At 70.4% G+C, this 101,070-nt stretch carries 90 protein-coding genes and 1 pseudogene; 46 read left to right on the top strand and 45 right to left on the bottom strand.

From position 1 onward, the window contains the following. Positions 1–40: 40 nt before the first annotated feature. Positions 41–907 (bottom strand): helix-turn-helix transcriptional regulator, encoded by an 867-nt coding sequence (locus ACFV6V_RS15995; protein WP_385564794.1) that lies wholly within the window; start codon positions 905–907, stop codon positions 41–43. Between the two features lie 128 nt (positions 908–1,035). Between ACFV6V_RS15995 and ACFV6V_RS15990 the strand changes: the two genes are divergently transcribed. Continuing rightward, complete coding sequence (locus ACFV6V_RS15990; protein ID WP_385564791.1) at positions 1,036–2,088, top strand: NAD(P)-dependent alcohol dehydrogenase; 1,053 nt, start codon at positions 1,036–1,038, stop codon at positions 2,086–2,088. Between the two features lie 93 nt (positions 2,089–2,181). Then, the gene (locus ACFV6V_RS15985; RefSeq protein WP_385564788.1) at positions 2,182–2,556 is read left to right on the top strand and encodes a DUF1330 domain-containing protein; all 375 of its coding nucleotides are present in this window, start codon (positions 2,182–2,184) and stop codon (positions 2,554–2,556) included. Between the two features lie 6 nt (positions 2,557–2,562). On the opposite strand, the gene ACFV6V_RS15980 is transcribed toward ACFV6V_RS15985, so the two are convergent. The 3 genes from ACFV6V_RS15980 to ACFV6V_RS15970 all read right to left on the bottom strand — a co-directional run bounded on the left by ACFV6V_RS15980 (position 2,563) and on the right by ACFV6V_RS15970 (position 5,392). Continuing rightward, positions 2,563–3,357 carry an MBL fold metallo-hydrolase gene (locus tag ACFV6V_RS15980; protein WP_385564785.1) on the bottom strand — a complete coding sequence of 265 codons (795 nt, stop codon included), beginning with the start codon at positions 3,355–3,357 and terminating at the stop codon, positions 2,563–2,565. Positions 3,358–3,498: 141 nt separating this feature from the next. Continuing rightward, the gene (gene msrA, locus ACFV6V_RS15975; RefSeq protein ID WP_385564782.1) at positions 3,499–4,176 is read right to left on the bottom strand and encodes a peptide-methionine (S)-S-oxide reductase MsrA; all 678 of its coding nucleotides are present in this window, start codon (positions 4,174–4,176) and stop codon (positions 3,499–3,501) included. A gap of 109 nt (positions 4,177–4,285) precedes the next feature. Then, positions 4,286–5,392 carry a hypothetical protein gene (locus ACFV6V_RS15970; RefSeq protein ID WP_385564779.1) on the bottom strand — a complete coding sequence of 369 codons (1,107 nt, stop codon included), beginning with the start codon at positions 5,390–5,392 and terminating at the stop codon, positions 4,286–4,288. 60 nt (positions 5,393–5,452) lie between these two features. Here ACFV6V_RS15970 and ACFV6V_RS15965 point away from each other — a divergent pair, with 60 nt between their 5' ends. Further along, positions 5,453–6,628, top strand: coding sequence for a cystathionine gamma-synthase (locus ACFV6V_RS15965; protein ID WP_385564776.1), 1,176 nt, complete (start codon positions 5,453–5,455; stop codon positions 6,626–6,628). Positions 6,629–6,735: 107 nt separating this feature from the next. Here ACFV6V_RS15965 and ACFV6V_RS15960 read toward each other — a convergent pair whose 3' ends face one another. The 4 genes from ACFV6V_RS15960 to ACFV6V_RS15945 all read right to left on the bottom strand — a co-directional run bounded on the left by ACFV6V_RS15960 (position 6,736) and on the right by ACFV6V_RS15945 (position 8,405). Then, positions 6,736–6,927, bottom strand: coding sequence for a DUF1059 domain-containing protein (locus tag ACFV6V_RS15960; RefSeq protein WP_361280358.1), 192 nt, complete (start codon positions 6,925–6,927; stop codon positions 6,736–6,738). A 47-nt stretch (positions 6,928–6,974) separates the two neighbouring features. Further along, entirely contained in the window at positions 6,975–7,286 is a 312-nt protein-coding gene (locus ACFV6V_RS15955) for a hypothetical protein (protein WP_385564773.1), read from the bottom strand. Beyond that, positions 7,283–7,828: a sigma factor-like helix-turn-helix DNA-binding protein gene (locus tag ACFV6V_RS15950; RefSeq protein ID WP_385564770.1), complete on the bottom strand. Its 546-nt coding sequence runs from the start codon at positions 7,826–7,828 to the stop codon at positions 7,283–7,285. Before ACFV6V_RS15950 ends, ACFV6V_RS15955 begins: the two co-directional genes overlap by 4 nt. A 64-nt stretch (positions 7,829–7,892) precedes the next feature. Next, positions 7,893–8,405: a MarR family winged helix-turn-helix transcriptional regulator gene (locus ACFV6V_RS15945; protein WP_385564767.1), complete on the bottom strand. Its 513-nt coding sequence runs from the start codon at positions 8,403–8,405 to the stop codon at positions 7,893–7,895. Between the two features lie 201 nt (positions 8,406–8,606). On the opposite strand from ACFV6V_RS15945, the gene ilvA reads away from it, so the two are divergent. From ilvA to ACFV6V_RS15930, 3 genes are all read left to right on the top strand, one after another. Next, positions 8,607–9,836 (top strand): threonine ammonia-lyase, encoded by a 1,230-nt coding sequence (gene ilvA / locus ACFV6V_RS15940; RefSeq protein ID WP_385564765.1) that lies wholly within the window; start codon positions 8,607–8,609, stop codon positions 9,834–9,836. A 138-nt stretch (positions 9,837–9,974) separates the two neighbouring features. Beyond that, the gene (locus ACFV6V_RS15935) at positions 9,975–10,991 is read left to right on the top strand and encodes an ATP-binding cassette domain-containing protein (protein WP_385564762.1); all 1,017 of its coding nucleotides are present in this window, start codon (positions 9,975–9,977) and stop codon (positions 10,989–10,991) included. Between the two features lie 76 nt (positions 10,992–11,067). Continuing rightward, on the top strand, positions 11,068–11,874 hold the full coding sequence (locus ACFV6V_RS15930) for an ABC transporter permease (protein ID WP_385564759.1): 807 nt from the start codon (positions 11,068–11,070) through the stop codon (positions 11,872–11,874). Positions 11,875–11,943: 69 nt separating this feature from the next. On the opposite strand, the gene greA is transcribed toward ACFV6V_RS15930, so the two are convergent. Both greA and ACFV6V_RS15920 read right to left on the bottom strand, forming a co-directional pair. Beyond that, entirely contained in the window at positions 11,944–12,441 is a 498-nt protein-coding gene (gene greA / locus ACFV6V_RS15925) for a transcription elongation factor GreA (RefSeq protein WP_385564756.1), read from the bottom strand. 168 nt (positions 12,442–12,609) lie between these two features. Next, positions 12,610–13,026 (bottom strand): DUF4307 domain-containing protein, encoded by a 417-nt coding sequence (locus tag ACFV6V_RS15920; RefSeq protein ID WP_385564753.1) that lies wholly within the window; start codon positions 13,024–13,026, stop codon positions 12,610–12,612. Between the two features lie 197 nt (positions 13,027–13,223). Here ACFV6V_RS15920 and mca point away from each other — a divergent pair, with 197 nt between their 5' ends. Together mca and ACFV6V_RS15910 are read left to right on the top strand one after the other, a co-directional pair. Then, positions 13,224–14,105, top strand: coding sequence for a mycothiol conjugate amidase Mca (gene mca, locus ACFV6V_RS15915; RefSeq protein ID WP_385564750.1), 882 nt, complete (start codon positions 13,224–13,226; stop codon positions 14,103–14,105). Then, positions 14,098–14,349, top strand: a complete 252-nt coding sequence (locus ACFV6V_RS15910; protein ID WP_385564747.1) for a hypothetical protein — start codon at positions 14,098–14,100, stop codon at positions 14,347–14,349. The genes mca and ACFV6V_RS15910 overlap by 8 nt, the downstream gene beginning before the upstream one ends. Before the next feature lie 306 nt (positions 14,350–14,655). Here the strand turns inward: ACFV6V_RS15910 and ACFV6V_RS15905 are convergent, their stop codons facing one another. After that, positions 14,656–17,955, bottom strand: coding sequence for a tetratricopeptide repeat protein (locus ACFV6V_RS15905; RefSeq protein WP_385564744.1), 3,300 nt, complete (start codon positions 17,953–17,955; stop codon positions 14,656–14,658). Positions 17,956–18,459: 504 nt separating this feature from the next. Here ACFV6V_RS15905 and lanKC point away from each other — a divergent pair. From lanKC to ACFV6V_RS15885, 4 genes are all read left to right on the top strand, one after another. Beyond that, a complete protein-coding gene (gene lanKC, locus ACFV6V_RS15900) occupies positions 18,460–21,102 on the top strand; it encodes a class III lanthionine synthetase LanKC (protein ID WP_385564741.1) in 2,643 nt (880 codons plus the stop codon). A gap of 90 nt (positions 21,103–21,192) precedes the next feature. Continuing rightward, positions 21,193–21,330: a SapB/AmfS family lanthipeptide gene (locus tag ACFV6V_RS15895; protein ID WP_385564739.1), complete on the top strand. Its 138-nt coding sequence runs from the start codon at positions 21,193–21,195 to the stop codon at positions 21,328–21,330. Between the two features lie 163 nt (positions 21,331–21,493). Then, the gene (locus tag ACFV6V_RS15890; protein WP_385564736.1) at positions 21,494–23,320 is read left to right on the top strand and encodes an ABC transporter ATP-binding protein; all 1,827 of its coding nucleotides are present in this window, start codon (positions 21,494–21,496) and stop codon (positions 23,318–23,320) included. After that, positions 23,317–25,197 carry an ATP-binding cassette domain-containing protein gene (locus tag ACFV6V_RS15885; RefSeq protein WP_385564733.1) on the top strand — a complete coding sequence of 627 codons (1,881 nt, stop codon included), beginning with the start codon at positions 23,317–23,319 and terminating at the stop codon, positions 25,195–25,197. Before ACFV6V_RS15890 ends, ACFV6V_RS15885 begins: the two co-directional genes overlap by 4 nt. 29 nt (positions 25,198–25,226) lie before the next feature. Here the strand turns inward: ACFV6V_RS15885 and ACFV6V_RS15880 are convergent, their stop codons facing one another. Together ACFV6V_RS15880 and ACFV6V_RS15875 are read right to left on the bottom strand one after the other, a co-directional pair. Then, on the bottom strand, positions 25,227–25,796 hold the full coding sequence (locus ACFV6V_RS15880; protein ID WP_385564803.1) for a response regulator transcription factor: 570 nt from the start codon (positions 25,794–25,796) through the stop codon (positions 25,227–25,229). Between the two features lie 659 nt (positions 25,797–26,455). After that, positions 26,456–27,022: a Uma2 family endonuclease gene (locus tag ACFV6V_RS15875; protein ID WP_385564730.1), complete on the bottom strand. Its 567-nt coding sequence runs from the start codon at positions 27,020–27,022 to the stop codon at positions 26,456–26,458. A gap of 180 nt (positions 27,023–27,202) precedes the next feature. Between ACFV6V_RS15875 and ACFV6V_RS15870 the strand changes: the two genes are divergently transcribed. Next, positions 27,203–29,236 (top strand): thioredoxin domain-containing protein, encoded by a 2,034-nt coding sequence (locus ACFV6V_RS15870; RefSeq protein WP_385564727.1) that lies wholly within the window; start codon positions 27,203–27,205, stop codon positions 29,234–29,236. Positions 29,237–29,260: 24 nt separating this feature from the next. Here ACFV6V_RS15870 and ACFV6V_RS15865 read toward each other — a convergent pair whose 3' ends face one another. Further along, the gene (locus tag ACFV6V_RS15865) at positions 29,261–29,899 is read right to left on the bottom strand and encodes a TetR/AcrR family transcriptional regulator (protein WP_385564724.1); all 639 of its coding nucleotides are present in this window, start codon (positions 29,897–29,899) and stop codon (positions 29,261–29,263) included. Between the two features lie 89 nt (positions 29,900–29,988). Then, positions 29,989–30,684 (bottom strand): hemolysin III family protein, encoded by a 696-nt coding sequence (locus tag ACFV6V_RS15860; protein WP_385564721.1) that lies wholly within the window; start codon positions 30,682–30,684, stop codon positions 29,989–29,991. A 218-nt stretch (positions 30,685–30,902) separates the two neighbouring features. Between ACFV6V_RS15860 and ACFV6V_RS15855 the strand changes: the two genes are divergently transcribed. Next, entirely contained in the window at positions 30,903–32,726 is a 1,824-nt protein-coding gene (locus ACFV6V_RS15855) for a phosphoenolpyruvate carboxykinase (GTP) (RefSeq protein WP_385564718.1), read from the top strand. An 82-nt stretch (positions 32,727–32,808) separates the two neighbouring features. Here the strand turns inward: ACFV6V_RS15855 and ACFV6V_RS15850 are convergent. The 4 genes and pseudogenes from ACFV6V_RS15850 to ACFV6V_RS15835 all read right to left on the bottom strand — a co-directional run. Then, positions 32,809–33,054, bottom strand: a pseudogene (locus ACFV6V_RS15850) (hypothetical protein); the annotation flags it as partial. Positions 33,055–33,154: 100 nt separating this feature from the next. Further along, positions 33,155–33,550, bottom strand: a complete 396-nt coding sequence (locus tag ACFV6V_RS15845) for a hypothetical protein (RefSeq protein ID WP_385564715.1) — start codon at positions 33,548–33,550, stop codon at positions 33,155–33,157. Positions 33,551–33,634: 84 nt separating this feature from the next. Further along, positions 33,635–34,846, bottom strand: a complete 1,212-nt coding sequence (locus ACFV6V_RS15840) for a pyridoxal phosphate-dependent aminotransferase (protein WP_385564713.1) — start codon at positions 34,844–34,846, stop codon at positions 33,635–33,637. A 148-nt stretch (positions 34,847–34,994) separates the two neighbouring features. Beyond that, positions 34,995–35,588: a TetR family transcriptional regulator gene (locus ACFV6V_RS15835; protein ID WP_385564710.1), complete on the bottom strand. Its 594-nt coding sequence runs from the start codon at positions 35,586–35,588 to the stop codon at positions 34,995–34,997. 99 nt (positions 35,589–35,687) lie between these two features. Between ACFV6V_RS15835 and ACFV6V_RS15830 the strand changes: the two genes are divergently transcribed. From ACFV6V_RS15830 to ACFV6V_RS15820, 3 genes are all read left to right on the top strand, one after another. Continuing rightward, positions 35,688–36,671 (top strand): aldo/keto reductase, encoded by a 984-nt coding sequence (locus tag ACFV6V_RS15830; protein ID WP_385564707.1) that lies wholly within the window; start codon positions 35,688–35,690, stop codon positions 36,669–36,671. Positions 36,672–36,775: 104 nt separating this feature from the next. Beyond that, positions 36,776–37,414 carry an alpha-ketoglutarate-dependent dioxygenase AlkB gene (locus tag ACFV6V_RS15825; protein ID WP_385564704.1) on the top strand — a complete coding sequence of 213 codons (639 nt, stop codon included), beginning with the start codon at positions 36,776–36,778 and terminating at the stop codon, positions 37,412–37,414. Between the two features lie 226 nt (positions 37,415–37,640). Further along, positions 37,641–38,720 carry a trypsin-like serine peptidase gene (locus ACFV6V_RS15820; RefSeq protein ID WP_385564702.1) on the top strand — a complete coding sequence of 360 codons (1,080 nt, stop codon included), beginning with the start codon at positions 37,641–37,643 and terminating at the stop codon, positions 38,718–38,720. A gap of 15 nt (positions 38,721–38,735) precedes the next feature. Here ACFV6V_RS15820 and ACFV6V_RS15815 read toward each other — a convergent pair whose 3' ends face one another. Together ACFV6V_RS15815 and ACFV6V_RS15810 are read right to left on the bottom strand one after the other, a co-directional pair. Beyond that, positions 38,736–40,097 (bottom strand): ATP-binding protein, encoded by a 1,362-nt coding sequence (locus ACFV6V_RS15815; RefSeq protein ID WP_385564699.1) that lies wholly within the window; start codon positions 40,095–40,097, stop codon positions 38,736–38,738. Then, positions 40,094–40,783, bottom strand: coding sequence for a response regulator transcription factor (locus ACFV6V_RS15810; RefSeq protein WP_385564697.1), 690 nt, complete (start codon positions 40,781–40,783; stop codon positions 40,094–40,096). The genes ACFV6V_RS15815 and ACFV6V_RS15810 overlap by 4 nt, the downstream gene beginning before the upstream one ends. 511 nt (positions 40,784–41,294) lie before the next feature. Here ACFV6V_RS15810 and ACFV6V_RS15805 point away from each other — a divergent pair. Continuing rightward, entirely contained in the window at positions 41,295–43,190 is a 1,896-nt protein-coding gene (locus ACFV6V_RS15805) for a LamG-like jellyroll fold domain-containing protein (protein ID WP_385564694.1), read from the top strand. A 57-nt stretch (positions 43,191–43,247) separates the two neighbouring features. Here the strand turns inward: ACFV6V_RS15805 and ACFV6V_RS15800 are convergent, their stop codons facing one another. The 5 genes from ACFV6V_RS15800 to ACFV6V_RS15780 form a co-directional block, all read right to left on the bottom strand. Continuing rightward, positions 43,248–44,621 carry a cytochrome P450 gene (locus ACFV6V_RS15800; RefSeq protein ID WP_385564691.1) on the bottom strand — a complete coding sequence of 458 codons (1,374 nt, stop codon included), beginning with the start codon at positions 44,619–44,621 and terminating at the stop codon, positions 43,248–43,250. 116 nt (positions 44,622–44,737) lie between these two features. Further along, complete coding sequence (locus ACFV6V_RS15795) at positions 44,738–45,424, bottom strand: response regulator (RefSeq protein WP_385564688.1); 687 nt, start codon at positions 45,422–45,424, stop codon at positions 44,738–44,740. After that, positions 45,421–46,746: a sensor histidine kinase gene (locus ACFV6V_RS15790; RefSeq protein ID WP_385564685.1), complete on the bottom strand. Its 1,326-nt coding sequence runs from the start codon at positions 46,744–46,746 to the stop codon at positions 45,421–45,423. Before ACFV6V_RS15790 ends, ACFV6V_RS15795 begins: the two co-directional genes overlap by 4 nt. 10 nt (positions 46,747–46,756) lie before the next feature. Further along, on the bottom strand, positions 46,757–47,929 hold the full coding sequence (locus tag ACFV6V_RS15785; protein WP_385564682.1) for an acyltransferase: 1,173 nt from the start codon (positions 47,927–47,929) through the stop codon (positions 46,757–46,759). Then, positions 47,922–48,929: an alpha/beta hydrolase gene (locus ACFV6V_RS15780; protein ID WP_385564679.1), complete on the bottom strand. Its 1,008-nt coding sequence runs from the start codon at positions 48,927–48,929 to the stop codon at positions 47,922–47,924. The genes ACFV6V_RS15785 and ACFV6V_RS15780 overlap by 8 nt, the downstream gene beginning before the upstream one ends. A gap of 236 nt (positions 48,930–49,165) precedes the next feature. Between ACFV6V_RS15780 and mptB the strand changes: the two genes are divergently transcribed. Further along, complete coding sequence (gene mptB, locus ACFV6V_RS15775; RefSeq protein ID WP_385564676.1) at positions 49,166–50,740, top strand: polyprenol phosphomannose-dependent alpha 1,6 mannosyltransferase MptB; 1,575 nt, start codon at positions 49,166–49,168, stop codon at positions 50,738–50,740. 127 nt (positions 50,741–50,867) lie between these two features. Here mptB and ACFV6V_RS15770 read toward each other — a convergent pair whose 3' ends face one another. Beyond that, a complete protein-coding gene (locus ACFV6V_RS15770) occupies positions 50,868–51,377 on the bottom strand; it encodes a DinB family protein (protein ID WP_385564673.1) in 510 nt (169 codons plus the stop codon). 177 nt (positions 51,378–51,554) lie between these two features. Here ACFV6V_RS15770 and ACFV6V_RS15765 point away from each other — a divergent pair, with 177 nt between their 5' ends. Further along, positions 51,555–52,409: a serine protease gene (locus ACFV6V_RS15765; protein WP_385564670.1), complete on the top strand. Its 855-nt coding sequence runs from the start codon at positions 51,555–51,557 to the stop codon at positions 52,407–52,409. Positions 52,410–52,491: 82 nt separating this feature from the next. Here ACFV6V_RS15765 and ACFV6V_RS15760 read toward each other — a convergent pair whose 3' ends face one another. Then, positions 52,492–53,760 (bottom strand): amino acid deaminase, encoded by a 1,269-nt coding sequence (locus ACFV6V_RS15760; RefSeq protein ID WP_385564667.1) that lies wholly within the window; start codon positions 53,758–53,760, stop codon positions 52,492–52,494. Between the two features lie 142 nt (positions 53,761–53,902). Continuing rightward, positions 53,903–55,270, bottom strand: coding sequence for a M14 family zinc carboxypeptidase (locus tag ACFV6V_RS15755; protein WP_385564664.1), 1,368 nt, complete (start codon positions 55,268–55,270; stop codon positions 53,903–53,905). A 342-nt stretch (positions 55,271–55,612) separates the two neighbouring features. Between ACFV6V_RS15755 and ACFV6V_RS15750 the strand changes: the two genes are divergently transcribed. The 15 genes from ACFV6V_RS15750 (at position 55,613) to ACFV6V_RS15680 (ending at position 68,251) form a co-directional block, all read left to right on the top strand. Then, entirely contained in the window at positions 55,613–56,086 is a 474-nt protein-coding gene (locus ACFV6V_RS15750) for a hypothetical protein (protein ID WP_385564661.1), read from the top strand. A 390-nt stretch (positions 56,087–56,476) separates the two neighbouring features. Further along, entirely contained in the window at positions 56,477–57,310 is an 834-nt protein-coding gene (locus ACFV6V_RS15745) for a hypothetical protein (protein WP_385564659.1), read from the top strand. A 117-nt stretch (positions 57,311–57,427) separates the two neighbouring features. Beyond that, positions 57,428–58,156, top strand: a complete 729-nt coding sequence (gene cpaB / locus ACFV6V_RS15740; protein WP_385564656.1) for a Flp pilus assembly protein CpaB — start codon at positions 57,428–57,430, stop codon at positions 58,154–58,156. Between the two features lie 7 nt (positions 58,157–58,163). After that, on the top strand, positions 58,164–59,429 hold the full coding sequence (locus tag ACFV6V_RS15735) for a CpaE family protein (protein WP_385564653.1): 1,266 nt from the start codon (positions 58,164–58,166) through the stop codon (positions 59,427–59,429). 3 nt (positions 59,430–59,432) lie between these two features. After that, positions 59,433–59,858, top strand: coding sequence for a TadE/TadG family type IV pilus assembly protein (locus ACFV6V_RS15730; protein WP_385564650.1), 426 nt, complete (start codon positions 59,433–59,435; stop codon positions 59,856–59,858). 5 nt (positions 59,859–59,863) lie between these two features. Then, positions 59,864–60,241 carry a TadE/TadG family type IV pilus assembly protein gene (locus ACFV6V_RS15725; RefSeq protein WP_385564647.1) on the top strand — a complete coding sequence of 126 codons (378 nt, stop codon included), beginning with the start codon at positions 59,864–59,866 and terminating at the stop codon, positions 60,239–60,241. A gap of 43 nt (positions 60,242–60,284) precedes the next feature. Then, positions 60,285–61,622 (top strand): CpaF family protein, encoded by a 1,338-nt coding sequence (locus ACFV6V_RS15720; protein ID WP_385564644.1) that lies wholly within the window; start codon positions 60,285–60,287, stop codon positions 61,620–61,622. Positions 61,623–61,633: 11 nt separating this feature from the next. Next, entirely contained in the window at positions 61,634–62,575 is a 942-nt protein-coding gene (locus ACFV6V_RS15715; protein WP_385564641.1) for a type II secretion system F family protein, read from the top strand. An 18-nt stretch (positions 62,576–62,593) separates the two neighbouring features. Next, positions 62,594–63,481 (top strand): DUF5936 domain-containing protein, encoded by an 888-nt coding sequence (locus tag ACFV6V_RS15710; protein WP_385564638.1) that lies wholly within the window; start codon positions 62,594–62,596, stop codon positions 63,479–63,481. 24 nt (positions 63,482–63,505) lie between these two features. Next, positions 63,506–64,837, top strand: a complete 1,332-nt coding sequence (locus ACFV6V_RS15705) for a sensor histidine kinase (protein WP_385564635.1) — start codon at positions 63,506–63,508, stop codon at positions 64,835–64,837. 62 nt (positions 64,838–64,899) lie between these two features. After that, a complete protein-coding gene (locus tag ACFV6V_RS15700) occupies positions 64,900–65,877 on the top strand; it encodes a response regulator (protein WP_385564632.1) in 978 nt (325 codons plus the stop codon). 244 nt (positions 65,878–66,121) lie between these two features. Further along, entirely contained in the window at positions 66,122–66,361 is a 240-nt protein-coding gene (locus ACFV6V_RS15695; protein WP_385564630.1) for a hypothetical protein, read from the top strand. After that, positions 66,358–66,960 carry a pilus assembly protein TadG-related protein gene (locus ACFV6V_RS15690; protein ID WP_385564800.1) on the top strand — a complete coding sequence of 201 codons (603 nt, stop codon included), beginning with the start codon at positions 66,358–66,360 and terminating at the stop codon, positions 66,958–66,960. The genes ACFV6V_RS15695 and ACFV6V_RS15690 overlap by 4 nt, the downstream gene beginning before the upstream one ends. A gap of 32 nt (positions 66,961–66,992) precedes the next feature. Then, positions 66,993–67,580: a hypothetical protein gene (locus tag ACFV6V_RS15685; protein WP_385564627.1), complete on the top strand. Its 588-nt coding sequence runs from the start codon at positions 66,993–66,995 to the stop codon at positions 67,578–67,580. A gap of 8 nt (positions 67,581–67,588) precedes the next feature. Beyond that, on the top strand, positions 67,589–68,251 hold the full coding sequence (locus ACFV6V_RS15680; protein WP_385564624.1) for an OmpA family protein: 663 nt from the start codon (positions 67,589–67,591) through the stop codon (positions 68,249–68,251). A 106-nt stretch (positions 68,252–68,357) separates the two neighbouring features. On the opposite strand, the gene ACFV6V_RS15675 is transcribed toward ACFV6V_RS15680, so the two are convergent. The 3 genes from ACFV6V_RS15675 to ACFV6V_RS15665 are packed head-to-tail and all read right to left on the bottom strand — an operon-like array spanning position 68,358 to position 71,472. Further along, on the bottom strand, positions 68,358–68,804 hold the full coding sequence (locus ACFV6V_RS15675; RefSeq protein WP_385564622.1) for a DUF3592 domain-containing protein: 447 nt from the start codon (positions 68,802–68,804) through the stop codon (positions 68,358–68,360). A 27-nt stretch (positions 68,805–68,831) separates the two neighbouring features. Then, positions 68,832–69,428: a hypothetical protein gene (locus tag ACFV6V_RS15670; protein WP_385564619.1), complete on the bottom strand. Its 597-nt coding sequence runs from the start codon at positions 69,426–69,428 to the stop codon at positions 68,832–68,834. Positions 69,429–69,441: 13 nt separating this feature from the next. Beyond that, on the bottom strand, positions 69,442–71,472 hold the full coding sequence (locus tag ACFV6V_RS15665; protein WP_385564617.1) for a hypothetical protein: 2,031 nt from the start codon (positions 71,470–71,472) through the stop codon (positions 69,442–69,444). Between the two features lie 358 nt (positions 71,473–71,830). Here ACFV6V_RS15665 and ACFV6V_RS15660 point away from each other — a divergent pair, with 358 nt between their 5' ends. Beyond that, entirely contained in the window at positions 71,831–72,973 is a 1,143-nt protein-coding gene (locus tag ACFV6V_RS15660; RefSeq protein WP_385564615.1) for a mannosyltransferase family protein, read from the top strand. A 74-nt stretch (positions 72,974–73,047) separates the two neighbouring features. Here the strand turns inward: ACFV6V_RS15660 and ACFV6V_RS15655 are convergent, their stop codons facing one another. Then, complete coding sequence (locus ACFV6V_RS15655) at positions 73,048–73,401, bottom strand: DUF192 domain-containing protein (protein WP_385564612.1); 354 nt, start codon at positions 73,399–73,401, stop codon at positions 73,048–73,050. A gap of 102 nt (positions 73,402–73,503) precedes the next feature. Between ACFV6V_RS15655 and ACFV6V_RS15650 the strand changes: the two genes are divergently transcribed. Both ACFV6V_RS15650 and ACFV6V_RS15645 read left to right on the top strand, forming a co-directional pair. Next, the gene (locus ACFV6V_RS15650) at positions 73,504–74,328 is read left to right on the top strand and encodes a prepilin peptidase (RefSeq protein ID WP_385564609.1); all 825 of its coding nucleotides are present in this window, start codon (positions 73,504–73,506) and stop codon (positions 74,326–74,328) included. A gap of 112 nt (positions 74,329–74,440) precedes the next feature. Further along, a complete protein-coding gene (locus ACFV6V_RS15645) occupies positions 74,441–75,979 on the top strand; it encodes a DUF2079 domain-containing protein (RefSeq protein ID WP_385564607.1) in 1,539 nt (512 codons plus the stop codon). Between the two features lie 322 nt (positions 75,980–76,301). Here the strand turns inward: ACFV6V_RS15645 and mgrA are convergent, their stop codons facing one another. Continuing rightward, complete coding sequence (gene mgrA / locus ACFV6V_RS15640) at positions 76,302–77,372, bottom strand: L-glyceraldehyde 3-phosphate reductase (RefSeq protein ID WP_385564604.1); 1,071 nt, start codon at positions 77,370–77,372, stop codon at positions 76,302–76,304. A gap of 175 nt (positions 77,373–77,547) precedes the next feature. Between mgrA and ACFV6V_RS15635 the strand changes: the two genes are divergently transcribed. The 4 genes from ACFV6V_RS15635 to ACFV6V_RS15620 all read left to right on the top strand — a co-directional run bounded on the left by ACFV6V_RS15635 (position 77,548) and on the right by ACFV6V_RS15620 (position 82,828). Continuing rightward, the gene (locus tag ACFV6V_RS15635; RefSeq protein WP_385564797.1) at positions 77,548–78,309 is read left to right on the top strand and encodes an isoprenyl transferase; all 762 of its coding nucleotides are present in this window, start codon (positions 77,548–77,550) and stop codon (positions 78,307–78,309) included. A 542-nt stretch (positions 78,310–78,851) separates the two neighbouring features. After that, a complete protein-coding gene (locus ACFV6V_RS15630) occupies positions 78,852–80,174 on the top strand; it encodes a PhoH family protein (RefSeq protein ID WP_385564602.1) in 1,323 nt (440 codons plus the stop codon). A 463-nt stretch (positions 80,175–80,637) separates the two neighbouring features. Continuing rightward, a complete protein-coding gene (locus tag ACFV6V_RS15625; protein WP_385564599.1) occupies positions 80,638–81,327 on the top strand; it encodes a transglycosylase SLT domain-containing protein in 690 nt (229 codons plus the stop codon). A gap of 106 nt (positions 81,328–81,433) precedes the next feature. Continuing rightward, entirely contained in the window at positions 81,434–82,828 is a 1,395-nt protein-coding gene (locus ACFV6V_RS15620; RefSeq protein WP_385564596.1) for an AI-2E family transporter, read from the top strand. Between the two features lie 367 nt (positions 82,829–83,195). Here ACFV6V_RS15620 and ACFV6V_RS15615 read toward each other — a convergent pair whose 3' ends face one another. Both ACFV6V_RS15615 and ACFV6V_RS15610 read right to left on the bottom strand, forming a co-directional pair. Next, positions 83,196–83,729, bottom strand: coding sequence for an alkyl hydroperoxide reductase (locus tag ACFV6V_RS15615; protein ID WP_361280438.1), 534 nt, complete (start codon positions 83,727–83,729; stop codon positions 83,196–83,198). 2 nt (positions 83,730–83,731) lie between these two features. Beyond that, positions 83,732–84,286: a peroxiredoxin gene (locus tag ACFV6V_RS15610; RefSeq protein WP_385564593.1), complete on the bottom strand. Its 555-nt coding sequence runs from the start codon at positions 84,284–84,286 to the stop codon at positions 83,732–83,734. Positions 84,287–84,506: 220 nt separating this feature from the next. Here ACFV6V_RS15610 and ACFV6V_RS15605 point away from each other — a divergent pair, with 220 nt between their 5' ends. After that, a complete protein-coding gene (locus ACFV6V_RS15605) occupies positions 84,507–85,466 on the top strand; it encodes a LysR substrate-binding domain-containing protein (RefSeq protein WP_385564590.1) in 960 nt (319 codons plus the stop codon). Positions 85,467–85,494: 28 nt separating this feature from the next. Here ACFV6V_RS15605 and ACFV6V_RS15600 read toward each other — a convergent pair whose 3' ends face one another. The 5 genes from ACFV6V_RS15600 to ACFV6V_RS15580 all read right to left on the bottom strand — a co-directional run bounded on the left by ACFV6V_RS15600 (position 85,495) and on the right by ACFV6V_RS15580 (position 90,400). Continuing rightward, a complete protein-coding gene (locus ACFV6V_RS15600; RefSeq protein ID WP_385564587.1) occupies positions 85,495–87,825 on the bottom strand; it encodes an FtsX-like permease family protein in 2,331 nt (776 codons plus the stop codon). Continuing rightward, complete coding sequence (locus tag ACFV6V_RS15595; protein ID WP_385564584.1) at positions 87,822–88,508, bottom strand: ABC transporter ATP-binding protein; 687 nt, start codon at positions 88,506–88,508, stop codon at positions 87,822–87,824. Before ACFV6V_RS15595 ends, ACFV6V_RS15600 begins: the two co-directional genes overlap by 4 nt. After that, positions 88,505–89,029, bottom strand: coding sequence for a PadR family transcriptional regulator (locus ACFV6V_RS15590; RefSeq protein WP_385564581.1), 525 nt, complete (start codon positions 89,027–89,029; stop codon positions 88,505–88,507). The genes ACFV6V_RS15595 and ACFV6V_RS15590 overlap by 4 nt, the downstream gene beginning before the upstream one ends. 136 nt (positions 89,030–89,165) lie before the next feature. Beyond that, positions 89,166–89,519: a hypothetical protein gene (locus ACFV6V_RS15585; RefSeq protein WP_385564578.1), complete on the bottom strand. Its 354-nt coding sequence runs from the start codon at positions 89,517–89,519 to the stop codon at positions 89,166–89,168. Then, positions 89,465–90,400: an SPFH domain-containing protein gene (locus ACFV6V_RS15580; RefSeq protein WP_385564575.1), complete on the bottom strand. Its 936-nt coding sequence runs from the start codon at positions 90,398–90,400 to the stop codon at positions 89,465–89,467. Before ACFV6V_RS15580 ends, ACFV6V_RS15585 begins: the two co-directional genes overlap by 55 nt. Positions 90,401–90,638: 238 nt before the next feature. Between ACFV6V_RS15580 and ACFV6V_RS15575 the strand changes: the two genes are divergently transcribed. Continuing rightward, the gene (locus ACFV6V_RS15575; RefSeq protein ID WP_385564572.1) at positions 90,639–92,999 is read left to right on the top strand and encodes a transglycosylase domain-containing protein; all 2,361 of its coding nucleotides are present in this window, start codon (positions 90,639–90,641) and stop codon (positions 92,997–92,999) included. Positions 93,000–93,073: 74 nt separating this feature from the next. Here the strand turns inward: ACFV6V_RS15575 and ACFV6V_RS15570 are convergent, their stop codons facing one another. From ACFV6V_RS15570 to ACFV6V_RS15555, 4 genes are all read right to left on the bottom strand, one after another. Then, positions 93,074–95,116, bottom strand: coding sequence for a SpoIIE family protein phosphatase (locus ACFV6V_RS15570; RefSeq protein WP_385564569.1), 2,043 nt, complete (start codon positions 95,114–95,116; stop codon positions 93,074–93,076). Between the two features lie 414 nt (positions 95,117–95,530). After that, positions 95,531–96,196, bottom strand: coding sequence for a DUF402 domain-containing protein (locus ACFV6V_RS15565; protein ID WP_385564566.1), 666 nt, complete (start codon positions 96,194–96,196; stop codon positions 95,531–95,533). A gap of 59 nt (positions 96,197–96,255) precedes the next feature. Then, entirely contained in the window at positions 96,256–97,680 is a 1,425-nt protein-coding gene (locus ACFV6V_RS15560) for a class II fumarate hydratase (RefSeq protein ID WP_385564563.1), read from the bottom strand. A 118-nt stretch (positions 97,681–97,798) separates the two neighbouring features. After that, on the bottom strand, positions 97,799–99,481 hold the full coding sequence (locus ACFV6V_RS15555) for a fumarate hydratase (protein WP_385564561.1): 1,683 nt from the start codon (positions 99,479–99,481) through the stop codon (positions 97,799–97,801). A 194-nt stretch (positions 99,482–99,675) separates the two neighbouring features. Here ACFV6V_RS15555 and ACFV6V_RS15550 point away from each other — a divergent pair, with 194 nt between their 5' ends. Further along, on the top strand, positions 99,676–100,371 hold the full coding sequence (locus ACFV6V_RS15550; protein ID WP_385564558.1) for a DUF1707 domain-containing protein: 696 nt from the start codon (positions 99,676–99,678) through the stop codon (positions 100,369–100,371). Positions 100,372–100,642: 271 nt separating this feature from the next. Beyond that, positions 100,643–100,999, top strand: coding sequence for a WhiB family transcriptional regulator (locus tag ACFV6V_RS15545; protein ID WP_361280455.1), 357 nt, complete (start codon positions 100,643–100,645; stop codon positions 100,997–100,999). Positions 101,000–101,070 lie beyond the last annotated feature (71 nt).

Here is a 101,070-nt window from a genome sequence, read left to right as displayed (position 1 = left end):
GCCATCGGCCGTTCTGCGCCTGTGCCGTTCTGCGCCTGTGTCAGCGCGGCGCTGCTGACGGTGCCGGGATCTCGTCGACCCCCCACTGCGCCAGCAGGCCCAGCGACGCCGCCGAAGCCGACTCCGGCTCGGCGTGGTACGTCACCAGGTGCAGGTCCTCGTCGTCGGGCAGCCTCAAGGTCTCGTACGACAGGGTCAGTTCGCCCACAAGGCGGTGGTGCAGCCGTTTGGTGCCGTGCCCCTTCTCCTGCACGGTGTGTGCGGCCCACAGTGTGCGGAACTCATCGCTCTTGACCGACAGTTCCCCGATCAGCCCCGAAAGCTGCGGATCGTCCGGATAGCAGCCCGCGCACAGCCTCAGCACGCTCACCACCTCGACCGCCTTGCACTGCCAGTCGAGATACAGCTCCCGGGCCCCCGGGTCGAGGAACACCTGCCGGGCCATGTTCCGCTCCTGGGGCCGCATCGACGCGAAGTCGCCGAACAGGGCGCGCGCCATCGTGTTCCAGGCCAGGATGTCCATCCGGCGCCCCAGAAAGAACGCGGGCACCCCTTCCATCGCGTCGATCAGCTGCTGGAGCTGCGGCCGCACCTTCTGCGCCGCCCGTGCCGTGCGCTTCTTGTGCGGCTTCGGCTTGGCGAGATGGGTGAGGTGGTCGCGTTCCGTGTCGGACAGCCGCAGGGCGCGGGCGATCGAGTCGAGCACCTCGCCGGACACGTTCTGCCCATGCCCCTGCTCAAGGCGGGTGTAGTACGCCACGGACACCCCGGCGAGCTGCGCGAGCTCCTCCCGGCGCAGCCCGGGTACGCGACGGTGACGGCCCAAGGCCGGCAGTCCGACATCCTCCGGCTTCAGCCGGGCCCGCCGCGAGCGCAGGAATTCGCTGAGTTCGGCACGCTGGTCCATACCCTCAAGTAAACCGTCCGCCGCGTTCCCCCATGTGACTGAACCTGACCCTGCCAGTAGTAGGAACAGCGGGCGTACGCACAACAGAGGGCTGGGTAGCCTGCGGAAATGGGCGCAGGCTCGTAGCCATGAGCACACAAGCATCCACGGTTCCCGCATACGCCGCCCCCGCCGCCAAGGCCCCGCTGGAGCGCACCACCATTCCGCGCCGGGCGGTCGGCGACCACGATGTGCTGATCGACATCAAGTACACCGGCATCTGCCACTCCGACCTCCACCAGGTGAGCGACGGCTGGGGCGGGGCCATCTTCCCCATGGTCCCCGGCCATGAGATCGCCGGCATCGTCACCGAGGTGGGTCCCGAGGTGACCAAGTTCGCCGTGGGCGACCGCGTCGGCGTGGGCTGCCTGGTCGACTCCTGCCGCGAGTGCGACAACTGCAAGGCCGGTCTCGAGAACTACTGCACCGGCGGCATGGTCCTCACCTACAACGCTCTCGACAAGAACGGCGAGCCGACCTACGGCGGCTACTCCACGCACATCGTCGTGGACGAGGCCTTCACCGTCCGCATCCCCGACGGGCTGGAGCTGGACGTGGCCGCCCCCCTGCTGTGCGCCGGCATCACCACGTACTCCCCGCTGAAGTACTGGAACGTCGGCCCCGGCAAGAAGGTCGCGGTGGTGGGCCTCGGCGGCCTCGGCCACATGGGAGTCAAGATCGCGAACGCGCTGGGCGCCGAGGTGACGGTGCTGTCCCAGTCCCTGCGCAAGAAGGACGACGGGCTCCGCCTGGGAGCCAAGCACTACTACGCGACCAGCGACGAGGCCACCTTCGAGGCCCTGGCGGGCACCTTCGACGTCATCCTCAACACCGTCTCGGCGCCGCTGCCACTGGAGAAGTTCCTCGGCCTGCTGAAGACGGGCGGGACGTTCGCGAACGTGGGCGCCCCCGAGGAGCCCGTGTCGCTGAACGTCTTCCCGCTGCTCGGGCAGCGCAGGAACTTCGCCGGGTCCATGATCGGCGGGCTCCCGGAGACCCAGGAAATGCTGGACTTCTGCGCCGAGCACGGGCTGGGTGCGGAGATCGAGGTGATCCGGGCCGACCAGATCAACGAGGCGTACGAGCGAGTGCAGGCGAGCGACGTCCGCTACCGCTTCGTGATCGACACCGCCACGATCTGAGCACGATCCGGTAGGGCCCCGGGGCCGCCACGCGCGCGCCCGGTTACCTCCGGGGTAATCGACCGCGCGGGGCGGCCCGGGCACGATCGGGCCATGACCACAGTGAACGCGTACCACGCGTACGCCATCGCGAACCTGTGCCCCCCGGCCCGTCTCGACGACGAGGTCTTCACGTACATGGAGCGCATCCAGGCCACCCTCGACCCCTTCGGCGGCAGGTTCCTCGTGCACGGTGCTCCGCAGCGTGAGGTACGCGAGGGAGAGTGGCCCGCCGCGCTGGTCCTCATCGGCTTCCCGTCGATGGACGCCGCCCGCCGCTGGTACGACTCGCAGGCCTACCAGGAGCTCATCCCCCTGCGCACCCGGCACATCGCGGGCGACGCCATGCTGATCGAGGGGGTCCCGCCGGGCTACGACGCGGCAGACACGGCGGCCGTCCTGCGGGCGGCGCAGTCGGCCCGGCCGTAGCCGGAGTCAGTCGAACCGGGTGAGCAGGAACTCCATCGCGGCCTGATCCGGCGCGATCCACGGTGCCGCCCCCGCCACCCCGCACAGGGCATTGATCATGTGCCCTGTGACCCCGGGCGCGGGCGGCAGATGCGCGGAGAGGATCAGCTGGGGATTCCGGTCCCGTATCGGCTGGAAGGTGGCGGCGAACTTCACCGGGTCGACGAGCTGCACCCAGGGACTGTCCACGGTGGCCCAGAGCAACTGCGCGGCCTCCACGTCCTCGGGGTCGACCTCGCTCACATCGCTTGCTTCGGCGAGTTCCACGGTGGGCAGCGGCCCGGCGAAACAGTGCGAGCTGAAGCAGGCGTCAGAGCGGTCGTCGAAGAAACCGATGGTGGTCGGGTTGTGGTACAGCGGCGGCCGGAAGCTCGCCAGCGTACGATCACCGACATCCAGGGACTGCCCCGGGTTCAGCAGATACAGTCGGTCGACCGGGATCGGCCGCTCACAACCGAGCAGCCCCGCGGTCCCGAACGTACACACCACCCGCGCCCGCGGCGCCGCCGCCAGCAGCCTGAAGAGACCCCCGGTGTGGTCACGGTCGGGATTCGTCAGCCAGATCCACCGCACATCCGCCGGATCCATCACGCCCCCCAGGGCTTCCGGGAAGTCCCGGTTCGACAGCCCGAGCCCGGTGTCCACGACCACCGGCTCGGCCGCGAACAGCACATACGCGTTGACCGGCAGATAGCCGATCCCCGGCACCTCCAGGCTGTCACTCAGCAGGCTGATGTCCGGTCGCACCTTGTGAATGTGCATGCTTCCATCGTCTGCCCCTGCCCATGGGCACGCACCCGCGGCGTGGCCTGCAGCGCGTCGAGGCAGGCACGACACGAACCCATGGTTGAGCGCTGCTTCTCCCTCACTCGGACGAGTGAGGGAGAAGCGTGAGCCGCCCGACTACCTGTCCACGTTGTCCGATGCCTTCGCCACGCCGACCGGGCAGGAGACTCCCGTGCCGCCGATCCCGCAGTACCCCGCAGGGTTCTTGTCGAGGTACTGCTGGTGGTAGCCCTCGGCCGGGTAGAAGGTGCGCCCCTCGGCCGGGAGGAGCTCCGTGGTGATGGTGCCGTAGCCGGAACCCGTCAGGACCTTCTGGTAGGCCGCGCGGGAGGCCTCGGCGGTGGCGGCCTGGTCGGGGGAGTGGGTGTAGATCGCCGAGCGGTACTGGGTGCCCACGTCGTTGCCCTGGCGGAAGCCCTGCGTCGGGTCGTGAGACTCCCAGAAGACCCTCAGCAGCTGCTCGTACGAGACGACGGACGGGTCGAAGACCACGCGGACCGCCTCCGTGTGGCCGGTCATGCCCGAGCAGACCTCCTCGTACGTCGGGTTCTCGGTGTATCCGCCCTGGTAGCCGACCAGCGTCGTGTACACCCCCGGGGTCTGCCAGAACTTGCGCTCCGCGCCCCAGAAGCAGCCCAGACCAAAGTCCGCCGTCTGCAGTCCCTCCGGGTACGGGCCGAGGAGGGGGGTGCCGAGGACCGTGTGGCGGGCCGAGACGTCGAAGGTGGGGGTTTCGCGTCCACGGAGAGCCTGCTCAGGGGTGGGCAGCTCGGGGACGCGGCGGGACAGGAACATGCTGGGCTCCTCGGTGTGTGGGGTCCGTAGACGGGAACGCGATCGGCCCGCCGGGCATTCCTGCCGGGCGGGCCGAGTAGGCACCCCGAGCACCCCGAGTCACCGGAGCTCACTGGAGCAGCGTCGCCGGACTGCCGCCGTTCGCCTCGTACCCGGCCACCGCCAGTGCCCGGTACACCGCGTACACCGCCGCCGGGTCCTCCTCGTGCGTCCACGGCAGCGCCCCGACGTGGCCGTCCACGTGCACCAGCTGGTGCATCGCCTCGGCCCAGCGCTCCATCCGCACCAGGAACAGCACCAGCAGGTGCCTCACCTGCGGGAGCACGGGATCGCCGGCGGCCGCCGACTGCGTCGCGTGCAGCGCGCCCTCGACGGCTTTGGTGACCACGGCGCTCTGGTAGAAGCCGGAGACCAGATTGACCTCCGGAACGTGCTCGTACACCGCGAACAACGGCAGCGCGGCCAGGAGCGAGCCCTGCGGCGCGCGGGCCGCCGCCGTCGTCGCGAAGTGATCGGCCTCCTCACGGGAGCCGTGCCACTTCTCGCACCAGTAGTGCAGGGCCGCGAGATGCGCGCCCATGTGCGTGGGCGCGCGGTCGATGACCTTCGCCCACAGCTGGTCGAACTGCTCATGGGGGTAGCCGAGTCCACGGGCCACGGCCAGCTCGACGATGTACGGCACAGGGTCGCCGGGTGCCAGCAGGGCCGCCTGGCCGCAGACCGTGCGCGCCTCCTCGAGGATGATCCGGAAGTCGTCGCTGCCCACGCCACCGGAGGACCGCCACGCCTGCTGCACCAGGAACTCGGCGTGCACGGCCGCACCGCCCGCGTCCTTGGGCGACTCCGAGCGCCAGGCGCGCAACCAGGCGCCTCCGGTGCCCGGCTGCTGCTGGAGCTCCAGCGAGGCCGCGCCCGCGAACGCCTGCACGCGCTGCCAGCGCAGCTCGCCCTCCTTCGCGGTGCCCGCGAGGAGCTGTGCCGCGGCGCGCCAGTCCTGGGTGCGCTGGACGATGTCGAGTACGTCCAGGAGATCCTCGTCAGGTCCGGGCAGCCGCAGATCAAGCTGCTCCTGCCGCAGGAAGCCGTACGCTTCCGGGTCCGCCGCGTCCGGGGAGCCGGGGGCGACCTGACGGATGCCGCCCCGGCGGCGCAGCAGGAACGGACCTATGACCGCGAAGAGCATCAGCATCGCAATCAGGAACCAGAGAATCTCCATACCAGCCATTGTCCCGGACCGCGTGGGGAAGCCGGCGCACCGGGACTACCCTCGGGATTCATGAGTGACGATTTCAGCAGCGAGTCCGAGTCCGGCCACGAGCGCGGCTTCGAGACCCTCGCCATCCACGCGGGCAACACCGCCGACCCGCTGACCGGCGCGGTCGTGCCCCCCATTTACCAGGTGTCCACCTACAAGCAGGACGGGGTCGGCGGACTCCGTGGCGGCTACGAGTACAGCCGCAGCGCCAATCCGACCCGTACCGCGCTCGAGGAGAACCTCGCGGCGCTGGAAGGCGGCCGGCGCGGCCTGGCCTTCGCCTCCGGTCTCGCCGCCGAGGACTGCCTGCTGCGTACGCTGCTGGTGCCCGGTGACCATGTGGTCATCCCCAATGACGCCTATGGCGGCACCTTCCGGCTCTTCGCCAAGGTCGTCCAGCGTTGGGGTGTGGAGTTCTCCGTCGCCGACACCTCCGACCCGGCGGCGGTCCGTGCCGCCCTCACGGACCGGACGAAGCTCATCTGGGTGGAGACCCCGTCGAACCCGCTGCTCGGGATCACCGACATCGCGCACATCGCGGGTATCGCCCGGACGTCGGGCGCGAAGCTGGTCGTCGACAACACCTTCGCCAGCCCCTACCTGCAGCAGCCGCTCGCGCTCGGTGCGGATGTGGTCGTCCACTCGCTGACGAAGTACATGGGCGGGCATTCCGACGTCGTCGGTGGCGCGCTGGTCACCGCCGACGAGGCACTCGGTGAGGAACTGGCGTACCACCAGAACGCGATGGGAGCGGTGGCCGGGCCGTTCGACTCCTGGATCGTTCTGCGCGGAATCAAGACCCTGGCGGTCCGGATGGACCGGCACAGCGAGAACGCGGCCCGGATCGCCGAGATGCTGACCCAGCACGCCAAGGTCACGCGTGTGTACTACCCGGGGCTGGCCGAGCACCCCGGCCACGAGATCGCCGCGAAGCAGATGAAGGACTTCGGCGGCATGGTGTCCTTCCAGGTCGCGGGGGGCGAGGAGGCGGCCATCGAGGTCTGCAACCGCGCGAAGCTCTTCACGCTCGGTGAGTCCCTCGGCGGCGTGGAGTCGCTGATCGAGCACCCGGGCCGGATGACGCACGCGTCGGTGGCGGGCTCGCTGCTGGAGGTCCCGGCCGATCTGGTGCGGCTGTCGGTGGGCATCGAGGCGGTCGGCGATCTGCTGGCGGATCTGGAGCAGGCCCTGCGCTGACGGGCCGGCTGCGGCGCTCGCGGCTCTCCTGCGGATAGGCGCGGCGGTGGGGTGTCCTCAGGCATCCCACCGCCGCGCTGTGCGTATGGCGTGTGTGCAGGCGAAGGTCAGGCGCTGACCTTCTCGTCCTCCAGCATGCCGCGGATCTGCTCGCGCAGCTCCGGGGTGTTCTCGTGGCCGTGCACCGAGGTCGCGTGCTCGGTGGCGGCACGGAGGACTTCCTCCTCCTCGCCCGAGATGGTGAGCGTGCAGCTCGTCTCGCTGGGGAATCTGCGGCAGTCGGCGACTTTCCTGGTCATGACGACCTCCTGTGCTCGGGTGGTGCGCCGCTGCTTCCAGCGTAGAACTACCAGCCCTCGATCTCAGGGGTTGTCGCGGCGGGCGGTACGGTCCAGGGCTCGACCGCCGCGGCCCAGACGGCGAAGGCGACCGCCGCGAACAGCAGCAGCGTCCAGCCGGCTCGGCGCAGGGCGCGGCGGCGGCGCCGCAAGCGGGTGCCGCGGACGGCGGAGCGGGCCATGAGGTCTGCGGGGACCGGCGCGGGCGGAGTGTCCAGGATCCGCCGGACCTCCTCCTCCTTGCGCCCGTGATCGCCCGCCACCCCGTTGTATCCGCCGTACCCGTCGTACCCGTCGACGTGGTCGTACGAGGCAGTCATGAGGCACCCGCCGCCCGGATCGGCGGACGCGGCCGGGGACAGCACCACGGACGGGCCCCGCGTCGCCGGGTTCCGGGGTGCCGGAGCACGGACACCGCACGGGTGCAGATCGCGCGTACCCGCTCGACCGGGATCCCGAGCAGCGCCGCGGTCTGCTCCTCGGCGACGCTCTCATAGAGCCGCAGCACCACGATCAGCCGTTCCTGAGGGGTGAGCGGGGCGAGCGGGCCGACCGGGCCCCCGTGGTGGCGCCACGCCGTGCGGGCGAAGCGGGCGACGAGCCCGGCGCGGGTCCGGTCGTACGGATCCTCGCCGCGCAGCCGGCCCCAGTCCGCGTAGGTGCGGGCGAGCGCGGCGACGAGCAGCCGCTGCGCCTCGGGGTTGCGTGGTGGCTGCTCGCAGGTCAGCAGGGTCGCGACATGCAGCAACCGCCCGGCCGCACCCGCGACGAACGCGTCGAACTCCCGTACGCCGCTGCTGTCATCGGTGCTGCCGATGACATGGGCGAGGCTGGAATCCGGATGGTGCCGCCGCTGACGCATGTGCTCATATCAGATCAGCCGGAGCACCTGGTCAAGGGTTTGGACACCTTCAGAGGGCCACCTTTCAGGAAGTGGGCTGCGCCTCCGCATCGGCGGCCGGCAGCCCCGACTGGCGGGCCGAAAGGGCGGAGTTGAACCGGGTGAGCAGCGTACAGAACGACTCCCGCTCCTCCGCCGTCCAGCCATCCGTCACCTGTGCCATCAGCTCACGCCGGGACGAGCGGACCTCCTCCAGCCGTGACCGGCCGCGCGGTGAGAGCTGGAGCACGACCGCGCGACCGTCCTCGGGGTGCGAGGTGCGCTTGACCAGACCGGTGTCGACCAGCGGCGCGACCTGGCGGGTCACCGTAGACGAGTCGATGCCCATCCCCGCGGCGAGTGCCTTGACGCCCATCGGGCCTTCCTGGTCCAGCCGGTTGAGCAGCAGATACGCGGCACGGTCCATCGAATTGCGGGCCTGGCCCACACCGCCGAGCCGGGTCTGCTCGGCACGGCGTGCGAAGACGGCCACCTGGTGCTGGAGGGCATCGAGGAGACCGGGGTTCAGATCAGTCGTCATGTCCTGTGATGTGGGCATGGCTGCGGTGGCTCTCTCGTGCGGTGGTCGGTTGGTGGGGGACAGAGTACGCGGACGGGGGCGGGAGCGTACCGGCCGTGCGGAATCCCGTTGAATCGCACGGGAGTCCCAGTGGAACCCCGCCGGAACCCCGCCGGAGTCCTGTGGACAGGTGTGTGATCGGGCCGACCGGAAAGCCGCTGAACTGCGAGACTGGCAGTCATGAGCTTCCATGCGGCCGGCCCCCTCCACCCGCTCATCCTCGATGACGTCCGGGGGGCCCAGAAGATGCTCGCCGGTGTGGCCAAACTGACGCCCATGGAGGGCAGCCGTTATCTGTCCGACCTGGTCGGCGCCCCCGTCCACCTCAAATGCGAGAACCTCCAGCGGACTGGTTCGTTCAAGCTGCGCGGCGCCTATGTGCGGATCTCCGGCCTGCGCCCCGAGGAACGCGCCGCGGGTGTCGTGGCGGCATCGGCCGGGAACCACGCGCAGGGCGTCGCCCTCGCCTCCTCGCTGCTCGGTGTGCGCTCCACCGTCTTCATGCCGGTGGGCGCCCCGCTGCCGAAGGTCGCGGCGACGCGCGAGTACGGGGCCGAGGTACGGCTCTGCGGCCAGGTCGTGGACGAGAGCCTCGCCGCGGCGCAGGAGTACGCGCGGGACACGGGAGCGGTGTTCATCCACCCCTTCGACCATCCCGACATCATCGCCGGGCAGGGCACGGTGGGCCTGGAGATCCTCGAACAGTGCCCCGAGGTACGGACGATCATCGTCGGCATGGGTGGCGGCGGCCTGGCGGCGGGCATCGCGGTGGCGGTGAAGGCGCTGCGTCCCGACGTACGGATCATCGGCGTGCAGGCCGAGGGTGCGGCGGCGTATCCGCCCTCGCTCGAAGCCGGTCGGCCCGTGGCGATCGACGCGCCCGTCACCATGGCGGACGGCATCAAGGTGGGCCGGCCCGGGGACGTGCCGTACGCGATCGTCGAGGAACTGGTCGACGAGGTGCGCACGGTTTCCGAGGACGCGCTCTCCTCGGCCCTGCTGCTCTGCCTGGAACGGGCGAAACTGGTGGTCGAGCCGGCGGGCGCGAGCACCGTGGCGGCGCTGCTGAGCGAGCCGCGTTCCGTGCACGGCCCGGTGGTGGCGGTGCTGTCGGGCGGCAATGTCGACCCTCTGCTGATGCAGCGCATCCTGCGCCACGGCATGGCGGCGGCCGGCCGCTATCTGACCCTGCGGCTGCGGCTCTCCGACCGGCCGGGCGCGCTCGCGAGGCTGCTCGGCGAGCTGTCCGTGCTGGACGCGAACGTCCTGGACGTGGCCCATGTCCGTACCGACGCGCGCCTTGGCCTGACAGAGGTCGAGGTCGAACTCCAGCTGGAGACGAAGGGGCGGGAGCACTGCGCGGAGGTGGAGCGGGCACTGCGTGACGCGGGTTATCGCGTCATGGGCTGACGGAAGCAGAGCGAGACGGAAGCTGCGGGAAGCACAGCCTGGTGCTGTTGGGGCCGGAAAATGCCTGCGCGAACCGTCCGGCGGGCCTAGGCTTGCGCAAACCAGCGAGGGCCCCGATCTGCTACTGGGAGAACCCACATGCCAGGTGCCATCTATGCCGAAGGCCTGGTGAAGACCTTCGGCGACGTCAAGGCTCTGGACGGCGTCGATCTCGATGTCCCCGAGGGCACGGTCCTCGGACTGCTCGGACCGAACGGTGCCGGCAAGACCACCGCCGTGCGGGTGCTGACCACCCTCCTCCAGCCGGACAGCGGCAGAGCGGTCGTCGCCGGAATCGACGTCCTCAAGCACCCCAACGAAGTCCGCCGCTCGATCGGCCTCTCCGGCCAGTTCGCCGCGGTCGACGAGTATCTGACCGGCCGCGAGAACCTCCAGATGGTCGGCCGGCTCTACCAGATGAGTGCGGCCACCGCGCGCAAGAGGGCGGTCGAACTGCTCGAACGCTTCAGCCTCGCGGACGCCGCCGACCGCACCGCCAAGACCTACTCGGGCGGGATGCGACGCCGACTCGACCTCGCCGCCGCCCTGGTCGTGTCGCCGCCCGTGATGTTCATGGACGAGCCGACCACCGGCCTCGACCCGCGCAACCGGCAGGCGTTGTGGGAGGTCATCAAGGAGCTGGTCCACGGCGGCACGACGCTGCTGCTCACCACCCAGTACCTGGAGGAGGCCGACCACCTGGCCGACGACATCTGCGTCGTCGACCACGGCCGGGTGATCGCCCGCGGCACATCGGACCAGCTCAAGGCCCGTACCGGCGGCGAACGCGTCGAGGTCGTCGTCCACACCCGCGACGAGATCACCGCCGCCCGCGAGGTGCTGTCCGCCCTCGGCAAGGGCGACGTCACCGTCGAGGACCACACCCGCAAGCTGACCGTGCCGGTCACCGGGGGCGCCAAGCTGCTCGCCGAGGTCATCCGCGATCTGGACGCCCGGAGCGTCGAGATCGACGACATCGGCCTGCGCCGCCCGACGCTGGACGACGTCTTCCTCTCGCTCACCGGCCACCACGCCGAGCACGAGGACGACGACGGAAAGGGCGACTCCGTCACCCCGAGGAGGAACCGGAAGGCCACGAAGGAGGCCGTGAAGTGACCACCGCCGAGGGCATCACCGCGCCGGGCCCCACCGCACAGCGCCCGCGCGTGTGCGTCGGAAAGGCGCGTATCGCATGAGCTCCATGGCCGACTCCCTGGTGATCGCCCGCAGGAACCTGATCCGGATGACCCGGATTCCCGAGATGCTGCTTTTCGGTGTCATCCAGCCGGTGATGTTCGTGGTCCTGTTCACGTACGTCTTCGGTGGTTCGATGCAGATCGGCAACACCACCGACCCGACCGTCTACAAGAACTTCCTGATGGCCGGGATCTTCGCCCAGACCGTCACGTTCGCCACGGCCGGCGCGGGCGCGGGCATCGCCGACGACATGCACAAGGGCCTGATCGACCGGTTCCGCTCCCTCCCGATGGCCCGGGGCGCGGTCCTCACCGGCCGCACCCTCGCCGACCTGGTGCAGACGGCCATCACCTTGCTCGTTCTCGCGATCGTCGCGCTGATCGTGGGCTGGCGCCCCGGCTCCACGGAGCCGACCAACGCGGGGAAGGTCCTGGCCGGCTTCGGCTTGCTCCTCCTGCTCGGCTACGCCTTCACCTGGATCGGCGCGCTGATCGGTCTGTCCGTGCGCACACCGGAGGCGGCCACCTCGGGCGGACTGATCTGGCTGTTCCCCGTCACCTTCATCTCGAACGCGTTCGTGGACACCAGCCAGATGACGCCCTGGCTCCGGACGATCGCCGACTGGAACCCCTTCAGCGCCACCGTCCAGGCGTGCCGTGAACTGTTCGGCAATCCCGGGGTCTCGACGTCCGACGCCTGGCCCATGCAGCACTCGGTGTGGGCGTCGATCATCTATTCGGTCCTGATCGTGGCGGTGTTCCGGACGCTCGCCGTTCGCAAGTACCGGCGCGCAGCCAGTTGAGCGAAGCCTCCACTTGAGCGAAGGCTCCCCGCACTCGAGTGCGGGGAGCCTTCGCGGATGCGCTGTCGATCAGCTCTGGTACGGCTTGGCCTCGATGATCCTGACCATCGCGGTCCGGCCGTTGGGCAGCTCGTACTCGGCGTCCTCGCCGACCCTCTTGCCGTTGACACCCGCGCCGAGGGGCGACTGCGGGGAGTACGTCGAGATGTCGGTGGACGCGTACTCACGCGAGGCCAGCAGGAAGGTCTCGGTGTCGCTCTCGTCGCCGTCGAAGGCGACCGTCACGACCATGCCGGGGGCCACCGTGCCGTCGTCCGCCGGGGCCTCGCCGACCTTCGCCTTCTCGAGGAGCTGGGTCAGCTGGCGCACACGGAGCTCCTGCTTGCCCTGCTCCTCCTTGGCCGCGTGGTACCCGCCGTTCTCCCGCAGGTCGCCCTCTTCGCGAGCCGCCTCGATCTTCTTGGCGATCTCGACCCGCGCGGGACCAGACAGGTACTCCAGCTCGGCCTTGAGCTGGTTGTACGCCTCCTGGGTGAGCCAGGTGACGTTCTCGCTGGTCTGGGTCACAGGTGCTCCTCGTAGGTACTGGGATACAAAGCATCGCCCTACCCAGAAGCATGTGCCTTCAGGTACGGGCGAAACCACGAGCCTAACAATCAGCGGCGAAAAGAGGGAGGACCAAAAGGCATCAACAAAGCATCAATGCAGGTCAGCGAAGAGAGGGGCGGTGGAGCCTCAGCCTTTCGGCCCGTTGTCCGCAGTACAGCCCGTAAGCTCCGCGCTGGTCGCCCGTGCCGTCGTACGCAGGGTGACCACCTGGTCGATCCGCGTACCGGAGGCGTCGAAACGTACGTCCCTGCGGCCGACCTCGCTGCCGTCGCGGGCACGGGAGCGCAGGGTGCAGTAACCCTTGGCGTCCTTTTCCTTGCGGACTTCGAGATGGACCTCGACCCGGTCGTCGGCGGTCACGTCCCACTTGATCATCTCGCCACTGATCTGCTGGTCGCTGACGTAGTCGTAACCGAACCAGCCGACCATCGTGAGCAGGCCCACACCCAGCATGGCTCCCACGATCCTGAGCCCGCGGTCCGCGCGCTCGTCCACGGAGCGGCCGTAACGGCCACCGGGCACCTGTGGGCGCACCGTGGTCATGTTTCGTCCTCCGGGATCGGGATTCGGCGGGAGTCGGCACGGGTCATCGGGAATCTCGCGGAAGCCGGAATTTTTCCGCCCCTCGATTCCGTCACTATAGAAGCCCGTCATCCGCGTGCGACCGCCGCCCTGCGCCGAACGTCGTTGTGGGGGGCACGACAAATTCGAGGCAATACCGAGGATCCGAGGATCGAGTCTTGACTGAGCAGCTGCGACTGATGGCCGTCCACGCGCACCCCGACGACGAGTCGAGCAAGGGCGCGGCGACGATGGCCAAGTATGTGTCCGAGGGGGTGGACGTGCTGGTCGTCACCTGCACGGGGGGCGAGCGCGGCTCCATCCTCAACCCGAAGCTCCAGGGCGACAAGTACATCGAGGAGAACATCCACGAGGTGCGCCGCAAGGAGATGGACGAGGCCCGCGAGATCCTCGGCGTGAAGCAGGAGTGGCTCGGTTTCGTCGATTCCGGCCTCCCGGAGGGCGACCCGCTGCCCCCGCTGCCGGAGGGCTGCTTCGCGCTGGAGGACGTGGACAAGGCGGCCGGTGAGCTGGTGCGGAAGATCCGCGCCTTCCGCCCGCACGTCATCACCACGTACGACGAGAACGGCGGCTACCCGCACCCCGACCACATCATGACGCACAAGATCACGATGGTGGCCTTCGAGGGCGCGGCGGACACCGAGAAGTACCCGGAGTCCGAGTACGGCGAGGCCTGCCAGCCCCTGAAGCTCTACTACAACCAGGGCTTCAACCGCCCGCGCACGGTGGCCCTGCACGAGGCGCTGCTCGCGCGCGGTATCGACTCCCCGTACGGAGAGTGGCTGGAGCGCTGGAAGGAGTTCCAGCACGCCGAGCGGACGCTGACGACGTACATCCCGTGCGCCGACTTCTTCGAGACCCGCGACAGGGCGCTGATCGCACACGCGACGCAGATCGACCCCGAAGGCGGCTGGTTCCGCGTGCCCATGGCGATCCAGACGGAGATCTGGCCCACGGAGGAGTACGAGCTCGTGAAGTCCCTGGTGGGTACCTCCCTCCCCGAGAGCGACCTCTTCGCGGGCATCCGCGACAATGCCTGACATGAGCGCAAGCGCAAACCTCGCCCTGACGCACCTCGCCCCGCTCGCCGCGCAGGAGCTGGACAAGAACAAGGTGACCCCCGGGGTCCTCGGCTTCGTCGTCTTCGCGGCACTCGCGGTCGGCGTGTGGCTGCTGATGAAGTCGATGAACCGCCACATGGGCCGCGTGAACTTCGAGGAGGCACCGGAATCCGGCACGGCTCCGAAGAGCACGGCCGCCTCCGGGACCAGCTCCAAGGAGTAGCCCCGCCCGCCCGGGCCGCGGCGCCGACGGGCGGCCTTCCGGACCCGGCCCCGACAGAGGGGGGCCGGGTCGCCGGTGCGGCGGCCACCAGGGAGTCGGGCTGCTGTGCTGTGTCCGCTCGTGGGTACGTCACACCGGGGCTTCGGCCCCGGGGTGCCGCTGAAAGCCGCGGACCTCCACCACGGTCTTGAGATCAGCGGTGTTCGCGAGGATCCCGCTGCCCCCGCGCCCCCCGCGTGGAGGGGCCATGGACCGCCAGGTCGGCCCGCACCCCGCACGCGGCCCCCGCGCGGGCGCGGCGCGGGATCAGGCCGTCGGTACGCCCATCACCTCCCGCGCGTGCCGGTCCGGCACCATCCCCAGCGACCAGGCCTGCCAGCCGTCCTCCAGGCGGACCCCGCGCTCCAAAACCAGGGCGAAGGTCTCCATGAAGTCCTCCAGCTTCGGGTCGCGGCTCGGGTGAGGGGCGCCCAGGAGGGCGGACAAGTCCTCCTGGGCGACGACGGTGCCGACCTCGATCCCGCCCGCCGAGGCGTACGGGAGGAGCGTGCAGCGCAGGAAGCGGGCCCAGTCGCCGCCGCGGCGGTCGGCGTACGAGGCGAAGAGGGCGATCGCCTCGTCGCAGAGGGCGAGGGCCTGGGCCGGGCGGTCGTTGCCCGCGTCGATGACGGCGAGTTCGAGACAGGTCCAGGCCTCGCCGTGGGCCACTCCGACGCGGCGGAAGTCGGCGCGGGCGTCGACGAGGAGCTGGCGGGCGAAGCCGGAGTTGCGGAGGTTGCCGGTTCGCGCGGCGCGCTGGTCGCGGGTGGCGCGGCCGGAGTGGTGGCGGGCGCAGGCCAGTCCGTACACGTCCCGCATCCGCGAGAACATCGTGCGGGCCCGCTCCAGTTCCCGTACCGCCTGGTCGCGGTCGCCCTGCTCCTCCAGTGACTGGCCCAGGTAGTACAGCGTCCACGCCTCACCACGCGCGTCCTCGTTGTCGCGGTGCCGGGACAGGGCCTGCCGCAACTGCTCGACGGCGGGCGCCGGATCGCCGTCGACCAGCCGGGCGCGGGCGAGCTGCGTAAGCGCCCACGCCTCGCCGCGTTCGTCCTGCGTGCGGCCGTAGAGCCCGAGGGCCTCGCGCAGTTCCGACTCGGCCCGCGGCACATCGCCCATCCGCAGGCAGACCTGGCCCAGCTGGAAGTGGGTCCAGGCCTCGCCGTGCAGGGACTCACCGCCGCGATGCAGCGTCAGTGCGGTGGAGAGCAGGGTCAGCGCCTCCGCGAGATTCGCCCGGTCCCGCTCCACCGCGGCGAGCGCGTGCAGCGTCCAGGCGCGGTCGGCGGCCAGCGTCTCGGACGCCTGGAGTCCGAGCGCCTCGCGCAGCTTCGCCGCGGCCTCAGGGAGACTGCCCTGGTGGTGCAGGGTGATACCGAGTGAGCACAGGGCCCTGGCGGCGCCCGCGTCGTGCTGCGCCTCGCGGTAGAGGTCCACCACCGACGTCAGGGTCGTACGTGCCTTGTCCAGCTCGCCGAGCTGGCGCGCCGCGATACCCGTACGCCACTGGACCGAGCGGATCAGCAGCCCCTGGTCGACGGCCTGGGTCAGTTCGCTGATCTCGCCGAGGCGGTAGAGGTCGCCCCGCAGCAGGCAGTAGTCGCACAGGGCCCCGAGCAGATTCAGTACGGCCTGCTGGTCGATCCCCTCCGCGTGCCGCAGCGCCGCCGTGATGAAGCTGGACTCGTCGTCGAGCCAGCGCAGCGCCGCCTCCAGCGAGGAGAAGCCATGGCCGTTGAAATGGTCGGCGCGGGTCGAGGTCTTGCCGTCGACCAGCCGGATCACCGAGTCGGCCAGCTCCGCGTAGCCGATGATCAGACGCTCCTGCGCGGCGGTGCGCTCCGGCTGTTCCTCCTCGTCCAGCAGACGTGCGTGGGCGAAGGCCCGGACCGCGTCGTGCAGGCGGTAGCGCTCTCCGCGCACATGGTCCAGCAGCCCGGCTCCGGCGAGCGCCGACAGCAGCCGCTGGCCCTCCGGCTCGTCCGTGCCCAGCAGCGCCGCGGCCGCGGCGGCACCGAGCGAGGTGCGTCCCGCGAGCGACAGCCTGCGCAGCAGCCGGCGGGCCTGCTCGCTCTGGTCGGTGTAGCGCAGCCACAGCGCCCGCTCGACGGGGCCCACCGGGCCGTACGCGGACAGTGCGGCGGCCAGCTCCTGCAGGGTGCGCGTCCCGAGGGAGGACCCGGCGGTACGCAGCGCGAGCGGCAGCCCGCCGCACAACTCCCGCACGGAGTCGCCCGACTGGGCGTCGTAGGGTCCGTCCTTGCTCCCCTGCGACCTCACTTGCGGCCCCTCCTGAGGATTGTCCTGCGGCTTCTCGGCGGCCGACGCCAGCAGCTCCTCCGCGCCCGCCGCGTCCAGCGGCTCCACCGGCAACTGGTGCACCCACGCCACGACCTCGTCGCCGAGCTCGGCCGGCTCCAGGGGCCGACGGGAGGTGACCAGCACGAGCGAGTCCGAACGCTCCGGGATCAGGGTCCGGATCTGGGCGGGGTCGCTCGCGTCGTCCAGTACGACGGTCACCGGCAGGCCCGTCAGATGCTGGTGGTACAGCTCGCTCAGCCGCCGTGCCTGCTGTTCGGGCGAGGACGACCGCTCCCGGAACAGCAGCTGCTCGCGCGGGGCGCCCAGCCGGTTCAGCAGGTGCAGCAGCGCGTCCCGGGTGGGCAGGGGCTGCTCGCCGCCGGCCGGATCGCCGCGCAGGTCGACGACGCACGCGCCGCGGAACTGATCCCTCAGTTCGTGCGCGGCACGCACCGCGAGGGTAGTGCGCCCCGAGCCAGGTTCGCCGTGCAGCACCACGACCGTGGGCTTCGTCTCCGTCGAGGCCCGTGCGGCGTGCACCCACTGCGCGATCCGCGCCATCGCCTCGCGGCGGCCCGCGAACGGCCCGTCCGGAGCGGGCAGGTGTCCGAAGGACTGCTCCAGCACACTGCGCCTGCGGGCCGCCTGGCTGCGGTCGCCACCGCGCAGCACCGGGCCGCTCGCCTTCGTGGTGCCCGTGGTCCGCTTCCTCCCCGTCTCGGGTCCTCGCCGGGCCGTGGCCGCCGCCGACAGCATGCGCTGCTGGTCGAGGAACGGGCGGATGCCCCGTACCTCCAGCGCCGTCAGCCACGCCAGCCTCAGCTGCTCCGGACCGCCGGGCTGCCCCAGCGCCCCGGCCCTGCGGTGCGCGGCGGGCCAGTGCGAGGCGGTCACCTTGGCCACGGTCGTGGCGGCACCGGCGACGGCCACCACGGCTCCGGCCCCGATGGCCGTGCCCGTGGCTGTGCCGAGTGCCATGTCCGCGCCGATCGCCGCGAGTGCCGCAACGGCCGTGACCAGCGCGGGAGTCGACAGGTTCTGGCGCCGGAAGCCAGCCGCCAGGGGCTGCCGCTCCGCCTCGGCCTCATCGACGGCACGGGCGTACGCGGCGTACTCCTCCTGCGCCGCGGCCGCGATCGTCTCCAGCGCCGCCCGCCCACGTGCCAGCAGCGGGACGGCGTCGATACGTCCGCCCGAACGGCGCGCCTCCTCGTCGACCGCGCGTATCAACAGCCGCTCGGCTTCCGCTCGATGGCTGTCCCGCATATGGGTCCCCCTCCGAGAGATTCCGCTTGTGATGACAAGTGTCCTGCGTGACGGGCGTTGGCGCGAGGGAGTCCCTGCCTCCTATTCATCACCCGATAAGAGGACGTTTGTCCTGGTCTGTGTTGGGCACTTGATCCATATCGGAGAAACGCCGGACGAACGGAGGGCCGGAAAACCGGACGAGCGAGCAGACCGAGCAGGAAGGAGCCCCCTTATAGGCAGACCCTTCAGCCGCTGCGGATCACCGGAGACACCGGACAGAGCGAGCAGAACCGAGGAGGCCAATGACGTACTGACAACGGTGAATCTCGGGGAAGCGAGAGCGGGGAGAGAAGCGATCTCTCCCCGCTCCGCCGTTTCCGGGCCGCATCCGACTCATCCGTCCCTTCCGTGGCCGGCAGAAGCTACTCGTGCGTTCCTCACAGGTGCCTGATGACAGCTGTGACTGTCGACGCCCCTCGCCCCGTGACAGCTTTATGGGTGTCACCGGGCCGAAGGAGCGAGATGAACAAGGGGTACGCGGTCTACTGCGACGCTGACCGGCGTTTCTACGACGCCCCGCACCGGCTCACCGCGATCACTGCGACCGGCTCGGGCGCCGTGCGCAACCCGGCCGGCCAGGGGCTCGGCCAGCTGTACGAGGCGGCGCGACGCGAGGCGCCCGCGGGCTGGCAGCGGCACCAGTCGGGCGACTGGCTCGCCTTCCGCCCCCTGGACACCCAACTCCCCGCGCAGGGCTGGAAGATCCACGTCTCCGCCTGCCTCGACAACGCCGAGAAGGTGCTCGCCCAGGTCTGGGACTACTGCCTGCCCCGGGACATCGCCTTCAAGTTCATGCCGAGCCGCTACCTCCTGCACACCCGCAACGCCAAGTACGCCGACCGCGCCGGAAGCGGCAAGTTCATCACGGTGTACCCCGCGGACGACGCGCAGTGCCGCACCATCGCCGAAGACCTCGACGGGCTGCTCGCCGGGGAGCCGGGGCCGTACATCCTCAGCGATCTGCGCTGGGGGAGCGGGCCCGTGTACCTGCGGTACGGCAGCTTCACGGAGCGGCACTGCCGTGACGAGCAGGGCGAGTTACGCCCTGCCGTCGAGGACGCCGAAGGGCGGCTCGTACCGGATCGCAGGGAACCGGCCTTCCACCTGCCGTCCTGGGTGCCCCTCCCCGACTTCCTCCGGCCGCATCTCGCCGCCCGCTCCGCGACCACCATGACCGGCGTCCCGTACACCGTCGAACGGGCCCTGCACTTCTCCAACGGCGGGGGCGTCTACGTCGGCCGCGATGACCGCACCGGCCGAAGAGTCGTCCTCAAGGAAGCACGGCCCCATGCCGGGCTCGCCGCCGACGGGGCCGATGCCGTGACCCGGCTCGAGCGCGAGAGACACGCGCTGGAACAGCTCGCGGGGCTGGGCTGCACACCCGAGGTGCTGGACTGGTTCACCCTGGGCGACCACAGGTTCCTGGTGATGGAGTTCATCGAGGGGCGCCCGCTCAACAGCTTCTTCGCACGGCGGCATCCGCTCATCGAGCAGGACCCGTCCGACGAGGCCCTCGCCGACTACACCGCCTGGGCGCTGCGCATCCACGGGCTGGTGACGGAGGCGGTCGAGGCGGTGCACGCCCGTGGCGTGGCCTTCAACGACCTGCATCTGTTCAACATCATGGTCTCCGATGACGAATCGTCGGTGGTCCTGCTGGACTTCGAGGCGGCGGCCGGCATCGCGGAGGACCGCAGACAGGTCATCGCCAACCCCGGCTTCGTGGCGCCCGCCGACCGCCGTGGCGCCGATGTCGACCTCTACGCTCTCGCCTGTCTGCGGATCGCCCTGTTCCTGCCGCTGACCAGCCTGCTGGCGGTGGACCGCGGCAAGGCGGCCCATCTGGCCGACATCGTGGCGGAGCACTTCCCGGTGGACCGGCCCTTCCTCGACGCGGCGGTCGCGGAGATCACCCGAGGACGCCCGGCCCAGCCCCTGACCCCGGCTCCACACTCGTCCAGCCCACCGCGGACGACGGGCTATCTGCCCGTCGAGCCGGGGGACTGGCCCCGCAGCCGTGACTCGATGGCCGCCGCCATCCGCGCCTCCGCCACCTTCGGACGCGACGACCGCTGCTTCCCTGGGGACATCGCCCAGTTCGCCTCCCCCGTGGGCGGTGCCTGCTTCGCCCACGGTGCGGCGGGGGTGCTCCACGCCCTGGCGGAGACCGGCTGCGGCCGGTGGCCCGCGGCCGAGGAATGGCTGCTGCGGGCGATACGGAAACCCGGCCCGGGCACCCCGCTCGGCTTCTACGACGGACTCGCGGGCATAGCCTGGACCCTGGACCGGCTCGGGCACACCGCTGCGGCCCTGGAACTCGTGCACATCATCAGGGCCCAGGACTGGTCCGGTATGCCGCCCGACCTGCACAGCGGCCTCGCCGGAATCGGGCTCGCGCTCGACGCACTGGGAGCGTCCACGGGTGACAGCTCCCTGCTCGACGCCGCGCTGCACTGCGGCCGGCTCGTGGCGCAGAACGCGTCCACGGGCAAGCCCGCCCAGCGGGCCGGACTGCTGCACGGAGCGAGCGGCACGGCCCTGCTCCAGCTCAGGCTGTACGAACGCACCGGCGATCCCGCCCTGCTCGCCGTCGCCGCCGACGCGCTGAACCGCGACCTCGACCGCTGTGTGCGGGGTGCGGGCGGGGCGCTGCAAGTGGACGAGGGCTGGCGGACCATGCCGTACCTCGGCGCGGGCAGCGTGGGCATCGGCATGGTGCTGGACGACTGGCTCGGCCACGGCGACGACGAGCGCTTCACCCGGGCACGGGGTGAGATCGTGCAGGCCGCGCAGGCGAAGTTCTACGCCCAGCCCGGCCTGTTCCGCGGCGCCGCCGGAATGGTGCTCCATCTGAGCCGTACGGCCGCGACCGGTACCGGAGCCGATCCCGGTACTACACCCGCCGACCTCGCCCGGCAGATCGGCGTGCTGGCCTGGCACGCCGTCCCCTTCGAAGGCCATCTCGCCTTCCCCGGCGAGCAGATGATGCGGCTGTCCATGGACCTCGCCACCGGCACGGCCGGATGCCTGCTGGCACTCGGCGCGGCGCTGCACGGCGCACCGGTCCAGCTGCCCTTCCTGCCGCCACCCCCCACCGGCCGCTGACGCGGCCCCAGAGCTGGCTCCTGGGCGCGTGCGCGCAGGGGTCATGGCAACACCAACCGTCCCCGTATGACGAACGAAAGGCAGACAATCATGTCTCTTCTCGACCTTCAGACGATGGAGACCGCCAAGGACGAGCACGCGGAGGAGTTCGGGGGTCACGGCGGCGGCAGCCGCGCGAGCCTGCTGCTCTGCGGTGACAGCAGCCTGAGCGTCACCACCTGTAACTGATCACAGCCGATCGATCTCGGCTCTGGCCTCGACCGGGCCACGGCATCGTGCGGAGTCGGTTCCGCACGATGCCGGCCCCGGTCCTGGTCCACCGGTCCCGGGCGGTCTTCCGCCCGGGACCGGTCCCGTTGATACGACCCGGAGGACGAGGGACGCGCACGCCATGAGTCACCATCAGTCTCACGGGGAGGCCGCCGGGCAGACCTCCGGGGGCGCGCGGCGGCTGCTGTCCGGGGCCGCGCGTGCGTCGGGCGTACGGCTCGTGGCCATCGCCGCCGCAGGCATCGTCTCGGCAGCAACCGCGATCGCCCTCCCCGCCGTGCTGGGCCACACACTCGACCTGCTGCTCGACGGCGCGGTGACCACCGGGGCGGCCGGGACATGGATCGGCCTCTGCGCCGCGCTGATCGTCGCGGACATGCTGAGCGACAGCGCATCGGCCCTCCTCACCGGCACCGTCACAGCCCGCTCCGCCGCCTGGATACGCGGACGCGCGCTGCGGCACCTGCTGGCGGTGGGGCCCCGGGGAGCCGGCCGCTTCAGTCCCGGCGACCTGGTGACCCGGCTGACGGGCAACGTGACCGAGGCCGCCGTGGCCCCGGCCACCGTCGCCGCTGCCGTGCCCGCCCTCGCCCTTCCGCTCGGCGGCCTGGTGGCCCTGCTGCTGATCGACGTGTGGACGGCGGTCGCCTTCCTGGCGGGAGCACCGGTGCTGGTGCTGCTGCTGCGCGCCTTCACCCGCGACACGTCCGACGCGGTGACGCGGTACCAGCGGGTCCAGGGCGATATCGCTGCCCGGCTCGTGGAGGCGCTCGGCGGGGCGCGTACGGTCGCGGCGGCCGGTACACAGGAGTGGGAGCGTGCCCGGGTCCTGGCGCCGCTTCCCGAACTCGGGCTGCGCGGACGCCAGGTGTGGCGGGTGTACGGCACGGCCGTCGCCCGCGGCGCGGTCCTCGTGCCACTGCTGGAGACCGGGGTGCTCGCGGTCGGGGGACTGCGGCTCGCGGCCGGAGAGCTGACGGTGGGCGAGCTGCTGGCCGTCTTCCGCTACGCCTCGCTGGCCGCCGGGATCGGTGCGGTCGTAGGACAGCTGGCGGCGCTGATACGCAGCCGCGCGGCGGCCCGCCGCACCGCGGCGCTGCTGGCCGTACCCGCCATGACATACGGGACGCGGCAGCTCCCCGAACACGGGCCCGGACGACTGGAGTTCCGGCAGGTCACGGTGGTACGCGAGGGGCGGTCGGTACTGAGGGAGGTGGACCTGGTCGTGCCCGGCGGCGCCACGCTCGCCGTGGTCGGACGCTCGGGCGCGGGCAAGTCGGTCCTGGCCGAGCTGGCCGGACGCCTCGCCGACCCCGACGGCGGGACCGTACTGCTGGACGGCATCCCCCTGTCCGAGCTCGAACGGGGGGCGCTGCGACGCGAAGTGGGCTACGCCTTCGAACGCCCGGTGTTGTTCGGCGCGACGGTGCACGAGGCGCTGGCCTTCGGCCCGTACGAGCCGGACGAGCCCGCCGTGACCGCCGCGGCCCGTGCGGCGGGAGCCGACCCGTTCGTCCGCCGCCTCCCCACCGGCTACGCCACCCCGCTCAGCGACGCGCCCCTCTCCGGTGGCGAGGCCCAACGGCTCGGTCTGGCCAGGGCCTTTGCCCACGCGGGCCGTCTGCTGGTGCTCGACGACGCCACATCGAGCCTCGACAGCGTGACCGAGCGCCAGGTCGTCCGCGCCCTGCTGCACGACGTCCGCGCCGGAACCCGTGTGGTGATCGCCCACCGGGCGTCGTCGGCCGCCCGTGCCGACCTCGTGGCCTGGCTCGACGACGGCAGGATCAGGGGCGTCGGGCCGCATGCCGCGCTGTGGAGGCTGCCGGAGTACCGCGCGGTGTTCGCGGCGGAGGCCGATGACCACGGTGTCGGCGGTGAGGGCCGTGAGTGCGGGGACCGCGGCCGCAGTCACGACGGCGGGGCGCCTCAGGGGGCGGCGCGATGACCGGCCGGGGGAGTGCCGCGGCGGCCACGGACAAAGCGCCGGGCCAGGAGTCCGTCCACCCGGAAGCCGCCGGGGCGGCGCACGGTACCCAGCGGCCCGACGCCAGCCGCGGGCGGGGCGCGTTGCGGCGGGTGCTGGGGCGTGCGGTTCCGTTTCTGGCGACGCGCAGACGGGTGCTCGTGGGGCTGGCCTGCTGGTCGCTGCTGGAGTCGGGGCAGACCTTCCTTGGCGGATACGGCGTGGCCATGGCGCTGGACCGAGGTTTTCTCGACGGCCGGCCGGCGGTGGGGCTGGCTTGGCTTGCGGTGGCCGGCGTGGCGGTCGTCGCGGGCGGGGTGGCCACGGACCGGATGTTCCGGAGGCTCGCGGACCTCGTCGAGCCGCTGCGGGACGGACTGGTGCGCCGGGTCGTGACCGGTGCGGTACGGGGCTCCGTCTCCGGCGCCGCCGACCGTACGGCGGTGTCCCGGCTGACGCACCAGACGGAGGCGGCCAGAGACGGGTTCGCCGGACTCGTGCTGGTGCTGCGGTCCTTCGTGTTCACCTGCGCGGGGGCCCTGCTGGGGCTGATGGCACTGGCTCCCGCGCTGCTGCTGGTGGTGCTGCCGCCGCTGGCCGTCGGGCTGGCCCTGTTCGCCGCGGCGCTGGGCCCGATGGCCGCGCGGCAGCGGGAGTTCCTCCACGCGGACGAGCAACTCGCCGAGCGGTTCGGCGAGATCGTGCCGGGGCTGCGGGACGTGGTGGCATGCGGTGCGCAGGAGCGTACGGCCCTCGCCGCAACGGAGCTGATCGAGGCCCAGACGCGGGCCGCCCGTTCACTCGCCCGATGGGCCGCCGTACGCACGCTGGCGCTGGCGCTGTCCGCGCAGCTCCCGATCGTGCTGCTCCTCGCGGCGGCGCCCTGGTTGCTCCGGCAGGGCGTCACCGCGGGGGCGCTGCTCGGAGCGCTCACCTATCTGACGCAGGCTCTGCTGCCCGCCCTGCACACGCTGATGACGGGACTGGGGGCGGCCGGCGCCCGGCTGCTGGTGATCCTGGACCATCTCACGGGCGGCAGCGGCTCCGGGAGCCGTCCCGGGGAACGGGCCGCCGAGGAGGACGAGGACGCGGAACGGGTGCCGGTGCGCGCTCCGCGCATGGAGCTTCGGGCGGTGACGTTCGCGTACGGCCCGGGCGCCCGGCCCGTCGTGGACGGGCTCGATCTCGTCGTGGAGCCCGGCGAGCACCTCGCCGTGGTGGGGCCCAGCGGTATCGGCAAGTCCACGTTGTTCGCACTGATGGGCGGGCTGCTGGCGCCGGACAGCGGGGACATACGGCTCGACGGGGTGCCGGTGCGGCGGAGCCCCGGCCGGTACGCGTCCGCGTACACGCGTGCCCTGATACCGCAGGAGGCCTATGTGTTCACCGGCAGCCTGCGCGAGAACCTGCTGTACCTGTGCCCCGGAGGGGCGCCGTCCACCGCGGTGGAGTCCGCGGCGGCGGTGATCGGCCTCGAACCCCTGGTGCAGCGGCTCGGCGGTCTCGACGCACCTGTCGACCCGGCCGCCCTGTCCCAGGGAGAGCGGCAGCTTGTCGCGCTGACCCGCGCGTATCTCTCGCCCGCCCGGCTGGTGCTGCTGGACGAGGCGAGCTGCCACCTGGACCCGGCCGCCGAGGCCCGCGCCGAACACGCCTTCGCCACCCGCCCCGGCACCCTGATAGTGATCGCCCACCGACTCACATCGGCCCGCCGGGCCTCCCGTGTACTGGTCCTGGACGGCGTACACGCCACCTCCGGTTCGCACGAAGACCTGCTGGTGCGTTCGGAGCTGTACCGGGACCTGGTGGGCCACTGGGAGGCCGGGACCGAGGCTGAGACCGGGGCCGCGACCGGCTGAGACCGGGTTGGCGATCGACTGAGTGCTCGTCAGACCCAGCCCGCGTGCTGGGAGATGCGTATCGCGTCGACCCGGTTGCGGGCCCCCGTCTTGCGGGTGATCGCGGACATGTAGTTGCGGATGGTGCCCCGGGACAGATGCAGATTCCGCGCTATCTCGGCGACCGTGGAACCCTCGGCGGCCAGCCGTAGCACGCTCAGTTCGCGGGGTGTCAGCGGCATCTCCGCTGCCTGCAGGAAACCAAAGGCGAGGGATTCGTCGACGAAACGTTCCCCCGCGGCGACGCGCCGAATACCTTCGAGTAATCGCTGGGGGCCACCGTCCTTGCTGACGTACCCCAGTGCGCCGGCGTCGAAGGCGCGCCGGAGCAGGCCGGGCCGGGAACCCGTCGCGAGCACCAGCAGTGCTGTGCCCATTCCGGCGATGCGCCGGGCGAGTCCGGCCACCGCGCCGAGCATGGTCGAACCCGGGCAGTCGACGTCCACGACGCAGACATCAGGCCGCAGTGACTGTGCCTGTACCGCTGCGGAGCGCCAGGAGGAGGAGATGACCTCGAAGTCGACCTCCTTTCCCAGCAGGGCGGTCAGTGCCGACCGCATCAGGCTGGTGTCGTGCACGAGCAACACCCGTATCAACCTGTCGCCTCCTGTCGCGTGTGTGCGGTGCCCCTTCGCGCCGCACACATCCAGTCAGTCAGTCGTACAACCGGTGCCCCGTGATGCGGCGGCTAGTCGGTCCTTGGGAGGCACGGGAGCGCACGGTCCTCCATCTGTGCGCCGGGGCGTGCGCAGGCGCGCTCTTCCGCGCGCGAGAGGTGTACGCGCTCCCTTGTACCAAGGGCCCCGTTTTGCACCCAGGCCCCCGCTCGTCGGCTGCCCCTGTGGCGTACGGGCGGGGCGGGAGAGGAGGCGCAAGGACGGGGGCACGCCCAACCGACTCGCACAGGAGACGTGCCTGTACCCCCTCCGGCACGCGGACAGGCCCCGTTGACTGGTGACCCTGGGGGCCGTGCGCGTTCGAGAAGCCCGGCGGCGCGATGTGCCGGCCTTCCTGAGCGTGGGCCACAGCGCCTGGCACTGGTGCCAGTGCACTTGTTGAACCGTAAGCGCCGACCGGGTGGTGGGCGCCGCTGACGGCGAGAGGCTACCGCTCAGCCTGCCGACGGGGCGTCGTTGCCGCTCGCCCACCGCGTCTGCGTGACCGATCTCCCTCGGTCCGTGCTGGCCGCTGATGAGAGCGCCCACGCAGATGTTGGTCGTCAGATGGTTCCCGGGTCCACGGTGACGGAGAAGGGCGCGGCGGCCTTGATCATGCCGGTGAACATCTCGCCCTCCCTGTAAGCCCTGGTGGCGGGGTCGAGGACGTAGGTGTAGGTGATCGGGACGCCGGTGGCAGCCTGTTCGATGCGCCAGTAGAAAGGGATGCCGGCCTTGGCGTACTGGTCCACCTTCACGATCCTGTCGGTGGTCTCCGAGCCGGGCGAGACGACTTCGACGACCAGGAGCACGTGTTCGGGGCGGGTGGGCGTGAGATCGATGGTCTCCGCCCGGTAGACGGTGACATCCGGACGGCGGTTGGTCAGGGGAACGTCCTGCAGGCGGACGTCGAAGTCCGTGTCGGCGTTCCAGTCCGGGCCTGCGGCAGCGTCCAGGGCATTGGCCAGGAGCCGGGCCAACCGGTTGTGCCGCTTGGAGGCGCTCGGGCTCACGACGACCATCCCGTCCACGATCTCAATGCCGGCACACTGCTCTTCGGACCAGGAGTCGTACTGCTCCGCGCTGATCTGGGTATGCATCCATGCGGGCGCCACCATCTCGGCGGTCATGGTGTGCCTCCTTCGCGGAGCTTCCACAGTTCCGGTGCTGCTGGGCTCAGCCTACTGTCCTGTGGTCCCGAGGCCCCCGCCTTCGGGAAGGGACGATCTTGTGCAGCGCAGTTCGGCCGTGCGAGGCAGGGCCCGTGCGGGCCTCGCCGACGGGTTGGGGCGTTGTGAGAGGCTGGCCGTATGAACCGGCTGGCTGGTGTGACCTCGCCTTATCTGCTTCAGCACGCTGACAATCCGGTCGACTGGTGGCCTTGGGAACCGGGCGCGTTCGAGGAAGCCCGGCGGCGCGACGTGCCGGTCTTCCTGAGCGTGGGCTACAGCGCCTGCCACTGGTGCCACGTCATGGCACACGAGTCCTTCGAGGACGACGACACCGCTGCGTACCTGAACGAGCACTTCGTGCCCGTCAAGGTGGACCGTGAAGAGCGCCCCGACGTGGACGCCGTGTACATGGAGGCGGTGCAGGCGGCCACCGGGCAGGGCGGCTGGCCCATGTCCGTGTTCATGACGCCGGACGGGCAGCCCTTCTACTTCGGCACGTACTTCCCGCCCGAGGCCCGCCATGGGATGCCGTCTTTCCGGCAGGTGCTCGAAGGCGTGCACGCCGCGTGGACGGGGCGGCGCGACGAGGTCGGGGAGGTCGCGGAGAAGATCACCCGCGATCTGGCGGCACGGCGGCTGGACCTTGGGCCGGGCAGTGGGGCGCCGGGGGATGAGGAGGCCGCCGCCGCGTTGCTGAGTCTGACCAGGGACTATGACGCGGTGAACGGCGGATTCGGCGGGGCGCCGAAGTTCCCGCCGTCGATGGTGGTCGAGTTCCTGCTGCGGCACTACGCGCGCACCAGGGCCCAGGGAGCCCTGGAGATGGCCGCGGACACCTGCGAGGCGATGGCCAGGGGCGGGATCTACGACCAGCTCGGCGGCGGATTCGCACGCTACTCGGTGGACCAGCGCTGGGTGGTGCCGCACTTCGAGAAGATGCTTTACGACAATGCGCTGCTGTGCCGGGTCTACGCCCATCTGTGGCGGTTGACCGGGAGTGACCTGGCCCGCAGGATCGCCCTGGAGACCGCGGACTTCATGGTGCGGGAGCTGCGCACCACCGAGGGCGGCTTCGCCTCGGCCCTCGACGCCGACAGCGCCGTCGAGGCGGGAAGCGAACGGCACGTGGAAGGGGCGTACTACGTCTGGACGCCCGCCCAGCTCGTCGCCGCGCTGGGTGCGGAGGACGCGGAGTTCGCCGGGCGCTGCTTCGGGGTGACCGAGGAGGGGACCTTCGAGGAGGGCGCCTCCGTGCTCCAGTTGCCGCAGGACGGGCCGGCTGAGGATGCCGCGCGGGTCGCCTCCGTACGGGAGCGGCTGCTCGCCGCGCGGGAGCTGCGGCCACGGCCGGGGCGGGATGACAAGGTCGTCGCTGCCTGGAACGGGCTCGCGATCGCCGCGCTCGCCGAGGTGGGGGGTTACTTCGACCGGCCCGATCTGGTCGAGCGGGCGATGGAGGCCGCCGATCTGCTGGTACGGCTGCACCTGGACACCGGCGCGCGCCTGGTCCGCACCTCCAAGGACGGCCGGGCCGGTGTCAACGCCGGTGTGCTGGAGGACTACGCCGATGTCGCCGAGGGCTTCCTCGCGCTGACGTCCGTCACCGGCGAGGGGGTCTGGCTGGAGTTCGCCGGGCTGCTGCTCGACGGGGTGCTGGACCGGTTCACCGGACCCGACGGGGAGCTGTACGACACCGCCCATGATGCCGAGCAGCTCATCCGGCGTCCGCAGGACCCCACCGACAACGCCGCGCCCTCCGGCTGGAGCGCCGCCGCGGGCGCCCTGCTCTCCTATGCGGCGCACACCGGGTCCGAGGCTCATCGCGGCGCCGCGGAGCGGGCGTTGGGCGTGGTCAAGGCGCTGGGTCCGCGGGTGCCCCGCTTCATCGGCTGGGGGCTCGCCGTCGCCGAGGCGCTGCTGGACGGGCCGCGTGAGGTCGCGGTGGTCGGTCCGCAGGACGACCCCGCGACGCGTGCCCTGCACCGGGCTGCGCTGCTCGGCACCGCCCCGGGCGCCGTGGTCGCGGCCGGAGAGCCGGACAGCGGGGAGTTCCCGCTGCTCGCGGACCGGCCGCTGGTAGGCGGGGGGCCTGCCGCGTATGTGTGCCGGCACTTCGTCTGCGCCGCGCCGGTGACCGACGATGCGGCGCTGGAGCGGGAGCTGACCCCGTAAGACCCTGGAGACCGGACGGGAGGGTCAGAGGGGCAGTCCCTCCTTGAGCGTGTCGAGTGCGCGGTCCAGGAGCACGACCAGATCGTCTCGCTGGTCGTGCTCCGCCCAGTAGAGCGTGACCTCGCGCAGGGTGCTGAGCACCGCCGCGGTGCAGACGCGCAACTCCAGGTCGTCGGGCTGCCGCCCGGTTCGCTCGGCCAGCACGCGCGACAGAGGCAGGGCGGTCGCCGTCATGCTCTCGGTCAGCCTGGCCCGTACGGCCGGGACCTGCACCAGCAGCCTGGTGCGCAGGCGTAGTTCGCCGGGGTCGTTTCCCAGGGCGGCCCGGGCGGTGTGTGTGACGGCGGAGCGCAGTGACTCCAGCGGGGGTTCGTCCGCGGGCCGCGCCCGCAGCGCCGACTCCAGCGCGGAAGGCACCGAGGCTCCGGAGGCGTCGTCCGCGGCGAGGACGATGTCCTCCTTGGCCGGGAAGTAGCGGAACAGCGTGGACAAGGAGACCTCGGCCGCCGCCGCGATCTGCTCGGTGGTGGTCGCCTCGTAGCCCTGTTCGGCGATCAGCCGGTACGCGGCCCCGCGGATCGCGGCGCGGGTCTTGAGCTTCTTGCGCTCGCGCAGGCCCAGCACGGGCCGGTGGTCGTCGAGGGTGCGTGCGGTGGCCGCCATGGCTTCATTGTCCTTCCACCGGAGGCTGCCCGGGGCCCGCGACCGAGCCCCGGCCCCGGCCACAGCCCGGCCCCGGTACCGACTCCGGCTCACGAGTGCTGGTACGCCACCAGAGAGATGCCCACGTAGTGGACGACGAAGGCCGCCAGCGTGAACGAGTGGAAGACCTCGTGGAAGCCGAACCACCGCGGCGACGGGTTCGGTCGCTTGATCCCGTAGATCACCCCGCCCGCGCTGTAGAGCAGACCACCGATGATCACGAGCACCAGCACCGCGATGCCGCCCTTGCGCATGAAGTCGGGCAGGAAGAAGACCGCCGCCCAGCCCATCGCTATGTAACAGGGTGTGTACAGCCAGCGAGGGGCGCCCACCCAGAACACCCGGAAGGCGATTCCCGCCACCGCTGCCGCCCAGACCGCCCACAGGAGCACCCGCCCGGTGGAGTCCGGCAGGAGGAGCAGCGTCAGCGGGGTATACGTACCCGCGATGATCAGGAAGATGTTCGCGTGGTCCAGCCGGCGCAGCACGGCAGCGGCCCGTGGGCCCCAGTCGCCTCGGTGGTAGAGCGCGCTCACACCGAAGAGCAGACAGGCGGTGAGCGTATAGATACCGCAAGCGATCCGCCCGCGGGTCGAGTGCGCGAGCGTCGTGAGCACGATGCCCGCGATGACCGCGGCGGGAAACATCCCGGCGTGCAGCCATCCCCGCAGTCGTGGCTTCAGCGCCGGTAGGTGGTCGATCTCGGTCGCATCGGTCGTTTCGGACGCTGCGGCGGCTGCTGTCATGGCGGCATGCTACCTACGCCTCCGTAACCTGACGGAGGGGAGTGCGGCATCCGCGTGGGCAGGAGTGGCCATGCTCACGTGAGACGTCCTCTGGACAGATGCGCACACGGCACGGATGATCAGATGAGTGCGGTCGGCACCGGATGAGCGGCTACGAAGCATCCGGGTCGCAGCCCCCACGGGGCAACAAACTTCAGACCCCTCACTTAGGAGCAATCGTGGCGCGCGACATCGCGGCTCCCGGCACCGTCCCCACCAACCACCAGGAACTCATCGCATGGGTCGATGAGATAGCAGCCATCACGCAGCCGGACAGGGTGGTCTGGTGCGACGGGTCCGAGGCCGAGTACGACCGCCTGAGCGAGGAGCTCGTCGCCAAGGGCACCTTCCGCAAGCTGGACCCGATCAAGCGCCCGAACTCCTACTACGCCGCTTCCGACCCCTCCGACGTCGCCCGTGTCGAGGACCGCACCTTCATCTGCGCCGAGAAGGAGGAGGACGCGGGCCCCACGAACCACTGGAAGGCCCCCGCCGAGATGCGGGAGATCTTCACCGGTGACAAGGGGATCTTCCGCGGCTCGATGAAGGGCCGGACCATGTACGTGGTCCCCTTCTGCATGGGCCCGCTCGGCTCGCCGCTGTCCGCGCTCGGCGTCGAGATCACCGACTCCGCCTATGTCGCGGTCTCCATGCGCACCATGACCCGGATGGGGCAGGACGTCCTCGACCAGCTCGGCGAGGACGGCTTCTTCGTGAAGGCGGTCCACACCCTCGGCGCCCCGCTCGCCGAGGGCGAGGCCGACGTGCCGTGGCCGTGCAACAGCACCAAGTACATCTCGCACTTCCCGGAGTCCCGGGAGATCTGGTCGTACGGGTCCGGCTACGGCGGCAACGCGCTGCTCGGGAAGAAGTGCTACGCCCTGCGCATCGCCTCCGTCATGGCCCGTGACGAGGGCTGGCTCGCCGAGCACATGCTCGTCCTCAAGCTGACCCCGCCGCAGGGTGAGCCCAAGTACGTCGCCGCCGCCTTCCCGTCCGCCTGCGGCAAGACCAACCTCGCCATGCTGGAGCCCACCATCTCCGGCTGGACCGTGGAGACCATCGGCGACGACATCGCCTGGATGCGCTTCGGCGAGGACGGCCGGCTCTACGCGATCAACCCCGAGGCGGGCTTCTTCGGCGTCGCGCCCGGCACCGGTGAGCACACCAACGCCAACGCCATGAAGACCCTGTGGGGCAACGCGGTCTTCACCAACGTCGCGCTCACCGACGACAACGACATCTGGTGGGAGGGCATGACGGAGGACACTCCGGCCCACCTCACCGACTGGAAGGGCAACGACTGGACGCCCGCGTCGGACACCCCGGCCGCGCACCCGAACGCCCGCTTCACCGTCCCGGCCGCGCAGTGCCCGATCATCGCGCCCGAGTGGGAGGACCCGAAGGGCGTGCCGATCTCGGCGATCCTCTTCGGCGGCCGCCGCGCCTCGGCCGTCCCGCTGGTGACCGAGTCCTTCGACTGGCAGCACGGCGTGTTCCTCGGCGCCAACGTCGCCTCCGAGAAGACCGCCGCCGCCGAGGGCAAGGTCGGCGAGCTGCGCCGCGACCCGTTCGCGATGCTGCCCTTCTGCGGCTACAACATGGGCGACTACATGGCCCACTGGATCAAGGTCGGCCAGTCCGCCGACCAGGCCAAGCTGCCGAAGATCTACTACGTGAACTGGTTCCGCAAGAACGACGCGGGCAAGTTCGTCTGGCCCGGCTTCGGCGAGAACAGCCGGGTGCTGAAGTGGATCGTGGAGCGCCTCGAGGGCAAGGCCGAGGGCGTCGAGACCCCGATCGGCATCCTCCCGACGAAGGAGTCGCTGGACACCCAGGGCCTCGAAATGCCCGAGGAGGACCTGGACTTCCTGCTCAAGGTCGACGCCGACGTCTGGCGCGAGGAAGCCGCGCTGGTGCCCGAGCACCTCAACACCTTCGGTGACCACACCCCGAAGGAGCTGTGGGACGAGTACCGCGCACTGGTCACCCGGCTGGGCTGAACACCCACTCGGAGCTGAGGCCCGGGCCCGCACCGTACAACGGCGTACGGGGCGGGCCCCGGCCTTTCTCCGCGGCTTTCCCTCACGAGGAGTTCGACCGGTCGCGGTCCTCCAGATAACGGGTGTGCGTCTGCTGCCGACGAGCCTCCTGCTCCCGGAGCCCCGTGGTGAGCCGCTCCGCCTCCGCGTGCAGCAGCCCGAGCTGCCGCTCAAGATGCCGCTCGGGCGGTTCCCTGCCCGGGCCGAGACGGCCCCACCAGCGGGTGCGCACATAGGTGTCGACGGACTCGGGGATGTCCTGGCGGATCGCCCGGGACAGGGTGTGCACCGCCAACCGGAACCAGCCTTTCCTGATGGCTGGTTCACCGCTGGTCCCGCACTGGGTGGCACCCGGTCCGCGCGCCTCTGCGGCCCGCGGACCGGGGCCGTCAGGGGGCGCCGACGAGCTGCGCGTCGCGCAGGGCGGCGGTATGGGCGTCCATGCACTCGGCGGACAGGATCGCGACCACGGTGTCCGCGCGTGACGCGGCGACGACCAGGGCGCGACCGGCGAGCGCGAGGGCGCGCTCGTGCAGGGTCGCGGGCTCGGCGCCGGTCAGTCCCGCGTGCCGCACGGGCGGAGCGCCGCGCAGCCGGGCGACCTCGGTGGCGATGCGGTCCGCCTCGCTCGTGCGGCCGAGTTCGTCGGTGACGGCGAGGAGCGCGGCGAGGTGACCCGCGAGCTGGATGTCCAGCTCCTCCTCGCGGCTGCGGTGCGGGAAGTCGCTGGTGCCGGAGGCGTCGGCCACCGAATGGACGGACTTCGAGCGGATCGGTTCGTACATGGTGGATGGCCTCCCTCACGCTGCCAGGAGACCATCCTACCTTGGATCCAGTCTAAAGTTATGCCCGATCGGGGAAACGGCCCCTTATGGCTGGCTGTAGCCGTCCAGGAAAGTCCCGATCCGGGTCACCGCGTCCGCCAGGTCCGTGGCGTTCGGCAGGGTCACGATCCGGAAGTGGTCGGGCTCGTGCCAGTTGAACCCGGTCCCGTGCACGACCATGATCTTCTCGGCTCGCAGCAGGTCCAGGACCATCTGCCGGTCGTCCTTGACCTTGTAGACGCTCGGGTCGAGCCGCGGGAACAGATACAGCGCCCCCTTCGGCTTCACGCAGCTCACCCCGGGGATCTGGGTCAGCAGGTCGTACGCCACGTCCCGCTGTTCGAGCAGCCGGCCGCCGGGGAGCACCAGTTCCTCGATCGACTGCCGCCCCTGGAGTGCGGCGGCCACCGCGTGCTGCGCCGGCATGTTGGCGCACAGCCGCATGTTCGCGAGGATCGTCAGGCCCTCGATGTACGAGGTCGCGTGCGCCTTCGGGCCGCAGACCGCGAGCCAGCCGCTGCGGTAGCCCGCAACCCGGTAGTTCTTGGACATCCCGTTGAACGTCAGCACCATCAGGTCGGGTGCGATCGCGGCGGTCGGGGTGTGTGTGGCGCCGTCGTAGAGGATCTTGTCGTAGATCTCGTCGGAGCAGACCACGAGCTGGTGGCGCCGGGCGATCTCGGTGAGGCCGCGCAGCACCTCGTCGTCGTACACGGCGCCGGTGGGGTTGTTCGGGTTGATGATCACGATCGCCTTGGTGCGATCGGTGATCTTCCGCTCGATGTCCGCGAGGTCCGGCATCCAGTCCGACTGCTCGTCGCAGCGGTAGTGCACGGCCGTGCCACCGGCGAGTGAGACGGACGCGGTCCACAGCGGATAGTCCGGAGCCGGCACGAGCACCTCGTCGCCGTCGTCGAGCAGGGCCTGCATCGACATCTGGATCAGCTCGGACACGCCGTTGCCGAGGTAGATGTCCTCGACGGAGAGCGGGATGCCCTTGGTCTCGTAGTGGCTCATGATCGCGCGCCGCGCGCTGAGCAGGCCCTTGGCGTCACCGTAACCGTGGGCGCTGCCCACGTTCCGCAGGATGTCCTCGAGGATCGCGGGGGGGCACTCGAAACCGAAAGCCGCCGGGTTGCCGGTGTTCAGCTTGAGGATGCGGTGGCCGGCTGCCTCCAGCCGCATCGCCTCCTCGAGCACCGGGCCCCGGATCTCGTAACAGACGTTGGCGAGCTTGGTCGACTGGATCACCTGCATGACGCGAGCTTACGGGGGCCTTCCGCGGGGCGCTTGGTGTTTTGGGACACGTCGGGCAGCCGCCGGGAGTCCGGCGCAGCTCGCAGGGGGTACGGGGGTTCGCGGTGCCGCCCGTTCGGGTGGGGCCGGGAGGGGGAGGCGGACTGCCTCAGATACGGCTGCCGGGCCCGGCCGGTGCGACGATGCGGGCCACCGCGGCCACGACGGCGGCGCGGTAGCGCTCCCGGCGCCCGCCGTGCCATGCGGTGCCGTCCGCGTCGGTGGCGGGGCCTCCGGGGGCGGCGAACCAGGACTGGGCCAGGGAGAGCACGAGCGTGAGCATGTCGGCCGGATCGGTGCCCGCGTCGACGCGCCCCGCCTCCTGCTCGGCGGCCACGGCCGCGGTCTTGCCGCGGTAGGCCTCGGCCCCGGCGGCCGAGGTCCCGGGGCGCTCCAGCTGCTTCCAGGCCACGAGCCGCATCAGCGCCGGCCGGTCGGCGAGGTGGTCGAAGATCGCGCCGGCGTATCCCGGCAGGTCCGACGCGTCGAACGGCACCGACTCGGCGCCCTGCTCCATGGCCTGCTGGAGCACCAGGTCGAAGAGCTGCTCCTTGTTGCCGAAGTAGACGTAGATCAGGCGCTTGTTCGCCCCGGCCGTCTCGGCGATGCGGTCGACCCGGGCGCCCGCGATGCCGTACTCGGCGAACTCGGTGAGGGCCGCGTCGAGGAGGCGTGCCTTGGTTGCGCTGGAGTCCCGTGCCACGGAGGCAGCCTACCCGGTAACTATCCAGTTATTGACATGGCGGCGATCCGGCCGCATGATGGAACTAACGAGTTAGTTACTTAGTGGAGGAGAATCGTGATGGAGCAGCGTGCGCTGGGGTCCCAGGGCCTGGTCGTCGGAGCCGAAGGGCTCGGCTGCATGGGGATGAGCGCCTTCTACGGTGCGACCGACGACGCCGAGTCGCTGGCCACGATCGACCGCGCCCTGGAGCTCGGGATCACCATGCTGGACACCGCCGAGGGCTATGGCCCGTACCTCAACGAGGAGCTGGTCGGCAAAGCGGTCGCCGGCCGCCGTGAGCGCGTCGTGATCGCCACCAAGACCGGGGTCGAGTTCACCGACGACGGCACCCTGGTCGGGCTCAACGGCCGGCCCGAGTACATCCACCGGGCCGTGGACGGTTCACTGCGCCGGCTCGGCACGGACCACATCGACCTCTACTATCTGCACCGCGTCGACCCGACCGTGCCCATCGAGGAGAGCGTCGGGGCCATGGCGGAGCTCGTCGCGGCCGGCAAGGTCCGTTATCTGGGGATCAGCGAGGCGGCGGCCGCGACGATCCGGCGGGCTCATGCCGTACACCCGCTGACCGCCGTGCAGACCGAGTACTCGCTGTTCGAGCGGGGAATCGAGGGTGACGGCGTCAAGGCCGCGCTGGAGGAGCTCGGTATCGGCCTCGTCGCGTACTCGCCTCTCGGCCGGGGCTTTCTGTCCGGGGCCATCGGCTCGCCCGCCGACTTCGCCGACGACGACTTCCGCCGTACCGACCCGCGCTTCCAGGGTGAGAACTTCGCCCGCAACCTCGCCGTCGTCGACGAGGTCCGGCGGCTCGCCGCCGAGAAGTCCGCCACTTCGTCCCAGCTCGCACTGGCCTGGGTGCTCGGTCAGGGTGCGGTCCCGATCCCCGGGACCAAGCGCCGCCGCTACCTGGAGGAGAACGCCGCGGCCGTGGCCGTCGACCTCAGCGCCGACGACCTCGCGGCCATCGAGGCGGTGGCACCGCGGGGAGTCGCCTCCGGTGACCGCTATGCGCCCCATCTGATGCAGACCCTCAACGGCTGAGCCGCGAGGGGCGGGCGCTCCGCAGGTGAGTCGGGCGGGGGCGGTGGCGAGGGTGGCCGATTATCGAATAGCTCATATGTTCGGTTTCTCGGTATCCTGGAACCATGGCCGCGGTCCCTCTGCAAGGCTCGCTCTTCGACCAGACCGACGAGATCCGCCTCGGTCCGCTGAGGCGTGCGGACATCCGCCGCACCGTGCTCGGCGACGGAGCCTGGCTCGACACCCTGCCCGGCTGGCTCTCCGGAGCGGGCGCTTTGTTCGAGGCGCTGGCCGGGGGTGTCGCCTGGCGCGCCGAACGCTGGCGGATGTACGACCGCGAGGTCGACGTGCCCCGCCTCCTCGCGCACTACCCCGCGGGCGAGCCACTGCCGCACCCCGTCATCGCCGAGGCCAGGGACGCCCTGTCCGCGTACTACGCCGGTGAACTCGGCGAGCCCTTCGTGTCGGCGGGGCTCTGCTACTACCGCGACGGCCGCGACAGCGTCGCCTGGCACGGCGACACGAACGGACGCGGCTCCCGCCAGGACACCATGGTCGCCATTCTCTCCGTCGGTTTCCCGCGCGACCTCGCGCTGCGGTCCCGCAGTGGTCGTCATGCCCCGGTCCGCAGGGCGCTGGGGCACGGCGACCTGGTCGTCATGGGTGGTTCCTGTCAGCGCACATGGGAGCACGCCGTGCCGAAGACCGCGCGGGCGGTCGGGCCCCGGATCAGCATCCAGTTCCGGCCGCGCGGGGTGAGCTGAGCCCGACGGGCCGGTGCGTCCACCCGCCCGACGGGCCCGACTCTTAAGGGACTTTGAAGAACCGCTTAGGGCTCTTTTCTCAACGGTGTCACCGGGACTTCCGCTGCATATGGTCCCGGAGGAACGTCCGTCGAGGAGGAGCAGGAGCAGCGGTCATATGGGCACCGATCACGCGAAGCACGGTCGTCATTCGGCACCGTCGAGGAAGCCACGGCTGAAGATATCGGTGGCTGCGGGAGTCGCCATCGCGGTACTCGGCGGCGGCTCCGCACTCGCCTGTATCGACACGGGCCAGGGCTCGGGCAGACCCGTGGCGCAGGCGGGGCAGTCCGGACAGTCGAAGAAGTCGCGTACGCCGAGTGCGGAATCCGGCTCCGCCGCGCGTCCCGGGGGGAACGGAAACGCCAGGGGGAACGGGCACGGAAGACCGGCGAGCGCGACCCGGCCTGGAGAGGCGAATACGTCGAAGGCCTCCACGCCCAAGAGTTCCGAGCAGGGGACTGCCCCGGGCGCGAGCCGTAGCTCGCCCGGTCGTGCGAAGGCGGCGGCCCTCGTCACCAGCGGCGGCAACCGGGCCGTCCCCGATGTCACGGAGCAGGCGATCGGATATCTCGCCGTCGACTTCGACTACGCGGGCACCGACTTCCTTCCCCGCTACACCCAGTGCAGTGCCGCCGTGGTCTCGCGGAACGTCATCGCGACGGCCGCGCACTGCGTCGTCAAGCCGAATGAACGCGCCGGGAACCGGGAAGCGTTCTTCGCCCCCGCCCTGAATTCCAGCAAGCAGCCCAAGTTCAAGGACTACTACCGCTCCTCGCGTATTTTCGTCCACCCCGAGTACAACGCGGGCAGGAGCTCCTGGGAACGCACCGCGTACGACGTCGCCTTCGTGGTGCTGGAGCCGAAGAACGGACGCAGCATCGGCGATACGGTCGGCTGGGTCCCGAGCCGTTCGGAGAACTCCCTCACCGGTCGCCAGTTGAAGATCGCCGGTTATCCCTCGGAGGCCGTCGGCCGTTACCGCCTGGACCTGTGCCAGAAGCAGACGCGTGCGCTGCCCGCCAACCGCGGCAAGGACCCCGACAGCTCGGTGATCTGGGGTGTGAACACCTGCTCCAACCTGGGTGACGGCGCATCGGGCGGCCCCTGGTTCGCCGACCAGGGCGGCGGCAACTGGGTCATGGTCGGGGTGAACCACGGCACGTTCAAGCACAACGGACAGAACGCGGCGGCCGCGGCGACACTCGGCGACGACGCCTGGCGGACCTTCCAGACGGCCAAGCGCTTCGCCGGCGACAAGGGCTGAGCGAGGCCACCGGGCTCAACGGGCGAGCAGCCCCCGCGCGCGGCGGCGGACTGCTCGCCCCTGTGCGTCGCCCTTCGGCGTGACCAGTGGGAGCGACACCTGCACGCGGGCACCGCCCATCGGGGAGCGGGCGATGCCCAGCCGCCCCCCGGCGTCCCGGACGGCCCGGTCCGCGATGTTGAGCCCGAGCCCGGTGGACCCTCCTTCGCTGACGCCGCGCGCCAGCGCGCTGTGCGGATCGACGATGCCGGGCCCGGCATCGTCCACGGTGAACAGCACCGCCTGCGCGGAGCGCTCGACGCGGACGCAGAGCGCGGTGCCCTGGGCGGTGTGCCGGAAGACATTGCCGAGGAGGGTGTCCACGACCGTGGCCAGGTCCTCCTGCGCCATGCGCACGGCCGTGGCTTCGGAGGTCACTTCGCGTGTGCAGGAGCGGTGCTGCTGCTCGGCCAGTACGCCCCAGAAGTCCAGTCGACGCCCGACGAGTTCGGCTACCGAGCAGTACCCGGGTTCGTGGTCCTCGTCGGGCAGGGCCGACGAGGCGAGGGGCGTGCGGGCGGCGGAGATCATCGTGTCGACCTCCGACTCCAGCTCGGACACGGCCGCGGTGAGACGGCGCACGTCGGTCGTCCCGCCCAGACGTTCCGCTTCGAGGCGCAGGGCCGTGAGCGGTGTACGCAGCCGGTGTGACAGATCCGCGATCAGCTCACGCTCCACGGCGAGGAGTTGTGTGATCCGGTCGGCCATCCCGTTGAAGGCGGCCCCGACCTCCCGGAGTTCCGCGGGCCCATGAGGTTCGACCCGGGCCATCAGATCACCGGCGCCCAGCGCGTGCGCGGCCCGGGACAGTCCCCGGGCCGACCGGATGACACCGCCCCCGAGCCGGTCGGCGACCAGGACCGACCCGACGACAAGTCCGAGCGCCAGCACGGACATCACGGCCCAGGAGGTGGCCACCCCTTCGGTGAGCTCGTCCTCGTTCGCGTACGCCTCGATCACGGCGACCCCGCCCCCGGGCAGGACGACGGGGTGCAGGTAGACCCACCCGCCGGCGACGTCGAGGGACGAGGTCTTCCTGAGCCGGACTGCCCTCAGCAGCTCGGCACGGGGAGCACGCGGCGTACCGGCGAACTGCCCGTCGGGCAGCCGCACGGCAAGCCGCCGCCCCTGCGGATCGGTCTCCGCAAGCACCTGCCTCACCTTGCCGGGCTGTGTGGTGAACGCGAGCAGCGGAGCGAGCGCCGTGGCCTGCAGCTCGGCGGCGGAGGTCACACGCTCCCTGGCCTGGGAGCGGACGAGCAGACTCAGCGGTACGAGGAAGGAGAGTGTGATGACGAGCGTCACGCCGAGCGAGACCCCCGCGAGCGCGCGCCTCACCGCGGGGTCACCAGCTTGATGCCGATGCCCCGCACGGTGTGCAGATAACGCGGCGCGGCCGGGCTCTCGCCCAGCTTGCGGCGCAGCGCCGAGAGATGCACGTCCACGGTCTGCTCGTCCACGTACGGCCGACGCCACACATCGGTCAGGATGCGGCGCCGCGACACCACCTGGTCGGCCCTGCTGACCAGATACGCGAGCAGATCGAACTCCCTCCTGGTGAGCACGAGTTCATGCCCGGCAAGAAATGCCGTGCGCGCGAGAGGATCGATGAGGAGTTCCCCGATCCGCAGTGCCGCCGACACCACCGGTGCGTGGTCCGCCGGCGCCGACCGCCGCAGCACGGCAGCGAGCCGCGCCGCGAGTTGCCCGCCGGAGAACGGTTTGACGACGTAGTCGTCCGCCCCCGCGTTGAGCACCCTGATGATCTCCGCGTCGTCATCGCGCGCCGTGGCCACGAGTACCGGCACCCGCGAGATCCCGCGCAGCATCCGCAGCACGTCCATTCCGTCCAGATCGGGTAGCCCGAGGTCGAGCACGACGGCATCCGGCGGATCCTGCGCCGCCTCCCGCAACGCATCGAACCCGGCCGCGGCGGTGCGCACGGCATGCCCGTGCGCGGACAGCGCCTCGATGAGCGCGGTCCGTATGACGGGGTCGTCTTCGACGAGCAGGACGGAGGCCATGGGCGTGCACGTTAGCTCCTCGCTTTCAGGCTCGCTTCGGCAGCCTGCTCATTTCGCAAACTGGTCGACCGTGAATTGATCTTCGACGCGGTCGGCCGCGGTATGGGGAAAATCCGCTGCCGGTGAAGTGCGCCTTCCGAGTTGTCCCCCCCCCCGGTGGGAAAGCGCAGGGAGTTCGCACGTGCCCGGCGCGCGCATGGCGAGGTTCCCGCTCCATTTGCGGGGTGTCCCGGTAATTCAGCCACCTGCCGTGATCTCCACAGAAAAGCGGAGGGCTCTCATCCGGATTTTGTGTTGTCGGTGACTGCTGGACGTCTTCCGTGCATGCGGCTACATTCAGCCATCTAGTGGCTGGTTGACGTCATGCCACGGCCGACACGTAACAGCGATGGTCCGGCGAGTGGTGCCGTCGGGGGCCCTGCGTGCAGGCGCGGGGGACGGGACCCGGGGGGAGTCGATGGTTCGGCGCGCCCCTTGATCGCCGGGCTGACGAGTGACCAGGAGCGACCAGGTGGTTCAGCCCGGACAGTACGCCCGGCCCGCATCAGCGGCGGGGGCAGGGGAGGCGCGGACCACCGGCTCCGCGAGCGAGGATGCCGGCAACCACGACGACTACGCCGGCACTCCCGAAGGCACCGAGCATGTGCACCGCGTCGGCGACACCGCCCTCGTGCGGATCGTCCGCTGCCGCCCCGCTTCCGCCTCCGCAGCCGGTTCCGTCGACCGGGCCGCGGCCGAACTGCACGACCGTCACGGGGCCGCGCTGCTCCGGTTCGCGGCACTGTGCGCCGCCACCCCGCACGCCGCCGACGAACTCGCCGCCGAGGCGGGCCGCAAGGCGGTACGCGACGCCTCGGCGCTGTCCGAGCCCGCCTGGCGGCCCCATCTGCTCAGCACCGTGCTGTCCGTCGCCGGCACTTGGCTGCGCTCGGGCCGTGGCACCGACCTCGGACCCGATCTGCGGACCGCGCTGGAGGCCTCCGGAGAGGGCCAGGGCAGTGGGCCGTCGCTGATCCTGGAGGCCTTCACGAGCCTTCCGTCGCAGACCCAGACACTGCTGTGGCACGACACCGTGGAGGGCGAGGAGCTCCCGGAGATCCTGCGCTACATCGGCGCCACCGAGGCCGACCTCCCCCCAGGCAGCCCTGGCAACGCCCGCGATGCCTTCCGTGCCGCCTATGTGCGGGCCTACGAGGAGCAGGCGGCAGGCGACTGCCGTCACTTCAAGCGCATCGTCGTGGCGTCCGCACGGCTCGCCAACCACCCGGTGGACGGCCATCTGAAGTCCCATCTCGCACAGTGCCCGGGAGGGTGCAGCCGGGCCTACGACGACCTGCGGCGGATGCTGGGGCGCCACGACATCCTGCTCGCCGAGGGCATCCTGGCCTGGGGCGGTGCCCGCTACATCGCGGAACGCCCGGCCGGTGAGCGCCGGGTCGGCGCGAGCGGCCTCGCGAAACCCGGCCCTGACCGCAAGCAGCGCACACGCCGACTGGCGGCCGTGGGTGCGCTCGTCTGCCTCGCCGTCGCCGTACCGGCCACCATCGTCGCGTTCACCGAGGGCGGCCCCGCACACCCGACCGCCGTCAGCGGGACCCTCGTACCCGGAGCCGCCGGGACATCGCTGCTGCCGTCGGCACCGGGCTCGGCATCGGCCTCACCGTCGGCCTCTCCGTCTGCGTCCGCGTCGCCGTCGGCCACACCCAAGCCCCCGGCACGCCCCAGCGCCTCCCCGAGCCGCAAGCCCGCGACACCCGCGCCACCGGTGGTTCCCGGTGCCGCCGTCTCCTGGAGCTGGCGCGGGAAGACCGGCGCCACGACCACCGACGCCTCCGGCAACGGCAACACCGGCGTGCTGGTCAACGGCCCGACCCCCGACGGCAGTGGGGCGCTGCGCTTCGACGGGCAGAGCCAGTACGTCGAGTCGGTACGCCCCGCGGTGGACACCAACCAGAGCTTCACCGTCGCCGCCTGGGTGAACCTCGCCTCCAAGGGCGACTTCCACACGGCGCTCAGCCAGGACGGCGACCGGATCAGCGGCTTCTTCCTCCAGTACGACCCACGCGTCGACCGCTGGACCATGGCCGTCCGCGACGACGACTCCACCCGCGCCGACAAGGACCAGGCCGAGTCCGTGACGCGGCCTGCGGTCGGCACCTGGGCGCACCTCACCGGCGTCTACGACGACGGAAGGGACGAGATCCGCCTGTACGTCAACGGCGTACTGGAGGACACCGCGAAGCACTCCGGTGACTGGGGCGCCGACGGCAACTTCGTCGTCGGGCGCGCCAAGTGGAACGGCGGGGACGCCGACCGGTTCTCCGGACTCATCGGCGACGTACGCGCCTTCCCGCGCGCCCTCGGGGACTCGGAGGCCGCCACGCTGGCGACGACCCCGCCGAAGTGACGCCAAGGTCAGCCGTCAGCCGTCAGCCGTCAGCCGTCAGCCGTCAGCCGTCAGCCGTCAGCCGTCAGCGTCCAGCGGGCGCAGGCGGCAGCGGGCCGGTCCGGTCGCGCGCAGCGTGATCTCCGCAGTGACCGGGACCTCCGTGTCCAACGCCTCGAGCTCGTACTCCCGCAGGATCATCGACAGCGCGAGCACCGACTCCAGCATCGAGAAGTGCTGACCGATACAGGCCCGCGGTCCGCCTCCGAACGGGAACCAGGCGTACCGCGGCCTGTCCTTCTCGCGCCCCGGCGCGAAACGGTCGGGGTCGAAACGGTCCGGCTCCTCCCAGTAACGCGGATGCCGGTGCGTCACCCACGGCGCCACGATCACATCCGCCCCGGCCGGGATCTCGTATCCGCCGACCTCGATCGCGGCCACCGCCTGCCGCCCGATCACCGGCGCCGCCGGATAGAGCCGCATGGCCTCCTTCAGCACCTGCGTCAGATACGGGAGCGCGTCGACGTCGTACGCCTCGGGCGTCCGCCCCGCCAGCACGCCCACGGCCTCCGCCCGCGCCCTGGCCTGGAGTTCGGGGTGCCTGGCCAGCAGGTGCAGGGCGAACGCCAGCGAGGTGGCGGTCGTCTCGTGCCCCGCGAGCAGGAAGATCAGCACCTGGTCCCGGATCTCCGACGCGTCCAGGCTGCCGTCCTCGGCGCTCTGCGCCTGCGCGAGGAGAGTCAGCAGGTCGTCCCCCTTCGCCTCGTCCCCTTCGGCACGCCGCTGCTCGATGATCCGGTCGCACACCCCGTACAGCTCCCGTGTCGCCGTGGCGGCCTCGCGGTTGGCCGGGGTCGGCCAGGAGCGGGGCGGGTTGAGGGGCGAATAGCCGCGGCGCAGGGTGTAGTTGCCGATCACCGGGAAACAGCGCTCGATGACGTGCACCGCCTCCTCGACATCAGTGCCGAACAGGATGCGGGCCACCGCGCGCAACGCGAGACCGGTCATCTCGTCGACCACGTCGACGGTGCCGCCCGGGGAGTCCTTCCAGCGCGCGAGCAGCGCGGCGGTCTCGTCCGTGACGGCCCCGGCGTAGCCGTCGACCCGGCGACGTGTGAACAGCGGCTGGACGAGCCGGCGTTGCCGCATGTAGTCGTCGTCCTGGCTGGTCAGCAGGCCGTTGCCGAAGGACTCCCGGACCTCCTGGTAGAAGGCGTTGTCCTTGCGGAAGCCGGCCGCGTCGGTGGCCAGCACCTGCTGGGCGCCCTCGGCGGAGAACACCCCGTACAGCTCCATCCGCAGCCCGGGCGGGCCGGCGGTGAACCTGACGATGTCACCGTGTTCGTGACAGGCATTCAGGTAGGTGCCGAGGGAGTCCCTCTTGAGGTCGAGCAGCGAGCCCAGTAGGGGCGCCCCGGCAGGGCCGGGGATCCTCCCGTCCGCCGCCGTCATGCCGTGCTGCCGTCCAGGAGGGCGGTCCGGTCAGCCGACCTGGACCACATGAGACGCTGGCTCATGGTTTCTCCGCCACTTCTCCGATGCTGCTTCCGATGACGTCCGTTGGCGGATCATGCCATGCGTCCGGAAGGGCGCACGAGACCTGTCTCATAGGCGAAGACCGCGGCCTGTGTCCGGTCACGCAGCCCCAACTTGTAGAGAATCCGGCCCACATGGGTCTTCACGGTCTGCTCGGCGAGGACCAGTTGCCCGGCGATCTCCGCGTTCGACAGGCCCTGGGCTATCAGGGACAGGACCTCGGTCTCGCGTTCCGTCAGTGCTCCCACACGGTCCTTGTGCGGGACGCGCAACGACGTCCGGGTGACCCGGGAGTACTCGCCGATGAGTCGCTTGGTGAGGTTGGGGGAGAGCAGGGCTTCACCAGCCGCCACCACCCGCACGGCGTGGGCCAGTTCGTCCGCCGACGCGTCCTTGAGCAGGAATCCGGACGCACCTGCGCGCAGCGCCTCGTACACGTACTCGTCCAGATCGAAGGTGGTCAGGACGAGGACCCTGACGGTGGAGTCGGCGGGGGCGGTGATCCGCCGGGCCGCCTCGATACCGCCGAGCCCGGGCATACGGATGTCCATCAGCACGACATCCGGCATGAGTCCGGAGACCTGGGCGATGGCGTCGTGACCGTCGACGGCCTGGCCGACGACCTCGATGTCCGGTTCGGAGTTCAGGAGCACGGTGAAGCCCTGGCGGACCATCATCTGGTCGTCGGCGATCAGCACGCGGATGGGGGGCGTCGTCATACGGGGTCCTCGGCGGAGTCCTTTGCGTGAGCGCGAGCGGGGGCGGGGGCAGCTGAGGCGGTGGGCAGGATCGCGGTCACTTCCCAGCCGCCTTCGGGCGTACGCCCCGCGGCGAGCTCGCCGCCCAGCATGGCGGCGCGCTCGCGCATCCCCAGGAGTCCGTGACCGGCGCCGGGCGGGTGCGTGGGAGGCGTGCGGGGCGGGGTGTTGGTGATCCGCAGGGTCAGAGCGTCCGGTCGGTAGCCGAGCTCCACCCGGACCGCCGCGCCGGTGGCATGCCGCATCGCGTTGCTCAGGGCCTCCTGGACGATACGGAACGCCGACAGCTCGACACCGGGGGACAGAGGGCGCCGCTCGCCGGTGGTCCCCGTGGTGACCGTGAGCCCGGCGCCGCGCACATTGGCGACCAGCTCGTCCAGTCGGGCGAGGGTGGGCTGCGGGGCATGCCGCACGCCGTCCGCCGCCGCGTCCTCGGCGCGCAGCACCCCCAGGACGCGGCGGAGTTCGGTGAGCGCCTCCACTGCGTTCTCGCGGATGCCGGCGAGATTCTCCTTGAGCGCTTCCGGAGGGTCCTCGATCAGACGCGGGGCGACCTGTGCCTGGATGGAGATCACCGACATGTGGTGGGCGACCACGTCGTGCAGCTCGCGGGCGATGCGGTTGCGCTCCTCCAGCAGGGTGCGCCGGGCGCGTTCGCCGGCGGTGAGGACCTGCTGCTCGACGAGACGTTCCCGGGCGACCCTCCGTGTGCGCAGCGAGCTGCCGATGGCGACGGCGCCCGAGAAGCAGATCAGTCCCCACTCGGTGAGGACCCCGTTGTACTCGGGGGGTGGCGCGACGGCAGTGTGGTACTGCCCCAGCAGCAGCGTGACCCCCAGCGCCGTCACGGCGGCGACGGGGCGGACCCGCAACGAGAGAAGCAGCAGCACGAAGGAGTGCAGCGCGATGCCGCCCACGGTCCACGGCCAATGTGTGTCGGGCCCGGCGTTCCACCGGAGCTGCGCGACCAGGAAGAGCGCGAGCGTGGACAGCCACCAGGCGGGTGCCGGCCGGAACAGCGCCACCACGGGCGCCGCGGTCTGGGCTGCGGCGAGCAGGCTCACCATGGGCACCGGGCCCGAGCCGACGAGGTCGTTCATGTTGAGCATCAGCAGCAGCACGGCCAGCAGCACCATGTGGACGTGCGGCAGCCAGCCCAGCCACCCCGTGCGCGGCAGTGGGTGGCGGGCCACCGTCCACAGGTCCTCGCGCACGGCGCGCGCCGCCGCGCGCAGCGCCTTCAGCAACCGTCCGTCCCCGCTCGTCGCGTCCCCCTCGCTCACAAGTCGCATCCTAAGGACGGCCCTTCACGGCCGTGCGGAGGGTTCGCTGTTCGCGTACCACCCGGGGCCCGCCGCGGCTCGCCCGCTGCCGCTGCTCGTACGTGCGGAACGCCGCCCAGCACGCGAGCAGGGCCAGCACGAACACGGGCAGCCAGGCGAGACGGGCGAACACCCAGCCCGCCCCGTCCGGGACGGTGTGCAGCCCCGGCAGCGGGTCGCCGGTGAGCAGACCGCTCGCGGTGACCGCCATCATCGCGGTCTGGTGCCACAGGAACACGGTCATCGCCGAGAGGTTCACCAGCGCCACGGCGGCCCAGACGGCGGGGCGGCGCAGCACCCTGCGCAGCGGTTCGAGCAGCAGCAGGGCGGCGCCGCACTGGGCGAGGCCGAAGGTGACGGCAGCGAGGGTGGGCGGGTTGAGGTTGGACACCTCCGCGCCCGGGACCCCGACCATGGAGGCCGGATAGCCCGCCACCGCGACCAGTACGGCGGTGACGGCGGCCCCGCCGAGCAGCAGCGTCCAGCGGATCGCGGGGCGCGGCAGGCCGTCGCGGGTCCAGAGCGCGCCGAGGCAGTAGGGGACGGCCCAGCCCGCCGCCACGTTGACCCAGCCGACCCCGTTGTCCGACCGCAGGACACCGAACCGGAGCAGGTCCACATGCAGGACGACGGTGATCGGCCACAGCGGGTTGAGCCGTACCAGCAGGGGCGTGGCCGCCGTCAGTGCCGCGAAGACCAGCAGGAACCAGAGCGGGGACAGCACCAGCTTGAGGAGCGCGCGTACCGTCTCCACGCCGGCTCCGGACACCAGCAGCGCGCCCGCCACCACGGCCCACACCACCAGCACGGCCGCGACCGGCCGGAACAGCCGGGCCATCCGGGCGCCGAGCCACTTCCCGTAGCTCTCGCCGCGGGCGTGCGCCGACGCGTAGCCCGCCGCGCCCAGCTTCCCGCCCACCAGGAAGAACACCGCGAGAGTCTGGAACAGCCAGGAGACCGGGGTGAGCTGCGGCATGTACGACAGCGGACTCGTGGCGCGCAGCGTGCCGCTGTCGGCGACCAGCGCGGTCACCAGCCAGTGGCCGAGCACGACGCCGAGGATGGCGAAGGCGCGCAGGGCGTCGACGGCACGGTCGCGGTTCGGGGGAGTGGCGGCTTCGATCCGCCGGATCAGCTCATGCACGACCGGTCTCCTGGGAGCTGGAAGAGGTGTCGGAAGGGGCGCGTCCCGAGACGATCCGGGCGATGTTCGCCAACGCGGTGGAACCGGGCTTCAGATAGTCGCTGTGGCCGGCGTCCCCCGCCGTGAACACCCGGGCGCCGAACTCCTCGGACACCGGGTCGTTGCTTCCCAGTCCGAGGTCCGCGAACGGCAACGGCACACTGACGTGCGGGACGTACGCGATCCAGTCGCCGGATCCCCGACCCGCCCAGACGGTGGCCTTGGTGCGCAGGGACACGGCGGAGTCGACGCCCGCTCCGGGGCTGCCGTAGAGCACGATGTCGGACACGGATGCCATGGCGGCGGCACCCGTCCCGGAGGCGGCGACACCGCAGACCACCGAGCCGTAGGAATGGCAGAGCAGCGAGACCCGGGCCGTCGGCCTGAGGGTGCCGAGGCCCCTGACGAAGGAGCTGAGCTGAGGGGCGGCCTCCTCGGCGCGGCCGGGAGTCAGCACCTCCGGGCCCACGGTGCTCGGCGTCCGGTACCCGAGCCAGGCGACCACGGCCGCCCGCTCGCCCAGTTCCTCGCGCAAGGCCGCCGCGCCCGCCCGGAAACGTTCGTACGTGTCGAGGCTGGTGTCCGAGCCGGGTACGAGCACGGCGATCCGCTCGGCGGTCGCGAGGTCTCCGAAGACCTCGGCCGTACGACCGCCGTCCCGTCCGTCGAAGGTGAGGAACCGTCGCTCCGGGGTCGCCAGGGCGCGCAGCGCGGCGGCCCGGCGCCGGTCGCCGTGCTCGATGGCCATCCGTTCGGCGGCCCGGATGCCTTCGCGGTTCACGGCGTAACGCGCGGCGAGGGCTTCGGGGGTGGCCGTCCCGATCGGGGCGAGTGCGGGCGGAGCGGGCGCGGGGACGGCGGAGGGCCGGGCCGCTCCCGACAGCGGGAGCGCCACCGAGGCCATCACGAGCGCGGCGAGAAGGGTGCGACCGAACCGGCGCCTGCGCGGGCGAGTTGCCATGGTGGATTTGCTCCTCTTGTACCGGATGTGTGGCTGGGTCCGGGAGAGAAGCTATGGATCAAACGGCTTGGTTCGCGTCACACCAGGGAGCCCACCTGGGACGTAGCTCCCAGGTATGACAGGTGTGACGGCCTGGGGCGGGGGCGGTAGCCTCGTGCTTCGTGCCGACCGGCGGGCCGACCGGCGAGCCGGGTGGGAAGCCGGGGCGGGGAAGAGTGGGGAAGAGCTGACTGCCCATGTGGATGCGGACTGCGGCCGGTGCGCGCCGGCTGGGGGTGGCCGGGTCGCTCGCGATGGCCGTGGGCGGACTGGGCGCCGGGAGTCTGCCCGCGTTCGACCCCTGGGGGCTGTGGCAGCAACGGGGTTCCCTGACGCCCGTGGCTCTCGCCTCAGCCGTGCTCGCGTACGTCGGCCTCACGCTGCTGGTCGTGGCGTGGTGGGGGTACCGGGAACGGGTGTCCGAGGAGCAGGCGTACGAGGAGCCGCCGTCCGGGGAGCTGCCGTCCGGTGTGCACCGGGTGCGCGAGACCCTCGTGACCCTCGTCTGGTGGACCGCGCCACTGCTGCTCGCGCCCCCGCTCTACAGCGCCGATGTGTACAGCTACGTCGCCCAGGGCGCGATGGTGCTGGAAGGCCACGATGTGTACGCGCACGGGCCTTCGGTGCTGGGTCCCGACTCGCTCGGCGCCGACGCGGCGGCGAGCGTGGGCGGGAACTGGACCGATACGCCCGCGCCGTACGGACCGGTCTTCCTGCTGCTCGCGAAGGGCGTGGTCTGGATCACCGGTGGGACCGTGGTGCCCGCCGTGTTCGGGATGCGGCTGCTGGCTGTCGCCGCGCTCGCCCTGATGGTGTGGTCGGTGCGGCGGCTGGCCGTGGAGTGCGGTGCGGACGAGGGCCGGGCGTTGTGGCTGGCGGCGCTCAATCCGCTGCTGCTGATGCACATGGTCGGTGGCATGCACAACGACGGGCTGATGATCGCCCTGATGCTCGCCGGTGTCGTCTGCGCGCTGCGCGGGCGGTGGCTGCTGGGCAGCGCGGTCGTCGGCCTCGCGATGATGGTCAAGTCGCCGGCCGCCGTCGCGCTGCTCTTCATCGGGGTGATCGTCGTCAGAGGGGGGCGGGGGACGGCTGCCGCCCGCGTGACGACGGCTGTCATCGGTCCGGTGGCGGTCGCCGGTTCGGTCGCCGCGGGCGCGACCCTGCTCGCCGGCACCGGCTTCGGCTGGCTGCACACCCAGAGCGTCGCCGCGTCGGTGCACACGCCGCTCTCGCTGACCAGTGACATCGGCCTGGCGGTGGGACATCTGGCGCGACTCGCGGTCGGCACGGACCCGATGACGGTCAAGAGCGCGGCCCAGACCCTCGGCCTCGCCGCCGCCCTCGCCGTGATCGCCTGGCTGGTGGTCCGCTGCCTGCGCGGCCTGCTGCACCCCGTCCACGGCCTGGGCCTGTCCCTGCTGGCCCTGGTCGCGCTCTCGCCGATGGTGCAGCCCTGGTATCTGCTGTGGGGATCGGTGACGGTCGCCGCCGCCGTGAAGGCGTGGGGCGGTCGGCTCATCCGCGTGCTGCTGGTGCTCTCCACGGCCCTGGTGTACGAGACCCAGCCCTCCGGCCACACCCCCGCCTTCGGCTTCGTGCTGGGCGCCCTCGCGGCCGCGCTCGCGGTGGCCGTCCTGCGGGGCGGAACGGCAGCGCGGGCCCAGGGCGCCGCCGGGAAGCCCGTACTGCCCAGGCCCCGTTCCGAGCAGGGCAAGCCCACGGACTCCCAAGCCATGGCTTGGAGATCACCAAGCCAATTCAAGGATTGACTGGGGTGTCCGGCCTGCCCGAAGATCAACACAGGGCCCAAGGGCGGCAACCCGTCCCCCTGTCCCGCCGAGGTCCGGACCGGAGCGGGATCGGGGGCGGGTGCCGACCCGCCCGCCCGGGGACGCCTCAGGCGCCGACGGTCCCGTCGATCCCTTCCCGCAGGAAGTCCGCGTGGCCGTTGTGCCGTGCGTACTCGTGGATCAGGTGCAGCATCACGAGCCGCAGTGAGACCTCCTCGTCCCACCTGGCCTGGTACCCGGTGACATCGAGCGACTCCGCCTCGCGCTCGATGCGGCGTGCGTGCCCGACCTCCGCCTCCCATGCGGCGAACGCCTCCGAGCGCGTCGCGGTCGTCGCGTCGTAGGCCACCTGGTAGTCGCCCTCGTCCGACCAGACGAGCGGGATCTCCTCGGCCGCGATCACCCGGCGGAACCAGGAGCGTTCCACCTCCGCCATGTGCCGGACGAGTCCCAGCAGCGACAGGGTCGACGGCGGCATGGACTGCCGTCTCAGCTCCTCGTCGGAGAGCCCTTCGCACTTCATGGCGAGTGTCGCCCGGTGGAAGTCGAGGAACGCCCGCAGCATTTCGCGCTCGCCGCCGCGTACGGGTGGGCCGATACGTGTGTCTTGCGTCATGGGGGCACCGTAGGCCGGTAGTGCATGCCCTCTTCAACCGGTTTCCGCTGGACCGCAGTCGGTCGGCGCTTCACATGGCCGAAAACCCTCCCTTGTTGGAGCGATGGACCCCCTCGACAATGCGCATGACAAGTTCGGAGCAGCTCCGGACTGCATGTCGTCAGAGGGGACCCCCACATGAACAAGCCTCTCGTCGGCGCGCTCCTCGCCCTCACGCTCACCGGAGCAGGGGCCGCGCCCGCGATCGCGTCAACTCCCGCCGAGAACACCACCGCCACCCCATCCGCCAAGGCGGTGGCCGCGGTCAACTTCGCCGGGACCGTGTCGCTCAGCAACTGCTCCGGCTCGGTCGTCCGTATGCCCGGCTCGGCATCGTCCGACCCCGCCCTCGTGCTCTCCAACGGCCACTGCCTCGAGACCGGCTTCCCCGAGCCCGGCGAGGTCGTCGTCAACCAGGCATCCAGCCGTTCCTTCGGCCTCCTCAACTCCTCCGGGACGCGAGTCGGCACCCTGCGCGCGAGCAAGGTCGCGTACGCGACGATGACCGACACCGACATCTCGCTGTACCAGCTCACCAGCACCTACGCGCAGATCGAGAGCCGCTACGGCATCAAGGCCCTGGAACTGAACGCCGCACACCCGACGGCGGGCACCGCCATCAAGGTGGTCTCCGGCTACTGGAAGCGGATCTACAGCTGCAACATCGACGGCTTCGCGTACAACCTCAAGGAAGGCGACTGGACCTGGAAGGACTCCGTTCGCTACACCTCGTCCTGCAACACCATCGGCGGAACGTCCGGCTCGCCCGTCATCGACAACACCACCGGCAAGGTCGTCGCCGTCAACAACACCGGCAACGAGGACGGCGGACGCTGCACGGACAACAACCCGTGCGAAGTGGACGAGAACGGCAACGTGACGGTCCGCGAGGGCATCAACTACGCCCAGCAGACCTACATCGTCGTCCCGTGCGTCGGCACCGGGAACAAGATCGACCTCACCCGGCCGGGCTGCACACTGCCCAAGCCCTGAGCCCGTCCGCTTCGCTGGTTGGTACGTCCGTGCGCGAGGCGTACCAACCAGCGATCCGGAGAAGGCCTGGGCCCCGGGCCGGTCAGAAGAACGTACGGATGTAGTCCACGACCGTTCCGTCCGCCTCCACCAGCGGAATCAGCTGCCACTTGTCGAACGACGTACACGGGTGCGACAACCCCACGCCCACCCAGTCGCCGACCTCCAGATCCGCCCCCTCCTCCGTGCGCAGCCAGGTGTGCTGGTCGGACAGACCCGTGACGGTGATGCCGTCGGCGGGGCGCACCTCGCCGGTGCGGGCGTCGCGGACGACCTGGGCATCGGGGAGGTCCAGGTCGTGGGCCGCGTCGCGCTTGCCCGCGTTGGTGAACGCCTGCTGTGGGGCCGGGCGCGAGACCACCTGGGACCAGAGGCGGAACGCGGGCTCGAGGGCGCCCTCGTCAGGGACCCGGTTGAACGGGGTGATGCGCTCGTAGTGTCCCGAGTCGTGTGAGACGTACGCACCGGAGCGCAGCAGCTTCAGCACCGGGCGGGACAGCTCCGGGAGCTGCGCGAAGACCTCGGCGACCGTGTCGAACCAGGCGCTGCCGCCGGCGCTGACGATGATCTCCTCCGTGCCGCCGAAGCGGCCGTCCTTGTCGAGCCGGGCGGCGAGCGCGACCAGGCGGTCCAGCCAGTCGCGCACCCGCTCGGGGGTGGCGTCCGGGACCTCGCCCTCGTAGCCCGCGACGCCCACCAGACGCAGGGTGCGCGTGGCCGTGACGGCCTCGGCGATGGCCGCGCAGTCGGCTTCGGTGCGGGCACCCGTACGGGCGCCGTCACCGGCGGCCAGCTCGATCACGACGTCCAGGGGGCGACGACAGTCGCTGAGGGCCTGGTCCATCAGCTCGACTCCGCGCACCGAATCCACGTAGCAGACGAGCTGGAAGCCGGGGTCGCGGTCGATTTCGTCCGCGAACCAGCGCAGGGCGACCTCGTCGACCAGCTCGTTGGCGAGGAAGATCCGCTGGATGCCGAAAGCGCGGTAGACCCGGGCCTGGTGCGGGACCGCGGCCGTGATGCCCCAGGCTCCGCGCTCCAGCTGGCTCTCGAAGAGCTGCGGCGCCATGGAGGTCTTGCCGTGCGGGGCGAAGGCGAGTCCGTGACGCTCGGCGTAGGTCTCCAGGAGGGCCAGGTTGTGTTCCAGGGACTCCGCGGACAGCGCGAGCACGGGGGTGGTGAAGCCTCCGGTGAACAGATTGCGGCGCTGGGCGGCCAGCTCCCCGACGGACAGTCCTTGGGCATCCGGGGGAAGCGCCTTGAACCGGTGGTCGACACGCTCGTCCGCGAGCCGGGCGACGGGGTTGGTCATGAGGTGGGCCTCCTGGTGGTGCGGTTGCCGCCAGTATCCGCATCCACCCGGGGGTAGGGGCAAACGAGGTGCCCGGACAGCCGTCGCCTGCCGACGGCTGCCCGGACGCCAGGCCCGCTCATTCACACAGGCCGCACCGGCGTCAGCCCGTGCAGTACTGCTGCTCCTTGCCGATCGACCGGTACATGCAGTCCGCGTTCTCCAGGAGCTGGAGCACCGCGTCGCGGTTGCGGCTGGTCTCGCGCTCGATCACCTCGTCGGCCGGGTAGAAGCCCCCGCCGAAGATGCTGGTCGGGTACATCTCGAACGTGTACGAGAAGATCTTCTGGTTGCCCCACAGCCAGTCGTCGATCGAACCGTCCGTGATGTACAGGTCGCTCGCCTGCTCGGGCGTGTAGCCGTTGCTCGCGGCCATCTTCTGGCCGACGGTGGCGAAGGCGTCGCGGTCGTCCTGGGTCATGCCCGCGGCGGTGTTGGCCGTGGTGTAGCCGTAGGGCCAGAGCACCAGCTCGCTGTAGGTGTGGAAGTCGATGCCCGCCTTGATCTGCTGCTTCCCGCCGACGATACGGGAGCGGGTGAAGTCGGCGACGACCTTCACCTCGGGGGCGGACTCGGCGGACTTGCCGCGGTAGGTCTCCGAGCCGGTGGAGCCGGATGAACCGCCACAGCAGCCCCACTTGTAGTTCCAGTTGCGGTTCATGTCCGTACCGACGGAGGACGAACCCGAGTTCGGCTGCCGGTTCTTGCGCCAGCTCCGGTAGCGGCCGGTGGCGATGTCGTACTCGCCGCCGTCGGGGTTGAGGTCCGGCACGATCCAGATCTCGCGGCCGTTGACCGCGTTGGTGATCCTGGAGTCGGTCCCGTAGTCGTCGCCGAGCTCACGCAGCAGATAGAGCGCCATCTCGACGGTCAGGTGCTCGCGGGCGTGCTGGTGGTGGGTGAAGAGGACTTCGGGTTCGTTCTCGTCCGTGGCGACGTTGTCGCTGACCTTGATCGCGATGATGTCGCGGCCTTCGTAGGACTTACCGATCACCCGCTTGCTCATGATGGCCGGGTGCGCGGCGATGCGCTGGTCGATCTCCGCGCTCATCTCGGCGTAGTTGTGGTACTTCGCGTCGGCGGACGGGAAGTCGAACGCCTTGGCCGTCGCGCCCTCGGCGGTGCGCGCGGGCGGGGCGGGCAGGAGTGCGAGCTTGTGGCCGCTGGCGCGCAGCCGCCTCGCCTGGGCTGCGGTGGCGCTGACGACGAGGGAGTGCTCGTCGGCCTCGTCGATCGACACGCCGGTCGCGGCGATCGCGGTGCGTTCGGCGACGGTGGACGGGCCATGGATCTCGTACTGCCTGGTCTGCTCCTCCTGGAGGGCCACGGGTGTGACGTGGTCCCGGCCGGGGGAGGGGGCGGAAGCGGCGGTGGCGGTGAAGGGCGCGGCCACGGCGAGCGCGAGCAGGGTCGCGAAGGCGGCGGACCGTGTGGCTGACCTTCTGCCACTGCCGCGGATACGAAGTCGCATGCTGGCTCCTGGGTAGGGAGTGTGGGGGTTGCTCTGCGACGTGCGGGTGTGACGGGCACATGGTGAGGGTGTGGCATGCTCCGGTCAAGTGCCTTCGCCGGCCATTCGACTCATTCGGCCATTGGGTCATGAGCTCGACGACGAGTGGGAAAGGCGGAACCTCGACCATGACGGACACCCAGGCGGAAGGCGCGCGGACACCGGCGGCCCGGACCCGGACCCGCAAGGCGAGTTGGCAGCATATCGGCGCCGGCATCGCTGTCGCGGCGACCGGCGCGCCGGTGCTGTGGACGCGGCAGGGGCATGAACCACCCAGGCGGTAGGACCGTCATACTGGCGCTCATGATGTACGGCGGCGCCCACCACCCGGACCAGCAGCACCCCCGGGGCTTCGGCCCCCCGATCCCGCCGCAGCCGGGATACGGAGCGGGCTACGGGCCGGGCGCCCCGTACGGAGCGCCGCATCCCCCCGTCCCGCAGGCGCCCGTGCCGCATCCCCCCGTCCCGCAGGCGCCCGTGCCGGACGGCCCGGAGTTCATCGCGCACGACCGCCAGAACTCCGTCATCGTCGACATCAACGGCGTGGCGCTCGAGATCCAGGGCCAGACCATGGAGTTCCCCTGGTCCGCGATCGCCACGGTCCACTTCGCCCCCGCCCCGTTCGGCACCGTCCTGATGGTGGCCGTCTCACACGCGAGCGGGCTGCTCTACGAGTGCCGCATCACCGCCCGCCGCCAGCCGCAGCTCCAGCAGTGGCTGGCCGGGATCGGCCCCGTACTCCACTACTACCTGGCGAACCGGCCTCCCGCCTACTGACCCACCTCCCGGCCTGCTGACCCGCCCTCCGCCGTCCTCCGTCCGGGCGTCCTTGTCACGGCGTTACGCGGCATTTCATGCCGCCGCGTGTGCTGCCGGCCGCGGATGATGAGACGTAAAAGAGGAATCGTTAATTCGCGCGCGCATTACAGGAGTTAACTCGTGACGCCTTCGTCCGGCTTTGCCTGTGTGCAAGTCGTGCGTGTCCACCCCCGGAGATCAAAGGGTGTTCTCTGCGCCGTGTGACGTCGATAGAGTGCGGGGGCAGGAGCACGAACAGAGAGCCAGCGAGCACGGCAGTTGCCGGGAGTTCCGGCGGCTGGAGCCGAACGGGGAATGAGCGTGCCGACCGCAATAGCCGTAACCAGTGCTGACCTGGTGCTGCCGCCAATGGATCAGCACACGCCCACGGCGGCGCTGGTGCCGCCGCCCGACGTGCAGCCACTGGACGCCGCGCTCGCGGACACGCAGGTGCTTCTCGAACAGCACGGTCATCTCATCGTGCTCTACCCCGACTCCATTCCGGCCGCTCATGAGCGAAGACTGCACACCGTGCGTTCCGTACTGGAAAGCGATCGTGTCGCCCTGCTGAAACTGGAGCTGCCACCACTCGGGATCGCGGTCCTGGTGCGGCAGCTGAGACAGCTCTCCATCTGCGACTTCGGTGCCGGAGTCGTGGCCTCCGCCGCACGGCTGCTCTCGCACTACATCTACGCCGGGGCGGTGCTCAACTCGGTCGCCCGGCTCGACCGGGTACCGGTGAGCCTCAGGTCGCACGCCAAGTCCTGGGTGCCCGGAACCCAGTTCGGCGTGCTCGCCAACCCCGTCCCCCAAGTGATCAGGATCGGCGGTGAGGACAAGCTCCCGGGCCCCGAGTTCGGTACCGAGCTCCTGGTCGCGCAGGGACAACTGCAAAGTGACTGGGTCACCTCGACCCTGGCTCCCGAGTGGCGTGTCCTGAACGCCAAGCAGGCCGTTCTACCTGCTGATTCGGCACGTTGGTGGGGCACCGCAAGGATGATCGAATTTGCTGCGTTTCTTCCGGACATCTCCGTGGTCTACCAGCTCGTTGCGTCCGTCCGGCGGGAGAGGTGCTCCTGGTGCGGAATCGAACTCATCGGGGATCGCTGCGGATTCTGTTCCGCGCCTCTTCTGCGACCGGAGAACCAAGCGCACGGGCAGGGTGTCATGAACCACGGAACACCTTTGCCACACGGGTCGTAGCTGCCCGCGGCGGGTCGATCGGGCAGGCGACGGGACAGCCCCGGACCCGGCCCGAACCCGGTCCGCCAGCACCGTCTGCTCCGTCAGTCCACGTCTCCCATCGAGGTTGTCCCGCCCATGAATTCACGGCAACGCCGCGGTGTCATTCTTCTCCTCCTCTCGATCATCTGTGCTTTCGCCGCGTTCATCGGCGTGGTGTCGGTGATCAGCGATGTGAATTCGAAGGTCGGACCCGAGGTCACGGCGTATCGCGTCAAGTCGGACGTTCCTCCGTACACGGCGCTCCAGGCGGTTCAGTTCGAAAAGATCTCGATGCCGAAGCGCTGGCTCTCGCAGAACGCCGTGACCGACATATCGGTGATCGACGGCAAGATCGCCGTCACCCAGCTCAGGCAGGGCTCGCTGCTCCAGGACGACATGATCGTCAACCGGCCCGAACTGAGGCCCGGTGAGCAGGAGATCGCCATCATGATCGACGCCGCGACCGGTGTCGCCGGAAAGATCACTCCGGGCGACCTGGTCAACATCTACGCCACGTTCGGCGGCGAGGGCGGCCAGGGCGGGAACAAGGCGGAGTCCGCCGAATCCCGCCTCATCGTCCCCAACGCGAAGGTCATCGACGTCGGCAAGCTGACGGCCCTGGAACCCAGGGGTGACGACCGCGACCGCGCGGTCACCGAGGCGGTGCCCATCACTTTCGCCCTGAACACCGTGGACGCCCAGCGCGTTGCCTACGCCGAGTCGTTCGCCGTACACGTACGACTCGCGCTCCTCGCCAAGGGCAGCCCGACCACGCTCCGGCCGGGTGACGGCAAATACACCCTGGACGAGGACAGGGACAAGTGAGGACCGCATGAGTACCAGAATCCTCCCGGCCGTCTCGGACGCCGATGCCGCCCGGTCCATCACCACACTGCTCAGCCAGCTCCCTGAGGCGGATCCGGCAGCGCCGGTCGGCGATTCCACCTCGCTGCTTGACTCCCTCGCCCGGCTCGCGGCCGAGTCGGTCGAGGAGCTCCCCGAGGTCGTTCTGGTGCACGAGCGGATCGGCCCGGTACCGGCACTGGAGCTGATCCGGGAGGTGGCCCTGCGCTTTCCTTCGGTCGGGGTGGTCCTGGTCACCGCCGACGCGAGCCCCAGCCTCTACTCGGCGGCCATGGACTCGGGAGCACGGGGCCTGGCGGGGCTGCCGCTCTCGTACGAGGAACTCGCCCAGCGTGTGCAGGCCGCGGCGTCCTGGTCCGTGGGCGTCCGCCGCCACCTCGGCCAGGGCGGCGAGGCGTTCACCGGGCCCGGTGGAACGGTGGTCACGGTCACCGGCGCCAAAGGAGGCGTGGGCACCACACTCACCGCCGTGCAGCTCGCCCTGGCCGCCCGGGCTTCGGGTATGAACACGGCGCTGGCCGACATGGATCTGCAGGCGGGCGATGTGGCGTCTTATCTGGACGTCCAGTTCCGCCGCTCGATCGTCGACCTGGCGAGCATCCAGGACATCTCGCCCCGGGTGCTCCAGGACGTCGTCTTCAGCCATCAGACCGGCATCGGCCTGCTGCTGGCCCCCGGCGAGGGCGAACGGGGCGAAGAGGTCAGCGACCGTGCGGTGCGCCAGATCGTGAGCGCCCTGCGCAGCCGGTACGAGGTCGTGGTCATCGACTGCGGCACCCAGCTGAACGGTGCGAACGCGGCGGCCATCGAGATGGCCGACATCACCCTCCTGGTGACCACCCCGGACGTGGTGTCCGTGCGGGCGGCCAAGAGGATGACCAGGCTCTGGGACCGACTCCAGATCCGCAAGGCCGAGGAGACGGTCACGGTGGTCAACCGGTTCATCCGGAACACGGAGATCCAGCCGCCCCTCGTGGAGCGGATCACCGGAACGCGCGTGGCCCGCACGGTGATCCCGGCCAACTTCAAGGAGCTGCACGCCGCTGTCGACGCCGGCCGTATGCAGGACCTGGAGAGCAAGTCCACGGTGAAGCAGGCCCTGTGGGGCCTGGCCGGGGAGCTGGGAATCGTCAGGACACCCGAGGGCAGTGAGAAGGCGGGCAAGCTCCGGGGCGACCGGGGTTCCGTCGGGGGCAGGCGCCGGCGCGGCAGCCGGTTCGAGGGGGAGAGTTGACCGATGCGCGTGCTGAGTGCACCACGTGATGTCCACCTCGCCGGAGACGGCCGCGACAGCCGCCGGGGACGGGACCGCGGGCAGATCGCCGTCGAGTTCCTCGGCATGTTCCCGCTGATCGCGATCGTCTGCGTCCTGCTGTGGCAGTGCGCCCTGCTGGGCTACACCTACATCCTCGCGGGCAACGCGGCCGACGAGGCCGCCAGGGCAGGTGCGGTGGCCGAGTTCGCGGCCGACGCCAAGTGCCAGAGCGCGGCCAGGGAGGACCTGGGCTCCTGGCGGCAGGGCGCGACGGTGGCATGCGGCGGCGTCCGGTCCGACGGGCTCTACACGGCCAGCGTCAGGCTGAAGGTGCCGGTCCTCTTCCCCGGCACGGTGAGCTTCCCCCTCACCGCCGAGGGTGAAGCCGCCTTCGTCAAGGAGGGCTGACAGTCATGCGTTCATCCGACCACCGCCGGCGCGACCGTGGCAGCGTGGCCCTCGAGTTCGCCGGGTTCCTGCCGCTGCTGCTGCTGCTCGGGCTCGCCGCCGTGCAACTCGGCATCGCCGCGTACGCCGCCTCGCAGGCGGGCACCGCCGCCCGGGCCGGGGCGCGCGCCGAGACCGACGCCGACTTCCTGACACAGGGGTCATGGGCAGCGCGGCACGCCGTCAGCGGCTGGCTGCAGGACGGTCACGACGAGTTCTCCTACGCGCGGTCGTCCGGCGGTGGCGAGGTGACGGTCACCGTGTCGATCAGGATCCCCTCGCTGATGCCGGGGATCCAGGACTGGGGGCATGTCGAGCGCAGCTCCACCATGCCCAGCGACTGATCCCGGGAGCACCGGTGCAGAGAACGACCGAGGAGTTACGTACATGAGTCTGCGGGCACGCATCACCGCCCCCGAGGAGCGCGGAGGTGGCCGGGACGACGGCCATCTGGTGGCCACCTACCGGGCCAAGCTCCTCGAGGAGATCGACCTCGCGGAGATGTCGGCGCTGGCCGCGGCCGAGCGGCGGGCCCGGCTTGAGCGGGTGCTCGGTCACATCATCAGCCGGGAAGGCCCCGTCCTCTCCGCGGCCGAGCGGGCGCAGCTCATCCGGCGCGTCGTCGACGAGGCGCTCGGACTGGGTGTCCTGGAACCGCTGCTGGAGGACGCGTCGATCACCGAGATCATGGTGAACGGACCGGACCAGATCTTTGTCGAGCGGGGCGGCAGGGTCGAACTGCTCCCGTTGCGGTTCGCCTCCGGCGAGCAGCTCATGCAGACCATCGAACGCATCGTCTCCACCGTCAACCGCCGTGTGGACGAGGCGAACCCGATGGTCGACGCCCGACTGCCCTCGGGCGAGCGGGTGAATGTGATCATCCCCCCGCTGTCCCTTTCCGGGGCCACCCTCACGATCCGGCGCTTCCCCCGGGCCTTCAACCTGACGGAGATGGTGGGCTTCGGATCGCTGGACGAGTCGATGGTCTATCTGCTCGCGGCGCTGGTGCAGGCCAGGCTGAACATCATCGTCTCAGGAGCCACCGGCACGGGTAAGACGACTCTGCTCAACGCACTCTCCGGGCTGATTCCCGAGGGGGAGCGGGTCATCACCATCGAGGACTCCGCCGAGCTCCAGCTGCAACAACAGCATGTGATCCGGCTGGAGTCCCGCCCGGCGAACGTCGAGGGCAAGGGCCAGATCACCATCCGGGACCTGGTCCGCAACTCGCTGCGCATGCGCCCCGACCGCATCGTCGTGGGCGAGGTCCGCGGCGGCGAAACGCTTGACATGCTCCAGGCAATGTCCACCGGTCACGACGGTTCGCTGGCCACCGTCCACGCCAACAACGCCGAAGACGCGATCATGAGGCTTCAGACCCTGGCCTCCATGTCCGAGGTGAAGATCCCCTTCGAGGCGCTGAGCGACCAGATCAACAGCGCGGTCGACTGCGTCGTACAGCTGACACGCAACGCCGACGGCACCCGGAAGATCACCGAGATCGCCCTGCTCGACTCACGCGGCCGGGAACCCTTCCGGCTGGCCACCGTGGCCCGGTTCGACGCCGAGCCGCTGGCCGCCGACGGGCAGGTGCGCGGTGCCTTCCGCCACTTCCCGCTCCCACGACGCCTCGCCGAACGCCTCTACATGGCCGGCCAGCCCATCCCGCAGGCCTTCGGCGTCGCGACGCACGTGGACCAGCTCGCCCTCCGAGAGGCCAGGTAGGAAGACGCGACATGACGAATACCGCTCTGCTGACGATGGGGGCCACGCTGCTGTGCTGCGTGCTCGGAATCATCGGTGTGCACGCCTATGCGACGGGCCGTGCCCAGCGACAGGCACTGGTGGACCGGCTGTCCCAGACGGGCCAGTTGGAAGCCGTCACCGGGCGGCGCAACCGGTTCCGGGGCATCGACCGCAGGCTGCGGCGAACCGCCCTGGGCAGGAAGATCGAGCTCCGGCTCGCCGTCACCGGCCTGGACCTCACCCCCGGAGAGTTCCTCGTCTCCATGCTGACCCTCATCGTCGTGCTCTGGATCACCGCCCAGGCGGTGTTCTCCGCCTTCTTCGGGCCCATCGCCGGACTGCTGGGCATAGGAGTCGCGTTCGGCTTCCTGAACTGGCAGCGCAACAAGCGCATCGAGAGGTTCATCAACCAGCTGCCGGAACTCTCACGCATCCTCGCCAACGCCACCCAGGCCGGGCTCGCGCTGCGCACCGCCCTGTCGATGGCCGCGGAGGAACTCGAGGCACCGGCCGGTGAAGAGCTCGGACGGGTCGCCGACCGGCTCGCCGTCGGACAGTCCATCGACGAGGCACTCGACGAGCTGGCACGACGACTGCCCTCACGCGAACTCGTCGTGCTCGTCACGACCCTGGTCCTGTCCAACCGGGCCGGCGGCACCGTGGTCGGCTCCCTGCGCAACCTCACCGAGACGCTGGAGGAGCGCAAGGAGACACGGCGCGAAGTCCGCACCCAGCTGTCGCAGGTCAACCTGACCGCGTACGCGGTACCCGTCATGGGCCTCGGGGCACTACTGCTCCTGGACAGGGTGATGCCGGGCGCGATCGACCGGATGACGGCCTCGTTCCTCGGTCAGGCCGCGGTCGTCATCGCCCTCGTCCTGTACGGAGTGGGGGTCTTCGTGATCCGACGCCTCTCCAAGATCGACGTCTGACGGGAAGGAGCGGAAACCATGATCGGACTCCTCCTCGCCCTCGCGCTGGCGCTCGCGGTCGCGGGTGCCTTCCTGGGCCTTCGGATGTACCGGGCCGAGGCCAGGCTCCCCGGCGACCTCGCCATCGCCCTGGAAGTCGGCGCCACCCGCACCACGGCCGTCGGGTCCGCCGTCGACCGCCTCGGCATGCGCTACGCGCCCTCGGTGCTGCGCATGATGGGACCCGACAGGGTCAACAAGGTACGCCGGCGGATCGACCTCGCGGGCAACCCCGGTGGTCTGACCCTGGACCGGTACGCCGCACGCCGCGCCGTCTACGGATTCCTCGGACTGCTCGGCGCGCTCGTGATGCTGCTCCGCGGTCAGACCTTCCTGGCCCTCTTCATGATCGCCTTCGGGGCCTTCTGGGTCGAGGTCGGGATCTACGCGGCCATCCGCCAGCGCAAGGACGAGATCGAGCGCACACTCCCCGACTTCCTCGACGTCCTCGCCGTCGTCGTCAGCGCAGGACTCGGATTCCGGGAGGCCCTGGAGCGTGTCGCGGAGAAGTACGCGGGGCCCTGGGCCGACGAGCTGCGCATCACCCTGCGCCAGATGGACATGGGAGTGAGCCGCCGGCAGGCCTTCGAGGAGCTCCGCAGGCGCAATGACTCCGAGCAGGTGGCCCAGTTCGTCACCGCGCTCCAGCAGGGCGAGGAGCTCGGCGCCCCGATCGTCGACACCCTCATCCAGATCGCCAACGACATGCGCCGTACCGACGCGCAGAACGCCCGCCGCCGAGCGGCCAAGGCCGTTCCCAAGGCCACGCTGACCATCACATCGGTCATGGTCCCCGCCACCATGATCCTGCTCATCGCGGCGTTCGTGTACGGCGCCGACGCCGACTTCAGCTCCATCGGAGGCTGACATGACAGCCGAGGGGGAACAGCAGTGGCGCTGCACTTAGGGAGGATCGGCGCGGGCCTCGGAACGGGCCCACTCACCCGTGCCGCCGACGGCCCGGACCGCACACCGACCCTGGCGATCCAGATCAACGCGCTCCAGGCACTGTGCCGTCAGGTCTTCGGCTTCCGGCTGGCGATGATCGCCCTGGCCGCCCCGCTCGCACTCGGAGCGGCGAGGGCCGGACTCGCCACCTATCTCGTCGCATCCGCCGTGCTGGTCACCTTCATGGGCTCGTACGTCCTCTTCCGCGACTGGGAACGGTTCGGCCCCCTGCTGCTGCGCCACCCGGCACTGCTGGCCGTCGACGCCCTCTTCGGCTCCCTGCTGCTGATCACGGCAGGGCCCGACAGCACTCTGGGCTATGTCACCATCTGCACGCCCCTGCTGGCCGGGCTGGCCTACGGATGGCGCGGAGCGGGCGTGTTCGCCTGCCTCCAGGCGCTGATCCTCTTCGCCGTTCACGGTGCCGACTCCGGCGCACGTGCCACGATCCACACCTCCCTGCTCCTGCCCGGGCTCTGTGTCGTGGCCGGCGCGGCCGGTGTGACGCTGCGCAATCTGCTGCTGCGCTTCGGATCGGCCAGCCAGGCGCTGACCGAGGCGCGGGCACGCCTCGCCGTCAACGAGGCGGTGGGCGGCGAACGAGCCCGGCTCGCACGCGAGATGCACGACTCCGTGGCCAAGACCCTGCACGGTCTGGCACTCGCCGCCGACGGCCTGGCCACTTCGGCGGACCGGATGGATCCATCCACCGTCAGGCACCAGGCCGAGCTGGTGGCCCGCTCCGCGCGCCGGGCCGCGGCCGAGTCCCGCGAACTGCTCAGCGATCTGCGCCGGCAGGGCGACCTCCAAGGCACGGGCATGGACATCGCCGCCGAACTGACCTCCCGGGTCTCGGACTTCCAGCGGCGCACCGGCATCACCACCCGGCTCCGGCGCACCGGAAACGCACCACTGCCGCCCGTGCCGTACGCCGTCGCCCGGCAGATGCTCAACATCACCTCCGAGGCACTGGAGAACGCCCACAGGCACGCCCACGCCACACAGGTGACCGTGGAGACAGGGATCGTCGACCGGGCACTGCGTATCAGCGTCCGGGACGACGGCCACGGACTGCCGCCCGGCACCACACTGGAACAGCTCCGCAGAGCCGGGCACTTCGGTCTGGTGGGCATGGTCGAACGTGCCGCCGGGATCGGCGCCCGGATACGCATCGGCCGGGGCCGCACCACTTCAGGCACCGAGGTACGCCTCGAGCTGCCCGTCGCCGCGATCCTGCCCGCCGACCCCACGGCGCCCCCCGCTGTCGAGCGGTGAAACCGACCCACCGTCTCCCGAGAATTCCCACGACACCAGGTCCACTGAGAGGAGGCCCCAGGATGCCGGACGACGTCTCCCGGACTTCGGGGCAGCAGCTCGTCCCCCCATCAGCCCAGTCCTTCCCCGCCCATCCACAGATGCCCGCTGCCCGGACGCCTCTGCGGGTGGTCATAGCCGACGACAACCCCGTGGTGAGGGCGGGCCTGACGGTGCTGCTCGGGGGGCGCGACGACATCCAGGTCGTGGCCGAGGCGGTGGACGGCCAGCAGGCCCTGCACGCCGCGGAACGGCACCGGCCGGACGTGATCCTGCTCGACGTCCGCATGCCCGGTGTCGACGGCATCTCGGCCCTGCCGCATCTCGTGCGCGCGGCACCCGTGATGATGCTGACCTACAGCCGCGAGAGCGAGGTCGTGCGGGAGGCCCTGCGCCTGGGTGCCGGGGGCTACCTGGTGCACGGCGAGTTCACGGCCGATCAGCTCATCGCGGCCGTACGGGACGTGAAGGAAGGCCGCGCCCACTTCACCGCCACGGCAGCCAACGCCCTTCTCGCACAGCTGCGCGGCGGCGACGCCGAAGCGCCGGGGGAACACCCGCTGCCGGATGGTCTCGGGGCGGCGTACCACGGTGCTCCCCGGGGCGGGGACCAGGGTGCGCAGCTGCCGGGCGTACCCCGTCAGCACATGCCAAGTGTCTTGACTTCCACCAACTCGGGTGAAAGTGCTTCGCATCTGCAATCGAATGTGGCACAGTCTCTGCCGCGGCAGGTGACCGCGCGGGACATCCGGCCCCCGGATCCCCAACCAGCTTGCGTCCAGGCGGAGTTCGGTCTGAGTTCACGGGAGGTGGAGGTGATGGACCTGATCGCGTCGGGTATGAGTAATCAGCAGATCGCCGCCGCATGCTTCATCAGTGAGAAGACCGTCAAGAACCACATCAACCGCATCTTCGCGAAGCTTCAGGCCGTGAGCAGGAGCGAGGCCATCGCGGTGTGGCTGGGAACGTCACACACCGGTACCGGATCAGGAAGGGGGTGACCTGCTGTGGCCGACCGTACGGGCAGCCGGCGTAGCCGCCGGGCCCAGGCCCCGGCAGTGAGGGCCCAGCTCGTGCTTTGGGTCTGCGATTGGGCCCTGGGGCCCTCTTCTGGGTCCCCTTCCCCGGCGTACGTTTCCCGTGTCGAAAGCGGCACCGGCCAGGAGGAAGCCGGTAACGCCGAGTACACCCAAGAGACTTACGCGTCGGCCGGCATGCGGTCGGCCGAACCCGGAGGGGAACACCATGTCGAACGAGACGCTGCTGAAGGCCGCCGTCGACACCCAGATCCGCATCAACGGGTGGAAGAACACCGTCGTCAGCCGCATGACCGACCGCGAGCGGTCCAAGGGCCAGACGGCGCTGGAGTACCTGGGCATCATCATGGTGGTCGTCGTGATCATCGGCGCGATCGTCGGTACCGGGATCGGCGGCAAGATCACGCAGAAGATCAACGAGCAGATCGACAAGATCAAGGCCGGCTGAGCCGACTGCCGAACCGCACGTCGCAGGACCGAGGGCAGGCCTTCCCCATCTATGTCGTGATGGTGGCGGGCCTGCTCTTCCTTGCGTTCGCCTTCTTTGCAGTCGGCCAGGCGTCCGCGAACCGCAACGGCGCGCAGGGCGCTGCGGACGCCGCCGCTCTGGCGGCGGCCCAGGACGCCCGGGACAAGCTGGCGGGGGCCTGGCTCGACGACTACCTCACCGATCCCACCAAGTGGCAGGACGTCTTCGACGGCAAGCTGGGACTGGAGGGGAGTTCGTGTCCCGCGGCGACCGTGTTCGCCGAAAAGAACGGTGCCGATGTTGATCGATGCGTCCCGTTCTGGCGGCCCGAGCTGGGTTACCAAGTTCACGTCAAGTCGCAGCAGCCAGTGGGTAAGTCCATCATTCCGGGGACCGAGGCGACGTTCGGTACGGCCAGCGCCAAGGCCGTGGTCAAACCCCTCTGCACTTTCAAGCTGCCGGAGGACCTCGAAATCCTTCCCAGGCTCAACTGCAAGACGGGTAGCTGGGATCTTGAGGACAGTCTGACGGGTCTGCCCGATGCCAAGGATCTCTTCGACGTCCAGTTGGTTGATTGATGAGCGAACGACAAGCAAAGGAAACGTCACTCATGAGCATTCGGCATACTTTGAATGCCCGCAGAAGGGTGATTGCCGTGGTGATCACCGGTGCCTTGGCCCTCACAGTCGCCGGTTGCGGCGGTGGCGAGGGGACGAAAGGGGAATCGGGCTCGTCGGCCAAGCCCGCCGACAACGGACAGGCAAAGCCCGGCAGCTCGAACGCGCAGCCGGACGCGGACCAGGTCATTGCCACGGTCAAGGGCAGGGACGGCATGGTTCTGACGGTCAACTCGATTCAACGGGACTCCGGCGGCTTCGTCACGGTGAACGGGCAGGTGGAGAACACGGGAAGCGCGGCCTACTACGCCACGACCGAGTGGCGTGGTACCGAGCAGGAATTGCAGGGCAGCGGTCAGTCCGTCGGTGGTGCCACACTCGTGGACAAGGTCGGCAAGAAGCGCTACTACGTCCTGAGGGACACCGAGGGCCGCTGCCTGTGCACAGCCGGATTCACTCAGGTCGACGCAGGTAAGAAGCTCCCCGTGTTCATGCAGTTCCCGGCCCCGCCGGATTCCACATCCGAAGTGGACTTCCAGCTTCCGTCGTTCCCTTCCGCCACCCTCAAGATCGTTGGATGAGGGGCGAGATGACTTATTCCGGAATGCGTAGACCATCCTCGCGTCTCTTCGTGAGTGCTCTCAGTGCTACCGCCGTTCTGGCGGCATCACATGTCCTGATGGCCACTGAGGCACGAGCCGATGACAATCCGAGCCTCCCACCCGGCACCGACACCTCCGCAGAACCGCCGGTCAAGGTCGACCCCGACTCCCCGGGCCTGAGAATGGTGGACGGCGCCACCCTCGCCCCCTCGAAGGTCCTGGACATCAAGTCCGTCGTCGAATCCCAGGGGGGAGAGGAGCGTCGCGAGGACACCAACTCGGACGTCAAGTTCGCCCTCCAGGCCGAGGTGCTCTTCGGCAAGGACAGCGCGAAGCTCGGCAACGCCGCGAACGCCCGGATTCAGGCCATCGCGGATGAGATCAAGAAGCAGGACGCGAAGAAGGTCCGCGTCTTCGGCTTCACGGACAACCTCGGGTCGTCCGAGCACGGGGACGTGCTGTCCAAGCAGCGCGCCAACGCCGTCCACTCCGTGCTGACGAAGGCGCTCAACGACGCGGGAATCACCTACGAGGTCCGCGGCTACGGCGAGCAGTACCCGATCGCGGACAACTCGAACGAGGAAGGCCGAAAGAAGAACCGCCGCGTGGAGGTCTCCTTCCCGCGGGGCGAGACAGACTCCACGAGCTGACCCGGTACGGCTGTGCGGCAGCGGGACAGCCGCTGTGGGTTGCCCTGGCCTGCCCGGCCAGGGCCGCTTCCGCGGGGCGGCCGGGCTCCGGCGTTCCCGGGTCCACTCACACCCATCCCCGCAACGCCACGAATCCGTACAGCAGCCCCAGCGCGAACACCCCGAGGCCCGCGGCGAACGCGGCCGGTGCCAGTGCCGGTCCCCAGGTGCCCGGGCCCGCCACCGTCGCGTGTTTCTCCGGTGCGGCCGGGTCGTAGGAGACGCGGACCGGTGCTCCGGGCTCGAAGCCGAAGGGGCCGGGAGCGTCGGTGAATTCGATGTCCCGGCCGTCGTGTGTGCGGAAGGCGAAGACGTACTCCGTGGCATAGCGGCGGTCCATCCCCGGGCCGCGGTCGACGGTCCGGCGCCCCGCGCACCGGCCTTCGGTGTGTTCGCCGTGGCGGACCAGCCGCAGCACTCGACGCAACCGCAGTGCGGACCGTACGGCGAACCCGCCGAAGAGGAGTCCGAGCAGCAGCAGGAGTGTGGCCCCGCCGCCCGGGAGGATCTGCATCGCTGCCTTCCTTACGCCCAGGACGGGCTACTTGACGGTGATCGACTCCACGAACGTATCGAGTTCGCCCTCGCTCAGGGAGCCCTTCACCGCATTGATCCGCACCAGGAAGGGCACGCCCTTCGAATCGACCCCGGCGACCATGACCCCCGTCATCCGGGTGCCCTTGCGGGGTGTCCTCTGCTCCCCGCTGGAGGTGAACTCGTAGCCGATACGACGCGCCTGCCGGGCGCTCTCTTCGCCGCTGAGCCGCACGTCGGTGGTCTCCTCGCGGGTGGCACCGAGACCGATGACCGCACCTGCGGCCGTGGCGGCCTCCTCGGCGCTGTCGACCCCGGTCGCGAAGTCGAGCTGGACGGACACCATTCCGGTGCGCAGTCCGCCTTCCTCCTTGAGGGCCACCGCCGCGTTGTGCTTGCTCCGTTCGGCGGCCGGCTGCTCCCGGTACCCCTTCTCCTGCGGGTAGCCGACGCTCAGGCTTGTGGTGTCAAGGCTGCCCCAGCCGCCGGGGAGGGCCGCCTTGGCATCCCCCGAGCCCGTGCCGCAGCCGGTGAGGAGGGGCAGTGCCGCTAGGGCGAGCACGGCTGCTGTCGAGACGGGGCGGCGGATGCGGAAGTGCTTCATCGGTCCGGTGTCCTTACTTCGCGCAGTAGCTGTACGGCAGGTAGGAACGCTTGTCGCCCTGAGGCGCGCCGAGGAACTCGGCGTTCGTCAGGGTCTCCTTCTTGTGCTCGTCCGATATGGAGAACCCGAGACTCATGCCCATCGAGACCTCGAAGCCGAACTCCTGGGCGTCCGTGTCGCCGAGATAGGTCAGAGAGCTCGACAGGCCGTCCTCGAACATCAGCTGCTTGAAGGGATCGTTCCCCGCGGGCTTCTGCTGGAGCGACTCGTCGCCGAACATGTACTCGAACGGGGTCGTGTTGTCGCCCGATCCGTCGAGCCACTGCTCGGCGGTCGCCCGCTTCCCCTCCGTCGCCGGGTCCGTCTCCTTGCCGAAGACGATCGAGTTCGTCTGCACCTCGATCCCGGTCGGCCCGGAGGAGTCGTTGACGCTGCCCTTGCCCTTCTTCTTGTCGTCGCCTTCCTTGCCGTTGTCGTGGCTCACGTCGGTCTTGTCCGACGTGGCCGTGCCTTCCTTCGTCCGGGTCATGTCGATACGGACCAGTTTGCCCGTCTTCTGGTCGCGGGTGACCGTGATCGTCCCCGTGTAGGTGTCCTTCGCCCCGGACGTCCCGCCGAGCGGCCCGGCCTCGCCGCTCACCTTGCCCTCGACCTCGAGCTTCGCGGTGTACGTGTACGACTCGTTGCCGTTGACGTCGTCCTTGGTGATCGTCACATCGGGGGAGAACTTCGCCTTGCCACCGAGCTTGGCACCGAGCTTGGCGTCGTCACCGGCGCTGATGCCGAGGCCGCCGTCGGCCTGAGCGTAGAGGCCGATCGTCGAGTAGGAGATCTTCTTGTCGCCGATCTGCTTCTCGATGGCCTCCTTCTTCTCGGCCCACTCCTTTGCGGCGTACCAGTTGCCGCCGCCGTAGCCCGCGCTGTGCTTCATCGAGGTCTCCCACATCTTCATCTCCTCGATGTCGTCACGCATCTTCTCGGCGTCCGCCTCGCTCTTGAACACCCAGGTGTCGCCGTTGGTGACCTTGATGCCGCCGCCGAGGTCGACATCGGCCTTGCCGTACTTGCCGAGCTTCACGCCGGGCGTGCTCGCGTTGACTCCGGCCGATGCCGCGTCGGTGAAAGTGAGGTACACCAGTTTGTCGTTGCCGTCGACCTTCCCGTCGCCGTTCACATCGGTGTTGGCCTGGGCGACCTTCTGCTGGAAGCCGTACTCCTCTCCCCACTCGAACCAGCCGATCTTCACCTTGCCGCCCGCCGTGTCGGAGACGCTGGAGACCTGGCACAGCTTCGGTTCGTAGTCGGCGTCGGTCTTGGGGTGGGCCATGCCGTCCGGACCCGTGGCGCAGCCGCCGCCACCGGAGCCCGTGAGGGCCGAGACGGCGCAGCGGATGCGGTCCCCGACCCGGCCGCCGATGCCCGCTGCGGACACCGCGAGGATCACGGCCACCACCACGACGGCGACCCCGAGGTACTCGAGCGCGGTGGCGCCGCGGTCCCGCCAGGCGTACGGAACGTGCGCCGACGGCCGGTCGTCCGGGCCGCGTCCCTCCACCAGCCGGTCGAGGACCAGACCCGCGGCGGCGCCGGTCGCGAAGCTCACGGCCGGCATGAAGACGCCTTCAGGGGCCAGGACTTGCCAGGTGACCGCGTAGCCGTAGGCGAGTGCGACGAGGGGCACCGTGAGGGTGGCGGCGAGCCGGACCGGAAGGGAGTCGCGGCGCGGCTCGGGAAGCAGGCGGGCCGCTGCCAGCACGGTCAGGGTGATGGTGAGGATGCCCGGCACATGCAGGAGTGCGAGACGCCAGGCGAAGGCGTCGAGCCGCTCGGAGGTGGCGAGGGGTTCGAGGAGTGCCCTGGCGAAGAGCAGACCGCAGACGAAGTACACGACGATGGCGGCTGCCCAGCTGCGTACCAGGGCGAAGAACCGCCCGGAGTCCCCGGGCTCGTGCCGTCCGGGTGGCGCGATCCCGGCACGTCCGCGGGCGCGTTGCCAGTCGCCCCCGCTTCCGTCCTGGTTGCCCCATGCTCCCCCACCGTTCACCGCGCCACCCCTCCGTGTTGCCGGTCCCTGCCGTCCACGGCGCGCCACGGTCCTGCCTCGTACGGTCCGCACATGAGTCCTGACCTGAGCCCCTGCTGTCTGCGCGCGGCGTGAGCGTATGGGCGTGGAGGAGCGGTGGCATGGGCCCTCGGCCCCAATCCCGGGCCCAATTGACGGCGTTCTGCCAACCGCTTCCGTGAGGGGGCCGGCCGTGGGTCAGCGGCCGAACGCGGTTGGTGGTGGCGGCGCCCTGACGGGGTGCGGTGGAGAGCGGGTACGGGTCGGGGGCTGAGCCGCCCGGTGCGGTCGCCCGAGGCGCCCGCGTGAGCGAGTGACCGTCCCGGACATAATCGACCGCATGTCCCACCAGCCCGCCCCCCTGACCGCCCGCCTGCGCCGCTTTCCCGCCGCCCCCGCTCTCCTCGGGTACGCGGCCGTCCGGCTGACCGGCATGGCGATCCTCGCCATCGCCGCGACGGCCACCGGCAAGGACGGGTTGCACCGGCTCAAGGGCCGTTGGGACGCCGTCTGGTATGTCCGGATCGCCGAGCACGGCTACGGGTACGAGGTGACCCTCCCCGACGGGAGCGTCCACTCCGACCTCGCCTTCTTCCCCTTGCTGCCCGCCCTGGAGCGAGGCGTCTCCGAGGCTCTGCCGTTCCTCGACGCGGCGACCGCAGGGCTGGTGATCGCCTGGGTCGCCGCGTTCGCCGCCGCCTGGGGTGTCTACGCCGTCGGGGCACAGGTCGCGGGGCAGCGGGCCGGGGTGCTGCTGGCCGCGCTGTGGGGGGTGTACCCGACCGCGTTCGTGCAGTCGATGGCGTACACGGAGACGCTGTTCACCGCGTTCGCCGCCTGGTCGCTGTACGCGCTGCTGGGCGGCCGATGGATCACCGCAGGGGCGCTGTGCGCCCTGGCCGGGCTGACCCGGCCGTCGGCCGCCGCGCTCGTCGCCGCCGTCGGGATCACCGCGCTCGTACGCCTGGTTCAGGGTGGCCTCGGGGCGCTGAACTGGCGGCTGGCGGCAGGCGTACTGCTGTCACCGCTGGGCTGGCTCGGTTACGTGGTCTTCGTGGCCGTACGCGAAGGCAGCCCGACGGCGTACTTCGAGGTCCAGGCGGCCTGGGGCAACAGCATCGACGGCGGCGTGGCCCTCACCCGGTTCGTCGGGCAGCAGCTCACGGGGCCGGCGCCGCTCGCCGGGGTCGGGCTCATCGCCGCGCTCGGGCTGCTCGGCTGGGTGGTGTGGCTGTGCGTGCGCCAGCGGCAGCCGCTGCCCGTGCTGGTGTACGGCATCGGGATCGTGGTGATCTCACTCGTCGGCGCCGCGTACTTCGGATCCCGGCCGCGCCTGATCATGCCGGCTTTCCCGCTGCTGCTGCCCCCGGCCGCGGCCCTCGCGCGGCTGCGGCTGCGCACGGCCGCGGTGGTCATGGCCCTGCTGGCCGTGGCCTCGGGCGTCTACGGGGCTCTCACCCTGCTCGGGTCGGGCCCGCCGTAAGGGGCGTCACGGGCCCCGGGGCCGCCTGCGAGGACGACCCCCGACCAGGTCGAGCTGCCCCGAGAGCCGTCGGCTCAGCTCCCGACCGACAGTTGGACGCCCGGCCGCAGGCCCCAGCGTTCCCACGCCCCCGCCTCGGCCTCCAGCACATGGCGGGCGCGCACCCGCGGCATGCCCAGCCTGCCCGGCTTCATCGTGCGCATGCTGATGACGCGCAAGTGCTTGTCCAGATAAGCCACATCGATGGGGAACCGCATCCGGAAGGTGTGCACACTGCCTGCCGGGGTCAGCATGATCGCACCGTCGATACCGTCCCGGCCCAGCAGGCCGCGGGTCCGTGCCCGGTACGAGGCCGCGATCACCAGGTCCACCGGGGTCTCGCGCCCCGGGATCCTCAACTCGCCTTTGCCGTCACGCCAGATACCCATGGGCGTAGACCGTAGTCCGAGTCTCCCGGTGCGGACAGGGCAGCGAGGACAGTGGGTCCCCGGGCCCATGACCGGTGCGCGATCAGGTCCTAGGCTCGGGCCGTGGACATCGGGTACACCATCGCGGTCGTCGCCGCCGCTCTCTGGGGTGCCGGGGCCGGAGCACTGCTGCCGCGCGCCGCGTACCGGCTGTCGGTCGAGCCGGAGGAGGCGTGGCGGGACTCCTGCCCGTCCGGGCATCCGATCGCCGGGGTCGCGGGCGGCTGGCTGGGTGCGGCCCGGTGTGCGGACTGCGCGGTGTCCGTGGCGGCCACGCCGGTTCCGGTGACCGGGGCCCCCCGCGGCGACGGCTCCGGTGCCGAAGACCTCCGCCCCGTCGGCGAATACCGCGGCTCCGCGCTCGTTCCCGCCGTCACCGCCGCCGTCTGCGGCATGCTCGCCGCCACTGCCGGTGTCCGGCCCGAAACCGCCGTATGGGTGCTGCTCGCACCCGTCGCCGTGCTGCTGGCGCTCGTCGACCGCCGCGTGCACCGGCTGCCCGACCAGCTGACCCTGCCCCTCGCGGCCGCCGCCGCGCTGCTGCTCGGGGGCGCGGCGCTGCTACCGGGCGCCGCCGGCTCCTTCACGACGGCGCTGCTCGGCGGACTCGCACTCGGCGGGGCGTATTTCGTGCTCTTCCTGATCAACCCCAACGGCATGGGGTTCGGCGATGTGAAGCTCGCGGTCCCGCTCGGGACCGCCCTGGGCTGGTACGGCTGGGAGATGCTGTTCGCCGGCGCCTTCGCCGGATTCCTGCTGGGGGCTGTCTACGGCTTCGGACTGGTGCTGCTGCGCAGGGCGAGCCGCAAGTCGGCGATCCCGTTCGGGCCGTTCATGATCGCGGGGACACTGATCGGCCTCCTGCTGGGAGCGGTGCCGGCCGGGTAGGCGACGCCGCCGCTCCAGCCCGGGAGCACCCGACCCAGGGGCGGGGTGAGGGGAAGTGACGACGCGGGCTGATCCTCAGAGTTGGCCCGGACAGGGCCTAGCATGCGGCCGTATGCGGACATTCTTCGCCAATGCGACGGTTCTGTCGGTGGATACGCGGTCGACCGAGGCCCGCGCCGCACCGCCACGGGAGGGCGCCGGCCGCGCGGCGGGAGCCCTTCTCCACTGGGGCTGGGCGACGGCGCTGTTCCTCCTCTACACGACCGTCGCCGTGCGCCGTCATCTGCTGCTGCGCACCACCGGCTACGACCTCGGGATCTTCGAACAGGCCGTACGCGGCTACGCCCACTTCCGGGCTCCCGTCGTACCGCTCCGCGGCGAGGGCTTCAACCTGCTCGGGGACCACTTCCACCCGCTGGTCGCGATGCTCGCCCCGCTGTACCGGATCTGGCCGTCCCCGCTCTGTCTGCTCGTCGCACAGTCCGCGCTGCTCGCCGTCGCTGTCGTCCCACTCGCCCGCTGGGCGGACCGTTCACTCGGCCGGCAGGCCGCGCACATCGTCGCGTGCGCGTACGGGATGAGCTGGGGCATCGCATCGGCCGCGGCGTTCGACTTCCACGAGGTGGCACTCGCCGTGCCGCTGCTGTCCTTCGCCTTGGAGGCACTCGGGCGCCGGCGCTGGCGGCAGGCGGTGGTCTGGGCCGTGCCCCTGCTGCTGGTGAAGGAGGACCTCGGGCTGACCCTCGCCGCGGTCGGCGGGTACATCGCCTGGAAGGGGCCACGCAGGCTGGGCATCCTGACCGCGGCCGCCGGGCTGATCGGCAGCGCGATCGAGATCAAGCTGCTGCTCCCGGCGTTCAACCCCGGCGGCGGCTACGCACACGGGGCCAATCTTGCCGAGGCGCACGGCTCCCTGCTCGCCACCATCGCGTTCGCCCCGCTTGATGTGCTCCGCCCCGACGTCAAGGCGATGACCCTCGTACTGGTCTTCGCGCCGAGTGCCCTCGTCGCCCTGCGCTCGCCGCTCTCGCTGATCGCCGTGCCCACCCTGGGCTGGCGGATGCTCTCCGAGAACGTCTTCCACTGGGGCACCGCCTTCCACTACAGCGCCGTGCTGATGCCCGTCGTGTTCGCGGGTCTCATCGACGCCCTCACCCGCTACCGGGAGGCCGCGCCCGGCCAGCCGCTCGCGGCGCGCCATCTGCGGGCCTCGTTGCTGACGGTCATCGGCGTGACGGTGGTGCTGCTGCCGTCCTTCCCCCTCGCCCAGCTGGCCCAGCGCGCCACCTGGCGCTCCACCCCTCATATCGAGGCCGCGCAGGCGCTGCTGCGGCGGATCCCGGACGGTGTCACGGTGGCCGCGTCCAACCGTCTGGTGCCCCAGCTCACCTCGCGCTGCGAGGTGGTGGTGTTCCCGACCTGGCCGGTCGAGGGGCATCTCTACGAATACGAGAGGACGCGGCTGCCCCGCCCCACGGCGCAGTGGATCATCCATGACCGCAGCGCCCCGGAGGCCTGGCCCTACAAGACGGGCCACTGGCCCTACCCGATCGAGCAGCAGCTCGCGGAGCTGGAGGCGGCGAAGCGCTCCTACGGGTATGAGGTCGTCGCCGAACGGGACGGCATCACCCTGCTGCGCCGCCGGTCCTGACCGGGGTCCTCACCTGACCGGGTCCCCTCATACGGCTGATCCCTCGCGCCCTCGCGGTCTCGCGGCGTCAACCGCGTGCCCGGCCCCCGGGGTCCCCCGTCGGGAGTAGTCGCCCCAGCGCCCGGCCGGGGCGCGAACCGTGCCACGGGCCTGCCACCGGCCGCTTTTCCTCTCCGCAGTGCAGTCCGCCGATTTCGGAGAGTAGTTGTGGCACGCCGCGGCACGCATCAACCCTCACGAAGGGTTATGGTGGAAACCCCCCCTCGGGCCGGTCCGTATCCCCCCCACGGACCGGCCCGTTTTCTCTTTTCCCCGGGCGCCGTCAGTTCCGGGCGGCCCAGATGTTGGTTCCCGCGGTGTCCACCGCGAAGGCGTCGATCTCCGTCAGCTCCTCATCGGACAGCGGCGGTGCGGTGAGCGCGGCCACGTTCTCCTCGAGCTGGCGCACGCTGCTCGCGCCGATCAGCGCGGACGTCATACGCGGGTCGCGCAGCACCCACGACAGCGCCAGCTGGGCCAGGGACTGGCCGCGGCGCTGGGCGATCCCGTTCAGACCGTGGAGCCTGCGGAGCACGTCGTCGGAGAGGAGGCCGGGGTCGAGCGACTTGCCCTGCGCGGCCCTCGAGTCCTCCGGGATGCCGGTCAGGTACTTGCCGGTGAGCAGGCCCTGGGCGAGCGGCGCGAAGGAGATGCAGCCCATGCCCGCGTTCTCCAGGGTGTCGAGCAGATTGTCGCCCTCGATCCAGCGGTTGATCATCGAGTACGAGGGCTGGTGGATGAGGGCGGGGACGCCCATCTCCTTCAGCAGCCTGGCCGCCTCGGCCGTCTGCTCCGCGTTGTAGGACGACACGCCGACGTAGAGCGCCTTGCCCTGCTGGACGGCGGACGCCAGCGCGCCCATCGTCTCTTCCAGCGGGGTGTGCGGGTCGAAGCGGTGCGAGTAGAAGATGTCGACATAGTCGAGGCCCATCCGCCACAGCGAGGCGTCCAGCGACGACAGCAGGTACTTGCGGGATCCCCATTCGCCGTACGGGCCGGGGTGCATCAGATACCCGGCCTTGGTGGAGACGAGCAGCTCGTCCCGGTACGCGGCGAAGTCCTGGGCGAAGAGCTTGCCGAAGTTCAGCTCGGCCGAGCCGGGCGGGGGGCCGTAGTTGTTCGCCAGGTCGAAGTGCGTCACGCCCAGGTCGAAGGCGCGGCGCAGGATCGCGCGTTGCGGCTCGAGCGCGCGGTCGTCGCCGAAGTTGTGCCACAGGCCGAGGGAGATCGCGGGGAGCCTGAGCCCGCTGTGTCCGCTGCGGCGGTACTCCATGGCGTCGTAGCGGCTCTCGGCGGCACGGTAGGTGGAGCGGGAGCGGGGCGAATGGGGGGAGGAGCAGGGGGAAACGTTCACGCTTCTCTGCTTATCACGGACTTGTGACAGACCGGGTTGGGCCCCTGCGGGGGGTGCCAAGTAACCTGACGGCATCGGGAGCAGCCGCAGCACGTGAGAGGCGTGCAGCGCGGCGGGCCGGGAGCCACGAGGATGGTGCGTGGCCGGCCCGGACGGAACCGAGAGGGTGGACTACGTGAACCTGCGCGACCTGGTGTACGGCCTCTACGAGCGCCGTGTGGAGGGCCGCCTCGACCACGCCCAGGTGCCGAAGCACATCGGCGTCATCCTGGACGGCAACCGCCGCTGGGCGAAGGCGTCCGGAGGCACGACGGAGCAGGGTCACAAGGCGGGCGCGGACAAGATCCACGAGATGCTCGGCTGGTGCGCCGAGACCGACGTCGAGGTCGTCACCCTCTGGATGCTGTCCACCGACAACCTGGACCGGCCCGAAGGGGAGCTGGTCCCGCTGCTCGGCATCATCGAGAACGCGGTGCGCGGGCTCGCGGCGGACGGCCGCTGGCGCGTCCACCATGCCGGCACCATGGATCTGCTGCCCGCCCGCACCCAGGCCGTGCTCAAGGAGGCCCAGCAGACCACCGCCGGCAACAAGGGCATACTCGTCAACGTCGCCGTCGGCTACGGCGGGCGCCAGGAGATCGCCGACGCGGTGCGCTCGCTGCTGACCGAGCATGCGGCCAAGGGCACCACGTTCGAGGAGCTCGCGGAGATCGTCGACACGGATCTCATCGCCTCCCACCTCTACACCCGTGGCCAGCCCGATCCCGACCTGGTGATCCGCACCAGCGGCGAGCAGCGGCTCTCGGGCTTCATGCTCTGGCAGAGCGCCCACTCCGAGTACTACTTCTGCGAGGTCTTCTGGCCCGCCTTCCGTAAGGTCGACTTCCTGCGCGCCCTGCGCGACTACGCGGCCCGTCACCGCCGCTACGGCAGCTGACCGGCGCACGCGCCGTACGTCGGCGTGCCTCCGAAGGGCACGCGGAGACACCTCCGGATGGCTCAACCAGCTCACCCGTAATGTCTGTTCTGTTGCCTTTCGGGTGGTTTTCCTTCGTTCCGCTTGCCATGCCCTTGCCCCCTGAAGCGGTGATTTCAGGCCGAGAGCCGCTCCCTGGCCCCGTCCTGTGCGGGCCCGCCGGGCCTGAACCGCCCGGCCCGCGCGTTCATGGTCATGGCCTGTTCATCGACGCTTCGTCATATGCCCTGGCATGGCGGCGCATGTTCGAGGGAATATTGCTTCCAGGTCGACATCCGGACAACAGGCCGGATGCCGTTCTGCTGCGGGTGGCGCCGAGCCGCCCGCCCGGGAGGCCCTTTGCGCCAGGACGACCGTGCGTTCGGCACGGAAGGAACGGAGGGCCGGTGCCCGGCCCGCGCATCGCGGCCGGACACCGGCCCCGTCTCCCCGCCTCCGGTGGGGGGACCTCCAACGCGCGACGTCGTCGCACCCCGATCTCAGCCGAGGGGGTACGTCCTTCCGTGGTGAACAGCACTAAGCGCCGCATGCCCGACAGGCGCACATACGTTCTCGACACGAGCGTTCTGCTGGCCGATCCGAACGCCATGGCCCGGTTCGACGAGCACGAGGTCGTGCTCCCGATCGTCGTGGTCACGGAGCTGGAGGCCAAGCGGCACCATCCGGAGCTCGGCTACTTCGCCCGGCAGGCGCTGCGCCTGCTGGACGACTACCGGATCCGGTTCGGCCGGCTGGACGCACCCATCCCCATGGGCGACCTCGGTGGCACCCTCCGCGTGGAGCTCAACCATTCGGACCCCGGTGTGCTCCCCGCGGGCTACCGGCTGGGTGACAACGACTCGCGGATCCTCGCGGTGGCCCGGAACCTCCAGGCGGAGGGGTATGACGTCACCGTCGTCTCCAAGGACCTGCCCCTGCGGATCAAGGCCTCGTCCGTCGGTCTCCTCGCCGAGGAGTACCGGGCGGAGCTCGCCATCACGGACTCCGGCTGGACCGGGATGTCCGAACTGGCGATTTCGGCCGAACAGGTGGACCTTCTCTTCGAAGAGGAGACCCTGTATCTGCCCGAGGCCGCCGAGCTGCCCGTCCACACCGGTCTGGTGCTCCAGTCCGAGCGCGGGAAGGCGCTCGGGCGGGTCACGGCCGAGGGGAACGTACGCCTGGTACGGGGCGAGCGGGAGGCCTTCGGTATTCGCGGGCGCAGCGCAGAGCAGCGCATCGCCCTCGATCTGCTGCTCGACCCGGAGGTCGGCATCGTCTCGATGGGCGGCCGGGCGGGCACCGGAAAGTCGGCGCTGGCCCTGTGTGCCGGCCTGGAAGCGGTGCTCGAGCGCAGGCAGCACCAGAAGGTGATGGTGTTCCGCCCGCTGTACGCGGTCGGCGGGCAGGATCTCGGCTATCTGCCGGGCACCGAGGCCGAGAAGATGAGCCCGTGGGCGCAGGCGGTCTTCGACACGCTCTCGGCGGTGGCCGGCCGTGAGGTCATCGAGGAGGTGCTCAGGCGCGGCATGCTCGAGGTGCTGCCGCTCACCCATATCCGTGGGCGCTCGCTGCACGACGCCTTCGTCATCGTCGACGAGGCCCAGTCCCTTGAACGGAACGTCCTGCTGACCGTTCTGTCCAGGATCGGGGCGAATTCCCGGGTCGTCCTCACCCACGATGTGGCGCAACGGGACAATTTGCGCGTGGGTCGCTATGACGGAGTCGTCGCCGTGGTGGAGAAGCTGAAGGGGCATCCGCTGTTCGCCCACGTGACGCTCACCCGTTCGGAGCGCTCTCAGATCGCCGCGCTGGTGACCGAAATGCTCGAGGATGGAGTTACCTGACAGAGGCTGATCCGTATTGATGGATTTTGGCCGAAGTGGGCAGAGTTTGATCAGGTCTGATCTGGTCTGCTTCGGTTGTCCGTCAAGGTAGTTGGCGCCGCCCGGCGAAGCGAAGAACCTTAGCCGGGCGGCGCTGTGCTGCGCGGGTGTTTCCGTAAAACCCGTGGGGCAAACGGGGTGTGAGCTATCCCACGTAACGAGGAATTGCCTTGCGCCCTCGCCTTCCGGCAGAGTCTTGCTTCCGTCAGGCCCCGCATACGGCACACCTGCATCCTCAGGGATGCGGAAACCAGACAACTCAACAGACTCCGCCGTATGCCGCCCGAGCACCACGCGGCGCTCCCGCAAGGGAGTTGCCCACCGGGCCCGCGCCCCCCGTGACCTAGCAAGTAGGGGTGCCAGTGTCAGGGGCACGATTGCGTCCGTGAGGTCACCTGTGCGGGCGCTGCTGGAAGGAAACCGTGTGAGCCGGATTTCGGTCCGGGGATTCGCGGTGGCATCTGCCACTGCGGTCACCACTGTCGGCGCCGTCGTTGGCGTGGCCTCGGGTACCCCGCAGACCACGGACAACGACTTCGAGGCCTCTGCCGCGGACGCGACGCTGCTCGCGGACATCCCCGTAGGCGAGCAGGCCCAGGTGCAGGTCGCGTCCCTGTCGCAGCAGGCTGACGCACAGGCCGCCGCTGCGGACGCGGCTGCGAAGAAGTCGGCGGAAGAGTCGGCTCGTGTCCAGGCCGCCAAGGACGCCGAGGCGAAGAAGAAGGCCGCCGACGAGAAGGCCGAGCGCGAGGCTGAGGCACGCGCGAGCGCAAGCCGTTCCGCCGTCCGCTCCGCCTCCAGCTTCGCGAAGCAGTCGTCGTACACCGTGGCCGAAGTCCAGGCGATCGCCCGCCAGATGATGCCGGGCGACCAGTTCCAGTGCTTCAGCAACATCGTGGACCACGAGTCCAGCTGGAACTACCACGCGGACAACCCCACCTCCGATGCCTACGGCCTGGTCCAGGCGAACCCCGGCTCGAAGATGGCCTCGGTCGCCCCCGACTGGCAGACCAACCCGGCTACCCAGATCAAGTGGGGCCTCAACTACATGAACGAGCGCTACGACAGCCCCTGCGGAGCCTGGTCGTTCTGGCAGGCCAACCACTGGTACTAGGCCCTGCGGCAGTAGCTCTCAGCACTCTGGAACCCCCCGCCGTCCTATGGCGGGGGGTTTCGTGCGTGTACGGTCGTGGCGGACCCCGGGGGGAGAGGGAAGCGAGATGTCGAGAATGCCAGGGTGGCTGCGCCGGTTGGGCACCGGGCTGAACCGCTGGGGTGAACGCCTCGAAGAACGGCGGGCGGCCGCCGTCCGGGACGACAACGGCCTGATCGTCAACGGCGGTGCCCCGGACGGCGGCAGTGCGGAGCCGGCGGCTCAAGGCTCAGCCGCGCCGGCGGACCATGTGCCTCCGCCCCCGGCGTACGCACCCGCCGTCGCCGCCAAACCCGACCCTGTCTCCACCATCCCCTGGGGCATGCGCGTCGCTGCCGAAGCGGGCTGGCGGCTGCTGGTGCTCGCGGGAACGCTCTGGGTGCTGATGCGGGTGATCAGCGCCGTTCAGCTGGTGGTGCTGGCCTTCGTCGCCGCCCTGCTGATCACCGCGCTCCTCCAGCCGACCGTGACCCGCCTCAGAAGGCTGGGCCTGCCACGCGGGCTCGCCACCGCCGTCACCGCCGTTCTCGGCTTCGTCATCATGGGACTGGTCGGCTGGTTTGTGGTGTGGCAGGTGCTGGACAACCTGGACAATCTCGCCGACCGGGTCAAGGACGGTATCGAGGAGCTCAAGCAGTGGCTGCTCAACAGCCCGTTCCATGTGACCGAACAGCAGATCAACGACATCGCCCAGAACCTCCAGAACACCATCGGCACCAACACCGAGGAGATCACCTCCGCCGGGCTCCAGGGCGTGGGCGTGATGGTCGAGATCCTCACCGGGATGCTGCTGGCGATGTTCTCCACGCTCTTCCTGCTCTACGACGGGAAGCGCATCTGGCAGTGGACCCTGAAGCTGGTCCCCGCTCAGGCGCGGCCCGGTGTCGCCGGGGCGGGCCCGAGGGCCTGGCGGACGCTGACCGCGTATGTGCGCGGCACGGTGGTGGTCGCCCTGATCGACGCGATCTTCATCGGCCTCGGCATCTACTTCCTCGATGTGCCGCTCGCCGTCCCGCTCGCGGTGTTCATCTTCCTGTTCTCGTTCATCCCGCTCGTGGGTGCGGTCGTGTCGGGCGCCCTCGCGGTCATCGTGGCGCTGGTCACCCAGGGCGTGTTCACCGCGCTGATGGTGCTGCTGGTCGTGCTGGCCGTGCAGCAGATCGAGGGCCATGTGCTCCAGCCGTTCATCCTCGGCCGGGCGGTACGGGTCCACCCCCTCGCCGTCGTGCTCGCGGTCGCCGCGGGCGGCCTGACGGCAGGCATCGGGGGAGCGGTGGTGGCCGTACCGCTGGTGGCGGTGACCAACACGGTGGTCGGTTATCTGCGCTCGTACGCCCAGGTGTACCCCGTCCACCAGGGCCCGGCACCGCACGGTGCGACGGCCATCGAAGTGGCTCCCACTCCGCCGCCGTTGCCCCCGACCGCTCCGCCGCCGACTCCTCCGCCCGGGGACCGGGCTTAGGCCGTGTGTGAGAACTCCGGCCTGGCTCGCGACGCCTGGCACGCGCACTCGCTGCGTTGTCGAACCGTCCGAGTACGCCCGGTACGAGGACGACCTCCCCCTGCCTCCGGCGGGGGAACCCCCACCGCCTTGCGATGGCACGCACCGGACGCCGCGAGCCCCGCCCTCCGGGCGGACGACACCAGTTCTCCGACACGGCCTAAGCCCTGCCTGGGGGCTCGCCCCCGCCCGGAGCAGTTCGGTCACATCGGGGCCCCTCGTCGGGGCCGGGTGTCCCCGCACGGTACGCGGACACAGCAGGGCGCCCCCACCGGCTCGATGTCCCGAACCGGGCGGGGGCGCCCTGTGTGGTGGTGCCTGTACGGACTCAGCCGCCCATGACGGCTTCGGCCTCCAGCGTCGTGCCGACCGCCTGGATCACCGAGGCGATCTTGAAGGCCTCCTGGATGACGTCGCGCTCGACGCCCGCCTTGCGGAGCACCTGCTCGTGCGAGTCGAGGCACTGGCCGCAGCCGTTGATCGCGGAGACGGCGAGTGACCACAGCTCGAAGTCGGTCTTCTCGACACCCGGGTTGCCGATGACGTTCATCCGCAGACCGGCGCGCAGCGTCCCGTACTCGGGGTCCGACAGCAGGTGCCGGGTCCGGTAGAAGACGTTGTTCATCGCCATGATCGCGGCGGCAGACTTGGCGGCGGTGTACGCCTCGGCGGACAGGTTGGCCTTGGCCTCCGGCTCCAGCTCGCGCAGCACGATCGGCGAGCGCGAGGCGATCGCGCAGGCCAGCACCGTGCCCCAGAGCTGCTGCTGGGGGAGCTCGCTGTTGCCGATGACCGAGCCGAGGTTCAGCTTGAGGTCCTTGGCGTAGTCCGGCAGCGCGGACTTCAGCTCATCGAGGGCCATGCTCACTCACCGGCCAGCAGCTTGACCGCGTCCAGGGTGTCCTCGCCCTTGGACCAGTTGCAGGGGCAGAGCTCGTCGGTCTGGAGCGCGTCGAGGACCCGCAGGACCTCCTTGGGGTTACGGCCGACGGAGCCGGCGGTCACCATCGTGAACTGGATCTCGTTGTTCGGGTCGACGATGAACACGGCACGCTGCGCGAAGCCGTCCTCGCCCTCGATGCCGAGGTCGCGCATCAGCTCGTGCCTGGAGTCGGCCAGCATCGGGAAGGGCAGGTCACGCAGGTCGGCGTGGTCCTTGCGCCAGGCGTGGTGGACGAACTCGGAGTCGCCGGAGAATCCGAGGACCTGGGCGTCACGGTCGGCGAACTCGTCGTTCAGCTTGCCGAAGGCGGCGATCTCGGTGGGGCAGACGAAGGTGAAGTCCTTGGGCCACGCGAAGACCACCTTCCACTTGCCCTCGTAGGACTTGTGGGTGATCTGCTCGAACTCCTTGCCGCTCTCCAGCGAGACGCAGGCGGTCAGTTCGAAGGTGGGGAACTGGTCACCGACAGTGAGCACGCGCTCTCCTTGCAATGGGAGGCCCTTTGTGGGGGCTCCGTGGGTTGGACGGAGCATCAGCCTGTCACGGCGTGATCAATAGGGGGAAATTGAAGATGCCGACCGCATTGATAGCCATGTCCGATAGCCGAATCCCGATCACCGATGAGTGCATTGATCGTGGGGACGGTTAGACTGGCACGCTGCGATCGGGGTTGCTTATCAGTGGCGGGGTGGTGAAGTGGTGGTACACGGGGTGGGTCGGGGCAAACAGCCCAGTCTCGCGCAGCTTCGGGCCTTCGCCGCAGTGGCCGAGCATCTCCACTTCCGGGACGCCGCCGCCGCGATCGGGATGAGTCAGCCCGCGCTGTCCGGTGCCGTGTCGGCGCTGGAAGAGGCGCTCGGGGTGCGGCTGCTGGAGCGTACGACCCGGAAGGTGCTGCTGTCCCCGGCCGGGGAGCGGCTGGCGGTGCGGGCCAAGGCGGTGCTCGCCGCGGTGGGTGAGCTGCTGGAGGAGGCCGAGGCCGTACGGGCGCCGTTCACCGGGGTGCTGCGGCTGGGGGTGATACCGACGGTGGCGCCGTATCTGCTGCCGGCGGTGCTGCGGCTGGTGCGCGAGCGGTATCCGGCGCTCGACCTCCAGGTGCACGAGGAACAGACCTCGTCGCTGCTGGAAGGGCTCGGGGCGGGACGACTCGATCTGCTGTTGCTCGCTGTGCCGCTCGGGGTGGCGGGGGTCACCGAGATCCCGTTGTTCGACGAGGACTTCGTGCTGGTCACGCCACAGGAGCACTGGCTCGGCGGTCGCGCGGACATCCCGCGCGAGGCGCTGCGGGAGCTGCCGCTGCTGCTGCTCGACGAGGGGCACTGCCTGCGCGACCAGGCACTCGACATCTGCCGTGAGGCCGGACGGGTGGAGAGCGCCCCGGTCACCACCACCGCGGCGGGGCTGTCCACGCTGGTCCAGCTGGTCGCGGGAGGTCTCGGTGTGACGCTGCTGCCGCGCACCGCCCTCCAGGTGGAGACCGGCCGCAACGACCGCCTGGTCACGGGGTACTTCGCCGACCCCGCACCCACCCGCACGATCGCCCTGGCGATGCGCTCGGGAGCGGCCCGCCAGGGCGAGTTCGAGGAATTCGCCGTCGCGCTCCGGGAGGCCCTCGCGGACCTCCCGGTGCGGGTCGTACCCGACGGCGACTGAGCCGGAGAGCACCTGGCCCACCCGGTGCTCACTCCGTGCGCAGCCCCTCCGGCCGCATCATCCGCAGCAGCGGCGGCAGGCTGAGCAGCGTCACCAGCAGCACGACCCCGGCGCCGAGCCCCGTCATCGTCGCGACCGTCGCCCAGTCGATCGCGACCGGCACCGCGACCATCTTCAGCAGCACCGCCCCGAGAGCCACGCCCACGGTCGTGGACAGGAGCAGACCGAGCATGACCGGAACGGCCGTCTGCCACAGCACGGACAGGCTCAGCGTGGAGCGCCGGGTCCCGAAGGCGAGCAGCGCCGCCAGCAGCTTCTTGCGTTCGCGCAGCTGCTCAAGCTGGGAGACCAGCAGGCTCGCGCCGATCAGCAGCAGGACGCACGCGGCCCCGACGAAGAGCCCGGTACGGATCGACGCGAAGCGGTTGGCCTGCACGCTGGTCTCGACGTGGAACGGCGTCATCATCGGATCGGCCTTGAGGATGGCCGTACGCGCGTGCTCGATGGCGTCCGGCACCGACCTGTCCAGCTGGACGTAGATGGTCGCGAACTCGTCCGAGGTCAGGCCACGGGGCGCCGCGCCGGTCGTGGCCAGGATGCCGCTGCGCTTGACGCCGGTCGGGTCCTTGCGGCTCGCGACCTTCTTCGTGGACGCGGGCAGCGTCCAGGCGATCGGGCTGGTCCCTTCGTCACCGTAGATGCGCCCCGTGTAGAGCTTCTTGCCGGGCCAGGAGAGGGCGTCGTCCTCCGGAACGAGGCCGCCCGTCAGGACGAAGGTGTCACCGTCCTCGCAGGACGGGAGGGTCGCGAGCTCGCGCAGTGCCGGGCAGCTGCCGACGGTCAGGGTGACGGACCGTTCAGGGTTCTTCGGGGTGAGCGCGGCATCGGACATGAGGAGCGAGGTCGCCTTGGCGACCCCCTTGGTCTGCCCGATCCGCTCGGCGAGGACATCGCTGCGGGCGGCGGCCCCGGTTGAGGACGGAACCAGCACGTCGATCGCCGCACGGTTCGGGTCGGCGCCGGTGATCCTGGTGTACGAGCTCTCCACGCCGGCGAACACCATCTGGAGCGCGATCGCCCCGGCGACGGCGACGCCGATCCCGTTCACCAGCCGGGCTGCGGATCCGCTGTTCAGCTGGAGGCGCCGCACGGCCAGTTGCCAGGACACGGAGCCGGCGCCGCCGAGCCGGGTGACGACCGTTTCGACCAGCCACGGCAGCAGCGCGGTGATGCCGAACAGCAGCAGCACCACTCCGCCGATGACCTGCCACTGGCTGAACTCGCCGCTTTCGTTGCCCTGTCCGACCATCGGGTACAGCAGGGCGAGGCCGGCGACCGGTGGCACCAGCCGGAGCACGATCCGCCGTCGCGGTGGCTTCGCCGTACGGACCACGCCCAGGGGTTCGATCACCACACTGCGCAGGGCGAACAGGGTCACCATGACGGCCGCCGCGGGTACGGCGAGGGCGACCAGCGCCGCCAGCCAGGGCGCGGGGGTGATGTCCGAGGGGAAGACGCTCACCTGGTACCAGTCGATCCCGGCCGCCGACTGGCGGGCCGCGGCGAAGAAGCCGGCGCCCAGCACCAGACCGACGAGGGACCCCGCGAGAGCCTCACCCGCCGCGATCCGGTGGGTCATCCGGGCGTCCGCACCGACCAGCCGCAGCGCGGCGAGGCGGCGGTCGCGACGCTCACCACCGAAGCGCACGGCGGCGGCGATGAACACGGCGACCGGCATCAGCAGGGCGACGAAGACCAGCAGGACGAGCAGGGTGAGGATCGGGTCCAGCGCCTCCGGTTGTGCGGAGTTGTCGAATCCGGTGACCCTGGGCACCTTCCCGTCCACCGGCTTCAGGGTGCCGTCGCCCGCGTAGTAGATGAGCTCGCCGGGACCGACCAGGCCCTCGTCCCCGATGACGGAGGTGATCCGCTGGTCCAGCCGCTCACGCAGCAGTGCGCCGTCCTTCGACTTCAGCAGGGCGTTGAGCGCGGGGGATACGGCCATCTCGCCGTCCCCGGGGAACTCCCGCAGCCCGGGTGGGAGGGGCGCGTCCGGTCCCTCCGGCTTGAGGAGCCTGCCGTAGACCTCGTCGTCGTGGAAGCGGGTGTCGGCCTCGGCGATGAGCAGGGTGTCCCGCCCGGGCGCTTCTGCGGTGGGCGCGGTCGCGTCGCTCCGGGCGTCGGTGCGCGCGTCCCGCGCCGCCATCGCGTTCGGGATCGAGGCGGTGACCAGCAGGAGCGCCGCACCGAGGCCCACGCCGACACCGGTGAGCAGGGTGCGGGTCCAGCCTTCCCGGCCGCCGCTGACCGCGAACCTCGCTCCCATGAGCAGGTCGCGGATCCAGATCCGTGCGGTCATATGGCCCGCTCCATGTCCCGTGACTTGCCGTCGCGTACGACGATCTCGCGGTCGGAGTAGGCGGCGACCCGCGCCTCGTGGGTGACGAGCACGACCGCGGCGCTGGTGGACCGGGCCGCGTCCGTGAGGAGTTGCATCACCCGCTCGCCGTTGAGGGAGTCGAGCGCTCCGGTCGGCTCGTCCGCGAAGAGCACCCGCGGGCTGGTGACGAGTGAGCGGGCCACGGCGACGCGCTGGCCCTGGCCGCCCGAGACCTCCCCGGGGCGCTTGGCCGCCAGCTCGGCGACCTCGACGCGCTCCATCCACTCGAGCGCGGTGCGTTCGGCGTCCTTGCGCCGGGTGCCGTTCAGCCGCAGCGGAAGCGCCACGTTCTCGACACAGGTCAGTTCGGGCACCAACTGCCCGAACTGGAAGACGAAGCCGAACTCGCCGCGGCGCAGCGCGCTGCGCCGCGCGTCGTTCATCGCGGACAGCTCACGGCCGTTGTAGGTGATGGTGCCCTCGTCGGGGGTGACGATCCCCGCCAGGCAGTGCAGCAGGGTCGACTTTCCCGAGCCCGACGGGCCCATCACGGCGACGACCTCGCCGGGGTGGATGGAGAAGTCCGCGCCGTCGAGCGCGTGCGTGGGCCCGTACGCCTTGCGCAGGCCGTCGGCGACGAGGAGAGAACCGGCGGGGGTCATGCGGTGACCGCCTTCGCGAGCTGGTCGAGACGTGCGCTGGTCAGCTCAAGCCAGCGCAGATCGGCCTCGAGGTGGAAGAGTGCGTGATCGCAGATGAGCTGGTCGGCGAGGTCGCCCCGGCGCTTGCGGTCGGTGAGTATGCGCATCAGCCGCAGATGCTCCGAGCGCTGGGAGTCCAGCAGCTCGGCCGCGCTGCGGCCGGTGAGCAGCGCGAGGACGACCTTGGTGTAGAGGGTCGACTGGAGATACGGCTCCGGCTTCTCGGGCGACGCGAGCCAGCGACCGACATCGGTGATGCCCGCCTCGGTGATCGCGTAGCGCTTGCGCTCGGGGCCGCCGCCGGCCTCGATGCCGTCGACCTCGACGAGGCCGTTCTTCAGCAGGCGCGACATCGTCGAGTAGACCTGCCCGTAGTGCAGGGGCCGGTCGTGACCGAACTTCTCGTCGAAGGTGCGCTTGAGGTCGTAACCGTGGCGTGGGCCGGACTCCAGGAGCCCGAGGAGGGTGTGACCGATGGACATGCCGACGACTCTACACACCACGTATACACGCCATGTATACGCGGTGTGTAGAGCCGCTATTCGGCCTGTCTTCTCCGCAGGTCAGGCTTGATTGTCACGATTCAGAACCGGCGCTCCACGAGCCTGCGGGGGCGCTTCAGGACGGCTCGGACTCCGGGCGGGACTTCGGTGGACGCCCCCGCGGGGGGATCGGCCGGACCCCGCCCGGCAGGCGCCCCGTCTCCGACAGTGCCCGCCGCAGCAGGAACTCGATCTGCGCGTTGGCGCTGCGCAGTTCGTCGGAGGCCCACCGGGCCAGCGCCTCGTAGACCACCGGGTCGAGCCGCAGCAGCACCTGCTTGCGCTCCGGCCTGCCGCGCGCGGGCTTCCCCCGTTCGGCTTCCGCGGGTCCGGGTCCGCCGCGTTCCGGCTGGTCGCGGTCCGACCTGCGATCGGTCACTGGTACAGGCTGCCCGTGTTGAGGACGGGCTGCGCGGCGCGGTCCCCGCACAGCACCACCATCAGATTCGACACCATGGCCGCCTTGCGCTCCTCGTCCAGCTGGACGAAGCCCTCCTCGCCGATCCGGGCCAGGGCCGCCTCCACCATGCCGACCGCGCCGTCCACGATCTGCCGGCGGGCCGCGACCACGGCCCCGGCCTGCTGGCGCTGGAGCATCGCGGAGGCGATCTCGGGGGCGTACGCGAGGTGCGTGAAGCGGGACTCGATGATCCGTACGCCCGCCGCCTCGACCCGCGCGCGCAGTTCGACCGCGAGCTTCTCGGTGATCTCCTCCGCGTTCCCGCGCAGCGAGAGGCCGTCCTCGTCGTGTGCGTCGTACGGGTACTCGATGGCGATATGCCGCACGGCCGCCTCGGTCTGGGTGGAGACGAACTCCAGGAAGTCGTCCACCTCGAACAGCGCCTGCGCGGTGTCCTCGACCTTCCAGACCACCACCGCGGCGAGCTCGATCGGATTGCCGTAGGCGTCGTTGACCTTGAGGACCGCGGTCTCGTGGTTGCGGACCCGGGTGGAGATCTTCTCCCGCGAGGTCAGCGGGTTCACCCAGCGAAGCCCGTCCGTGCGGATCGTGCCGCGGTAGCGCCCGAAGAGCTGCACCACCCGGGCCTCGCCGGGCGCCACCATGTTCAGCCCCGCCATGGCGAGGAAGGACGCGATGACGACAAGCACCCCGAGCGCGATGATCGCCGCCTTCGCGCCACCCCCGGCGGCCGTGGCGCCCGTGGCGATCAGCCCGACCCCTAGCGCCAGGCCGACGAGTCCGAGCAGCAGCGCGAGTCCGCCGCCGATGCTGTGCGCCGTGAACTCCCGTACCCGCGGCTCGGGCATCTCGGGTGCGTCCGTCGGCAGAGATGTGCTGGTCGCGGGCATGTCCGTCCCCCGTTTCCCCGGTCGCGAGGGCGCCCGGTGTCGCTATCAATGTGATTACACATTATCGGATGCAGCAACCCTGCGCACCAGTTGTGAGTCGGTTCCATTGAGGCGGGTGCTGATTCTCACGTCCGGAAAAGACCGGATGACGTGCTCTTTGTCATGAGGAGCGGTGCTAGCTTTCTGAGCTGATTTTCCAGACGACCTTGACGACGAAGAAGAGCGGAGCAACGGGGCCATGGGCCGAGCGGATGCGCGACGAGCCCGGCAGCGCGGGGCGCGCCGGAGCACGAAGAAGGCGGGCATACGCCGCTTCTTCACCTGGAGGAAGGTCCTCGGGACGTTCCTCGGTCTCTGCCTCGCCGTGATGGGGGCGTTCTTCGTCATCTACTGGCTGGTCCCGGTGCCCAACCCGAACGAGCAGGCCTATCTCCAGAGCAACGTCTACAAGTACAGCGACGGCAAGATCCTCGCCCGTACGGGCAAGGTCAACCGCGAGATCATCCCCTTGAACAAGCTCACCAAGGAGGTGCAGCACACCTTCGTCGCCGCCGAGAACAAGACCTTCTACGACGACTCAGGCGTCGACCTGAAGGGCACCGCCCGAGGCGTGTTCAACACCGTCACCGGCAAGGGCAAGCAGGGTGGTTCGACCATCACCCAGCAGTACGTCAAGAACTACTACCTCAACCAGGACCAGACGGTCACCCGCAAGCTCAAGGAACTGGTGATCGCCCTCAAGGTGGACCAGGAGAGCGGCAAGGACGAGATCCTCGCCGGGTACATCAACACCAGCTACTACGGTCGCAACGCCTACGGCATCCAGGCCGCCGCCCAGGCCTACTACCGGGTCGACGCCGAGAAGCTGAACGTCGCCCAGGCCGCGTATCTCGCCGCGCTGCTCCAGGCGCCCAGCCAGTACGACTGGGAGGTCGCCTCCCCGAGGTCCAAGAAGCTGGTGCAGGAACGCTGGAACTACGTGCTGAACAACATGGTCGAGATGGACTGGCTCGACGCTTCCCAGCGCGCCGGCCTGAAGTTCCCCGAACCCCAGAAGACCAAGGCCGCGCCCGGAATGGAAGGCCAGACCGGCTATCTCGTCGCGGCGGCCAAGGCCGAGCTGGAGAAGCGCTACGAGGTCACCCCGGAGCAGATCGAGGCCGGCGGCTGGACCATCACGCTCAACATCGACCGGAAGAAGCAGGAAGCCCTCAAGAAGGCCGTCCAGAAGGAGCTGGAGTCCAAGCTCGACCGCAAGGGCGACAAGCGCGACGCGACCGTGCAGGCCGGAGCGACCTCCGTCGACCCGAAGACCGGTCATGTCGTGGCGATGTACGGCGGAATCGGTGCCACCGAGCACTGGCTGTCCAACGCCACCCGGCGTGACTACCAGCCCGCGTCCACCTTCAAGCCCGTGGTGCTCGCCTCCGCGCTGGAGAACGGGGCCGAGACCCAGGACGGCGAGAAGATCACGCTGAAGACCCGCTACGACGGCACCAGCAAGCGGCCCGTCGAGGGCAGCGACGTCCCCTTCGCGCCCGAGAACGAGGACGACGAGGACTACGGCCGCATCACCGTCCAGAAAGCCACCAACGACTCGGTCAACTCGGTCTACGCCCAGATGATCGTGGACGTCACTCCGTCGAAGGCGAAGGACACCGCGCTCGCTCTGGGGATGCAGGACGGCGACGGCTGGCCCGAGCAGCCCGCGATGTCGCTCGGCACGATGGGCGCCTCCACCTGGGACATGGCCGGGGTCTACGCGAGCTTCGACAGCCATGGCAAGAAGGTCACGCCGTCGATCGTGAAGGCCGCGGCACACAAGGACTTGCCGGACGGGAAGGTCCAGATCCAGGACGGGGTCGGGGACCGGGTGCTGAGTCGTGAGGCCGCCGACAGCGTCACCAAGGTGATGACCGGCGTGGTCAGGAACGGCTCGGGCCGCAACGCCCAGGGCGACTACGCGGCCGCGGGCAAGACCGGTACCTCGGAGAACAACAAGTCGGCGTGGTTCGTGGGCTACACACCCGAACTGGTCACCGCGGTCGGACTCTTCGGCGAGAAGCCCGATGGCACCGGACAGGTCACGCTGACCGACACCGTCAACGAGGGCCGCGCCAACGGTGGTGGCGTACCGGCCCTGGTCTGGCAGCGGTACACGACCGACGCTCTCGGCGGTGGCTCCGACGAGCAGTTCGACCTTGACGTCCCCGACCTCGTCGTCGATGAGCCCGAGCCGTCCGGCTCGCCGAGCGACAAGGACGACAAGGAAAAGGACAAGGACAAAAAGAAGGACAAGGACAAGGACAAGGACGAGAAGCCCGACCGGGACCGTCCGAGCGACGACCCCGACAAGCCGGGTGACAACGCCGGTACGGACGACGGCGGGACCGACAACGGTGGTACGGACGACGGTGGCACCGACAACGGCGGCACCGACAACGGTGGCACCGACAACGGCGGCACCGATGACGGCGGGACCGACAACGGTGGTACGGACGACGGTGGCACCGACAACGGCGGCACCGACGACGGCGGGACCAGCGACGGGGTGACGACCGGTGCGTCCGGTGGCCGCAAGCCGCCGACGACGGGATAGCAGACGGTCAGGGCCGAGCACGCGAGCGGGGCCAGGCGCATCGGCGCCTGGCCCCGCTCACGTACTGCTGCCCGTCAGCCGCGTGTCGCCAGCTCGAACCACACCACCTTGCCGGTCGACAGCCGCGTCGCCCCCCACCGTCTGGCCAGCCGGTTCACCAGGAACAGCCCACGGCCGCCCTCGTCCGTGTCGCGCGCCCGCCGCTGCCGGGGCAACTGAGGCGAGTCGTCGCCCACTTCGCAGCGCAGCACATCCGTACGCAGCAGCCGCAGGGTCACCGGCCGCTCCGCATAGCGCACGGCATTGGTGACCACCTCGCTGACCAGCAGCTCCACGGAGTCGGACAGCTCCTCCAGATCCCACCGGGCCAGTGCCCTGCGGGCGAGCCTGCGGGCCCGGCCGGGAGCCTGCTCCTCCGGCTCCAGGTACCAGTAGGCGACATCGCTCGGCGCGATCCCGTCGAAGCGGGCCGCGAGCAGGGCGATGTCGTCGTCGCGGTCGCCGGGACCGAGCACGTCCAGTACGTCGTCGCAGAGCGCCTCGAGCGGCGGGGAGTGGTCCGGACCGGTGAGCTGGGCGGTCGCGGCCAGCCGCTCCCTGAGCTGTTCGATCCCGGTCCACACGTCCCGCAGCCGCGACTCGACCAGCCCGTCCGTGTAGAGCAGCAGCGTGGCTCCGGCAGGCGCGTCCAGCTCGACGGCCTCGAAGTCGACCCCGCCGACGCCGATCGGGGCTCCCGGAGGCACCCGAAGGACCTCGGCCCGGCCGCCGAGGTGCAGAAGTATCGGCGGCGGATGGCCCGCGTTCGCGATGGTGATCCGGTGCGAGACCGGGTCGTACACCGCGTACAGACAGGTCGCCATGCGGTCGGTGCCCAGCCGCTGGGCCTGCTCGTCCAGGTGGTGCAGCACCTCCTGCGGCGGCAGGTCGAGACCCGCGAGGGTCTGGGCCGTGGTGCGGAGCTGGCCCATGATCGCTGCCGAGGTCATCGAGTGGCCCATCACGTCCCCGACGACCAGCGCCACCCGGCTCCCCGGCAGCGGGATCGCGTCGTACCAGTCACCGCCGACCCGGGCGGTCTCGGCCGCCGGGAGATAACGGGACGCGAGGCGCACACCGGTGGGCTGGGGCAATCCCTCGGGGAGCATGGTGCGCTGGAGTTCGTCGGCGATGTACGCCTCACGGCCGTACAGCACCGCCTTGTCGATGCCGAGCGCGGTGTGGGTGGCCAGCTGGGCGGCCACCAGGAGGTCGTTCGGTTCGAAGGCCGGCCGGTCGGGCCTGCGCAGGAAGATCGCCGCGCCGGTGACCCGGCGCCTGCCGCGCAGCGGGGCGAGGATCGCGCGATGGCCGGTCGGCAGGGTCTTGCCGTCGCCGAGCAGCTCCGGCAGGGCGGCGCGGGCCGCCGCGGAGTCCCCGAAGACGGGCCGTACGCCCCGCAGCACCTCGGCGAGCGCCCCGCCGGCCTGCACCTCGCACAACTCGGCCGCGGGCAGATCCGCCTGCGGATTGAGCACCGGCACCTGGACGGCGTTGGTGGCCAGCGCGTTCTCGGTGTCCTCTTCTGTTAAACGCAGCCGGTCGGTGCGGCGCAGCCGCAGCACGAACGGCGAGACCGGCCGCTCGTCGCCGACCGGCAGCGGGTCGCGCAGATAGACCAGGATCGCGTCCGAGAACGTCGGCACGGTGGCCCGGCACAACCCGAGCACGATCTCGTCCAGGTCGATACCGCGCGCGATACGCCGGGTCGCGGCGCCCACGAAACGCAGCCGGTCCCCCTCGCGCCGGGCGACACCGGCCGGGTCCTGCGGCGGGCCCGATGCGCCTGACGGCCCCGGGGAGCCCGCCTTGCCGCTCGGTCCGCTCGGGCCCGGTGCGAGCGGGGCCGGGACGGAGGCCGCGGGCGGCGCCGTGGAGGGGCTCTGGGGCGCCGAGGCGGCCGGGTTCGTGGGGGTGGCCGGGTTCTGGGAGGCGGCCTGTACCGGCGACTGGGCGGGCACGCTCCCGCCCGACGGCGTGGCGGCGTGCGCCCCCGCCTCATGCCGTGGCCGGGTGCGCTCCTGAGGCCGGGCAGCGAAGGGCTGCCGGCCTTCATGGGAGGTGGGATGCTCCGTCACGCGTGGGATTCCGTCCGTCCGGGCCGGTGGTACGAGGGCAGGGCCGGTCTTCCGGATCGTGCCGGACACGTCAGGTAGCCGGACCGTGGCATCTCGGGTGCCGCTGTGGGTGTCCCCATGGCCCGGGGTGGCAACGTCCCAGGGCCTTCGCTATACCCCATACCCACTCCGGGCGGGGCCTCGACAAAATGGGGGAGATCCGGGCCCACATCAAGCACGGTCTGCTCCCCCTCGTGATGACTTGCGGTCAGTTCCAGTGCGGTGCTGAGTCGTTGCCGATTCGTCGTGCCGTCGTCGTTCCGGTTCGTTGTGCGATCGCTGTGCGATTCCCTGCAATGCGTGTGGCGATGTGACCTTGCGGAGGACGATCCTACGTTTGAACCCCGGGGGCGCATCAAGGGTCTCACGACGTCGTCATGCCGACCTGTACTCCGGAGTGTGATTCCAGTCGGCGGGCAGCTCGGGAACTGCCCACCCCGGATCGGGCCGCCAGTCCTCCCAGCCGTCCGAGAACGGCGGACCCCATGAACGGATCACCTCGACGGCCGACTGCCCGGCCGCCCGCACCCGCAGTGCCTGCCGGGCGTCCATCAGCCCGGCCTGCTGCGCCTGCGCGAACTCGTCCTCGTCGAGCCAGTGCCAGCTCCGGTCCGGGCGCACCGCGATATCGAGGAAGTGGTCCTCCGAGTCGACCCCGCCGGCCCACCGGGTGCGCGGCTCCTCGAGGTTCACGTACCAGTTCTTGAACCGCCAGTCGCTGTCCCAGAACAGCCAGACCGACCAGGGCTCGTGCGGCCTGGCCAGCTTCAGCACCCCCATACCGGACCAGCGCGCCCGGGCCGTGGTGCGGGGCGCGGTGTAGCGGGTGGCGAGCGGCTCCTGGTGCACCGGACTGCCGTCGCTGAGCACAGGCCGTACGCACTCGGTGTCCGGCGCCATCCACACGGCCAGCAGCTCGTCGGTGTGCTCGACCACGGTCACGGGGCGGCAGATGTGGACGTCGCCGGAGGAATTGCCGCGGTAGCGCCAGAGGATGTGGTCCCCGGGCGCCCAGTGCGGGAAGTCTGCCGTACCTGTCATGCGCAGATCTTAGGGGTACGGTGCGGGGCGCGCTGCGGTGCAGGTCACGGGCCTTCACGTCAGGGATGCGTCATCCGCAGCACGTCCAGCGCCTCGTCCAGCTGCTCCAGTGTCAGATCTCCGCGCTCCACGTACCCGGACTCCAGCACCACCTGACGGATCGTCTTCCGCTCGGCGAGGGACTTCTTGGCGACCTTCGCAGCCTCCTCGTAGCCGATGTACTTGTTCAGCGGAGTGACGACGGACGGCGAGGACTCGGCGTACTCCCGGGCTCGTTCCTCGTCGGCGGTGATGCCGTCGACGGTGCGGTCGGCCAGCAGCCTGGTGGAGTTCGCCAGCAGCCGTACGGACTCCAGTACGTTCCTGGCGATCACCGGCAGCATCACGTTCAGCTCGAAGTTCCCCGCCGCTCCCGCGATGGCGACGGTCGCGTCATTGCCCATCACCTGGGCCGCCACCATCAGCACCGCCTCGGGGACCACCGGATTGACCTTGCCCGGCATGATCGAGGAGCCCGGCTGGAGGTCGGGCAGCGCGATCTCGGCGAGTCCGGTGCGGGGACCGCTCGCCATCCAGCGCAGATCGTTGGCGATCTTGGTGAGGGAGACGGCGATGGTACGGAGCTGTCCCGAGGTCTCCACCAGGCCGTCCCGGGCGCCCTGGGCCTCGAAGTGGTCACGGGCCTCGGTCAGCGGCAGCCCGGTCGACCGCGCGACCTCGGCGATGACGGCCGCGGAGAAGCCGACGGGGGTGTTGATCCCGGTTCCCACCGCCGTACCGCCGAGTGGCAGCTCGGCCAGCCGGGGCAGCGAGGCCCGCAGGCGCTCGGCACCGTAGCGGATCTGGGCGGCGTAGCCCCCGAACTCCTGACCGAGGGTGACGGGCGTCGCGTCCATCAGATGGGTGCGCCCGGACTTGACGACCCCCGAGAACGCGGCGGCCTTGCGCTCCAGCGACGTGGCGAGGTGTTCCAGAGCCGGGATGAGGTCCCGGGTCACCGCGGCTGTGGCGGCGATGTGGATGGAGGAGGGAAAGACGTCGTTGGACGACTGCGAGGCATTGACGTGGTCATTCGGGTGAACGGGGCGTCCGAGGCGCTCACCGGCCAGCGTGGCCAGGACCTCGTTGGTGTTCATGTTGGAGGAGGTGCCCGAGCCCGTCTGGAAGACATCGACCGGGAAGTGCTCGTCCCAGCGCCCCTCGGCGACCTCCGCCGCCGCGTCCTGGATGGCCTCGGCGATGTCCTTGTCGAGCACCCCGAGCTCCGCGTTGACCTTGGCCGCGGCGGCCTTGATACGGGCGAGGGCCTCGATATGGGCCCGCTCGAGACGCTGCCCCGAGACCGGGAAGTTCTCCACCGCCCGCTGGGTCTGCGCCCGCCACTTCGCGTGCGCGGGGACCTTCACCTCGCCCATGGAGTCGTGCTCGATCCGGTAGCCCTGGTCGTCCGGGGCGTCGCCTGCGGTCTTGCGGGTGTCAGACATCTCCAAACCTCCTGAAAGGCTGAGCACTTGCCGGGACCGGGTGTATTCCCCGTTTCCCGGCAAGTGCTCAGCCGGAACTCAGAAGTCCGGAGCTCAGGGCCCGGCCCGTCGCCGGAGCTCAGCCCAGACCGGGGCCCCGCACCGGAATGCTGGTGAAGGTCGGCGCGGGTGCCGGGTTCTGGAAGAAGTCGTTGCCCTTGTCATCCACCACGATGAACGCGGGGAAGTCCTCGACCTCGATCTTCCAGACGGCCTCCATGCCGAGCTCCTCGTACTCGACGACCTCGACCTTCTTGATGCAGTCCTGGGCGAGCCGGGCCGCCGGGCCGCCGATCGAACCCAGGTAGAAGCCGCCGTGCGCCGCGCACGCGTCCGTGACCTGCTTGCTGCGGTTGCCCTTGGCCAGCATGACCTTGGAGCCGCCCGCCGCCTGGAACTGCTCGACATACGAGTCCATGCGGCCCGCGGTCGTCGGGCCGAAGGAGCCGGACGCGTAACCCTCGGGGGTCTTGGCCGGGCCCGCGTAGTAGACCGGGTGGTCCTTGAGGTACTGCGGCATCTCCTCGCCCGCGTCCAGTCGCTCCTTGATCTTGGCGTGCGCGATGTCGCGCGCCACGACCAGCGGGCCGGTCAGCGAGAGCCGGGTCTTGACCGGGTACTTCGCCAGCTCGGCGAGGATCTCGTCCATCGGCTGGTTCAGGTCGACCCTGACCACGTCTCCGGACTCGGCGGAGTCGCTGAGGTGCTCGTCCGTGGTCTCCGGAAGGAAGCGCGCCGGGTCCGTCTCCAGCTGCTCCAGGAAGACGCCTTCGGCGGTGATCTTCGCGAGGGCCTGGCGGTCCGCGGAGCAGGACACGGCGATCGCCACCGGGCAGGAGGCCCCGTGCCGCGGCAGGCGCACCACGCGCACGTCGTGGCAGAAGTACTTGCCGCCGAACTGCGCGCCGATGCCGATCTTCTGCGTCAGTTCGAAGACCTTCTCCTCCAGCTCCTTGTCACGGAAACCGTGGCCCAGCACCGAGCCCTCGTCCGGCAGCTCGTCCAGGTAGTGCGCGGAGGCGTACTTCGCGGTCTTCAGGGCGAACTCGGCCGACGTACCGCCGACCACGATCGCGAGGTGGTACGGCGGGCACGCGGCGGTGCCCAGTGAGCGGATCTTCTCCTCCAGGAACTTCATCATGGAGGTCTCGTTCAGGACCGCCTTGGTCTCCTGGTAGAGGAAGGACTTGTTGGCCGAGCCGCCGCCCTTGGCCATGAAGAGGAACTTGTAGGCGCCGCCGTCGGTCGCGTACAGCTCGATCTGCGCGGGCAGGTTCGAGCCGGTGTTCTTCTCCTCCCACATCGTCAGCGGGGCCATCTGGGAGTAACGCAGATTGAGCCGGGTGTACGCGTCGAAGATGCCGCGCGACAGGGCCTCCTCGTCGCCCCCCTGCGTCAGCACGTTCTGTCCGCGCTTGCCCATGACGATCGCCGTGCCGGTGTCCTGGCACATGGGGAGTACGCCCGCAGCCGCGATGTTCGCGTTCTTCAGCAGGTCCAGCGCGACGAACTTGTCGTTGGACGAGGCCTCGGGGTCGTCGATGATCTTGCGAAGCTGGGCGAGGTGCGCCGGGCGCAGATAGTGCTGGATGTCGTGGACGGCCTCTTCGGCCAGCTTGCGCAGCGCTTCCGGCTCGACCTTGAGGAACGTACGCCCGTCCGCCTCGAAGGTGGAGACTCCCTCGGCAGTCACCAGGCGGTAGGGCGTGGCGTCCTCTCCCAGCGGGAGCAGATCGGAGTACTGGAACTCAGGGCTGGGCATGACGGCCATTCCTCACTCGGCAGACTGCGGCGCGGCCTCCGTTGGCGCGCGCGCCCACAAGCGTAAGACGCCCGTCGTCGCCCGGGCTTGTGAGGTAAGGCTCAGTTGGCGGGTCCGGTGACGGAGGTGCCCGTCAGCGGGATCGCCCGGACAGGGCCTAGTCGCGATCTATCGCGTTTCGCTAGGCTGACCACGTGGACCTCGAGAAGCGTGCATCAGCGGACTCCGGCCCGGTTCAGCCCCGGCCGCCCGTCGCTCCGGCCGGTACCGCGGACGCCGGAGCCATCCGTGCCTCCGACGCCGACCGCGACCGGATCGCGGACATCCTCCGCGAGGCGCTGGCCGAGGGGCGGCTCGACCCGGAGGAGCACGCCGAGCGGATCGACGCGGTCTACCGCGCCAAGACCGTCGGTGCACTCGAACCGATCGTGCGGGACCTGCCGTCGGCGCGGACCCGACCCGAGCCGACGGCGTACGACTCCGGCCCCGACGCGCCCGCCGGCCCGGTCGACAACCTGGTCGCGGTGTTCTCCAGCTCCACCCGCAAGGGCCGCTGGCGCGTGGGTGCGCGGACCAACGCCTTCGCGCTCTTCGGCAATGTCGAGATCGATCTGACCGAGGCCATGTTCGGGCAGCGGCTCACGGTCATCAACGCGACATCGATCTTCGGCAATGTCGAGGTGCGTGTCCCGGAGAACATCTCGCTGCGCGGCGGCGGCACCGGCATCCTCGGCAATTTCGAGGTGGTCACGCTGGAGGGCGCCGATCCGCAGGCCCCCGTGGTCGTGATCAACGGCTACTCCGTGTTCGGCAACGTGGAGGCGAAGCCGAAGCGCGGCAAGCGCGTGGCCGATCTCCACGACAGGCTCCGCGGGCACCTGGGGCACTGACGGCACGCACCGGCTTGGGGCGGTTGCCGGTGTCCCGGTGGGCGGTGGTGGTTGCCGGTGTCCCGGTGGGCGGTGGTGGTGGCCGGTGTCCCGGCGGGCCGGGGTACGGAGGGCCCGTGGGCGCGGCACACGGATCTCGGCGCCACTCAGTGCATAGGCGCGCGTACAGCGGGTAGGCCTTGCTGCATCGTCTCCCGCTCGATCGCTTGACGTTCGCTCGATCCCTCGCGAAGCCGTCAGCCCAGCCGTCGTCAGTCGTCAGGAGTAGACCGTGCTGCAACTGCCGCATCAGCCCATGCAGGTAGCCGCCGTTCCGCCCCAGCGCACCTCTGCTCGGGAAGATCAGGACGCGCCCTGGCATACGGCGGCGGTGTGCCGCCGGGACGAAGCCGGGCTGTTCTTCGCCCCCTCCAAGGAACCGACCGCCGCGCGGCTCTCCCGCGAGGAGGCCGCCAAGCGCGTCTGCGCCCGCTGCCCGGTCATGGTGGAGTGCCGCGAACACGCGCTGCTCCAGCCCGAGCCGTACGGGGTGTGGGGCGGACTCACCGCGGCCGAGCGCCGTGTGGTGCTGGCCCGTCGCAGGCGGCGCGAGACAGAGCTGAAGAAGCCGGCCTCCTCGGTGGCCTGACCCGGCTGGTCGCTGACGCCTGACGTGCCGTGCGTGCGGAAGGGGCGTCTCCCACCACGTCTGTGCGTGGT

Origin of the sequence: Streptomyces sp. NPDC059828 (genome assembly GCF_042731955.1) — a bacterium.
Classification (GTDB): domain Bacteria; phylum Actinomycetota; class Actinomycetes; order Streptomycetales; family Streptomycetaceae; genus Streptomyces.
The sequence above is the reverse complement of the archived record's forward strand: the minus strand, read 5'-3'. Positions and strand labels throughout refer to the sequence as shown.

Excerpts from the sequence above, each read along its gene's own strand:
- ACFV6V_RS15995 (WP_385564794.1), bottom strand. The coding sequence starts at position 907 with ATGGACCAGCGTGCCGAACTCAGCGAATTCCTGCGCTCGCGGCGGGCC.
- ACFV6V_RS15990 (WP_385564791.1), top strand. The coding sequence starts at position 1,036 with ATGAGCACACAAGCATCCACGGTTCCCGCATACGCCGCCCCCGCCGCC.
- ACFV6V_RS15985 (WP_385564788.1), top strand. The coding sequence starts at position 2,182 with ATGACCACAGTGAACGCGTACCACGCGTACGCCATCGCGAACCTGTGC.
- ACFV6V_RS15980 (WP_385564785.1), bottom strand. The coding sequence starts at position 3,357 with ATGCACATTCACAAGGTGCGACCGGACATCAGCCTGCTGAGTGACAGC.
- msrA (WP_385564782.1), bottom strand. The coding sequence starts at position 4,176 with ATGTTCCTGTCCCGCCGCGTCCCCGAGCTGCCCACCCCTGAGCAGGCT.
- ACFV6V_RS15970 (WP_385564779.1), bottom strand. The coding sequence starts at position 5,392 with ATGGAGATTCTCTGGTTCCTGATTGCGATGCTGATGCTCTTCGCGGTC.
- ACFV6V_RS15965 (WP_385564776.1), top strand. The coding sequence starts at position 5,453 with ATGAGTGACGATTTCAGCAGCGAGTCCGAGTCCGGCCACGAGCGCGGC.
- ACFV6V_RS15960 (WP_361280358.1), bottom strand. The coding sequence starts at position 6,927 with ATGACCAGGAAAGTCGCCGACTGCCGCAGATTCCCCAGCGAGACGAGC.
- ACFV6V_RS15955 (WP_385564773.1), bottom strand. The coding sequence starts at position 7,286 with ATGACTGCCTCGTACGACCACGTCGACGGGTACGACGGGTACGGCGGA.
- ACFV6V_RS15950 (WP_385564770.1), bottom strand. The coding sequence starts at position 7,828 with ATGCGTCAGCGGCGGCACCATCCGGATTCCAGCCTCGCCCATGTCATC.
- ACFV6V_RS15945 (WP_385564767.1), bottom strand. The coding sequence starts at position 8,405 with ATGCCCACATCACAGGACATGACGACTGATCTGAACCCCGGTCTCCTC.
- ilvA (WP_385564765.1), top strand. The coding sequence starts at position 8,607 with ATGAGCTTCCATGCGGCCGGCCCCCTCCACCCGCTCATCCTCGATGAC.
- ACFV6V_RS15935 (WP_385564762.1), top strand. The coding sequence starts at position 9,975 with ATGCCAGGTGCCATCTATGCCGAAGGCCTGGTGAAGACCTTCGGCGAC.
- ACFV6V_RS15930 (WP_385564759.1), top strand. The coding sequence starts at position 11,068 with ATGAGCTCCATGGCCGACTCCCTGGTGATCGCCCGCAGGAACCTGATC.
- ACFV6V_RS15920 (WP_385564753.1), bottom strand. The coding sequence starts at position 13,026 with ATGACCACGGTGCGCCCACAGGTGCCCGGTGGCCGTTACGGCCGCTCC.
- ACFV6V_RS15910 (WP_385564747.1), top strand. The coding sequence starts at position 14,098 with ATGCCTGACATGAGCGCAAGCGCAAACCTCGCCCTGACGCACCTCGCC.
- ACFV6V_RS15905 (WP_385564744.1), bottom strand. The coding sequence starts at position 17,955 with ATGCGGGACAGCCATCGAGCGGAAGCCGAGCGGCTGTTGATACGCGCG.
- lanKC (WP_385564741.1), top strand. The coding sequence starts at position 18,460 with ATGAACAAGGGGTACGCGGTCTACTGCGACGCTGACCGGCGTTTCTAC.
- ACFV6V_RS15895 (WP_385564739.1), top strand. The coding sequence starts at position 21,193 with ATGTCTCTTCTCGACCTTCAGACGATGGAGACCGCCAAGGACGAGCAC.
- ACFV6V_RS15890 (WP_385564736.1), top strand. The coding sequence starts at position 21,494 with ATGAGTCACCATCAGTCTCACGGGGAGGCCGCCGGGCAGACCTCCGGG.
- ACFV6V_RS15885 (WP_385564733.1), top strand. The coding sequence starts at position 23,317 with ATGACCGGCCGGGGGAGTGCCGCGGCGGCCACGGACAAAGCGCCGGGC.
- ACFV6V_RS15880 (WP_385564803.1), bottom strand. The coding sequence starts at position 25,796 with ATGCGGTCGGCACTGACCGCCCTGCTGGGAAAGGAGGTCGACTTCGAG.
- ACFV6V_RS15875 (WP_385564730.1), bottom strand. The coding sequence starts at position 27,022 with ATGACCGCCGAGATGGTGGCGCCCGCATGGATGCATACCCAGATCAGC.
- ACFV6V_RS15870 (WP_385564727.1), top strand. The coding sequence starts at position 27,203 with ATGAACCGGCTGGCTGGTGTGACCTCGCCTTATCTGCTTCAGCACGCT.
- ACFV6V_RS15865 (WP_385564724.1), bottom strand. The coding sequence starts at position 29,899 with ATGGCGGCCACCGCACGCACCCTCGACGACCACCGGCCCGTGCTGGGC.
- ACFV6V_RS15860 (WP_385564721.1), bottom strand. The coding sequence starts at position 30,684 with ATGACAGCAGCCGCCGCAGCGTCCGAAACGACCGATGCGACCGAGATC.
- ACFV6V_RS15845 (WP_385564715.1), bottom strand. The coding sequence starts at position 33,550 with ATGTACGAACCGATCCGCTCGAAGTCCGTCCATTCGGTGGCCGACGCC.
- ACFV6V_RS15840 (WP_385564713.1), bottom strand. The coding sequence starts at position 34,846 with ATGCAGGTGATCCAGTCGACCAAGCTCGCCAACGTCTGTTACGAGATC.
- ACFV6V_RS15830 (WP_385564707.1), top strand. The coding sequence starts at position 35,688 with ATGGAGCAGCGTGCGCTGGGGTCCCAGGGCCTGGTCGTCGGAGCCGAA.
- ACFV6V_RS15825 (WP_385564704.1), top strand. The coding sequence starts at position 36,776 with ATGGCCGCGGTCCCTCTGCAAGGCTCGCTCTTCGACCAGACCGACGAG.
- ACFV6V_RS15810 (WP_385564697.1), bottom strand. The coding sequence starts at position 40,783 with ATGGCCTCCGTCCTGCTCGTCGAAGACGACCCCGTCATACGGACCGCG.
- ACFV6V_RS15800 (WP_385564691.1), bottom strand. The coding sequence starts at position 44,621 with ATGACGGCGGCGGACGGGAGGATCCCCGGCCCTGCCGGGGCGCCCCTA.
- ACFV6V_RS15795 (WP_385564688.1), bottom strand. The coding sequence starts at position 45,424 with ATGACGACGCCCCCCATCCGCGTGCTGATCGCCGACGACCAGATGATG.
- ACFV6V_RS15780 (WP_385564679.1), bottom strand. The coding sequence starts at position 48,929 with ATGGCAACTCGCCCGCGCAGGCGCCGGTTCGGTCGCACCCTTCTCGCC.
- mptB (WP_385564676.1), top strand. The coding sequence starts at position 49,166 with ATGTGGATGCGGACTGCGGCCGGTGCGCGCCGGCTGGGGGTGGCCGGG.
- ACFV6V_RS15770 (WP_385564673.1), bottom strand. The coding sequence starts at position 51,377 with ATGACGCAAGACACACGTATCGGCCCACCCGTACGCGGCGGCGAGCGC.
- ACFV6V_RS15765 (WP_385564670.1), top strand. The coding sequence starts at position 51,555 with ATGAACAAGCCTCTCGTCGGCGCGCTCCTCGCCCTCACGCTCACCGGA.
- ACFV6V_RS15760 (WP_385564667.1), bottom strand. The coding sequence starts at position 53,760 with ATGACCAACCCCGTCGCCCGGCTCGCGGACGAGCGTGTCGACCACCGG.
- ACFV6V_RS15755 (WP_385564664.1), bottom strand. The coding sequence starts at position 55,270 with ATGCGACTTCGTATCCGCGGCAGTGGCAGAAGGTCAGCCACACGGTCC.
- ACFV6V_RS15750 (WP_385564661.1), top strand. The coding sequence starts at position 55,613 with ATGATGTACGGCGGCGCCCACCACCCGGACCAGCAGCACCCCCGGGGC.
- ACFV6V_RS15745 (WP_385564659.1), top strand. The coding sequence starts at position 56,477 with ATGGATCAGCACACGCCCACGGCGGCGCTGGTGCCGCCGCCCGACGTG.
- cpaB (WP_385564656.1), top strand. The coding sequence starts at position 57,428 with ATGAATTCACGGCAACGCCGCGGTGTCATTCTTCTCCTCCTCTCGATC.
- ACFV6V_RS15735 (WP_385564653.1), top strand. The coding sequence starts at position 58,164 with ATGAGTACCAGAATCCTCCCGGCCGTCTCGGACGCCGATGCCGCCCGG.
- ACFV6V_RS15730 (WP_385564650.1), top strand. The coding sequence starts at position 59,433 with ATGCGCGTGCTGAGTGCACCACGTGATGTCCACCTCGCCGGAGACGGC.
- ACFV6V_RS15725 (WP_385564647.1), top strand. The coding sequence starts at position 59,864 with ATGCGTTCATCCGACCACCGCCGGCGCGACCGTGGCAGCGTGGCCCTC.
- ACFV6V_RS15720 (WP_385564644.1), top strand. The coding sequence starts at position 60,285 with ATGAGTCTGCGGGCACGCATCACCGCCCCCGAGGAGCGCGGAGGTGGC.
- ACFV6V_RS15715 (WP_385564641.1), top strand. The coding sequence starts at position 61,634 with ATGACGAATACCGCTCTGCTGACGATGGGGGCCACGCTGCTGTGCTGC.
- ACFV6V_RS15710 (WP_385564638.1), top strand. The coding sequence starts at position 62,594 with ATGATCGGACTCCTCCTCGCCCTCGCGCTGGCGCTCGCGGTCGCGGGT.
- ACFV6V_RS15700 (WP_385564632.1), top strand. The coding sequence starts at position 64,900 with ATGCCGGACGACGTCTCCCGGACTTCGGGGCAGCAGCTCGTCCCCCCA.
- ACFV6V_RS15695 (WP_385564630.1), top strand. The coding sequence starts at position 66,122 with ATGTCGAACGAGACGCTGCTGAAGGCCGCCGTCGACACCCAGATCCGC.
- ACFV6V_RS15685 (WP_385564627.1), top strand. The coding sequence starts at position 66,993 with ATGAGCATTCGGCATACTTTGAATGCCCGCAGAAGGGTGATTGCCGTG.
- ACFV6V_RS15680 (WP_385564624.1), top strand. The coding sequence starts at position 67,589 with ATGACTTATTCCGGAATGCGTAGACCATCCTCGCGTCTCTTCGTGAGT.
- ACFV6V_RS15675 (WP_385564622.1), bottom strand. The coding sequence starts at position 68,804 with ATGCAGATCCTCCCGGGCGGCGGGGCCACACTCCTGCTGCTGCTCGGA.
- ACFV6V_RS15670 (WP_385564619.1), bottom strand. The coding sequence starts at position 69,428 with ATGAAGCACTTCCGCATCCGCCGCCCCGTCTCGACAGCAGCCGTGCTC.
- ACFV6V_RS15660 (WP_385564615.1), top strand. The coding sequence starts at position 71,831 with ATGTCCCACCAGCCCGCCCCCCTGACCGCCCGCCTGCGCCGCTTTCCC.
- ACFV6V_RS15655 (WP_385564612.1), bottom strand. The coding sequence starts at position 73,401 with ATGGGTATCTGGCGTGACGGCAAAGGCGAGTTGAGGATCCCGGGGCGC.
- ACFV6V_RS15645 (WP_385564607.1), top strand. The coding sequence starts at position 74,441 with ATGCGGACATTCTTCGCCAATGCGACGGTTCTGTCGGTGGATACGCGG.
- ACFV6V_RS15620 (WP_385564596.1), top strand. The coding sequence starts at position 81,434 with ATGTCGAGAATGCCAGGGTGGCTGCGCCGGTTGGGCACCGGGCTGAAC.
- ACFV6V_RS15615 (WP_361280438.1), bottom strand. The coding sequence starts at position 83,729 with ATGGCCCTCGATGAGCTGAAGTCCGCGCTGCCGGACTACGCCAAGGAC.
- ACFV6V_RS15600 (WP_385564587.1), bottom strand. The coding sequence starts at position 87,825 with ATGACCGCACGGATCTGGATCCGCGACCTGCTCATGGGAGCGAGGTTC.
- ACFV6V_RS15595 (WP_385564584.1), bottom strand. The coding sequence starts at position 88,508 with ATGACCCCCGCCGGTTCTCTCCTCGTCGCCGACGGCCTGCGCAAGGCG.
- ACFV6V_RS15590 (WP_385564581.1), bottom strand. The coding sequence starts at position 89,029 with ATGTCCATCGGTCACACCCTCCTCGGGCTCCTGGAGTCCGGCCCACGC.
- ACFV6V_RS15580 (WP_385564575.1), bottom strand. The coding sequence starts at position 90,400 with ATGCCCGCGACCAGCACATCTCTGCCGACGGACGCACCCGAGATGCCC.
- ACFV6V_RS15575 (WP_385564572.1), top strand. The coding sequence starts at position 90,639 with ATGGGCCGAGCGGATGCGCGACGAGCCCGGCAGCGCGGGGCGCGCCGG.
- ACFV6V_RS15565 (WP_385564566.1), bottom strand. The coding sequence starts at position 96,196 with ATGACAGGTACGGCAGACTTCCCGCACTGGGCGCCCGGGGACCACATC.
- ACFV6V_RS15560 (WP_385564563.1), bottom strand. The coding sequence starts at position 97,680 with ATGTCTGACACCCGCAAGACCGCAGGCGACGCCCCGGACGACCAGGGC.
- ACFV6V_RS15555 (WP_385564561.1), bottom strand. The coding sequence starts at position 99,481 with ATGCCCAGCCCTGAGTTCCAGTACTCCGATCTGCTCCCGCTGGGAGAG.